The following is a 107623-nucleotide window of genomic DNA, read 5'->3' on the forward strand; positions in this document are numbered from 1 at the left end:
CGATCAGCCGCATGATCGGGCTGACCATCAGGGCGGATTGGCGCCCGACCCGCTTGCAACAATGTTTCATGGCAGCGATCGATCAGGAAGTTGAAGGCATAAGTTCGTAAAAACTTATGACGGTGCCGGGGATTCGATTGGCGGCGCTGACAGGGATGGGCCATCCCCTGGCGCATGGAGCAGGAAGTCGGTCTGATCGGATTTGGCGAGGCGGGTTCGACCTTTGCATTGGCAGGGGGCTGGGCCGCGCGGGCGCATGTGTTCGACAGCAAGACCGAAGACGCCGCAGTGCTTGACGCGATGATAGCGACCTATGCCGATGCCCATGTGCTGGGCGCGCGCTTTCTGGAAGATGCGCTTTCCGGCGTGGAATTGGTGATTTCGCTGGTGACGGCGGATCAGGCATTGGCGGTTGCCGAGGCGGCGGCGGAGTGCATCGCGCCGGGCACCATTTATTGTGACATGAACAGTGTCGCGCCGCAGACGAAGCAGGAAGCGGCGCGGACAATCGAGGCGGCGGGCGGACGATATGTCGACGTGGCCGTCATGGCACCGGTTCGCCCGGCGGCGCTGTCCGTGCCGTTGTTGTTGAGCGGGGGAGTGGCCGAAGTGGCCGCAGCGCGGTTGCAGGCGTTGGGCTTTACCAATGTGCGCGTTGTCGGTGACGGGGTGGGCCGTGCGTCCGCGATCAAGATGATCCGGTCCGTAATGGTCAAGGGCATCGAGGCGCTGACCGCTGAGTGCGTGCTGGCCGCGGAAGCGGCGGGCGTGCGCGACGAGGTGCTGGCGTCGCTGGATGCGAGCGAGAAGTCGCGGCCTTGGGGCGAGCGGGCCGATTATAATCTGGAGCGGATGCTGGTTCACGGGCTGCGCCGTGCTGCCGAGATGGAAGAGGTGGTGAAGACGCTGGAGGCGCTGGGCACCGGGGCTGCGATGACGCGTGGGGCGGTGGAGCGGCAGCGGGCGATCGGGGCGCTTGGGGTTGCCGATGTGCCGGAGGGGTTGAGCGGGAAGCTTGAGGTGGTTTTGGCGCGGGGTGAGGTGGTGGGATTGCGGTCTGAGGTGGTGTGATTTGCTGGGCGGCGGCTGAACTGCGAGCTTTAGTGAAGTTCGTCATCCCAGCGCAGGCTGGGATCTCAGGCGGCCCGAGGTTCGGTCTGGAGGCACGAGATCCCAGCCTTCGCTGGGATGACGGGAGTTAGGGAGTGTCGCTGTCGGTGACCGAGATTTGATGGGGGTGCTTATCCCCTTCGTCACCCCGGACTTGATCCGGGGTCTCGCTGGCTGGGTCGGGCTCCCGTGAATGGAAAGCGGGACCCCGGGTCAGGCCCGGTGTGACGGCTTGGTGAAGTGGGTGAAGGCCTGAGATCCCAGCTTTCGCTGGGATGACGGTAAGGATGGGTGGTGTGAGAAGGATGAGGATAGGAACGCAATGAGCCTGATTATCGACTGCCATGGCCATTATACCGTGCTCCCCAAGGGGCATGATGCCTGGCGGGAGGAGCAGAAGGCGGCGTTCAAGGCGGGCGTTGCTGCGCCGCCTTATCCTGAGATCAGCGATGATGAGATCCGCGACACGATCGAGTCCAACCAGTTGCGCCTTATCAAGGAACGGGGCGCGGACCTGACGATCTTTTCGCCTCGTGCTTCGGCGATGGCGCCGCATGTTGGGGATGCGGAGGTCGCCCGGGAGTGGGCGATGCGGTGCAATGACCTGATCGCGCGGGTGGTGGGGCTGTATCCCCAGACTTTTGCTGGCGTTTGCATGCTGCCGCAGTCGCCAAAGGCCGACATGGGCAACAGCATCGCGGAGCTGGAACGGTGCGTCACGCAGCTGGGCTTTATTGGGTGCAACCTCAATCCCGATCCCGGCGGCGGGCATTTTCAGCATCCGCCGCTGACCGATCGTTACTGGTATCCCTTTTACGAGAAGATGGTCGAGCTGGACGTTCCGGCGATGATCCATGTGTCGGGCAGCTGCAACCCGGCGATGCATGCGACCGGCGGCTATTATATCGCGGCGGACACGATCGCCTTCATGCAGTTGCTGGAGGGCGACCTGTTCGCGGATTTCCCGACGCTGCGCTTCATCATTCCGCATGGCGGCGGGGCGGCGCCCTATCATTGGGGGCGGTATCGGGGGCTGGCCGACATGCTGAAGAAGCCGAGCCTGGACACGCATCTGATGAACAACATCTTTTTCGACACCTGCGTCTATCATCAGCCGGGCGTCGATCTGCTGGCCGATGTGATCGACAACAAGAATATCCTGTTCGGATCGGAAATGGTCGGCGCGGTGCGCGGGATCGATCCGACGACCGGCCATTATTTCGATGATACCAAGCGCTATGTCGACGCGCTGGATATCAGCGATGCGGAACGACACGCGATATTCGAGGGCAATGCCCGCCGCGTCTTCCCGCGTCTGGACGCGCAACTGAAGGCGCGCGGCCTGTGAGCTACCGCACCCCCCTTGTAGCCCCTTGGGGGGTGGGTCCATCTTCTGTCCCTGCTGTGGAAGGACGAGGCGGAAGATGGATTTTTTCTTGTCTGGAGAACCGCGGATGAGCGTTGATATCCATGAATATCTGGCCGAATTTGACGATATCCCCGGCACGCGCGTCTATACGGGAAAGCGCGCGCGGCAGGGATATTGGATGAACCAGTTCGCGATGAGCCTGATGAAAGGCGATAATCGCGAACGGTGGAAGGCGGACGAGCGCGCCTATCTGAACGAATGGCCGATGACCGAAGATCAGCGGCAGGCGATTTTGGATCGCGACTATAATCGTTGCCTGGATCTGGGCGGCAATATCTATTTCCTGGCCAAGGTATTTTCGACCGACGGCATGTCCTTTTTGCAGGCGGTGGGAACCATGACCGGCATGAGCACGGAAGAGTATCAGGCCATGATGATTGCGGGAGGGCGATCACCCGAAGGCCAGCGATCGATAAGGGAGAAACGTTGATGGCCCGCATTACCGCTGGCGTAGGGACCAGCCATGTGCCCGCGATCGGCGCGGCGATGGACAATGGCAAAGTGGGCGAGCCCTATTGGGCGCCTTTGTTCGCGGGCTACGATTGGTCGCGGCAATGGATCGCGCAGGAAAAGCCGGACGTCGTCATACTGGTCTATAATGACCATGCGTCCGCTTTCGACATGAAGATCATTCCGACCTTCGCGATTGGTTGTGCCGACCGCTACGGCATTTGCGACGAGGGATGGGGGCCGCGGCCGGTGCCCGATGTGGAGGGGCATGCCGACCTTGCCTGGCACATCGCGCAGAGCCTGATCCTGGACGAGTTCGACATGACCATCATCAACGAGATGGATGTCGATCATGGATTAACCGTGCCGATGAGCCTGATGTTCAATCAGCCTGATAAATGGCCGGTGAAGGTCGTTCCGCTGGCCGTCAACGTCGTCACCTATCCGCCGCCGTCGGGCAATCGCTGCTGGTTGCTGGGCGAGGCGATCGCGCGGGCGGTGGAAAGTTTCCCCGAGGATCTGAACGTGCAGGTGTGGGGCACGGGCGGGATGAGCCATCAGTTGCAGGGGCCGCGCGCCGGGTTGATCAACGCCGAATGGGACAATCGCTTCCTGGACCTGTTAAGTGCCGAAGATAATGGGCAGTTGCGCGCCATCCCGCATATCGAATATCTGCGGGAAACCGGATCGGAGGGGATCGAGATGGTGATGTGGCTGATCATGCGCGGTGCGCTGGGCAGGAAGGTCACGCCGCTGCATCGCCATTATCATGTTCCCGCATCCAATACGGCGGTCGGGCATCTGGTGTTGAAACCCGACGATTCATAACGACAATCGAAGGGATGGATGATGGCGCGCGCCGACATCGAGGATGCATTGGTCAGGCTGGAGCAGGTGCATAAGCAGCTGGGGGTGCTATCCACCGGCGCGGAGCCGGGCTGGGAAAAGCAATATTTACAGGCCCGGCGGACCTTGCAGGAACAGATCAACCGATTGTGCCAGGCGGACGCGCAGCTGAACCTGTCCGATGAAGATAGTCGTCGGTTTCGCGATGCCTTTGGCAAGTTTCGGACGGCGACAGCGCTGCACCAGGCGGATTGGCCGGTCGTCGGTATCAATCGGCAAGACCCGGCATATAGCCAGTCCGCAGCCAATGTGGGGCAGACTTATCAGCAATTCATGACGGTGATGCGCGCGCTGATGCAGCGATAGCCAGAGCGCGCGGCCAGTAAGATGAGGAGTTAGAATATGAGGATCGCGCTGGCCGGTGCGGGGGCTTTTGGTGAAAAGCATCTGGATGGTTTGAAGAATATCGACGGCGTGACCGTCACTTCGCTGGTCGGGCGCAATCTGGAGCCGACGCAGGCGATCGCGGCAAAATATGGGATCGGGCATGCGACGACCGAGCTGGCCGAGACGCTGGCGCGCGATGATGTCGACGCGGTGATCCTGTGCACGCCGACGCAGATGCATGCGGAACAGGCGATCGCCTGCATGGATGCGGGCAAGCATGTGCAGGTTGAGATACCGCTGGCCGATAGCTGGGCCGATGCGCAGGCAGTATTGCGCAAGCAGGAAGAGACGGGGCTGACCTGCATGGTCGGGCATACGCGGCGCTTCAACCCCAGCCATCAATGGGTGCATCGGCAGGTCAAGGCAGGCGCGTTCAACGTCCAGCAGATGGATGTGCAGACCTATTTCTTCCGCCGCAAGAACATCAATGCCAAGGGTGAGGCGCGGTCATGGACCGACCATCTGCTGTGGCACCATGCGGCGCATACGGTGGATCTGTTCGCCTATCAGGCGGGGCGGATCGTGGACGCGCATGCGATGCAGGGGCCGATCCATCCCGAACTGGGCATTGCGATGGACATGTCGATCCAGTTGAAGAGCGAGAGCGGGGCGATCTGTACGCTTTCGCTGAGCTTCAACAATGACGGGCCGCTGGGGACCTTCTTTCGCTATATCGGCGATACGGGCACCTATATCGCGCGCTATGATGATCTGGTGAACGGCAAGGAAGAGCCGATCGACGTGTCGAAGGTGGACGTGTCGATGAACGGGATCGAGTTGCAGGACCGGGAATTTGTGAGCGCCATCCGCGAGGGGCGGGAGCCTAATTCGAGCGTGGCGAAGGTGTTCGACTGCTACCGGGTGCTGGGCGAGTTGGAGAAGCAGCTGGGGTGAGAGGTTCGCCTTATCCGGCGATGACAGCCCGTCCCCGGGCGGCGCGCCAGTCGCGGGGTGAGCGGCCGGTATGGCGGGCGAAGAAGCGGGAGAAGTACGCGGGGTCCTCGAAACCCACCGCGTAGCCGACTTCCGCGACCGACAGGTTGGAATAAAGGAGCAGGCGGCGGGCTTCGAGCAGGGCGCGCTCGTCGAGCATGGCGGCAGGGGAGAGCCCTGCGGCGTGGGCGCAGGCTTGGCGGAGCGCGGTTTCGCTGACGCCCAGCGCGCGGGCGTGGGCAGCGACAGGCTCCCGCTTGCGGAAACGCAGTTCGATCCGATCGCGCAGGCGGGCGACGAGGCGGGCCTGGCGGCCGCCGCTGCTGGCGCTGGCGTCGCACAGGGCCGCGTGGCGTAACGCCTGGACCATGAGCCAGAGGAGGAGCGCTTCGACGGCGGCGCGTTGTCCGGGGCCGGACCATGCAAGCTCGCGGGCGAGTGCGCCGATGCGGGTTTCCACTTCGGCGGCGCTGGGTATGGCGATGGCGCGGGGCGCACGGAAGAGCGGTTGAAGGTCGGCGTCACGCTCCAATAGGTGGCGCAGATAGCTGTCCGCGATAGTCGTCACCCAGCCCCGCGAGTCGCGGTGCCAGGCAAAACCGTGGATGATCCCTGCTGGCACCAGCAGCAGGCAGGGCGCTTCAAAGGTGACGCTTTCCCCATCCGCCCGCATCGATCCGCCGCCTTCGGCGATGAGGATGATATGGTTGAGATCGCGATGGAGATGCGGCTGGATCGTCCACTCGCTGGGGCGGGAACGATCGTCCAGGCTTTCGACATGGACAAAGCCCTCCGCAACGCTGCGCTGAGGCTCTCCGTAGAGGTAGAAACTGTGGATGGGAGTGGCCATGGTTCGCCATCAAAAGCTGCTGGATCATCCAAGTCATAGGCCAGTTCCCCCATGTCCGGCAAGGGTCGCCTCGCGCATCATGCACGGCGTCAGATGCGGGAGAGGTTTCATGAAGACACAGGTCGCCATCATAGGCGCGGGGCCTGCCGGGCTGCTGCTGGGCCATTTGCTTCGGGCGGAGGGGCTGGAGGTCATCGTGGTGGAGCGAGCATCGGACAGCTATGTCCTGGGGCGCATCCGCGCAGGCGTGCTGGAGCGGACCACGACGGACTTGATGGACCGGCTGGGCCTTGGCGAACGGATGCATCGTGAAGGGTTGCCCCATGACGGCTTTCACCTGGCCAGTAGCGAGCGGTCGATCCGCATTGATATCGCGGGCCTGACCGGACGGCAGGTCATGGTATATGGCCAGACGGAGATTACCCGCGACCTGATGGAGGCGGCGGCCGGGCGTGGTCTGGAGATCGTCTACGAAGCGGATGACGTGGCATTGCATGACTTTGACAGCGACGCGCCGTACCTGACCTATCGCAAGGATGGTCGGCAGGAACGGATAGATGCCGAATTTATTTGCGGGTGCGACGGCTTTCACGGTCCTTCGCGGCGAGCCATACCGGCTGGCGTAGCGACCGCCTATGAGAAGCTATATCCGTTCGGTTGGCTGGGCATCCTGGCGGACGTGCCACCGTGCGATGACGAACTGATCTATGCCAATCATGAACGGGGCTTTGCGCTGGCGTCCATGCGATCGGGGACGCGCAGCCGCTATTATATTCAAGTGTCACTGGATGAACGGATCGAGGATTGGCCGGACGATCGGCTGTGGGATGAGTTGGCCGTGCGGCTGGGGCCTGAAGCGGGTGCACGGATGGTGCGCGGGCCAGCATTGGAGAAGTCGATCGCGCCGCTGCGATCCTTCGTATTCGAGCCGATGCAGCATGGGCGGTTGATGCTGGCGGGGGACAGCGCGCATATCGTGCCGCCGACGGGAGCGAAGGGGCTGAACCTCGCGGCGTCGGATATATTCTATCTTTCGGCTGCCTTGACCGGATGGTTCCGGCGGGGGGACGGGGATGCGATAGTGGGCTATTCCCCGCAGGCGCTGGCGCGGATTTGGAAAGCGGAACGATTTTCCTGGCAGCTGACGCGGCTGATGCACCGCTTTCCGGAAATGGATGCGTTCGACCGGCGAATGCAGGTTGCCGAACTGGACTATATTGCCTCTTCCAAGGCGGCGCAGGCGGCTATCGCGGAAAATTATGTGGGATTGCCGCTTTGAAAAGGACTTAGAGTAAAGCAATGAAGACGATTCTGCGGTAATCACGCGGAACATTCAAAGGTCTGATCGATAAATTTAATATAAAAATTCACAGATTGTCAGCCTGCCGAGGCGCGACCTTTCAAAGCCTCATCAAGCAGAATTGGCGACTTTTCATATCTGGATTGAAACGAGTGGTGCACCGCCCACGTGCCGAAAGCATGGCGCAAGTTCTCAGGGATCTGTCTGCGGAGGTAATAAGCGTCTGTCGTGGGCCGCCCCGGCTGTGCCATCTGTGCCGTTCTCATCTCGCTGTACCAGCGAGAGGTCTAGAAAGGCTGAATCGCAGCATTCTGCGCCCAAATGGGCAGGTGGTGACCCCTACGGGAATCGAACCCGTGTTTCAGCCGTGAGAGGGCCGCGTCCTAACCGCTAGACGAAGGGGCCTTGGCCGCACGGGCGGCTGGCAGGCGGTGGCGTTTAGGGGGAGAGGGGTTCGCCGTCAAGCGAAACCACTTGCCTTGTTCGGCCCATAAAAAACCACCCCATGTATTACATGGGGTGGCCAAGGTTCAGGGAGGAGACGCCTCCAAAAGGGGGAGGCGCCCATACGACACACCCGAAAGGGGGGCAGGTGCGCCGTATGTTCGAAAGATAAAGGAGGGCGAGCCCAGTTTCAAGGGGCCGACAAAAAGCTTTTCTATCGCATTATTGATGCAGGTTAATTTGCAGCGTCAGGCGTCGGCAGTTTGTGGCGTTGCCGGGACGGGAAGGGGTCCCTTGCCCTGCGTGATCTGCGACTCGAAAACTTCGCGGATGAGCTGCAGTGAGAAAAGATGCGCGTAGATAAGGGGCAGCATGCCGTTCTGGCTGATCTTTCGCAGCTGGTCGCCACGCATGTCACGCAGCTTTTCCTCGTTCACCATGCGAAAGCCGCGATAGACGAAAGGTTGATCGTTGCCGGGCACCTGGATGGCAACTTCACCGTCCATCAGCAGGTCCAGTTCCTTCAGGTCTTTCATGAACTGGCCAGTCCGCGCGGCAGCCTGTTCGAAATCCTCGCAGAATTTGAGAACGCCCTGAGTGAGTTCGGTCGGCTTGCCATCTTCGAAAAGGGGCTGGCCTTCCTCAAACTCGCCGACCGCTTCGCTGGTCGGATCGAAGCAGAGCGACAGTTCGTCGGTGTCGGGGCGCAGCTTCGCCAGCATCCAAGGATAGCGGCGGACATAGGCGGGGACATAGGCGGGGCCGCGCAGCTTGCCTTCATCGTCGAGGAAGGTGTTGACGCCTTCGTTCAGGCCCATCAGCGCCAGCGGCACCGCTTCGTCACCGGCGGAGAAGATAATCGGCACAAACCGTTGGGCCGCGACGAATTCATCGACGGTCAGGGGAACGGCATGCTGCTTCGTGAGGAAGGGCGCGGACTCCACCGAGCGGCTGCGATAGCTCGCATGATCGACGCTGCTGAGCGGGAGCAGGTCGTTGTAAAACACGGGGAGATTGTTGGCGGGCGCGCTAGCCATGATGCTGTTCCATCCTATCGAAGCAGCGCATGTTGGCTGCGCTGCCTTTCCTAAAAACTGGGTGTGGGCGATAAAGACCTTGTGGGTGGGAGGCAATTGCTTTGTCGAGCCAGCCCAGCGCCCTCTAGCCCTCTTCGGGACGAGGGATCAGCTTGTCCGGATTCATGAGGCCAAGGGGGTCAAACGCAGCCTTGATCGCGCGCAGGGCATGTAGCCGGGCAGGACTGGCAAGGCGGCCGAGTTCGGCCCGTTTCATCTGGCCGATGCCATGTTCCGCCGAAATCGAGCCGCCCGCCGCGACGACGGCATCATGGACGAAGGCGTTGATCGACTTCCCTTCTGCCGCGATCCAGGCGGGGCCGTCCATCGTTCCCTTGGGCGCGCGGACATGGAAGTGGACATTGCCATCGCCAAGATGACCGAAGGAGGAGGCGGTGGTTCCCGCGAAGGTGCGTTCGGCCGCCGCGGCCATGTCGATCATGAAGGAGGGCATGCGGGCTACGGGCACGCTGATGTCAAATTGCAGCGCCGGTCCCTGCGCGCGTTCCGCTTCGGACAGTGATTCGCGCAGGCGCCAGAACGCCGCTGCCTGAGCATCATTGGCGGCGATCGTGGCATCAACAGCGAGTCCTTGTTCGAGCGCTTGCGTCAGCGCTCCTTCAAGACGCTCGGCCGGAGATGGGCCGGACAGGTCGGCATCATCGATTTCGATCAGCACATGCCAGGGCGTGCGCGTCTCGATTGGGCAGCGAGTGCCAGGAATGTGGGACAGGACATGGCCGAGGCCATCGTCGGCGATAATCTCGAACCCCTCGACGCTGTCGCCCAATTGCCTTTCGGCCAGGCGGAGCAGGGCAAGCGCATCGGCGGGCGAGCGGACGCCGACCCAGCCGACTGCGCGGATCGCGATCGCAGGGACGAGGCGGAGCGAGGCGGCGGTGATGATGCCGAGCGTTCCTTCCGCGCCGATCAGCAACTGTTTGAGGTCATAGCCGCGATTGTCTTTCTTGAGCGCGTCGAGGCCATGCAGGATAGTTCCGTCGGGGAGGACTGCCTCCAGCCCCTCGACAAGTGCGCGCATCGTCCCATGGCGCAGCACCTGAGTGCCGCCTGCGTTGGTCGATATGAGGCCGCCGATCGTCGCCGATCCCTTCGCGCCGAGGCTGAGCGGGAAGCGGCGCCCGGCTTGCTCCGCGGCATCGTGGAGGGTTTCGAGGATGACGCCTGCTTCGCATATTGCGAGATTGTCGTCGGGAGAAAGGGAGCGGATGCGGTTCATCCGGCGCAGAGACAGGATAAACGCCGACCCGTCATCCGGAGGAGTCGCGCCGCCGACCATCGAGCTATTGCCGCCCTGAGGAACCAGGGGCACGTGAAGATCTGCTGCGAGTGTGACGGTCGCGGCAACTTCGTCCGTATTGGAAGGCTGGAGAATGGCGGCAGCGGCACCGTGAAAACGTCCCCGCCAATCGGTAAGCCAGGGAGCGATGTCGTCCGCGTCGGTCACGACGCCCTTTGGCCCCAGCAAGGCTATGAACCTGTCGATGATGTCTTGCCCTATCATACTGCAATGCTATGCCCCGGAATTCATCGACGGTTCAACCACCGGCCCATAGCGTGCCGCCCCAAAAGGGGTTCGATTTGCTTCATTCCGTCCTGTTGCTCCTTGTCGCGCCCGTGAGTGAGCCCGTACAATTGGCGCAGATGTCGATCGAGCAACGGATCATCATTCGCGTGCCAATGGCGAAAAAGGGACGAGCGCCCGCGCCCATCGCTCCACAGGCGGGGCGTGCGTGGAAGGAAAAGAAGGGGCCACGCTGCATCGCCTTGCGGTCGATCCGGTCAGCCAGCGTCATTGTGGATAATGGCGTCGATCTGCTGCTGGCAGATAATCACCGCTATAGGGCTCGGCTGGAGCGGGGGTGCAGTTCGACAGGCTTCTACTCGGGATTTTATGTCGAGCCGGATGAGGATGGGTCGCTTTGTTCCGGGCGCGATGAATTGCAGGCGCGTAGTGGGCTTAGTTGCGTGATCGACAGTTTCCGGCGATTGGAAGAGGCGGACGGGGACGATTGATCCCTGTTGAAGCGCGCTGCGATGCGCGATTTTCTTGACAAGATGCCAATATTTCCGCAAGGCGCGCGCGATTTCCGTGATGCATGAGTGCGTTGCGGAGAGCCTCTGTCCCGGACAATTGAATGACTTTTGCCGATCTCGGCCTTTCCGATGAACTGTTGAAGGCCGTTAACGAGGCTGGATACGATACGCCGACGCCGATTCAGGCGCAGGCGATCCCCCCCGTGCTGATGATGAAGGACATTATCGGCATCGCGCAGACGGGGACGGGCAAGACCGCCAGCTTCGTTTTGCCGATGATCGATATTCTGGCCCATGGCCGGGCTCGTGCGTTGATGCCCCGTTCGCTCATTCTGGAGCCGACGCGCGAACTCGCGGCGCAGGTTGCCGAGAATTTCGAGAAGTACGGGAAATATCACAAGCTCAACATGGCGCTGCTGATCGGCGGCGTGCAGATGGGCGATCAGCTCAAAGCCCTGGAAAAGGGCGTCGATGTGCTGATCGCCACGCCGGGCAGACTGATGGACCTGTTCCAGCGCGGCAAGATATTGCTGAACGGCTGTTCGATGCTGGTCATCGATGAAGCTGACCGCATGCTGGACATGGGGTTCATCCCGGACATTGAGGAAATCTGCACCAAATTGCCCTCGCAGCGGCAGACACTGCTGTTTTCAGCGACCATGCCCGCGCCGATCAAGAAGCTGGCGGATCGGTTCCTGAGCAATCCCAAGTCGATTGAAGTGGCGCGGCCCGCCACTGCCTCCACCAACATCACCCAGAGGCTGGTGAAGGTTGATTCGCGTAAGAAGCGCGAAGCCCTGCGCGCGATGCTGGAGCATGAGGAAGTGCTGAGCGCGGTGATCTTCTGCAATCGCAAGACCACCGTTCGTGAACTGAACAAGAGCCTGCAGCGCTACGGTTTCAAGTCGGGCGAGATTCATGGAGACATCGATCAGTCGTCGCGAATTGCCGAACTGGAGCGGTTCCGGGCGGGGTCGGTGAATATCCTGGTAGCGTCCGACGTCGCGGCGCGCGGGCTTGATATCAAGGGTGTCAGCCACGTCTTCAATTTCGATGCGCCCTGGCATCCGGACGATTATGTTCATCGCATTGGCCGTACCGGGCGTGCGGGGGCATCGGGTGTCGCCTATACTTTTGTGACCCCGGAAGATGCCGAGGCGATCGATAATATTCAGAAGCTGATCGGGCAGAAGATCGAGATGATCGCAGCTCCTGCCGGTGCCTCTGCAAAGGTAGATTTGGCCGACGAGCCGCGCCGGGATAGCGAGCGGAAGGTGGAGCGCAAGCCCGCCAAGCGCAAGGAGGACGAACGGCGGGAAGAGCCTCGTCCTGCCCGCCAGCAAGGTGATGGTTCAAAGTCGCGTCGCGCCGATGTTCGGGACGAAGGTCCGGATGAGGGCTGGAACGGACCTGTGCCTGAATTTCTTTCGGTGGGATTCGAGGGTTAGGACGTCCGTGGAACATCCTTCCTGCCGGTGGTAAGAAGGACGGTCCTACAATAGCCCCATCGCGCGCAGGCTGCTGTGTCCCTGCGATCCGATGATGATATGATCATGCACCGCGATGTTGAGGCGCTTGCCTGCTTCGGCGATCTGGCGGGTAATCTCGATATCCTGTCGGCTGGGTTCGGGAGAGCCGCTGGGGTGGTTGTGCACCAGGATCAGCGCTGATGAGCCAAGATCGATGGCGCGGCGTATGACTTCACGTGTGTAGATGGCGGCCTGGTCGATCGAGCCGTCGCCCATATGCTCGTCGCGGACCAGCATGTTGCGGCTGTTGAGGTGAAGCACGCGGACGCGCTCCACCGGGAGATAGGCCATGTCGGCCCGCAAATAATCGAGCAGGGCTTGCCAGCTTGCAAGGACCGGACGCTGTGACACCTCGTTGCGGAGCATGCGCAGCAGGGTGGCATGCACGATCTTGACAGCGGCAATGCTGGTGTCGCCCATGCCGGGGACGCGCGCGATCGCCTGCCAATCGGCGGTCATCAAGCCACCGATGCCGCCAAATTCACGTAGCAACGCCTTGGCCAGCGGCTTGGTGTCGCGGCGGGGAATGGCAAGGGCCAGCAGATATTCGATAAGCTCATGGTCGTGCAGCGCATCACCGCCGCTTTCCGCCAACTTCTGCCGAAGCCGGGCGCGATGTCCCACGCCGTCATGGCTGACCACAACTTCCCTGTCCGCCAATGCTTTATAATCCCCCGTTCAGAGAAATGGACCTATGCGTTGCGCAAATATCGGGCAAGGATATTTAGGGAGCGTCAGACGTTATGCAGGCGTTACGGATCAAGTGTGAAAGCCGGGGTTGGCCATAAGCATGGAAGTTGAGGACGGCGAAGAGGGAATTCGCCGCGGCTGGTTACGCTGGCTGGGCGTAGGGACGGGGTCCCTGGCGCTGATCCTTGTTGCGTTGTGGACCCAGAGAGCGCCGATCGCGGAAAATTTCATTGGGCGGGAGATGAACCGGCGCGGCGTCCAGGCGAGCTATGACCTGAAGGACATTGGCCTTCGCACTCAGCGTATCGAGAATATCGTCCTTGGCGATCCAGCGAATCCCGATCTGACTGCCCGGTGGGTGGAAGTGGATCTGGCATTTACTGGCCTGTCCCCGCACGTGTCGGCCGTGAGGGCCGGGGGCGTGCGGCTGCGCGGTTCTTATCGTGATGGGGTGCTTCGGCTGGGGGAATTGGACAAGTTCCGCGATCCTGCGTCTAAGGCGCCGTTCAGTCTGCCGGACATCGTCCTTGCGCTGCGCGATGCGCGCATGCGGCTTGATACCGATGCCGGAGTGGTCGGCATGCAGATCGACGGCAAGGGCAATCTGAGGTCCGGCTTCGACGGCCGCCTTGCCGCTGCCATGCCACGGGCGGCGTTCGCGGGGTGCAGCATGGCCGGTATGACCGCCTTGCTGGATGTCGCCATAAGGAATGAGCGGCCGCATCTGGTTGGACCGGCACAGGCGACGGCTCTTGGATGCAGGAGCAGCGCGACTGGCGCGGCCAAGCCGAGGGCGGACATGGATGTCTGGATCGGCAAGGCGCTGGATCGGTGGAACGGCCATGTCGTGCTGGGAGCCGAGGCGCTGAAGTCCTCTGGCATGGTGCTGGCGAAACCCGTCGGACGGATCGACTTTGATGGCAATGCGTCGGCGACGGCTGGCCGTGCGCGGATCGGCGCGGCGGCACTGGGCATGGCGGGGCTCAAGGCAGGTCAGTCGGAGATTGTCGGCGCTTGGAGCGTCGCAAAAGGTAAGTCACAGGCCAGCGGGCGTTTGTCGGCGCATCAACTGAGTCTTCCCGGACGTGATCCTCTCGCGGGGTTGAAGCGGTCTGCGGCGGGCACGCCTCTGGCGCCGCTGGCTGAACGGCTGGCCGATGCGGTGCGCCGTGCGGGGGAGGATAATGTGCTGCGAACCAGCCTTGCCTTCGCGCAAAGCGGCCAGGGTGGAAGCGTCGTGCTGACGAACAGTGGATTCGAATCAAGCAGCGGCGCGCGCGTGACGATTCCCGGCGATGGCAGGGTGACGATTGCCTGGCCGGGCAAGGCGGGAGCGGCCATCGACTGGGCGCTGGATGGCGCGCTCACGACGGATGGCGGTGGATTGCCGAAGGCTGCACTGCGGCTGGCACGGCGGCCGGGTGGCGGACTGGGTGGACAGCTTTTTATCGACCCATATGCGGCTCGTGATGCCAGGCTGGCGCTCGAGCCGGTACGTTTCACCGCCGGACCTGGGGGAGATACGCTCTTTTCAACAGTGGCAAGGCTGGACGGCCCGCTGCCCGGCGGACGGCTGCGCGGCCTCGTGCTGCCGGTCGTGGGACAGCTGAATGCTGATGGGTCGATCGCTATCAACCGGCGCTGCGTGCCGTTGGCGTTGGAGGAGGCGCGTTACGGCAGCTTTTCGGTCGGGCGAACCCGGCAGACGCTGTGCCCAATCGGCGGCGGTGCTCTGGTGGCGACGGGGCCGGGCGGGGTGAGCGCGGGGGCCGAGATCCGCAATCTCGACCTGCGAGGACGTAGCGGCCAAAGCCCGATGCGGCTGTCGGCGGAGCGGGCAAGGGTCGCCATCGGTCAGGAGGGCTTTTCGCTATCTCGGGCGGAACTGGCGATCGGGCCTGAAGCATCTCCGGTGCGGCTGGTCGCGCAAACGCTGACCGGCAGGGCTACGGAACAGGGTTTGACGGGAAAGCTGGCAGGAACCAACGCGCGAATCGGTTCCGTTCCACTGATCGTCGAGGATGGCGCGGGCGAATGGAGTTTCGCGCGAGGAGCGTTAAAGCTCGCCGCGTCGGTGATGGTGCGCGATGCCCAGACGCCGGGACGGTTTGAGCCGTTGAAGGTGCCAGACTTCGCCCTCAGCTTGCGGGAGGGCCGAATTCTGGCGACAGGAACGCTGCGGGCGCCGCGCAACGATGCCTTGGTCGCGCGTGCGGATATTTCGCATGATCTGGGCTCGGGCCGGGGCAAGGCCGACTTGACTGTGCCGGGGTTGATGTTCGGTCCCAATTTGCAGCCCGAGGACGTGACCCGGCTGGCGCTGGGGGTAGTCGCCAACGTCAATGCGACGGTAACGGGCGAGGGGCATATCCGGTGGAACGGCACGGATGTGACCAGCGATGGCGTGTTCCGCACCGATAATAATGCCAAGTTGGCGGCGGCGTTCGGCCCGGTAGAGGGAATGTCCGGCGAATTGCACTTTACCGATCTGCTGGGGCTGGTGAGTGCGCCGGGGCAGGAAATGCGGATCAGGATGGTCAATCCCGGTGTTGAAGTCCGCGATGGCCTTGTCCGCTACAGGCTGGAACCTGGGCAGAAGGTCCGCATCGAGGGCGGCGGCTGGCCCTTTTCTGGCGGGCAACTGGTTCTGTTGCCGACGACCATGGACTTCAGTGCCGATGTGGACCGCTATCTGACGTTCCGCGTTATCGGCATTGATGCGGGTGCCTTCATCCAGACGATGGAGCTTGAGAATATATCGGCCACAGGTACGTTCGACGGGATCATGCCGCTGATATTCAATGCTCAGGGCGGCCGCGTCGCGGGGGGCGTGCTGACCGCAAGGCAGCAGGGCATGCCGCCCCTCATCATGCCCGAAGGGGTGCTCCCCACGGTGCCTTGCGATCCCAACCGCCAGTCGGGGACGCTGTCTTATGTTGGGCCGGTTTCGAACGAGCAATTGGGCGTGATGGGCAAGCTGGCCTTCGATGCGCTCAAGAATCTGCAATATAAATGCCTCACCATCCTGATGGACGGAGCGCTTGATGGAGAGATGGTGACCAATGTCGTGTTCAACGGCGTCAACCGGGGGAAGCTGGGCGATGTTCCGGCGGGCATGGCGCGCAACCTCACCGGATTGCCTTTCATCTTCAATGTCCGCATCGCGGCGCCATTTCGAGGCCTGCTGGGCACCGCAAAATCCTTCATCGACCCCACTATGCTTATACAGAACAGCATAGGGGATCAGATGCAGGAGAAGATTCGCAAAGGGATTGCAGTTAACCCTGCGGAAAGCGACACTGTGAGAAACAGGGAACAGAAATGAAGACACAAGCTATCTTTGCGGCGGGTTTCGCCGGTTTGGCCCTGACGGGCTGCATCCAGGTGAAGGCACCGGACAAGCCGATCGAAATCAACCTGAATGTAAAGGTGCAGCAGGAGGTCGTCGTACGCCTTCAGCGTGATGCACAGGATCTTATCCAGAATAACCCGGAGTTGTTCCCGCAATGACACGCAAGCTTTTGATGATCGTCGCAGGTGCCGCCGTCGCGCTGGCCACGGGCCTTGTTGCGAGCGCGCCTGCTCGCGCGCAGTCGGGCGCGGTTGCCGCTGCAATGGCGGAGGGCGCCGTGGGCGAACAGGCGGACGGCTATCTGGGCATCGCTGGATCGGTAAGCGCGGCGGTGCGATCGGAAGTCGAATCGATCAACATCAAGCGGCGCGCGGCCTATACCGACCTTGCCAGCAAGCGAGGCGTCACGGTTCAGGATATGGCGGCAGCCACGGGTTGCCAGACATTGAGCAACCGCGTGAAGCAGGGTCAGGTTTATCGCGTGGGCGCGGGTCCCTGGCAAACCAAGGGTGCCGGGCCGATCGCCCTGCCGACCTATTGCGCGACCGCGGGGTAATTGCCCGACTGCGGGGCGTTTCGCCGCTGCGGCGAGTGGAAGCGCAATTCTCCTGACCAACTACGGTTGACTATCCCGAAAGCCCTTTCTAAACGGGCCGCGCCTTGACGGGTGCAACCGCACGCGCCATGCCGCCTGACGTTGGCTTATCTGCCTGAACGGAAAGGAACGGCCATGACGCAGGATGTGCCCGGGCAAGACCCGGCAGATGAGGACGAGCGCATCACTTCCCTTGAGGAACGGATCGCGAAGGCCGAACGAGCCGAAAAGGTCAGACAGGGGACCACGAAGCAACAGGGCGATGATGGATCGCGCCTGGGCAACAGGGTTCTCGCAGAACTGATCGGCGGTCTTGCCGGTGGTGCCGTGGTTGGTGGGACTTTGGACTACTTTCTGCGGACATCCCCATGGCTCCTGCTCGGTTTCCTCGGTCTTGGGATCGTGGTTGCCTTCAGGAACATCATCAGATTGACGACGACGAAGCGTCCCGGCGAATAGGGACGCTTTTATCTTAGTCCGAATAGCAGACGTTACAGGGGTCATCGTGGCACAATCCGGCAAAATCGATCCGATGCACCAGTTTGCGATCGAACCGTTGTTCGGTACGGATCACTTGTCGCTTGGCGGCTTCAACATCGCCTTCACCAACAGCGCGCTCTACATGGTGGCTGCTGCTGTGGTGCTGTGGATCTTCGTGATCGGCGGCATGAAGCGCGAACTGGTGCCCGGCCGCTGGCAGATGGCGGTCGAATATATGACCGGCTTCATCAAAAGCCTGCTGATCGCCAATGTGGGCGAGGGCGGCAAGAAATATATTCCTTATGTCTTCTCGCTGTTCATGTTCATCCTGCTGGCGAACCTGCTTGGCCTGTTGCCGCTTGGTTTGATTGGCCTGCATCCGTTCACCTTTACCAGCCACTTCACGGCTACCGGTGTTCTCGCGATCCTGAGCTTCTCGATCGTGCTGATCGTTGGCTTCTGGAAGCATGGCCTGCACTTCTTCTCGCTGTTCGTGCCCCATGGTACGCCGCTGCCTATGATCCCGGTGATCTTCCCGATCGAGCTGGTGTCGTTCATGGTGCGGCCGTTCAGCCTTGGTCTGCGACTGTTCGTTGCCATGACCGCCGGGCACGTTCTGCTCAAGGTGCTGGCGGGGTTCGTCATCAACAGCTCCAACGCGGGTGCCGGATATGGCCTGACGGTCGGTTCCGCCAGCTTCGTTCTGATGATCGGTATCAGCGCTCTGGAAGTGCTGGTGGCGGTGATCCAGGCCTATGTGTTCGCGCTGCTGACTTCGGTCTATCTGAACGATGCCGAGAACCTCCACTAAGTTTCCACTATTTTTCCAACCATTTGTTCGAGTTTAGAAAAGGGAGTTTACGACATGGACGCAGAAGCCGCAAAGCTGCTCGGTGCTGGCCTGGCCGCTATTGGTGCGGGCCTCGCCTCGCTCGGTGTGGGCAACGTGTTCGCATCGTTCCTGGAAGGCGCGCTGCGCAATCCGGGTGCCGCTGACGGCCAGCAGGGCCGCCTGTTCATCGGTTTCGCCGCAGCCGAACTTTTGGGTCTGCTGGCGTTCGTTATCGCCATGATCCTGGTGTTCGTGGCCTGACAACCGCTTGGCGTGCGGGCAGGGCGGCTGTCGCCGTCCCGTCCGCACGCATGAATTGACGGCGCCCTGATCGGACGGACCTATAATGCCTCAAATCGCGCAAATTGCCGAAACCTATGCATCGCAGATTTTCTGGATGCTGCTGACATTCGGCTTTGTCTTCTTCGTCATCGGCCAGGGTATGGTCCCTAAGGTTCAGGCGACGGCCGACGCGCGCGACGCGAAGATCACAGGTGATCTGGACGCAGCCAAGGCTGCCTTCGCCCGCGCCGATGAGGCAGAGGCTGATTATCGCACCCGCGATGCGGAAAGCAGGGCTGCGGCCCAGGCAACGCTGGCCCGGGCGAAAGCGGAAGCTGCGAAGGCTTCCGAAGTGCAGCTTGCTGCCGCCGACGCTGAAATCGCCACGCGGATCGGCGCAGCCGAAGCCCGCATCCAGGCGGCCAGCCAGGCAGCGATGGCAGAAATTGAAACCGTCGCCGCCGAAGCGGCGCGCGACATGGTCGCTCGTATTTCCGGCGTGAATGCGTCGGACGAAGCGGCCCGCAACGCAGTAAAGGCGGCACTGGCCCATGGCTGAGGCAGCAGCACAGCATAGCGAAGGTACGCCTCCGCATCTTGACGACGCCATTCATTCCGAAGGTATGGAGCCGGTAGGCACCGTCGCGCATGAAGGCGTGGCGCCGCACACTGACCCGAAGGCCGTCGGCATGGACGCGACCGCTTGGGTCAGCCTGGCCATGGCGGTCTTCATCCTTATCCTCCTGATCAAGAAGGTCCCCGCGCTGATCGGCAATGTGCTCGACGGCCGGATCGCCCAGATCAAGGAACAGTTGGCGGAAGCTGCCAAGCTGCGCGCCGAGGCTGACGCTCTGAAGGCTGAATATGAAGCAAAGCTGGCCAATGCAGCCGGTGAAGCGGAGGCGATGCGCAAATCGGCCGAGAGCGAAGCGGCAACGTTGCTCGAAGATGCCAAGTCCAATGCGGTGGCGCTGGTCGCCCGTCGCCAAAAGATGGCCGAGGACAAGATCGGTGCAGCGGAACGCGCTGCCATTGCGGGCATCCGTACAAAGGCCGTCAACGCTGCCACCAGCGCGGCTGCGACTCTGATCGCCCAGAACCATGACGCGGGCGCGGATCGGCAGTTGGTTGATAGCGCAATCAAGGGGCTTGGTCCCAGCATCTGAAGCTGACGATTTCGTCTTGAAAAGGGTCGATGCGGTTTGTCGCACCGACCCTTTTTTATGTCTGCATGTGGATCGGCCTTGTCTGTGCCCAAATAATATTTCGCGCGATGTGCCAACCAGAGAAGATCGATCAGCAAGCCTGCTGTGGTCGATGATCATGCGGAATTTGGCGTCGCTCCTCTGCGTCCGGTTACGAGCAGTTTGAATATCGTGCAGAGCGACGGTCCCCATTTCGGAAACGATTCTGTGTCCGTGCGGATGTCGAGCGTTTCCGGGTTACCGAGGATCAAGTCTCCGCGATTATTTCGGGCCATCCGCGCTCCGGTGTTGGAAAGTGGCCGGATGTCGCGGGCGCCAAACCACGCGTGAACAAGGCCGAAGATGGTCAAGGTGGTTCGCGCTGATTTAGGCTCCAAGGTTCAGCAAGCGGCGCCCAGCCATTGCGCTTGTCTGCGTCACCGCTATCTCTGCACCCATGTCGCATCCCCAATCTCCCGACCGTTTTCATGAGGACAAGGCCAGCTTCACGGTACGAGGAGCTGGCACGCCGGATATCGAGGCGGGCGTTGACGCGATCCGTACCACGCTGAAGACTCTGCCGACGCGGCCCGGTGTTTACCGGATGCAGGATGCTCGCGGTGACGTTCTCTATGTTGGCAAGGCACGGGCACTGCGCAATAGAGTGGCGAATTATACGCAGGTGGATCGCCTGCCGAAACGATTGCAGCGCATGGTGGCGCAAACGCGGTCGATGACGATCGTGACGACCAACAGCGAGGCCGAGGCGCTGCTGCTGGAAGCGCAACTGATCAAGCGGTTCAGGCCGCCTTACAATGTGCTGCTGCGGGATGATAAAAGCTTCCCCTTCATCCTGCTGCGGGAAGATCACCATTTTCCTCGGGTTCAGAAACATCGTGGCGCACGCAAGTATAAGGGGCGCTATTATGGTCCCTTCGCTAGCGCAGGTTCAGTGACGCGGACTATCAATGCGCTGCAAAAGCTGTTCCTGCTGCGAAGTTGCACGGACAGCTTCTTTGCAAATCGGTCGCGGCCCTGCCTTCTGTTTCAGATCAAGCGTTGTTCGGCGCCCTGTGTCCAGCGGATCGATGAGGCGGGTTATGCAGAGCTGGTGAAGGATGCGCAGGATTTCCTGGGCGGCAAATCGACCGCTGTGCAGAAGAAGCTGGGCGAGGCGATGCAGCTTGCTTCGGAGGCAATGGATTTCGAGCAGGCTGCGGTTCTGCGCGACCGGCTAAAGGCGCTGACCTTCATTCAGGGTAGCCAGGCGATCAACGCCGAAGGGCTGGGTGATGCGGACATCTTCGCGCTGGCGACGAAAGGTGGTTCGATGTGCATCCAGGCCTTCTTCATTCGGGGCGGTCAGAATTGGGGACATCGCAGCTTCTTCCCTGTCCACACGGCTGAAGTGGCAGAGGATGAGGTGCTGGCGAGTTTTATGGCGCAATTCTATGAGGAAGTGCCGCCGCCTAAATTGATTCTGTCCGATCGCGCGCCGATGGAATGTGAACTGATGGCGCAGGCTCTGACAGAGCGCATCGGGTCCAAGGTGCGGATCGAGGTTCCCCAGCGCGGCGATCGGACGCGGCTGATCAAGCAGGCGCAGCGCAATGCGGTGGAGGCGCTCGACCGGCGGCTGGCGGAGACGACGACGCAGGCTAAGATTCTGGAAGAGATGGTCGAGACATTCGGGCTGGATGGCGTGCCTGACCGGATCGAGATTTATGACAACAGCCATATCCAGGGGAGTCATGCGCTGGGCGCGATGGTGGTCGCGGGGCCGGAAGGTTTCCGCAAGAATGCCTATCGCAAGTTCAACATGAAGAACCCCGAAACATCGAACGACGACTTCGCGATGATGCGGGAGATGTTTGAACGGCGTTTCGGCCGGGCGGCGCGGGAAGATCCTGATCGCGATAGCGGGGAATGGCCTGATCTGGTGCTGATCGACGGTGGCAAGGGACAATTGTCGTCGGCGCGGGCGATTCTGGAGGATCTGGGGATCGAGGATATCTGCATGATCGGTATCGCGAAGGGGCCGCATCATGGGCGTGATGGACGGGAAGTGTTCCATATGCCGGATGGGCGGGAGATTAATTTCCCGATCAATCATCCCGTCCTGTTTTACCTGCAGCGATTGCGGGATGAGGCGCATCGTTTTGCGATCGGGGCGCACCGGCAGAAACGGAGCAAGGCGATTTCGACCAGTTCGCTGGATGAGGTGCCGGGAATTGGTCCGTCGCGGAAGAGGGCGTTGCTGATGCATTTTGGAACGGCGAAGGCGGTGAAAAGCGCGGCGCTGGAAGATTTGCTGAAAGCGCCGGGCGTTTCGAAAGCTGTGGCGCAGCAGATTTTTGATTATTTTCATGGATGAGATGGCGAGAAGAATGCGTTTTTGAAATTATCGTTTCGAGTTCGGAACGATAGGATTTTGGGCATGTGATTGACTTTGCCCCGGATTTTTCCGGTTGCCCTTGCGTAATGAAGGCGGTCCTGCGATGGTCCGGTCAGACGCTGACAATCATGGCGCGGGTTCGGAAGAAGGGGTCGTGAGGAAGATGAGCTTTCGTTCATCGTCGCCGAGTGTTTCCGCTAATTTACTACGTCCGTTGCAATCTATGATTGCTCTTGCCCGGATATATCATTTAGATTCACTTCATCATTATTAAGTGAAATCAACAGATACTTATCCGAAGACATATATCCAGCCATATAGGATAGGCGGGCGGAGTTGTGAGAGCATGATCAGAGGACATGCCGAACTGCTGCGGACCTTGGGCAGGTGGCGTTCGTTCGCACCGTCCGCGCTTCGGCCATGGCGCATGCTGGACGTCACGCGGCTTGTGCTCGCCAGCGTCTATGGCTTTGTAAGTTTCGCCTTCGCGACGCCCCGGTCCTGGGCCGAGGTCGCGGAGAACGGCATCATCGCCGCCATGCTGATGCTGGCCGTGAGTGCGTTGATCCTGTCCGGCCGGTCGTGGGTCACGGAATTGCGTATCCGCAAGCCGGTAGTGTGCCTGGATGCTCTGCTGTTCCTGGCGCTGCTGGTCGTGACTAACGCATCGACCAGCCCCTATTTTCCCGGCAGCCTGTTCGTCGTGGTCGAGATCGCGCTGATCGTTCGGCGGCGCTTCCACCTGTTTGTGGGAGCGTTTGCAGCGGTCACCGCGATGCTGATCATGTGGGTGAATGACGTGGTCGCGGTTCCATCCGAACCGGACGCCGAACGGGTTGCGTTGCGCGTCCTCTACCTTGCGGTGGTGATCACGGTGACGGGCATGTTGCTCGGCCCGCGCCGCGAAAAGCTGTTGCAGCAGGAGCGGGCAAGGAAGCTGACGGAAGGAAGCCTGCAACTGGTAAAGGGCAGCGCTGGCGCTTTCCTGTTGCAGGCGCTGAAGATCGCGACGGGCGGTGAAAATGGCGCGCTGCTGTTCCGTACCGCCAGCACGGAACCCTATCGTTCTGCATCAAGCCGCTCGGACGAGAGCGTGCCGGAGGGCAGCGACGCATTGCTGGCGGTGGAGACGGGATGGCATGACCGCCGCCGTGGCGCGTCGATCAGCCTTTCGCAGGACGGCGTCAGCCAGATCGAGGCCCTGACGCGGGGAGGCGGGGCCTGGGGGGCTTTGCTGGATGCGGAAACGGTGATGACGCTGCACGTTTCGCTGGGCACGTTTGAGGCGGTGGGCGCGGTTCAACTGGACGATCCGACGCATGAGGAGGTGGCGGCGATCGCGCAGCGGGTGTTCGAAAGCGCGTGCGAGGAACTGATGGTCCGCAACAGCCTGGACCTGGCCCATGTCATCGCAGGCGCGCGGGAGCGTGAGCGGTTGCAGCGGGAATTGCATGACAGCGTGTTGCAGGCGCTGGCCAGCATTCGTTATCAGGCCGCGCCGGTGCTGAATGGGACGGTAGAGGACGCTATTCCCGTGCTGCGCACTATCGATCAGATCGCGAAGGATCAGATCGGCACCATAAGGTGGATCATCAATCCGGTTCGGGACGAGGATGATTTTGCCTATCTGCCCGAAACACTGTCGATGGTCGTCCGGTCACTGGCGCAGCAATGGGGCATTGAGTGCGACCTGCGCGTGGAGGAGGGCAATTGCGCCACCAGCGCGATGATCGGCCGGGAACTGAGCTTTGCCGTGCGCGAGATCGTCGCCAATGCGGTGCGCCATGCCGGGGCGCGGGTGATGGAGTTTTCCCTGCAACCGGCGGGCAATCGGATCGCCTTGCATGTGACGGATGATGGGGTGCCCAATCTGGCGAGGCTGGGATCGACCGGCGCGGTGCAGTCGCGATCGTTGATGCGGCGGATACAGGGATTGGGGGGCGAGGTGTATTTGCACAATCTGGGCGGGCGGACGATGATTCAGATTACCGTGCCGCGGAAGTGAGGGGGGTGGGGTTCGGTAGAGTGAACTGGGGTGACGGCGGGGCGTTGGGGTGGTGTTGCGCGTTTTCCCCTCCACCGGCTTCGCCGGTCCCCCTCCCCATGCGGGCATGGGGAGGATTAAAGAGCAGAACCATTTGGGGTGGTGGGCGTTTTACCGGGGGTTAACCAGAATGATTGATAGTCGGCCATTCTAGTTTGCGGGGCGGAGGTCCGGGTTTCCATGGTGCGATTGGTTCAGGATCATCTTTACCGCAAGAGCGTGGCGCTGGTGCTGTCGTTGCAGCTGAACCTGGAGCGCATCATTGCCGCCTGGGTCGTGATTGCGGCATTTGCCTGTGGGGTGCGATTGGCCTTTCCCGCTACGCCCTATGCCAGCGTTCCGTGGACGAGCGAAGCCGGACTGTTGCCCTATCTGCTGGTTGTAGGCGCGCCGGTGGCCACGCTGCTGCTGGGCCTGAAGCTGTTTCCGGCCGGGCGCGTGCATGCGCAGCCGAGCTTTCGGCTGGCGAAGGTCGGCCGGTGGCGTAAGATCGATTGCCTGAAGGCGCGCGAGATGTCGCAGTTCGGGCTGTATGGCGTGATGGCGTCGCTGTTGCTGGGTATCGCGCTCAACGTGCCGGTGCGGACGCTGGAATTTCTGAGCTCTGTGCCTGCGCTGGGCAGCTATGCGCCGACATGGTTCGTCAGCCTGTATGCGGTGATGTTGGCGGACGTGGTGTTGCTGTCCTGTCTATACATGTTCGCCTTTGCCATGGCGTTGCGCATGGTGCCGCTATTCCCCCGCTTTTTGGTGATGGTGTGGGGAGCGGACCTGATGGCGCAATTGGGCATTGCACAGTTGGTGGCGCGCATCGGCGGTGTGCCCCATGCCGTCGAGCTGGCGCTGGTCGATTTGCTGAGCGGCAATATCAAGAAGGTGCTGATCAGCGCGGCGCTATGGCTTCCCTATCTGCTGCTGTCGGAGCGGGTGAACGTGACTTTTCGCAACCGGGTGAGTGCCTGAAGAGCGTTGTGGGTGATCCCGAACGGATCGCGTGGTTCGGCAGGGCGGGAAACCAGGCTGAGTCGTTTTCCAAAAAATACTGGTGATTCGCGAGCTGTAGGGCGCGGTGGGTTGTTGCTGATTCGCGATGGAGCGAGGGGCGACGCCGAGCGGCGGTGTGAGGCAATACCCTTAAAAGGTGACAGGGCGGAAGGATCGGTGGAGCTATTGGCGGCGAGCATGAGGTCCGGCGGATCACCAAGAGCCATGGATATATATCGTTAATTAGACCCTTATACTGTTAAGAAGTAAAAGTATAGATTTGCGTTGTTCGCATTTTTACTGTTGGTTCTGTAAGATATATTAGCCGAAATGCGAAAATGCACGACAGTAAATGGTCGTGTTTCTGTCAATTTCGAGCGATATATAACCAAAGATATATTGAAAAATTCGGCAGTATTACTTGCAGGGCCGGGTATGGAAACCAAAAATGGTTAACAAAAAATTGCCGTAACATACTGTAAAATAAAGTCTTTTTTTACCGTGTTGACTTGCATCAGCTTTGAGCCAATTTGGGGGCAAGTTCTACGGGAACTGCCCAACTGCCTGGCGAGTGGAGAAACACCGCTAGGGTCGCCAGGTGGCAAAGGCCCCTCCGCAGAACTGTGCGAGAGCAGCCGGAAATTGGTTTTCGGTCAAATAGGGGTAAAAGACATGACTTTCTTCAAGAATCTTTGGAATGATCAGAGCGGTGCTTCGGCAGCGGAATATGCATTGATTCTAGCAGTTGTAGGTACGGGAATTGCAGTTGCCGCTTGGAGCCTAGGTGGTGCAATCGGTGACTCTATGAATACCGCAACCAAGTGCATCAAGGCGACCAAGACCACCTACACCACCGATTGCCCACAGTAATATTTAGTGGGGGACCAGACGGAGTAATCCGCTCTGGTTCCCTTTAGTTATTCACAATTCCGGGGGGAGTTGTCGTGGGGCAGCGCAGATCACTCATAATCCTTGGCTTCGCGATCTTGCTGGGCCTGGCGGCGGTATTCATCGCCAACGGCTATTTGAGCAAGGCCGAGCAGGCGCAGGCCACTCCGCAAGGGGGCATGACCAAGGTCGTCGTTGCATCGATGCCTTTGGCTTTTGGCACGGCGGTCACTCCGGAAAAAATCAGGGTGGTTGATTGGCCCGCGGCTTCCGTGCCGCCGGGCGCTTTTCGCGATCCCGTACAGCTCACCTCCCTTGGCAAGCAGCGGGTTGTGCTGCGCCAGATCGAGCCGGGTGAGCCGATCCTGACATCCAAGCTGTCCGCAGAAGGGGGCCGTGCCACCATGTCCGGTGTGCTGCGGCCCGAAATGCGTGCGGTCGCGGTTCGCGTGAGCGACGTGGCGGCGGCGGGCGGCTTCGTGCTGCCGGGTGATACGGTCGATGTCTTCGTCACGCGCACGGCGCAGGACGGCGCGGGCGGCAGCCAGCAGATCACCGACGTGCTGTTGCAGAACACCCGTATCATCGCCATCGACCAGAATGCCAATGACAGTTCGAAAGACCCGGCGGTCGGCAAGACAGCGACGCTGGAGGTCAATCAGGTCGATGCGCAGAAGCTGGTCCTGGGCCAGCAGGTCGGCCAGCTGACGCTGGTGCTGCGCAATGTCACGGACCAGCCCAACCCGGCGGTGCAGACCGTGGGGATCGAGGATCTGCGTGACGGCGCCTATGTCGGCGGTTTCTCCGGCCCGCGCGCCCGGATAGCGGAGGCAGGCTTCGCGCCCGCTCCGATGCCCAGGATGCGCGCGCCCCGGCGCAGCGTTCCGAAGAATGTTTCCGCTCTGCCCGCGACCGCATCGGTCGAAATCGTGCGCGGCACGACCGGCACCAGCTATGAGGTGAAGCGCTATGGTTCGCGGTAAGTCCATGACGGCGCTGGCGCTTGGGATGGCGCTGGCCGCAGGGGCGGCGTCGCCGGCCCCGGCCCAGATCGCTTCGCTGACCGCCAGCAATGTGGATCATGCAGGGCAGCTGGACGTGCCGCTCAACAAGAGCCAGGTGCTGACGGTTGATCGCGCTTTTTCCAAGGCGCTGGTGGGCAATCAGGAGGTTGCGGACATATTGCCGCTGACCAACCGATCGCTCTATGTGCTGGGCAAGAAGGTGGGGACGACGAGCCTGACCCTCTATGACAGCCGCAACATGTTGATCGCGGTGGTCGATGTGGCGGTGGGGCCGGATGTCGTGACGTTGAAGCGGCAGCTGGCGGAGTTGATCCCCGGTGAGCAGATCGGCGCGCGCATCTCCAACGACGCGGTAGTGCTGACGGGCACGGTGTCGAGCGCTTCGGCGGTGGACCGGGCGGTGCAGATCGCCAGGACTTATGCGGGCGGTGACGACAAGGTCGTCAACATGCTGTCGGTGGGTGCTTCGCAGCAGGTGATGCTGGAAGTGCGCTTTTCGGAAGTGAACCGGCAGGCGGCGAAGCAGATCGGGCTGAATCACAGCTTTACGGGCAATCGGACGGCGGGCAGCATCGGCAATCTGGCCGGGGATTCGATCATCCCGACCAATAATAACGGTGTTCCCACCATCAAGCTGGATGGTTTGTCCGATGCGTTCGGTGTTGGGACGTGGGCCTACAAGATCGGCAGCCTGAACCTGTTTTCCGCGCTGGATGCGCTGGAGAGGAAGGGGCTGGTCAAGACGCTGGCGGAACCGACGCTGGTGGCGCTTTCCGGTGAGACTGCGTCGTTCCTGGCGGGCGGCGAGTTCCCGATCCCGGTCGTGCAGAATGGCGGCGGCGGGGGCGGCAATGGCAACAATGGCATTACCGTCGAGTTCAAGCCGTTCGGTGTCAGCCTGGGCTTTACGCCTACGGTGTTGAGCGACGGGATCATCAACCTGGTGGTTGAGCCGGAAGTGAGTTCGATCGATCCTTCGGCTTCGGTGTCGATCAACGGGCTGGTGGTCCCGGGATTGCTGACGCGGCGGGCGAAGACGGTGGTGGAACTGCGCGATGGGCAGTCGTTCGCCATTGCCGGGCTGCTGCGCAACGACTTTCAGGATACGGTGCGGCAGTTGCCGATATTGGGTTCGATCCCGATCATTGGATCGCTGTTCCGCTCGACGGGCTTTCAGAAGCAGCAGACCGAGCTGGTCATGATCGTGACGCCGCGGCTGGTGAAGCCGATGCGGGCGGAGGATGTGAGCCTGCCGACCGACCGGGTGGGCAATCCGCATGAGCTGGACCTGTTCCTGATGGGGCGGACGGACAAGGCGGTGGGGATCAATCCGCTTAACCCTGACGCGATGCCTCCGGAAAAGCGCCGGGCCGTGCCTGCTCCGGCTGCTCCGGTTCCGGCTCAGGCCCCGGCGGGGGCGAGCCAGAGCGGATATGAACTATGAGCGGGAGTGAGACCATGCGCAGACTGTCCCTGACCGCGATGCTGGCCGTTCCGGCGCTGGCGGGATGCACGGCTAACGACCCGACCTTTGGCGGGGCGGTGCGGAATAACTATGCGCTGCAGGTGATCAATCCGGAGCCACGCTATGAAGGCACGCTCGTCGAAGGGGGCGAGGGCAAGCGCAGCGCGGCGGCGGTGGAACGCTATCGCACCGACAAGGTGAAGAAGCCCGCGACGATCAGTACGACGCAGGGCACCGGTGGTGGGTCCGGCGGTGGCTCGGGCGGCCGGTAAGTAGGGGGAGGCTTTCATCCATGTCTGCCCGTCGGAAAAGCCTGCTAAGGTCAACCAGCGGTGCGGTAGCGCCGACGGTGGCCCTTTCGCTTTTCGGTTTGATCGCGGCGGGGGGGATTGCGTTTGATTATGCGCGGATGGCGGGGTTGGACAGCGAGTTGCAGGCTGCGGCGGATCAGGCTGCGCTAGCGGCGGCGACGCAGTTGGATGGCGAGACTAATGCCCGGCAACGTGCAACCGACGCGATAAATAACCTTATTCAGAACGACACGCGCTTCGCCAATGACAGTTGCGGCAGAGCGGTAAAAGTGGGTGGAACGGTATCGGCCGGCTGCAACAACGCCGGTTCGATCATCTTCTATCAGGACAAGGCGAAGACTACGCAAGCCACCACCGACGCGAACGCCAATTTCGCTCTGGTGACGGTCAATTCGCGTACGGCCAATTTTGCGCTGACGCCGATTGTGAGAGTGCTGTCGTCCGGATTGCTTTCGGCGCAGGCCTTTGCAGGCGTGGGATCGGCGATTTGCAAGGTTCCGCCGGTGATGATCTGCAATCCGGATGAACCCGTAGGCAATGCTAATGAGGATCTCGATTTCAACCCGACGCGGGGTGTGGGGTTGAAGTTGATCACCGGAAACGCCGATGCGCCGGGGAATTTCGGCTGGCTCGAATCTGCTTTCAAGAACGGCGCCAACGGTCTCGCCGCGGCGCTCGGTTACGACACGGTCGAAGCCGATTGCCAGAGCACGGATGGCGTCACCACCAAGACGGGCATGAGTACTTCGGTGTTGGACTCGCTCAACACGCGCTTCGACGTCTACGCCAATGGCAGTACATGCCCCTCCCAATATGGGGGAACATGTTCGCCCTCAAGCAATACGCGCAAGGACCTGGCATGTGATTCCGACAATGGAATCACATGCAAGAACAGTAACGGCTTCGGGGCTTCCAGCAATCCCTATCGCCCGGACAGCGTCGCCACCTTGCCGACCGGCGGGGCCTATCCGGATATGATGGGTTACCCGCGCGATCTTTGTCACGCCGTCCAGCAAAGCGCGCAAACCTGTGGCACCGTCGGCAGCGGAACATGGGATCGCGATGCCTATTTTCGCGTCAACTATGGCTGGACCTCCCAGAATGCCTGGACGGTCGGTACTGGCCTGGGCGCGAGCGCCACGCGCTACGACGTGTATAATTGGGAGGTGTTGCACCCGAGCGTTGTTGTCGCTTCCAAGGCGGTTGGGATCGGCGTTCCGCAAACCTTATCCGGAAAATCGACGGCCTTCGGTTCACCGGCCAACGGGATTGCAGGGATTACGCCCAGTGCGGCAGGCATCGATCGTCGCCGCATTTCGGTGGCGGTCATAAATTGTCGGGCCATCAACCTGCATGGCAAGACAACCGGAATTAAGCCACCCAAATGGCTGGATGTATTTCTGGTCGAACCGTCTATCGATAGGGGGAAGGGCAAGAACACATATACCGACAAGAAGGAGGTATATGTAGAAGTCATCGGAGAGACAGGAACGGGAGCCAATGGAGCAAGCAATCCCCAGGTCATCCAGCGTTCTGTCCCTTATCTGATCGAGTGACGGCAATGGCGCGTATTTTCCTTTTTCGTCTTTCTTCGAACAACGATGCAGCTGCGGCGGCTGAAATGGCGATTGTTACGCCCATTTTGGTTGCGCTGATGTTTGGATCGTTCGAGATCGGCAATTATTTCCTGAGCGAACATGTGGTGGCCAAGGCGGTGCGGGATGGCGCCCGTTTTGCCGCGCGGCAATCCTTCACCTCTTTTACCTGTCCCAGCACCGTTGATAGCGGCGTCGTGACGAACACGCAGAATGTGACGCGCACCGGCCAAGTGGCCAGTGGAGGCTTGGGGCGGCTGGCGGGTTGGACCAGCGCCAGCACCGTATCCGTCACTTTGAGTTGCACGGCGATTACTGGAGGTAATTATTCCGGTATCTACAAGGGAATGACTAATCTGCCGAGGGTGAAGGTGTCCGCCACCGTGCCCTATTCATCCCTGTTCTATACCTTGGGTTTTACCAGATCGTCGCCGCAATTGGTGTCGGAATCCGAAGCCACGGTACAAGGTATATGAGGCCCGTATTCGTCCGCCTCGCTTGCGACACGCGCGCCTCATCGGCGGCGGAGTTTGCGCTGGTTCTGCCGCTGCTCATAATCTTCCTGTTGGGCATGATCGATGTCGGGCGGCTGATGTGGACATGGAACGAGGCGGAAAAGGCCACGCAGATGGGCGTGCGTTATGCCGTTGCGACGGACATGGTGCCGACCGGCCTGCAAAATTACAGCTTTGTCGTTTCTGACATTTTGACGCAGGGTGATACGATTCCGACGTCGTCCTTTGGTAGCGTGACCTGCACCTCTACCAGTTGCACCTGCGCCGGTAGCAATTGTCCTGCGGCTTGGACCGCAAGTCCGAACACAACGGCTTTCAACGCTATTGTGGCTCGCATGCAGCGCTTTCTGCCTCAGTTGACGGCGGCGGGTGTTCAGGTCAGCTATGCAAATTCGGGGCTTGGCTATGCAGGCGACCCCAACGGATCGGACGTCTCGCCCCTGGTGACGGTCAGCATCCGGCCGAATACGGTCACGTTCAGGCCGATAACTTTCGCCCTGTTTGGAACCACTATGAACCTACCCAGCTTCAGCGCCGCCCTCACCATGGAAGACGGCCAGGGCACGGTAGCAAATTGAGGAACAAGATCTTGGGCATCGTGACGAACACAGCGGAAGCGGCCGAGAGCTGGACACTCAATGTGGGGGATGAGGGGATTCATCTGATCCTTTCGGAGCAGGAGGTGGCGGCTTCCGATATTCTTGGGGATCAGCTGAGCGGGCAGTCCCTGACCTTGTCCATGTTGCCTGCGGGGGCTCCATTGCCGCAGTCGTTGGTGGCGGAGGCGAAGGCCGTCATATTGGAGGTGCTGCCGGACGACGATGCGTCGACGCGGCGGCTGGCGGCTTTGCGGGCGGCTAATCCGGCGCTGCTCGTCGTTGCGGCCGTGCGTAATGCGGAGATTCCGCTGGTGCGGGCCTTGCTGCGGAGTGGGATCAACGATGTGGTGGCGCTGCCTTTGCAGGCGAGCGAGTTGTCATCGATCATCGACCAGCTGCGCGCCGAGATCGCGGCAAAGGGCGGGCGCGACGTCAAGACGGGCGCGCTGGTATCGATCATCAAGAGCGTCGGCGGTGTGGGGGCGACGACGATCGCTACACAGGCGGCCAGCCTGCATGCGCGCAACGCCAAACAGACGGGCGAGCGGGTTTGCCTGTTCGATTTCGATGTGCAGTTCGGCAATGCGGGGACGTTCCTGAGCATCTCCTCTCCGCTGACGCTGGCGGACCTGTTGCAGGGTGGTAACCGGGTGGACCGGGAGCTGCTGGGCTCTGTCACCGTCGAGACGCCGACCGGGCTGCATGTCGTGACGGCGCCTACGGAGATCATGCCGCTGGAGGCGGTGAATGCCGATCAGGTGTTCCGTGTGGTTGAGCTGGCGCAGCGCAATTATGATACGATCTATCTGGACCTGCCGGGCAACTGGACCAACTGGTCCATGTCGCTGGTGGCGCGGTCGGAGGTCATCTTTCTGGTGTGCGAGCTGACTATAGCCAGCCTGCGGCAGGCGCGGCGGCAGATTGCCTTGCTGCGGGATCAGGATATCGAACCGGCGCGCATCCATGTGATCGCCAACCGGGTGGAAAAGAAGCTGTTCCGCGCGATCGGGCTGGAGGATGCGGCGGCGGCGCTGGATCATCCGGTGAACCTTAGCATCGCGAACGATTTCCCGCTGGTCAGCTCCGCGCTGGATCAGGGGGTGCTGATCCAGGAATTGAAGGCGCGCAGCCGTATCTGCAAGGACATGCAGGATATCGTCGATTGCACGATGCAGGCGGTCGAAGCGCGGCGTCAGGCGGAGAAAGGGTGATGTGGCAGATCCGGAAGGGCGACAGCCGCTTTGGCGATCCTCGTGATGATGTGGGGCCGACCGATACCGAGCTGGTCCATTGGGAAGAGGACCGGCATACCGAGCTGAAGGTCGCGCTGCACCAGAAGCTGATCGACCTTATCAACCTGTCGGCGCTGGAGAATATGTCGCGCGCTCAGGTGGAAGCGGAGGTGGGCGAGATCGTCCATGAGCAGCTGGCGTTGCAGAAGCATGCGCTGAACCTGGAAGAGCGCAAGCGGCTGGTGTCCGATATTTTGGATGAGTTGCTGGGGCTGGGGCCATTGGAGCCGCTGCTGAAGGACAATAGCGTCACCGATATTTTGGTGAACGGGCACAAGATCGTCTTTGTCGAGCGTGGCGGGCGGCTGGTTGAGACGGCGACGCGCTTCAAGGATGAGAAGCATCTGTTGCGCATCATCCAGAAGATCGTGGCGGCGGTGGGACGGCGCGTGGACGAGGCTTCGCCCTTTGTCGATGCGCGTTTGGCGGACGGTTCGCGCGTCAATGCGGTGGTGCCGCCGCTGGCGGTCGATGGGTCGCTGCTGTCCATTCGTAAGTTCGCCAAGGTGCCGATCAGCATGGCGCGGCTTTCGGAACTGGGCAGCGTGCCGGGGCCGATGGCGCAGGTGCTGTCGGCGGTGGTGGCTTCGCGGCGCAATGTGCTGATTTCCGGGGGCACGGGTTCGGGCAAGACGACGCTGCTCAACGCCATGTCGGCGAGCATCGACGAGGCCGAACGGATCGTGACGATCGAGGACTCGGCGGAACTTCAGTTGCAGCAGCGGCATGTGGTGCGGCTGGAAACGCGGCCGCCGAATATCGAGGGGCGGGGAGAGGTTACGCAGCGTGATCTGGTGAAGAATGCGCTGCGTATGCGGCCCGATCGCATCATCGTGGGCGAAGTGCGCGCCGGGGAGGCATTCGATATGCTCCAGGCGATGAACACCGGCCATGACGGGTCGATGACTACGGTCCATGCGAACACGCCGCGCGACGCCTTGTCCCGAGTCGAGCAGATGATCGGCATGAGCGGCATCGACATTTCACCGCGATCGGCGCGGGCGCAGATCGCTTCGGCGCTGAACGTGATCGTGCAGGTGGGGCGCTTGTCCGATGGACGGCGGCGCTTGCTGAGCATTTCGGAGATTACCGGCATGGAGGGCGAGGTTATCACCATGCAGGAAATCTTCCGCTTCAAGATGACCGGGCGGGACGAGAACGACATGGTGCGTGGTCATTTCGAGGCGACCGGCATCCGCCCGAAATTCATGAGCGATCTGGCCGATCGGGGCATTCACCTGCCCGCCGAACTCTTCCGTCCTGATGCGGTGGTGCAATGATCAACCCGATCTACATCCGTGCCTTTGTGCTGGTGCTGCTGTTCGCGGCGGTGATCCTGACGATCGAGGGGGTTCATAGCTGGTTCCGGGCGCGCGCAGGGACTGAACGGGTCGTCAACAAGCGGTTGAAGATGATCGCGGCGGGGTTTGAGCGCAGCACGGTCCTGTCCCGGCTGCGGCGCTATGACGACAGCCTGAACTTCAACCATGACAGCGTTTTTGGGCGGATGGCTTTGAGCGTCGTGCGGTCGCTGCATGGCGCGGGGCTGAGCGTGCCTGCGCGCGTCGTGCTGACCTTCATGGCGATTGCGACGGGCGTGCTGTTCCTGATCGTGGTTATCGGCGCGCTGGCGGCGGGATATGGCATGACGGCGGGGATGATCGTGATGGCGGGAGCCTTCGCGGCATCGCTGGGCGTGCTGCTGCCGATCATGGTGCTGAGCCGGTTGAGCCAGCGGCGGCGCAAGAAGATGGAAGAGCAGTTTCCGGTGGCGCTGGATACTTTCGTGCGTGGCCTGCGCGCCGGGCATCCGATCGCTGCGGCGCTGGACCTGCTGACCAAGGAGATGCGCGACCCGATCGGCAGCGAGTTCGGGATCGTGGTCGACGAGGTGACCTATGGCTCCGATCTGCGCGACGCCTTGCAGCGCATGGCCGAGCGGTGGGACATGAACGAGATGCACATGTTCGTGACGTCGCTGTCGGTGCAGGCGGAAACGGGCGGCAATCTGGCCGAGATATTGGAGAATCTGTCGCTGGTGATCCGGGAGCGGGCGAGCCTGTTCATGAAGGTGCGGGCGCTGAGTTCCGAAGGGCGGATGACCGCGGTCATGCTGACGGCGTTGCCGATCCTGGCGTTCGTCGCGCTGTTCCTGCTCAATCCGGGATTTTACCTGGATATCGCGCAGGACCCGATGTTCATCTTTGGCTTTTCCGGGCTCATCATCCTCTACATCATCGGCTTCGTCACGATACGCCGCATGGTTGATTTGAAAGTCTGACCTGATGCTGGACCTCGCCCTTATCTCGCAGTTGCGGCCGGTGTTGCTGGTGCTGCTGTTCGTCGCGATCGTGGCGATCGTCTATGGCGTGACGGAGGCGGTCGCGCGTACGTCCAGGGTGCGCAGTCGGCTGGATGTTGTGAGCGACGTCGGTGGCGCGGTGCAGGGCGGTGGGCAGTCGCTGCGCAATGAGCGCAACAATAGTGAATGGAAAAAGCTGGTCGACCGGATCGAGAAGCTGGGCATTTCGCTGGCGGATACGAAGAATGATGCCTTGCGCAAGCGGTTGATCGCGGCGGGCTATCCCTCGCCCGAGGCGCCGAAGATATTTACGTTCATCCGGCTGGTGCTGACGCTGGCGCTGCCTGCGGTGCTGGTGCTCATGTCGCTGAACAAGCCCGAGCCGCCGAGCCCGGTGAAGCTGTATTTCATGGCGACCGCCGTTGCGGTGTTGGGGCTGTATCTGCCGAACCTTTTCATTTCGGCCAAGGCGGCGCGGCGGCAGGAGGCGATCGTCCATGGCTTCCCCGATGCGCTGGACCTGATGCTGGTATGCGTCGAGGCGGGGCTGGGGCTGGAGGCGGCGATGGATCGGGTGGGGCGCGAACTCGCCATCTCGCATCCGCTCGTGTCGCAGGCGCTGGGTAAGGTCGTGCTGGAACTGCGCGCGGGGCGCAGCCGGGCCGACGCGCTGCGGCGGATGGCGGATGATGTGGATGTGGATGAGATTCGGTCCTTTGCTACCCTGTTGATCCAGTCGGACCAGCTGGGTTCTAGCGTCGGGCAGACGCTGCGCGTCTATGCCGCGGAGATGCGGGAGAAGCGGCGGATGCGGGCGGAGGAGAAGGCGCACCGGCTGCCGGTGCTGCTGTCGGTGCCGCTGGTTGCGTGCATGCTGCCGGTGATGATCGGGGTGCTGATGCTGCCCGCCGTGGTGCGGGTGGTGAGGGAAATCCTGCCGGTGCTGAGCCGGTAGCGGAAACCAAGAGGGGGGACGGGGCATGATGAGACAGGCAGTGGCGATATCGCTGATGCTGGCGAGCGCGGCATGCAGTTCGGCCAACCGGGAGGTGGCGATCCGGCCCGTGAATGCCGAGGCGGCGGCGGCGACGGGAAAAGAAGCCATCGCGCGGGGGCAGTTGCTGTTTTCGCGGGGGGACTATGCGCTGGCGCTGGATGCTTACCGGCGGGCGATGCGGCAGGACCCGGCCGATGCGAACGCGCTGAACGGCGTTGCGATCAGCTATGCGGCGATCGGGCGGCATGATCTGGCGCGGGATTATTTCGAGCTGGCCCTGGCACGCGCTCCCATGGACGAGCGCATCCATCGCAACTTCGCGCGCAGCCTGAATGCGCAGGGTTTGCAGGGAGAAGCGAACGCCCTGCTGGCTGAGATCGGGCAGGGCGTGCAAGCTGGTGGTGCGCGCCGCCCGACGCTGGCCCAGATCGCGATGGACGGTGGCAATCGTCCGGCGGCACCTGTGCGGGCGGCCGGGCTGGAGCTGGAGCGGGTTTCGATGGGCGAGGTGCGGCTGCGCACGTTGTCGGCGGGCGTCACACAGGCTGCATTGCCGGGGCGGGCCATCGCGCAACTGAATACCGCGATCGTGACTGTTGCGGACGGAGCTGGCGCGGCGCCAATCATCTCTCTCTCGCGGTCGTTGGCGGCGCCGATCACGACCCGGCCGACGCCAGTGCAAGTGACGGTGGCAGGGTGTAGTAAGGATGGCTCCGATGCGGGAGCGTCAAGCCCCTGCGCGACGATGGCGGGTGGGGATGAGTCCGATAGCCTGTTCCAGAAGCTATGGGCGTGGAGCGGGGGCCGGGGATGAGCATCCTGCTGCTGCTGGCGGCTGCGGCCATATCCCCCGGCGCGACAGCCGCCGAGACGACGCCCGCAGCGATTCTGGACTATGGCCGATTGATCGATGATGCGATCGAAGGCGGGCGGATCGTGCAGGCCGAATTGATGCTGAGCCAATGGCGCGACGGGGCGCAGGCGCAGGACAAGCGGGGCATCGACATCGCGGTGGCGCAGATGGCTCTGGCCAAGGGGCAGGATGCCGAGGCGGAGGCGCGTTTTTCCGCGATCGGCCCGGGAGCGACGGCGGATTGCCGGATCGATGAAGGTCTGGGCATCGCAAGGCTTCGGCTGGGCCGGGCGGATCAGGCGGCGGAAGCGCTGCGCCGCGCGGTCGATCAGTGTGCATCGCGCTGGCGGGCGTGGAACGCGCTGGGCGTCGCTTATGACAAGGCAAAGTCCTGGGCGCTGAGTGCCGCCGCCTATGAGCGGGCCTTTCAACTGACCGACAGGCCGGTGCAGGTGCTGAATAATTATGGGCTTTCGCTGATGGCGCAGGGACAGGCGGAGAAGGCGATCGCGATATTCGACAAGGCGCGGGACATGGCGCCCGATGACGCGCGCCTCATCGCCCATAGCGATGCCGCGCAGGTGATGGCCGGACGCGATATAGAAAGGCGCGCCGCCGATGACGCCAATAGCTGGGCCAGGCGACTGAGCGACGCGGGGCAGGTGGCGTTGCGCATGGGGGATGCGGTGAAGGCGCGGGCCTATCTGAGCCGCGCGGTCACGGAATCGGAGAGTTTTCAGCCCGAAGCGACTGCGGCTTTAGCTGGCATGGGGGCGAGGCCATGACGAAGGACCTTGTCCTGATTGCGCTGTCGTTGGTCCTGCTGGGCGCGGCGATCCAGGATATTGCGCGGTTGCGGATATCCAACATCTTTCCGCTGCTGGTGATGGGGCTGTTCGTGCCCTGGGTAGCGTTGGCCGGATGGGAAAATGACATCTGGCAGAATGGCACGCTGTTTCTAGCGGTGTTTGCGCTCGGATGCCTGATGTTCGCGCTGCGATGGATGGGCGGGGGCGATGTCAAGCTGCTGGCGGCCTGCGCGCTGTGGTTCGATTGGGGCGCGGCGCTGCCCTGGTTTGTTTATGTGACGGTCGGTGGGGGCGTGCTGGCGTTGCTGATCATGGCCGGGCGGCGGATGGTGCCGAAAGCGGTGCGGGACGGGTCTTCACTGTCGATCTTCGCGCCGGGCGGGCCGATCCCTTATGGGGTTGCAATTGCGCTGGGGACCGTGATGGCGCTGTATATGGCGGGGCCTAATCCTAGCGGGCTGGCGCATCTGCCTGCGTTTGTGAGGGGGCTGACGTAGACGCTCGCTACGCTCGCGCCCACCTCTAACCCCTCCCGCTTGCGGGAGGGGGACGGTTTGTATGGAGCGGACCGGCTGTAACGGATTATGCTATCGAATCGCCCTTCGCAAATGATGCGACAAAGTAAAAATATTCTGCTAGGAGGGGTAATCGAGCGAAATCAGCCCGCAAGCCTTCGTATTGACAGAGAGACCATCGCGCTCCCGCTTGCCTGCTGGAGTGTGTCCATGGAAGACCTTAATAATCTACTGGAAAATGAACAAATCGAGCTTTTAAAAGAGCAGGAGGCAACGTGTATTTTCGCACGTTCCGCTCATCGATTTCGTGCCAGGAGCTATGCTCGGCGCATTCGTGCCCATGACTATCCTTACAGATCAGGCCCGGTGAATAGTGGAAAAGCTTTTGCCCCATATCCGTTTGGCGGCGAAGGACAACATTCATGAGTCGGGTTGTCAACACGACGGCGAGCGTGGCTGAGATCGAGAAGATTTGCGCCGCGCACAGTTTTCGCATTTCAACGATAGAAACCTTGGCGTCGGGTGGTTCGAGAGTGGTTTTGCTTGATGGAAGGGACGCCGAGCAAGTTCGCCTGTTGTTAAAGAATAAAATTCTTACCGGCGAGATTAAGCGCTCGGCCGCTCACGTCTCGCGCCAACCTCCTGCATCCTACAGGTCGCGGTAATGCAGCAAATCATAAACTTACAACGCCGACAACAGTTGGCAGAATGTAGTGCGGCGGGTGCAATCTGCGAGTTGGACCGGCAGCAACATGATGCGCTCGCTCGTGCTTACGAGAAGATCATCGCGGTCTTGAAACGGGACCGCTTTGAAGCAGGCGGTCGCCGCGTCAGAAGGACCTGAACTGGTCGTAAGGCGACAGCCCCAATCTCGTCGTGCCATCGTAAGTTGGCATCTCGCTCGATGCGTTCTGCCCAGCCTCCTCAGATCCCAGCTTCCGCTGGGATGACGGGTGTCAGGGAGCTGGACGTGGGGGAGGGTAGCGCGCGCCGGAGATCAGGCGCGGGCCAATAGTCCTTCCACCAGGCCTTCGAACAGGCGGCGGCCGTCGGTTTTGCCGTGGGCGGCTTCGATGACGCGTTCGGGGTGGGGCATCATGCCCAGCACATTGCCTGCTTCGTTGAGGATGCCCGCGATGTTGCGGGCCGAGCCGTTGACGGCTTCGCCATAGCGCAGGGCGACGCGGCCTTCGCCTTCGAGGCGGTCGAGGGTTGCGGTGTCGGCGAAGTAATTGCCGTCATGATGGGCGACGGGATAGGTCACGGTCTCGCCAGCGGCATAGCGGCTGGTAAAGGCGCTCTGGGCGTTTTCGACGGTCAACGCGACGTCGCGGCAGACGAAATGGCCGCCTGCGTTGCGCAGCAACGCGCCGGGCAGCAGGCCGCTTTCGGTCAGCACCTGAAAGCCGTTGCAGATGCCGAGCACATAGGTGCCGCGCTCGGCCGCCTTTGCTACCGCCTGCATGACGGGCGAGCGGGCGGCCATCGCGCCGGAGCGCAGATAGTCGCCGTAGGAGAAGCCGCCGGGTACGCCGATCAGGTCGATTCCTTCGGGCAATTCGGTGTCGCGATGCCAGACCATGACCGGCTTTTCACCGCTCACCGCCTCGAAAGCCACGGCGAGGTCGCGGTCGCAATTGCTGCCGGGGAAGACGATGACGGCGCTCTTCATGGCTCAGGCCACCTTTTCGATGCGGTAGTTTTCGATCACCGTGTTGGCGAGCAGTTTGCGGCACATGGCGTCGATATCATCGTCGCTGGTGCCGTCGGCCAGGTCCAGCTCAATGAGCTTGCCCGCGCGCACGTCGTTGACGCCCGAGAAACCCAGACCGTCGAGTGCGTGGTGGATCGCCTTGCCCTGCGGGTCGAGAACCCCGCCCTTGAGGGTGACGAAGATGCGGGCTTTCATGAGGCCAAAAACTCCGTGGATTGCTATGGCGCACCCCCTAGTCCCCTGCGCCGCCCCAGGCAAGGCATTATCCCTTTATTAGCGAGACGGTGCTATGGTTGCGGGGCGGGATAGAGGGTTTTGAATATGGCTGGTCTTGCACTAGCGATGTTTGTGGGGCTTTTCGCCTTTGGGCAGCAGATCGTCGGTTATGACGATCCGCATGGCCGTGTTCAGCTGGCGCTGCTGGCTACCTTTGCCTTCGGTGTTCTGATCGGATACCGGGCTAGCGCCTGAGTTTAACTGGAAAAGCTGTTCGCTTCAGCGGTCCTCTGCTTTAGGGCGGGGCGATGAGCGGCGACTATCTCTACTACACATGCGCGATCGTGGCGGTGATCCTTTCTGGCCTCGCCAAGGGTGGCTTTGCCGGGGCGGGAGCGCTGGCCATGCCGATCATGGCGCTGGGCATCGATCCGGTGCGGGCGGCTGCGATCATGCTGCCTATCCTCATATTGCAGGACGCGGTGAGCGTCTGGTCGTTCCGGCATAGCTGGGATGGGCATATATTGAAGGTGATGATGCCGGGCATGGTTGTCGGCGTGGGGCTGGGTTACCTGTTCGCCGCGCGGGTGCCGGAGACGGCGGTGCTGGGGACGCTGGGCTTTATTTCAACGCTTTTTGGCGCGCAAAGGCTGTGGGTCGAGCGGGGCGGGAAGGTCGTGTTGCCGTCCAGTTCGCCGAACTGGGTCGGGACGTTGCTGGGCGTGGCGAGCGGCTTTACCAGCCAGATCGCGCATGCGGGCGCGCCGCCATTTCAGATGTGGGTGCTGCCCAAGCGACTGGCGCGCGACACGCTGATCGGCACCACGGCGATTGCCTTTGCCATCATGAACTGGATCAAAGTGCCCGCTTATGCAGCGCTGGGGCAGTTTACGCGGGGGAATTTGATGGCGACCGCGATGCTGGCTCCGGTGGCCATTGGGGCGACCTATGCGGGGGTGCTGCTGGCGCGCAAGGTTGATCCGGCGCGGTTCTACACGCTGATCTACGTGTTGATGCTGTTGTTGGGGATGAAGCTGATGGTGGATGCGGTCATGGCTTGAGCTGGGGCAGCGGAGAAGCGGGACCCCGGGTCGAGCCCGGGGTGACGCATTTACTAGGGCAGGGGACGCTAATCAGTCCTTGCTGCGCTTCTTGCGGTGGGTGTCGAGGTCTAGGACGGTTGTGTCCGCGCCTTCGGGTAGGAGGCCCAAGCGGCGGGCGACTTCCTGATAGGCTTCGACTTCACCGCCCAGGTCGCGGCGGAAGCGGTCCTTGTCCAGCTTTTCGCCGGTGTTCATGTCCCACAGTCGGCAGCCATCCGGGCTGATTTCGTCGGCCAGGATGACGCGGCTGAAGTCGCCATCCCACAGTCGGCCAAACTCCAGCTTGAAGTCGACAAGGCGGATGCCGATGGCAGCGAACAGGCCGCACATGAAGTCGTTGATGCGGATCGCCATGTCGGCGATGTCGTGCATTTCTTCCTGCGTGGCCCAACCGAAGCAGGCGATATGTTCTTCGGACACGAGCGGGTCGCCCAGCGCGTCATCCTTGTAGCAATATTCGATGAGGGTGCGGGGCAGCTGCGTGCCTTCCTCGATCCCCAGCTTTTTGCTGAGCGATCCGGCGGCGACGTTGCGGACCACGACCTCAATCGGGACGATCTCGACCTGGCGGACCAGCTGTTCGCGCATGTTGAGGCGGCGGATGAAGTGCGTCGGCACGCCGATCTGGCCGAGCAGGGTGAAGATATGCTCGGAGATGCGGTTGTTGAGCACGCCCTTGCCGGAAATCGTACCCTTCTTCTGCGCGTTGAAAGCGGTGGCGTCATCCTTGAAATATTGGATGATCGTGCCGGGCTCAGGGCCTTCGTAAAGGATCTTTGCCTTGCCTTCGTAGATCTGGCGGCGACGGGCCATGCGCGTTCCTGTCTTCCCGAGAAAAGAATGTGCCCCGGCAACGCGAATCGAAGAGGATCAGCGGGTGCCGGGGCTGCTGGCTGGCCCATAGACCAAAGCAGACAGGGGTGCAATTAGCGCGCTGATCGGGCGGCGAACTGTCGTGGGTTCAATGGCTTCGTTGCGCCATGCCGATTCAGTGTGCGATTTCGACGTCTGCCGCTTGCTCATGGTCGCGGTCGACCGCCGTCAGTCGTTCGGTGAAGCAGCGGCGCCACCAGCTGATGTCTTGTTCCTCGACGCAGTCCATCATCGAACGCCAGCGGCGCTTGCGTTCATCGAGCGGCATGGCGAGGGCGCGGGTGATGGCGTCGGACATCTCCTCCGGGCTGTAGGGATTGATGAGGAGCGCATCCTTGAGCTGGGTCGCGGCGCCAGCGAAGCGGGAGAGGATGAGGACGCCGGGATCCTTCGGGTCCTGCGCGGCGACATATTCCTTGGCGACGAGGTTCATGCCGTCGCGCAGCGGAGTGACGAGGCCGATCCGTGCGGCGCGGTAGATGCCCGCCAGCTTGTCGCGCGGATAGCCCTGGTTCACGTAACGGATCGGCGTCCAGTCCACATCGCTATATTCGCCGTTGATGCGCCCGGCGGTAGCGTCAAGCGTCGATCGGATGTGCTGATAGCTTTCCACTTCCCCACGTGAGGGCGGCGCGATCTGCGTCAGGACCACCTTGCGATGATGTTCGGGATGGTCCTTGAGGAAGCGGGCATAGCCGCTGAATCTTTCCTCCAGCCCCTTGCTATAGTCGAGCCGGTCTACGCCCACGATCATCGCGCGGTCCTGCAACGATCGGCGGACCTGTTCGAACATGTCTCGCGCGGGTTCGCTGACGGCGGCGTTGGAAAATTCCTGCGCGTTGATGCCGATGGGGCAGGCGATCGCCTGAATCGTGCGGTCGCCCAGCGTGACGAAATCGCCATCGACCGTCCCGTTCATCTCCCGCTCCACATAATGGCGGAAGGATTCGAGCCATTCTTCGGTATGGAAGCCGATGACGTCATAGGCGAACAGCGTCTGCACCAGCTTGGTATGGTGGGGCAGGGACACGAGAAGGCGGGTGGGCGGCCATGGGATGTGGAGGAAGAATCCCATCCGGTTGTTATGCCCCTTGTCCCGCAGCATCTGGCCGAGGGGGATCATGTGATAATCCTGCACCCAGATGATGTCTTCGGGCTCGATCAACGGGCTGGTGGTGTCGGCGAAGCGGTGGTTGACGCGGTTATAGCCGCCCTCGAAATCGCGGGCATATTCGGCAAGGTCGATGCGAAAGTGGAAGAGTGGCCACAGCGTCTTGTTGGCGTAACCGTTATAATATTCGTCGACGTCCTGCTCTTCCAGGTCGATCGTTGCCGTCTTGACGCCTTCATCTTCGGAAAAGCCGATATGGCCGGTGAAATTTTCGGTGACCTCGCCTGACCAGCCGACCCAGATGCCCCGGCTTTCGCGCAGCGCCTGTGCCAGCGCCACGGCAAGTCCGCCCTGATTGCCGGATTTGTTGGGCCTGCTGACCCTATTGGATATGACTATCAGGCGGCTCATCGCATCACGCTCCACGGCTTGCTCAGCAGAACGGCGCAGTTGATGATGCCGACCAATGAGTAGGTCTGGGGATAATTGCCCCATAATTCCCCTGTCGCCGGATCGATATCCTCCGACAGCAGCCCGGCGGCGGTGCGGCGGGATAGCATTTCTTCGAACAGCAGTCGCGCTTCTTCCGTGCGGCCGGTGCGGTGCAGGGCCTCTATCAGCCAGAAGGTGCAGACGTTGAAGGCAGTGACGGGCTCGCCGAAATCATCCGGCGTGCTGTAGCGGAGCATGTCGTTGCCCCGGCGCAGGTCCTTTTCCAGCGCCTTCAACGTGCCGACGAACATCGGATTATCGGCGGTCAGGAAGCGCAGGTCGAGAAGCTGAAGCAGCGAGGCGTCGCGGGCGTCATCCTCGAAATTCGCGGAGATGGCGTTGCTGTCGCTACGCCAGGCCGATTGCAGGATGCGTGCCTTCATGATCTCGGCCCGTTCGCGCCAATAAACCTCCCGCTCGGGCAGGTCGAGCGCGGCGGCGGCGTGGGCGAGGCGGTCGCAGGCGGCCCAGCACATGACGGCGCTGTAGCTGTGCACATGGGCGCGGGTGCGCAGTTCCCACAGGCCAGCGTCTGGCTGATCATAGACCGACCATGCGCGTTCGCCGACCGCTTCCAAGGATTCGAAGTCGGACATGCCCGCCATGCGGAGCAGGCGTTGATCGATGAAGCCCTGAACCGAGGACAGGACGATCTGGCCGTAGGCGTCGTGCTGAATCTGAGAATAGGCGGCGTTGCCGACGCGAACCGGACCCATGCCGCGATAGCCCGGAAGGTTCTGCGCCTCGCGCTCCTCCAGCGTCGCGTTGCCGCGTACGTCGTAGAGCGGCTGGATATGGCCGCCCTTAGCGCCGTCGACGATGTTGCGGAGGTAAACAAGATAGCTTTCCAACACGTCGAGCGCGCCGAGGCGGTTCAGCGCTTCGACCGTATAATAGGCGTCACGTATCCAGCAGTAGCGATAGTCCCAGTTGCGCCCCGAGTCGGCATGTTCCGGGATGCTGGTGGTCAGCGCGGCGACGATCGCGCCGGTTTCCTCATGCTGGCAGAGCTTCAGCGTGATGGCGGAGCGAATGACCGCTTCCTGCCATTCGGCGGGAATGGCGAGGCCGCGCACCCAGACCTGCCATTCGTGGATGGTGTCGTCGAGCATCCGCTCCACTTCGGGGCGAAGTGCATCCGAAAAGCTTTCGTCCGGCCCGAGGAAGAAGTGCATGTCATGTTCGAGCCGGAACCAGCTTTCCTGGGAAATGAGGCCGATGGGCGCGTTGGTCGACATGCGCATCGCCATATAGGACAGGACGAGCCGAATATGGTTTGAGCCATAGCTGATCGGCACGCTTTCCGAATTCCAGGACGTGGTCGGGCGAAGCCGCACGCGGATGCGGGGGCTGCCTGCCACGGGCCGGACGATCCGAGCGAACGCCACCGGGCGGTACATGCGGCCCATATGGCGATGGCGCGGGCAGAAGTCGTATAGCTCTATGGCATTGCCGTGATCGTCGGTCAGGCGGGTCACGAGGATGGGCGTGTTGCGGATATAATGTTGTTCGACGCTGACGCAGTTTTCCAGCTCAATCGCCCAGAAGCCGCGCGCGTCCGGCGCGTCCCACGCAGTGTCGTCGAGAAGGGCGGAAAAGACGGGGTCCCCGTCCACGCGGGGCACGCAGGCCCATATCATCCGCCCTGCGCGATCGATCAGCGCGGATGCCTGGCAATTGCCGATGGGCCAGAGATCGAGAGTGCGTTCGTTTCCGGCGGAATGCGTTGTATTGGTCCTGACTATCGGTCTGCCCCCCTGGCTCATTCAAACAGAGGGGGCGCCAGCCATGGCTCAGCCGGGCCTGACGACCCCCCGCGCGAGATAATGCCTGACGGCGGCAACCTGTTCCAAAGAGAATGCGGCGAGTGTCGTCCGGGGCGGGCCGACCAGAATGCCCGCGCCGCCCAGTTCGGCGGCAGCGGCAAAGCCTTCCTCATCCGTGACATCGTCGCCGATGAAGAGCGGGCGCCCGCCCGCCATGGGAGTGCGGGCCATCAGCGTGTGGACCGCGCTGCCCTTGTCCGCGCCGCCGGGGCGCAGTTCGAACAGCATCTTGCCCGGTTGCACGGCTAGGCCAAGTTTGGCGGCAAGGTCGCTGGCCAGTTCGCCTGCCTGCTCGCCCCATTGGGGTGCGCCACGGAAGTGCAGGCCGACGCTGATCGATTTGCGTTCGACCAATATGCCGGGCTTGCCCTTCGCAAAGCTGTGGAAGGCCGCTTCGGCATCATCGACCGCCGGGCGGCGAGGGGCGGATTCGACCTGTTCGCCGGGTTGAGCAAATTCCAGTCCGTGCGTTCCAGCAAGGAGGAAGTCGGCGAAGCCGAGATCGCGCAAGGTGACGATCGACCGGCCGCTGACGATTGCCAGACGGCCTTGCAGCACATCGCGCAGTTCGCCGAGCAGGGCGAGCAGATCGCCATCCACGACCACGCCGTCAGGTGTGGCGGCGATCGGCGCGAGGGTGCCGTCAAAATCGAGAAACAGCGCCGCGCCGGTCAGCAGCGAGGCAGGCGGCGGCGGGAGGGCGGTGACAGGAGGTGGGTTGGAATCGGACACGGGCGCAAATTGGCGCCTGGCGGCGAATGTGCAAGCCCCGGAGGCGAAGGAGGTGAATTTTTCGGGGCTGTAATCCCCGTTTCCGTTTTGTCGTTGCGCTGCTATTCCGATCGCGATGACCGATTTTCGCGACCCGTTCGACGCTATCAAGGATCACCCGTTCGACGAAGCGCTGTCCCAGCGCTACCTCGTCTATGCGCTTTCCACGATCACGGCGCGGTCGCTGCCGGACCTGCGTGATGGATTGAAGCCGGTGCACCGGCGTCTGTTGTGGGCGATGCGGCTGCTCAAGATGGAGCCGGGTGGCGCGGCGCCGGATGTGCTGGTGGCCAATCCGGCGCGCAACACGACGTCTTATAAGAAATGCGCGCGCGTCGTGGGCGATGTGATCGGCAAATATCACCCGCATGGCGATACGTCGGTCTATGACGCCATGGTGCGGTTGGCGCAGGATTTTTCGCTGCGCACGCCTCTGGTCGATGGGCAGGGGAATTTCGGCAATATCGACGGCGATAATGCGGCGGCCATGCGCTATACCGAGGCGCGGCTGACGCAGGCGGCGGCCGACCTGATGGCCGGGCTGGACGAGGGGACCGTCGAGTTCAGGCCCACCTATAATGGCGAGGATGAAGAGCCGGAGGTTTTTCCCGGCCTGTTCCCCAACCTGCTGGCAAATGGCGCGAGCGGCATCGCGGTCGGCATGGCGACCAGCATTCCGCCGCATAATGTGTCCGAGCTGATCGATGCGGCGAGCCTGCTGATCGAAAATCCGGATGCCGAACATGCCGACCTGATGCAGGTCGTGCGCGGGCCGGATTTTCCGACCGGCGGCGTGCTCGTGGATAACGCTTCCATCATTTCGGAAGCCTATGCGACGGGGCGGGGATCGTTTCGAACGCGGGCGCGCTGGCACAAGGAAGATGGCGGACGCGGAACCTGGGTGGCGGTGGTCACGCAAATCCCTTTCCAGGTGCAGAAGTCCAAGCTGATCGAGCACATCGCCGCGCTGATCAACGACAAGAAGCTGCCGATATTGGCGGATGTGCGGGATGAGAGCGACGCGGAGATCCGCATTGTTCTTGAACCGCGGGCGCGAACGGTCGATTCCGACGTGCTGATGGACAGCCTGTTCCGGTTGACTGACCTTGAGAACCGCTTTCCGCTGAACCTCAACGTGTTGGACGCGAGCCGGACGCCGCGCGTGCTGGGGCTGAAGCCGGTGTTGATCGAGTGGCTGAAGCATCAGATCGATGTGCTGGTGCGGCGGGCGCAGCATCGGCTGGACAAGATTGCGGCGCGGGTCGAACTGCTCGACGGCTATATCATCGCTTATCTGAACCTCGACCGGGTGATCGAGATCATCCGGACGGAGGATGAGCCCAAGGCGGTGATGATGGAGGAGTTTGGGCTGAACGACCGGCAGGCCGAAGCGATCCTCAACATGCGGCTGCGTTCCTTGCGCAAGCTGGAGGAGATGGAGCTGCGGCGCGAGCATGCGGGGCTGCTCAAGGAACGGGATGAGCTGACCAAGCTGGTCGAGAGCCCTACCCGCCAGCGCAACCGGCTGAAGAAGGATATGGCGGAACTGCGCAAGCGTTATTCGCCAGAGAGCGAGATCGGCAGGCGGCGGACTTTGGTGGAGGAAGCGGCGCCCGCGCGTGAAATTCCGCTGGAGGCGATGATTGAGCGGGAGCCGATCACCGTGATCCTGTCGGAACGCGGCTGGATACGGGCGATGGGCGGTCATCGCGACCTTTCTTCGGCGGACACGTTGAAGTTCAAGGAAGGCGACGGGCCGAAAATCGCTTTCCATGCGCAGACGACCGACAAGCTGCTGCTGGCGACGGCGAGCGGGCGCATATTCACGCTGGGGGCAGACAAGCTGCCGGGCGGGCGCGGCTTTGGCGATCCGGTGCGGTCGCTGGTCGATATGGATGATCAGGGCGATATCGTAGCGCTGTTCCCGGCGAAGGCGGGCAGTGAGCTATTGCTGGCGGCGTCGGACGGCAGGGGCTTTGTCGCGGCGGTCGCGGATGTCATCGCCGAGACGCGCAAGGGCAAGCAGGTGGTGAATGTTCGGCCGGGTTCGCGCTTGACGGTGGTTCACGTCATCGGGGCAGAGGCGGACAGCGTCGCCGTGGTCGGTGAGAATCGCAAGCTACTGGTGTTCCCGCTGGTTGAAATGCCGCGCATGTCGCGCGGGCAGGGTGTGCAGATGCAGCGTTATCGCGATGGCGGCCTGTCGGATGCCATCACTTTCCGGATGAGCGATGGCTTAAGCTGGGCGATGGGCGGGGGAAGCGGGCGCACCCGAACCGAGGCCGACATGACGCCGTGGCGCGTTGCGCGCGGGGCGGCCGGGCGGATGCCGCCGGTCGGCTTCCCGCGAGACAACCGATTTTGACGGACGCGTAACGAGCCGGATATCTTCTTGAAATTACATCGGGTCATTTCCTGAAAATTTACCACTGGTATCTAAATGCCGGGGTATGAAGTCGCTCCCCGTGCGTATTCGGCCAGCTCAAAGGCCGGACGACAACCTCCCCGCGAGGTTCGATCGCACGCATCTGCGCTGCCTGGCGGAGATGGAGCATTGGTTGGAGGCGGTGCCCAACGCTGCGGCCATGTTGTGCTTTAAAGACAACGACTTGTCGATTGTCGCTGTTAACAAGACTTTTTATCACAGCTTCCTGGACCGGGGCGATACTGACGCCGAGTTGCCCTATTGCAAGGACTGGCGCGAACGGATCATCGAGGTTGCGCTTTCGGAAAGCGTTCCCGCTACGTTTGAATTGCGACGTGATGGTCCTTTGGGGCCGGAATATTTCTCCTGCAGCGCCGGGCTGCTGCCCTCGACTGACGAAGCGGCGCACCTCATTCTCTTCACGGCGCTGGACCGCACTAGCGATCGCGTGACCGAACGCAATCTTCGTCGCGAGCTGTTGTCCGACGGGCTGACCGCGCTGCCGAACCGTACGGGTTTTGGCGAAGAGATCGACGACCGGCTGCGCAATTCTCCATGGCCGAGCAATTCGCAGTTCGGAATCATCGCGATCGATCTTAGCCGGTTTAGCCGGGTTAACGAATCGCTGGGGCCGATGGCGGGTGACGAACTGCTGATCACGGTTGCCAAGCGTTTGAAGTCGAGCCTGCGGCAGGGCGATGTGCTGGCGCGGATCGGCGGCAATGATTTTGCGATATTTGCACGATTGAACAATGGTTTGTCGGACTGTCTTCATATCGTGCAGAGGGTAAAGGATGCGCTGAATTCGCCGATCCGCCTCAGTGATCTGCAAATTCGGGTCGATTGCGCGATCGGATGTGCTCTGGCGACAAGCCTGGACGATGACCCCGACGATATAATCCGCAAGGCGCAGGCGGCGGTGAAGATCGCCAAGCGCAGCGGGAAGGTGGAAATCTACCGCAACGGCGTGCTGAAGGAAGCGCAGCGGCGCTTTTCCATCGAAAGCCGTCTGCGCACCGCGTTGACGCAGGGTGAGCTTACCTTGGCATATCAGCCGCTCATCCAGTTGCAGACGGGGGAGATTACCGGATTTGAAGCACTTGCCCGGTGGAATGACCCCGAACTGGGCCATGTTTCCCCGTGCGAGTTCATTGCGGTTGCTGAGGAAAGCGGCCTCATCACGCCCCTCGGCCGTTGGGCGGCTTATGAGGCGGCACAGGCGCTGAGCCGGTGGGATGCGAAATTCGGACAGGCAATGCCGGTCGGGGTCAATGTGAACCTGTCGCCGATCCAGATGGCCCGGGATGATGTGGCGTCGATGTTCGAGGAAGCGCTGCGCTATTCAGGCGTGTCGGGCAGGCGGCTGACCGTCGAACTGACGGAAAGCGCGATCATCGCCGATCCGGACAAGGCGCGCAAACTGCTGGTCGCGTTGAAGGACCTGCAAATGCCGATCGCCATGGACGATTTCGGCACGGGCTATTCCAACCTTGCCAGCTTGCACAGCCTGCCGATCGACATTTTGAAGATCGACCGCAGCTTTGTGACCAACATGCTGGATGACAAGGACAAGCAGGCGATCGTTCGCACCATCCTGTCGCTGGCCGAATCGCTGAACCTGCATGTCACCGCCGAAGGGGTGGAGACGCAGGAACTGGCCCATGCGCTGCAATCCATGGGATGCAGTCACGGGCAGGGCTTTTACTTTGCGCGCCCCATGCCCGAAAATGACGCGTTCGATTATTGGCGCGCGCGTTGGAATTTCGAAACGGTCTGATCCGCGATCTGATCGACCCGGCTTGCTTCCGGGAAACCTTCTTCCACCCAGATACGCTGCACCTCCCCCAACGCCTTGGCCACTTCGGGGCCGGGCGGCAGGCCGCGCGCGATCAGGGCGCCTCCGCCTATCGGCAGTTGCGGCGGGGTCCAGCCCTCGAGCGAGGCGATGCTGTCGAGGGATGCCATGGGGTCGAGCAGGATGCGATCGATTGCACCTTCGACGCCGATGGTGAAGGCGAGCGCCCTGAGCGATGGGGCCGCCTTATGGGACTCCAAGGCGAGGACGAGGCGTTTTCGCGCCTTGTTGGACAGTTTGAGGCGGGCGCCCACGGCTTCTGCGGTGCGCGCGTCGGGGGGGAGCAGGGCAGCGAGGCGGCGCAGCGCTGCGGAGGGAACGCCAGCGTCGGCTTCACGCGCGATCAACTGCCCCAGTCGAGCAAGTCCGTCCTTGTCGATCTCCGGAAGAACGGGAACGAGGATGCCGCCTTCGACCATCAATTGGAGCGAGGCGAAAGGATCGGGGAGGGCGAGGAGCTTCATCAACTCATCAGCGATACGCTCACGCGACAGGGCCATCAGGCTGTTGGCGGCGGTGCGGCAGGCGGCATAAGCCTGCTCATCCGGCGTGTCGCGGCCGAAGCGGGCGAGAAAGCGGAAATAGCGCAGGATGCGCAGATGATCCTCTGCGATCCGCTCGGCCGCGCTGCCGATGAAGCGGACGCGGCCTGCCGCAAGGTCATCAACGCCGCCGAAAAAGTCGGTTACTTCATGGGTGTAGGGGTCGGCATAGAGCGCGTTGATGGTGAAATCGCGCCGTGCCGCATCCTCCCGCCAGTCGGTGGTGTAGGCGATGGTCGCACGGCGTCCGTCCGTGCTGACGTCGCGGCGCAAGGTGGTGATTTCGACCGGCCAGCCCCCGATCACAGCCGTGATCGTGCCATGGTCTATGCCCGTGGGCACGGCCTTGATCCCGGCGGCCTTCAGGCGCTCCATCACCTCTTGCGGCTCCAGCGCCGTGGCGATGTCGAGATCGTTGACGGGAAGCCCGAGCAGTCCGTCGCGCACCGCGCCGCCGACATAGCGGGCAAGACCCTGTTCCGCCCCTAGCGCGGCGAGCAGGCCTTCGAGGCCGGGCCGGTGGCGCCAATCGGCGTCAGGCAATAAGGCGTTCAAGATCAAGCCTCCGGGACAGGTTGGCGAGTATGGCGGCGGTGATGCCCCAGATGCGGCGGTCGTTCCACATTATTTCATAATAATGTCGTTCAACACCTTGATAATGGGCGGAATGGCTGACCCGGTTTGCGGGATCGAGCGCAAAGGAGAGGGGCAGTTCGAACCAGTCAGCGACCTCGTTTGCCTGCGGCATGAGCGGCAGGTCGGGCGGGATGACGCCCAGCACGGGCACAATGTCGAAGCCGGTGAAGGTGTGGTAGCGGTCGGTCGTGCCGATGACGTCCACGATGTCAGGGGGCAGCCCGATTTCTTCGTGCGCCTCCCGCAGCGCTCCGGCGATCTCGCTGGCATCTTCCTGATCGACGCGGCCGCCGGGGAAGGCGATCTGCCCCGCATGCTTGCGCAGGGTAGCCGCACGCTCGGTGAGGATGAGGCCGGGTTCCGGTCGGTCAGTGATGGCGACGAGCACGGCGGCAGGCGCAAGAACGAGCTCGCCGTCGATGCGGGGATCGCGTGTGTCCGATAGCATGAGCCCGACTTCGCGCGCATGTCCTTCAGCAAGCGCGGCGCGGACGCGGTCAGCCAAGGTCATGCGGAGCCGTCCAATGGGTAGTAGGCCCCATTGCTCCAGAGGCCAACCGGATCGCTTGCTTCGTCCAGCGCGAGGTTCATCAGCTCATAATAGACGCTGCGGTTGACCAGAGCCTCAAGCCCGCCACGCACGTGCAGATAGGGGTGCGGGCCATCGGCCGTTTCCCGGATGATGAGCGGGTTTTCGGGGCCTGCGGGGATCAGGTCGCCTGTGTTGAGGCGGAAGGCGACGGCGCGGTCGCGGCCTTCGCCCTCGCTCTTCATCTCGACCGCGAGGAAGGGGGCGTCGTCCACCTCGATCGACAGCTTTTCAACCGGTGTTACAAGGACATAAGAGCCGTCCTTTTCACGCCGCAGGATCGTCGAGAAGAGGCGTACCATGGCTTCGCGGCCGATGGGCGAACCCTGATGAAACCATGTGCCATCGCGGGCGATGCGCATTTCGCTGTCGCCGCAATGATCGGGATCCCACTTTTCGACGGGCGGTAGCCGCTTTTCCTCTGCCAGACGGGCTATGTCGGCCAGGGACAGGTTGGCAAGATCAGGTAGCGGGTCCATCGGCATGGCGTCGAGATAGGGTCGCGCGGCGCCGAAGGCAAAAGGGAAATCACATCGGAGTGGTGATTCGCGGCCCAAGCATCCCTTCGCCGCCGATCGCGGCTCCATCGACCGAAAGAGCGAGCAGTCGGCGCGCCTCATAGGGGCCGGGGCAGGTCCAGCCGCCCGTGGATGCAGCGGAAAAGCCCCAGAAGCGGCCATAATATTCAGGATCGCCGATCATCATCAGCGGATGGCTATGGTGGGCGCGAGCGGCGTTGACGACCGCATCCATGAGCGCGCGGCCATGACCGGTGCGTTGGAGGGTAGGGGATACGGCGACCGGGCCGACCATGATGAGCGGTGCTTGCGTTCCGTCGGCATGGGTGAGCGCGACCGGCCAGCTTTGAAGCGAACCGGCCAGCTCGCCATGTTCATCCATCATCCCGAAGGACAGCTCAGGCATCCAAGGCATGCCGTCCCGGATCAGATAGGCGGTGCGGCCGTGCCTGTCGGGGCCAAAGGCGACGTCGAGCAGTTGCTCAATCGCCTCTTCCGCCACGATGTTGAGGGGCACAATATGAGACACGTCTTGCCGATCCGCCGTCAATGGCGCATGGACCGCGCCGGAGCGGCGGGATTAACGCCTGTTCCGCAAAATTAAAGTCTATTCTGGCCATCGCCAGCAGCAGGAAAGCCATGGACCGCGGATTTGACGATTTTCTGACGCTGGAGGTCAATCATCTGGACGTCGATGTCCTGACGGGCATCTATTCGGAAGAAACCCATCTGCCGCAACCGCTGCGCATTTCCATCCGCGCGCGGTTGAAGGTCGCTGACCATTATGAGCTGGATACGCCGCTATCCCGTTCGAAAAATTACATGGACCTGAAGCATGCCGCCACGAGCGCATTGCCGGAAGGGCAGCATTTCACGCTGATCGAGGCCGTGGCCGACCATATCATCGACACCATCTTCCTTCAGGATGACAAGGTGCTGCATGTCGAGGTGAAGATCATCAAGCTGGCGTTGAGCGAGAAGGGTGAGGAAATCGGCATTACGCTGGGCCGGTGGCGCAAGTGAGCTGACGGGCGCTTAGCCCTTCACCAGTCCAATCTCGCGCAGGCGCTCGGTCAGATAGTCGTGCGCGGTGATCGGCGGGTCGCGGCGGGGATGGTCCGCATCCACGCATTGCGACAGCGGTTCGATCAGGAAATCCGGGCGCAGGTGCAGGAAGAAGGGCATGGAGTAGCGGGCGACGTTGCGCCGCTCCGGAGGCGGATTGACGACCCGGTGGCTGGTTGATCGCAGGCGGTAGTTGGTCAGGCGCTGGAGCATGTCGCCGACATTGATCGCCAGCGCGCCGGGTGGCGGTACGACGGGGAGCCAGTTGCCCTGGCGGTCCTTGATCTCCAGCCCGCCCTCCTCGGCGCCGAGCAACAGGGTGATGAGGTTGATATCCTCATGCGCGCCTGCGCGGATGCCGGGCGCTTCGGGCGAAACCGGCGGGTAGTGGAGCAGGCGCAGGATCGAATTGCCGTTTTCGGTGGCGTCGTCGAACCAATTTTCGGGCAAGTTTAGATAGAGGGCGATCGCGGCGAGAAGCTGGGCGCCTATCCGGTCGAACTCTGCATAAAGACGACTTAAAGTGAATTGAAATTCGGGCATTTCTTTGGGCCAGATGTTTGGCGGCATGGTGGCGCCAATGGGGTGTCCTGCGGGAAGGTCACGGCCGACGTGCCAGAATTCCTTGAGGTCATTCTCGCTTGCGCCCTTGGCGATTTCCCGGCCGAACGCCGTGTAGCCCCGCTGGCCGCCGTTGCTGCTGGCGTCATAGCGACGCTTCACATCTTCGGGCAGGGCGAAGAAGGCGCGGGCGAGCCTCCAGCCGTCATCGATCAGGGCTGCGTCCATGCCGTGGTCCTTCACCATGGCGAAGCCGAATTGCCGGAACGAATCGCCAAACGCCATTGCAAAATCCTGCCTTGCCATCGCGGTGAGGGACAGCAGGGGAACCTGTTCCAGCGGTGTGTGCGGCAAGTTTCGGCTTTCCTTCTGTCAATTGGCGCCGTCCGATCCTTGATCGGCCCCGGCGGCTGATGCAAGGAGGCGATCATGAACTATTGGCTCATGAAATCGGAACCTGATGTCTTTTCCTATGACGACTTGGTCGAGAAAGGAAAGGCGGAGTGGGATGGCGTTCGCAACCATGCCGCCCAGCTTCACATGAAGGCGATGCGCAAGGGCGATCTGTCCCTCTTTTACCACAGCAATATTGGTGTGGAGGCAGTGGGCATCATGGAGATTGTCGAGGAAGCCGCGCCCGACAGCACTGATGACAGCGGCAAGTGGATCGCGGTGCATGTCGCGCCGAAGGAAAAGCTGAAAAAGCCCGTCACGCTGAAGGCGATGAAGGCGGACCCGGCGCTGGCCGATATGGTGATGCTGCGGCAGTCGCGCCTGTCCGTGTCCCCCCTGACCGAAGCGCAGTTCCGTCACATCCTGGGGATGTCAGAGGCTTGATGCGTGGCCGGTTGCGCCAGGCGCAACTGGTGATCCGCCTTTTGCGATTGCGCGCATGTGTCTGGTCCATAGGTTCGACACCAAGAGAACAGAAATGCAGAGGTGTTTGATCGGCATTCACAAGGAGCAAACCTATGCGAATGCTGTCGAAATTCATTCTTACTGGTGCAGTCGGTACCGTCGCCGCTGCCCTTGCCCCCGCCCACGCGGAAGAAGGCAAGCAGCGCTTCACTCATGAGGGCTATACTTATGTCTATGAGGTGAAGGATACAAAAACGGGTCGGCTTGTGTCGGGCCGCCGTTATCCAGATGCCGTTGCGTTTAACCTGGCGATCAAGAACGGCAAGGTGTCCGGCGTGTCTGGCGGCCGACCGGTTGCGTTTAAGGTCGATGAGGCTCGAGGAGCCGCTTCGGAATAAGCGGCGGTGCTTTAGGGATATGCAAAGGGCGGCTTCCAGTTGGGAGCCGCCCCTTTCATTTGTTGGCAGATTAGCGACAGCGGCGCTTGCTGTCGATTTCCTTGCCGAGCAGCGCGCCGCCAGCAGCGCCTAGGATCGTGCCGGTAGCGCGATCGCCGCGGGTGTCGATAGCGCGGCCGAGCAGTGCACCGCCTACGCCGCCGACGATGAGGCCGGTCGTGCCGTTGGACTTGCGGCAATAAGTGCGTCCATCACGGCCGCGCCATTCACGATAGCGATAATGCTCCCGCGCGCTGACCCCGTCGGTCGGGATCGCCATGGACACAGGGATGGCCATCGAAAGGGCCGACAGGGCTATAATGGCTTTGCGCATAATTCTCCTCCGAAACAATGATTTGCTGTTCAACCCGCCAATATTGGAGGAGGTTGCATGAACCTACGGCAACAAGCTAATATGTTGATTGTAAATGCATATTTTTGACTTTTATGATCTGAAGCGGGATGTTGAGCCGATCACCTTTAGACTCAACTCATATATTTGTTTGGGGAAGCTTATAGGTCGGGTCCGGCCGGAACCGCGACGGGCGCCGCACAAGTGAAAAATTTGCCATCTATGGACATGCTAAAGCCAATCGACGGCGCGCTTCAGGCTCGCTAAGGGGAGTCGCGATGACATGTTTCCGGTCGCCTTTCGCTCATGCATGACAAGTCTAAACGCGGCCGGGCAGTCGCCATGCCCCGGAGCGAATTCCGGACGCGGGCGACGGAATATCTGGACTTCCTGGCCGCCTGGGTGAAGAAGCCGCGCCAGACCGCGTCGGTGGTGCCGAGCAGCCGCTATCTTGCCCGGTTGATGGTAGCGCATATCGATCCCCTGGATGGCCGGGTGATGGAATTGGGCGGCGGGACTGGCGTGTTCACCCGTGCGATCCTGCAAACTGGCCTGCCTCCCGAAAAGCTGGAGGTGGTGGAGATCAATCCCGCCTTTGCGCGCGGGCTGCGGCGGCACTTTCCGCATGTGTCGGTGCTGGAAACGCCAGCGCAGATCGTATCGACGGCGGCGGCCGGTGATCCGGGCCAATATCAGACGGTGATAAGCGGCCTGCCGCTGCTGGCGATGGACCGTCATGTGCATGCCGACATTCTGTCTGAAGCATTCCGCATGCTGCGGCCGGGCGGCAGCTTTATCCAGTTCACCTATTCAACGCGGCCGCCAGTCAGCCGTGACGTACTGCATGCGCTGGACCTGGAAGTCGCGCGCGTGGGACAGACGGTGCGCAATTTTCCGCCAGCAACAGTGTTCCGCTTCCATCGCCAGGGCGAATAGGCCGGTTGCGCTTGGACCCGGCGCCCCTATCTTGGCGTGCAGATAAAAAGGGGCTTTTGCGCGCATGGCGTCCATCATTACCGTTTCCGGGCTGACGAAAAGCTACGCATCTGGTTTTCAGGCACTTAAGGGCATCGATCTGGAGATTGAGGAGGGCGAGATTTTCGCCCTGCTAGGCCCCAATGGCGCGGGCAAGACCACGATGATCTCCATCATCTGCGGCAATGTGCGGCCCAGCGGTGGGACAGTGACCGTCGCGGGATATGACATCGTGCTCGATTATCGCGGATCGCGCTCCGCGATCGGATTGGTGCCGCAGGAACTGCACACCGATGCGTTCGAACGGGTGATCGATACGGTACGCTTTTCCCGAGGGCTGTTCGGCAAGCCGCGCAACGACGCCCATATCGAAAAGGTGCTGCGCGACCTGTCGCTTTGGGACAAGCGCAACAGCAAGATGCTGGAACTGTCCGGCGGCATGAAGCGGCGGGTGATGATCGCCAAGGCGCTAAGCCATGAGCCGCGCGTGCTGTTTCTGGACGAGCCGACCGCTGGCGTGGACGTCGAGCTGCGCCGGGACATGTGGAAGCTGATCGGCGAGCTGCGGCAGACAGGGGTGACCATCATCCTGACCACCCATTATATCGAGGAGGCCGAGGAAATGGCCGATCGGGTGGGCGTGATCAACAATGGAGAGTTGATCCTGGTCGAGGAAAAGACGGCGCTGATGAAGAAGCTCGGCAAGAAGAGCCTGACCGTAGCGCTCAACCAGCCGCTGCACCAGCTTCCGACAGAGCTGAGCCAATGGGATTTGTCGCTCAAGTCCGAAGGCCATGAGATCGAATATATTTTCGATACGCGCGCGGAGCGAACCGGCGTGTCGTCATTGCTGCGGACGCTGGGTGACCTGGGCATCGGCTACAAGGACCTCAACACGCAGCAGAGCAGCCTGGAGGATATTTTCGTCAGTCTGGTCCATCAGGAGAAGGCGGCATGAGCGGCTTCAACTATCGGGCGATCTGGTCGATCTACAAATTCGAACTGCACCGGTTCAGCCGCACGTTGCTGACCGGGTTGCTGGTGCCGGTGATCACGACATCGCTGTATTTCGTGGTGTTCGGCGGCGCGATCGGGTCGCGGATGACGCAGATTGACGGCATCGATTATGCCGCGTTCATCGTGCCCGGCCTCATCATGATGTCGATGTTCACTGAAAGCATCTTCAATGCGAGCTTCGGCATCTACATGCCCAAGTTCGCGGGCACCATTTACGAGCTGCTTTCCGCCCCGGTATCGGCGACGGAAACGGTGATCGCCTATGTCGGCGCGGCGGCGACCAAGGCGTTGAGCGTGGGCATGATCATATTCGTGACGGCGCACCTGTTCGTTGATGTCCATGTCGAACATCCGATCGCCATGGTGGCATTCATGGTGCTGATCGCGGTCAGTTTCTGCCTGTTCGGATTTATCCTGGGCATCTGGGCGCAGAGTTTTGAGCAGTTGCAGGTTATCCCGCTGCTGCTCATCATGCCCATGACCTTTTTGGGCGGTGCTTTCTATTCGGTGCATATGCTGCCCGAGCCGTGGCGCACGGTGACGCTGTTCAACCCGATCGTCTATCTGGTGTCGGGTTTCCGCTGGACCTTTTTCGGCCGGGGCGATGTGGGGATCGAGTTCAGCCTGTTGTTTATCGCCGGGATGCTGGCGGTGTGCCTGGCGGTTATCGGATGGGTATTCCGTACCGGCTATCGGCTGAAGAAATGAAAGGAGCGGCCTGCCGGGGCCGCTCCGTCGATTCTCAGGCGACTGCGCTCTCGGGCGCAACGGCGAAGAGGGTCACGCCCTTATATTTGTCGTCGGTCTCATTATAGAGGCCGTACATTGCCTCGAACGTTTCATCGAGCACGGTGACGTCGTTGAGCCCCGCCAGCTTGAATGTTCCAAGCTTCAGTTCGCGTGGCGGGCCGCCTTCGCGTTCTATCGTCACGGCGTCGATGAACATCTCATCATGGCGCGTGTAAAGGATGTGAGGCGCCAGCTTGACGACCAATTTATTGTAGGTCGCCATCAGGCATTTCTGAAGCGCGATGGCTTCGAAAATGGTCGTCGGGGCAGTCATGATTTCGTCATTACCGATTCGCAGCCTGTCTTCAATTGCTTTGTGCGTCGCAATATCGGCGTAAAGTGCATCCGGGCGCTTTTCAGGATGAGCTGACCAGGCCCAGCCGTTCCCGCATCATCCATCGCACGAGCAGCAGCAGCGCAACCGCACCAAGGCCGCTGGCGAGGCCCAGCCATATGCCGAGGCCTTTCATCCCGAGCGGGAAAGCGAGGACGGTTCCCACGCCCACGCCGATGATCCAGTAGCCGATCAGCGCGAAGATCATCGGCACCTTCGTATCGTGCAGGCCGCGCAGGACACCGGCGGCGACTGCCTGAGTAGCATCCACCAGTTGAAACAGCGCGGCCACGGCGAGGAAGCTGACGGCCAGCGCCGCCGTTCGAGTGTTTGCGGGATCGTTCAGATCGAGGAAGGCGCCGATCAGCAGACGGGGCACGGTGATCAGCAGGATGGCGGCGGCGAATGCGAATCCGAAGCCCAGCAGGAGGGCCAGCCAGCCCGCGCGCCCAATTTCGGCAGCATCGCCGCGTCCCTGAGCGAGGCCGACTCGTACCGTGGCGGCCTGACCAATGCCCATGGGCACCATGAAGAGAAGCGCGGCGATCTGAATCGCGACGGCATGCGCGGCGAGGGAATCGCGGCCGATGAGGCCCATGAGCAGGGCCGACGCGTTGAACACCGTCGTCTCAAAACCCACAGTGATCGCGATCGGCAGGCCCAGCGCCCAGACGGCGCGATGCCGGTCCCTGTCGCCGGTCCAGAAGCGGCCCATCACCCGATAGCGGCGGAAGCGCCTGTCGATCAGGATCACCGCCAGAAGGCTCAGGAAAAGGAAACAGGAGGAGAGGGTGCTGGCCAGTCCCGCGCCCAAAAGACCAAGGGCCGGCATGCCCAGCTTACCAAAGATCAGAACCCAGCCCGCCAAGAGATTGAAGGGTATGGCAAGCAGCATGACGACGACGGCCCAGACTGGCCGCTCCAGCGCCGACATGAAATTGCGCAGCGTCGAGAAGGCGAGGAAAGGAAGCAGCGCCCATTGCAGCCCGCGCATCATAACTCCTGCCTGATGGGCAAGGTCGGGCTGCTGCCCCATGGCCAGAAGGATGGCTTCGCTATGCCAGAGCAGTGCCCAGGCGGGCAGCACGAAGAGAAAGGCGGCGCGCAGCGTCTGTTGGACCGTGCGGCGCACGTCGCGGACGGAATGGCGGCGGCGGCCACGTTCATTGGCGATCAGCGGCGCGGCGGCGGTGACAAGACCCATGCCGAATATGAGCAGGGCCTGGAACAGGTTGATGGCGAGCGCGCCCGCCGCCACGCTTTGCGCGCCCAGACGGCCGATCAGCAAAAGGTCGGTCGCGGCTATCCCGGCCCAGGCGACATTGCCCGCGATCATGGGTAGCGCCAGGGCGAGCATGGCGACGGCCTCGACGCGCCAGGGTGAATGGGTTTGGGACATTTTTAAGTTCTGCATTGGCCGAAGGTCCGGCGTGCCGCGTGCTTCAGTGCTTTTTGAACAGGTGCAGCACCGCAACGATGATCCCGCCGATCACCAGCCCGACGATGGCCCCGCCGATCGCGTTTACGGTCCAATCGAGGAAAGGCCCGATGGCGGGCGCAGTCATCGCCACGCTTTGCGCAACATGGTGGATGGCGCCGGGGATCAGGTCCCAGTGAAACTCGTGCAACCCGTGAACGATCAGGCCGCCTCCGACCCACAACATGGCGGCCGTACCGACCACGGACAGGATCTTCATCAGGATGGGCATGGCATGGACCAGCCCGCGTCCCACGGCGCGCGTCGTGGATGAGGAGCGTTCGGCAAGGTGCAGGCCGATGTCGTCCATCTTTACGATGAAACCGACGACGCCATAGACGCCCGCCGTGATGAGGATGGCGACGACGACCAGGATCAGCGCCTGTTCCCATAGCGGTTCCGCCGCAACGGTGCCGAGCGCGATCGCCATGATCTCGCCGGAAAGGATGAAGTCGGTGCGGATGGCGCCCGAAACCTTCTGGTCCTCCAGTTCCTGCGAGCTGTGGGTGGTGAGCGCTTCTTCCGCGACGTCATGCCCGCCCTGAACCGCCTCCAGCAGCTTTTCGACGGCCTCAAAGCAGAGGAAAGCGCCTCCGAGCATCAGCAATGGGGGTAGAAGCCAGGGCGCAAAAGCGCTCAGCAGCAGTGCGGCGGGCAGGAGGAACAGCAGCTTGTTGCGCAGCGATCCGCGCGCGATCTTCCAGATGATCGGCAGCTCGCGATCCGGCGTCAGCCCCATGACATAGCGGGGCGTCACCGCCGCATCGTCAATGACGACCCCGGCCGCTTTCGACCCGGCCTTGCCCGCGGCTGCGGCGACATCGTCCAGAGACGTGGCGGTGAGCTTGGCTATTCCCGCTACGTCGTCGAGCAGCGCGATGAGACCCGAAGGCATTTGCTAAATTTCCCCTTTTGTCGGTCGATGGGTGATGTGCCGCCACTACGGCCCCGTCTCATAGAGGCAGGGTCGGGCACGGGCAATAACCGCGCCAGTCGGAACAGGTCAGGCTACGCCGCGATAGTTGCCGGGAGGGTCGCTTGCCGGAAAGGATTCGTCCACCTGCTCGTCGATCATGTCCCAGTCGCTTGGGGCGATATGCTGTTCTGCCGGACCGGCGTCCCGGATAATTCCCGACGATCCGACAGGCGCGCGATCGTCCAGTTCGGCTGGGGCCTTCCGGTCTTTCCAGCTACGCCATGCCACAGCGCCCAGCCCGCCCAGAAATGCCAGCTTCAACAACCCCATCATGATGATTTCTCCTGCCTGTCATGAACATGGACCCAGTCGGCGCGGTCCTGGGTAACGCCATGCGGATGAAGGGAAAATTCGCCTTCTTCATCGGTGCCGGGCTCAGCATGATCGCCGCCGGGATGGGTCGTGACGGCCCACCGCTCCCGAAGCGCGGCGTTGATCATCGCGCGCCATTGGGCTTCGTCACCCGCCTCGCGCATGGCGGGGTCAGGGTCCTTCATGATGGCGAGGATGCTGGCCGCGTCGGCTACGTGCGCTTGCCACTGATCGGGTTCATGCGCGGCGAGATGGCGGGCCAGCCGTTCGATAAGGGTGCGCTGTTCCATAGCCGGGGAACGCCCGCCCATCAGCTTCCGTTCCGCCAGTTTCGTGACGCAAGCGCAGCGTTGTGAACGCGATTGCCGGATGATCGTTGGATCGCGGTGAGGGGCTGCTGACAGGAGATGGATCATGCCGCGTGGCGACAAGGGCAGTTATACCGACAAGCAAAAGCGCAAGGCTGAACATATCGAGGAAGGCTATGAGGATCGCGGGGTTTCCCACAAGGAGGCGGAACGGCGGGCCTGGGCGACGGTGAACAAGGAATCCGGTGGCGGAAACAAGTCCGGGTCGGGGCGAGGGAAGCCTGACACGCATGTTTCCTCGCGCAAGGGCGGGCGAAAGGGTGGCGCGGCTTCACCTGGGCGGTCGGCGGCGGATCGATCCGCGGCGGCGAAGAAGGGGTGGGAGACGCGACGCAAGAAAGCGGCTAGTTAGCGCGCGTCCCTGCTTTGCTTTTTGAGGCGTATCTCGAACAGCTTTGGCCAATATTTACCCGTGACGAAGATGCGGTCGCGTTTTTGGTCATAGGCGATGCCGTTGGGCACAGCTTCACTATCAGTGACGCCGCTTTCCCGGATGAGGGGGGCTATGTCGATCCAGTCGATAACGTTGCCGGTCGCGGGATCGATCCGGGCGATGCGGGTGTCGTACCAGATGTTCGCCCACAACTCGCCCTTCACATATTCCAGTTCGTTCAGGCGCTCGACCGGACGGCCGTTGAACGTGACGGTGATGCGGCGCGTCTCGCCAAGTGTTTCGGGGTCCAGGAAGCGAAGTTGCGAGGTCCCATCGCTCATTATGAGATTGCGACCGTCCTGGGTCAGGCCCCAGCCTTCGCCTTCATATCGAAACTGGGAAAGAAGCGATAAGCCGTTGAGTTTCCAGACGAAGCCCTGACGATGGCGCCAGGTTAGGCTGATCAATCGGTCTTTCCAGTTGACGATGCCTTCGCCGAAATATTGGGGAGCGAGGGTGCGGCTTTCGAGGACCTTGCCGTCGTCGAGCGAGACTTTGCGGATTTCCGATTGGCCTTCCAGGCCGGTGCTTTCGTAGAGGGCGCCGTCGTGGAAAAAGAGGCCCTCGGTAAAGGCTTTGGGATCGTGAGGATAGGCTTTCACCAGCGTCCAGGGCGTATCGGCCCATGCGGGCACGGCGATGCTGAAAGCCCCGAGCAGGGCGAGCAGGAAGCGCTTCATTCGGCGGCTTGCTCCGCCATCGCGGCGGCGAGCCACGGGGGGAGGGTCGCGGGATCGATGTCTTCGACGCGGCGCAGCTCGATAGATAGACCAAGGTGGGGCAGGGCGGCGCGTTGGCGCTTCTCGTCGGCATTGGTCAAGGGCACGGCTACAAGGCGGCGGTTCACCTTGCTGCGATAATGCATGCGGGCGGTGTTTTCCTGACCGACATAGCAGCCCTTGTCGAAGTCAACGCCACGCAGTTCCCCCGCATTGGTTTCCAGCCATAGTGTCTGGTCCTGACCCAGCTCGCCCGCGCCTTCGAACACGCCGAGCGACAGGCGGTGCGCGCGGAAAGCGGCAGAGGCGTCGCCCGATGCGTGCGGAGCGAGCCAGCGATGGCCGAGATCGGCGAGGCGCGGGTCGAGGGGCTTGTCAGTGGCTGCGAGCGACCAGTGGACCGCGAGTGATTCCTCCCGGGCAATCGTTACTTTGCGGCGCAGGCGATAGAGGGTGAGCCGCTTGGCCAGCGCGTCGGCCTGCGTCGCCTCGCAATCGATCAGCACATCGTCGCCATCGGCCCATAGAATGAAGTCGTACAGTGCCTTGCCCTGTGGCGTCAGGAGCCCGGTCCAGCGTGGTTCGTCCGCCTTGAGCGTCAGGACGTCGCGGGTCAGCAGGCCTTGCAGAAAGGACCGTGCCTCTTCGCCTGAAATTCTGAGTAGCGCGCGGTCGGTTAGGGTGGTGCCGGTCATCGGCTTTAGGTAGGACAGACGCCGACCATATCCAAGCGGCGAGCAATCATGTCCCAGAATTTCGACCTGATCCTGAAGAACGGCACCGTCCACACGCCCGGCGGGGCGGCGCAGACCGATGTCGGCGTGCGCGGCGGCAAGGTCGTGGCGATCGGGTCTTCGCTAGGCGACGCTGGCGAGGTAATCGACTGCACCGGGCTGGACGTGTTGCCTGGCTGCATCGACAGCCAGGTGCATTTCCGCGAGCCGGGCCTTGAGCATAAGGAAGATCTCGAATCAGGCAGCCGCTCCGCCGTGCTGGGCGGGATCACTTCTGTGTTCGAGATGCCGAACACCAACCCGAATACGGACAGCGCCGAGCGCGTGCATGACAAGCTGGCCCGCGCTCACCATCGCATGTGGTGCGACCATGCTTTTTATGTCGGTGCGACGGCCGACAATGCCGAAGCGCTGAAAGAACTGGAGCGTATTCCCGGCACGGCTGGCGTGAAGATCTTCATGGGCGCATCGACCGGCAGTCTGCTGGTGGATGATGACGCGGCGCTGTCGCGTGTGTTGGCGAGCGGCACGCGGCGTGTTGCCATCCATGCCGAGGATGAGGCGCGGATGAATGCGCGCAAGGATTTGCGGGTGGAGGGCGATCCTTCCTCCCACCCCGTCTGGCGCGATGATGAAAGCGCGATGATCGCGACGAAGCGGATCATCGGCCTTGCTCGCAAGGCGCGGCGGCGCATCCATATTCTGCATGTGACGACGCCAGCGGAACTGGAATATATCGCCGGGCATAAGGACATCGCCACCTGCGAAGTGACGCCGCAGCATCTGACGCTGGCGGCTGAGGATGCCTATCCCCGGCTTGGCACCTATGCGCAGATGAACCCGCCGATCCGGTCGGCCTCGCACCGGGATGGCCTGTGGCACTGGCTCAATCAGGGCGTGCCCGATGTGCTGGGCAGCGACCATGCGCCGCATACGATCGAGGAGAAAGCGAAAGCCTATCCCGGATCGCCCAGCGGCATGCCGGGCGTCCAGACGCTGGTGCCCTTGCTGCTCAACCATGTGGCGGAGGGGCGTTTGTCGCTGCGGCGGTTTATCGAGCTGACCTCGTCGGGTCCGCAGCGGGTGTTCGGGCTCGTCGGCAAGGGGCGGATTGCGCTCGGCTATGATGCCGACTTCACGGTGGTGGACCTCAAGAAACGATGGACGGTGGGCAGCGACTGGCTGTCCTCGCGCTGCAATTGGTCGCCCTTTGAAGGCATGGACCTGACCGGCAAGGCCGTGGGGACGATCGTGCGCGGGAATCGGGTCATGTGGGAAGATACGCTGGCCAATGAAGCGGTGGGCGAAGCCGTGCGCTTCGAGGCGACCGAGTTCGCCTGAACGCGCTAACTCGCTACGCCGCCGCCAGCCTGTTCTTGCGGGCGGCGGCGAGGCTGTCTGTCGCGAACAGGATGAGGCCCAGCCAGATTAGTGCGAAGCTGATCATCTGGCCTTGCGTCAGTTTCTCGCCATAGAGCAGCACGCCGCACAGGAATTGCAGCGTGGGCGCGAGATATTGGATGAGGCCCAGCGTCGTAAGCGGCAGGCGCTGCGCAGCCATGGCGAACAGGATCAGCGGCACCGTCGTCAGCGCGCCCGAGAAGATCAAAAGGCTGCTGGTATAGCTGTCCTGCCCAAGGCTGATGCCGCTATGGCCCCACAGCCATAGCAGATATGCAAGAGCGAGCGGCGCAAGCAGCAGCGTTTCCGCCCCCAACCCGACCATCGGCGCAACCGGGGTCAGTTTGCGGACAAGGCCGTACAAGGCAAAGCTGACCGCCAGACCGACGCTGATCCACAGGGTGGTGAAGGCCGCCGCCGCCATGATTGCGACACCCACCGCAGCGACCGCGATGGCTATGGTTTGCCCACGCCGCAGTCTTTCCTTCAGCACCAGGACGCCGAGCGCGACATTGACCAGTGGATTGAGGAAATAGCCAAGGCTGGCGGCGATAACGTGGCCGTTATTGACCGACCATACATAAACCAGCCAGTTGAACCCGATGAACAGCGCGGATGCGGTGAGCGGCAGGACGATCCGCCTGTCGCGCAATGCTGCTCCAAGCGCGCCCAGGTTCCGCCGTGCCGCGAGTACGCCGACGATCAGGATGAGCGACCATATGACCCGCTGCGCCACGACCTCGACCGGGGTCACGGCGTGGAGCAGCTTGAAAAAGATAGGCAGCAGGCCCCAGAGCCCATAGGCCGCCACCGCAGCGATCAGGCCCGTCCTTAGCTGCTGATCATGCGTGTTCAGAAAATGCCTCCGCCCAGGAACAGGCGGAACGCCCCGATCGCCGCGACAATGAGGCACAGGTTGCGGCCGCTGTTACGCGTCGATAATATCCCGATCACGGCGCCAAACAGCGCGATCGGCACCAGCAGCCAGTTGGCGATCCCCAAAAGCGGCAGGAAAGCCGGGATCATCAGCAGGAGGGCGAAAAGGCCGATCAGGACCGAGAGGACGTTTAGCATCGCGATGAGATGGGCCTTGTTCGGCGCGGAGACAAGATGGGCGCGGATGCCATTCGCATCTTAATGGCATGGGAAAATTTAGCGATTTACCAAAATCACTAACGGAAAATTAACTCCTGACATTCACCTCTTGTTTACAAAGGAGTTAAGCCATGCCGCCTTTCCGTTCTGTCTATGCCCTTGCCGTGCTGCTCACGCTGCCATTGGCGAGTTGCGGGAAGGGGGACAAGGAGGCTGATCTTAACGCCCTCGACGCCCAGCTGACCAACAATGCCGTGGACCCTGCACTTCAGGAAGCATTGGGTGGGAAGATCACGGTCGATCCCAAATTGACGGGGCAATCCGGACGCCCTGCGATCGCGGGTTTGCCGAAGCTTAGTGGCGACGCGGCCAAGGCACTGGCCGAATCGGTGAAGCTTGCGGGTGGCAAGCTGCTCGCGACGCCTGCTCCGACGGCAGGTGAGGGGAAGGAACCGGCGGCTGCGCTGGCCTCCGCGGCTCAAGGTCAGGACATGCCCGGCGGCAATGTCTTCTGCCGCAAGCAGCTGGCCTATGGCATGCAGTGGGCCAGCCGCCTGCCCGATCCCTTCGGCGTTTACCCCGGTGCCAAATTGACGGAGGCGGCGGGCGCGGACAAAAATGGTTGTACGTTGCGCGCGGCTACTTTTGTGACGCCGGTGCCCCGCCAGAATGTCATGGACTATTATTATACGCAGGCGCGGCGTTCCGGATTTGACGCCGAACACACGGTTATGGGCGGCGATCATGTGCTCGGCGGCACGCGCGCGGACGACGGCGCCGCTTTCCTGCTGGTCTTCACCGATGCGTCGGGTGGGCGGACGAATGTCGATATAATCGCCGACAAGGGACGGTAAGCGCCAGAAAGGCGCGCGCCGCCATTTTCTTTACCGCAATTTGCCTCTAGGGCGGGCGGGATGAACAATATCCTCCTTGTCATGGGCGGCGGCGCAGCTGGCGCGCTGGCGCGCTACCAGCTGGGCCGCTTTGCCGGTCACATGCTGCCGGGTGTGCAGTGGCCCTGGGGCACCTTTGCCGCCAATGTGCTGGGCGGTTTTGCCATGGGACTGCTTGCCGGATGGCTGGCGCGGTTCGGCAGTGCGTCGGGTGAAGCCCTGCGCCTGTTGCTGGCGGTGGGTCTGCTTGGCGGCTTCACCACCTTTTCTTCCTTCAGTCTGGAGACCGTGTTGATGATCGAGCGCGGGCAGTTGGGCATGGCGATGAGCTATGCCGCCTTGTCAGTGATAGCGGCGGTCGGCGCGCTGGTCCTTGGCCTTGGCATGATGCGGAGCATCGCATGAAGGGGCGCCCTCCCGGCAAGCCGTCCGGTCCCTTGCGTGGGGGCAAGCCCGGCGGTGGCGCGCCCGGCCGCGCTCGTGGTGGCGCAAAGGCGGCGCGGGCGCGCAAACCTGATGCGCCGAGGTCACCGGCGAAAACTGCCGCCAAGCCTGCAACGCCCAAGGTCGCAACGCCCAAGGTCGCAGCGCCCAAGGTTGCTACTGCGGGTAAAGGCGTTTCGCTGGACGTGCGTCAGTTCCGCGTGGGCGCGGACGATGATGGCATCCGGCTGGATCGCTGGTTCCAGCGGCATTTGCCCGACATCGGCTTCAACAGCGTGTCGCGCTGGTCTCGCACGGGTCAGTTGCGAGTTGATGGCGCGCGCGCCGCACCGGGCGATCGCGTGGCCGAGGGGCAGCTGATCCGCGTTCCTCCTGCCGAGCCCAAAGCCGCCGAGATCGCCAAGCCTCGCCGCGTCCGGCCGGAATTGAGCGAAGACGAGATCAGTTTCGCACAGAATATGGTGATCCATCGTGACGCACAGGCGATCGTCATCAACAAGCCGCCGGGCCTGGCGACGCAGGGCGGCACCAAGACCGATGAGCATGTCGATGGCCTGCTCGACGCTTTGGAATATGAGCTGGATCAGCGGCCCAAGCTGGTCCATCGGCTGGACAAGGACACTTCTGGCGCGTTGCTGGTTGCCCGCACGGCGCGGTCGGCGGCTTATTTCGCGAAGGCTTTTTCCAGCCGCACCGCGCGCAAGGTTTATTGGGCGATCGTCATGGGTGTGCCCTCGATCAATGACGGCATGATCGAGCTGCCCATCGCCAAGCAGCCCGGCACCGGCGGCGAGAAAATGCATGTCGATGAGGAAGAGGGGTTGCCCGCCCGCTCGCGCTACCGCGTGATCGAGCGCGCGGGGAACCGGGCTGCCTGGGTCGAGCTGCAACCGCATACGGGTCGCACGCACCAGTTGCGCGTGCATATGGCGGCTATCGGGCATCCGATTGTCGGCGACGGCAAATATGGCGGCAAGGAAGCGTTCCTGTCTGGCTCGATCAGCCGGAAGATGCACCTGCACGCCCGCCGCATCCGTGTCGATCATCCCGATGGCGGCCGCGTCGATGTGCGTGCCGATCTGCCCGAGCATTTCGCGGCTAGCCTGATTTCGCTGGGCTTCGACATCAACGTGGGTGACCTGCCGCTGGACGAGGAAATCGCCCGCGCGCCAACCCGCGAGGATGAGAAGAAGGCGGCGCGTGCCCATGCCAAGCAATGGCGCAAGGAGCGTCGTGGGGAACGGCGGTCGCGCGGATCGGGTGGTAGCGGGAGCCCCCGCAAGAAATGAGCAACCGCCTTGCCGTTTTCGATTGCGACGGCACTCTGGTCGATAGCCAGCACAGCATCTGCGCGGCCATGACGCTGGCGTTTGAGGGCGAGAAGCTGGCTGCGCCTGATCGGATGACGATCCTGTCCGTGGTTGGCCTGTCGCTGCCGTTGGCGATCGCGCGATTGCTGCCGGAAGCGGAGGCGGATTTCCATGACCATCTGTCGGAAAGCTACAAGAGCGCTTTCCAGCAGATGCGCCGCGATAATGCGGTGTCGGAGCCGCTATATCCGGGGATAGCCGAGTTGATCCGGGAACTGGATGCCGAAGGATGGCTGCTGGGCGTGGCGACCGGCAAGTCGGATCGGGGGCTGAACCTCTGCCTGGCGCATCATGGCATCGATGCGCATTTCGTGACGCTTCAAACCGCCGACCGGCATCCGTCCAAGCCGCACCCGTCCATGCTGCTGACCGCCATGGCGGAAGCGGGCGCGAGTCCGGAAACGACGGTGATGATTGGCGATACCAGCTATGACATCGACATGGCGCTGAGCGCGGGGACGAGGGCGTTGGGGGTCGGTTGGGGCTATCATTTGCCCGCCGATCTCATTGCGGCTGGCGCGCATGCCGTGGCGATGGACAGCGATGAACTCAGGAGCCATATCCGCGCAGCATGACCGACTTTCCTCCTCCCCCTCCCGTCGATCCTGAAAAGGTCGCGCGCCAGCGTCACTTCGCGCTTGGCATGTTCCGCCTTTCGGGTGCCCTGCTCGTGATGTTCGGCTTCCTCATCCTGATGGAGCGCTTCAACTGGGTGCAGGGCAGCAAGGCCAAGGCGATGGGCATGATTTTCGTGCTGGTCGGCCTGTTCCAGTTCATCATAGTGCCGCGTCTGCTGCTGGCCCTGTTCCGGAGGCCGCCGCAGTGAGGCGCTTCTACAAGGATGTCGCGGTGATTTGCGGCGAGGCTGGGCATGAGATCCAGCTGGACGGGCGCCCGGTGCGAACGCCCGCGCGTGCGGCGCTGGCTCTGCCGACCGCGGGGTTGGCGGAGGCTGTGGCCGAGGAATGGCGCGGGCAGGGTGATATGGTCGATCCGCGCTTGATGCCCTTCACCGGCCTTGCCAACGGGGCCATCGACCAGATCGCGCCCAATCGCGAGAGCTTCGCTTCGGGCATCGCCAATTACGGGACCAGCGACCTGCTATGTTACCGCGCCGAAGGGCCTGCGGAACTGGTGTCGCGGGAGGCGGCGGCGTGGGACCCGCTGCTGGACTGGGCGCGGCGGCGTTATGACGTCACCTTTCGCGTGACCCAAGGCATCATTCCGGTCGATCAGCCGCCTGAGACTTTGGAGCGGCTGGATGCGGCGGTGAAAGCCTATGATCCCTTCACGCTAGCGGGATTGTCCACGCTCGTGACCCTTTCGGGTTCGCTGGTCTGCGGCCTGGCGATCGTCGAGGGCGGACATGATGCCGATACGATCTGGACCGCGTCGGAAATAGATGAGGCCTGGGAAGTCGAACAGTGGGGCGAGGATGTCGAAGCCGCCGCCCGATCAGCCAGACGGCGGGATGAGTTCGCGATGGCCCGACGCTTCTGCGAGTTGGTGGCGCGGTAGACCAACCGGCACCAACTCCTCAGCCCGAACGGTGTGAGGAGGCGGTCAATTTAATCCGGCGATGCTTCAGGTGAGCAGTAGCGGCAGCCGGTCGAAGCGCCTGACTTCAAGCCCCCATTGCCGTGAGCTTGTTCGCATAAACCATGCGGCCCGGGCCAAGCAGCCCCAGCAGTTGCGGCAACATGTGCTGGGCGACGGCGAAGCAGCCTTCGCTGCGGCCGATCTTGCCCCAAGTCGCGATATGATCTTCGCTCACATAATCGGCGCCGTGGATCACGATGGCGCGCATCTCAGCATTGTTGTTCTGCGAATCGAGACCTGCCAGCCGCATGGCGCGGCCGTGCTGCCCTTCGTAAATTTGCCCCGTTTTATACGCGCCCGCCGAACTCGCCAGTGAATTGGGCTCGTTGGAGAAAGTCTGGAGCCAACCGGAATGTCCCGGATCGGACCCTCGGCCATGAGCCACCAGATAGGAACTGGAATGACCGCCGACGAGATCGACGATGTGGAAGCGCAACTCACGCGAAGGAGCGTTGAAATCGGCTAGCGCGATCCGGTCGCGCAGTTCGAACATATGCGCATGTTCGTCCAGCGCCGCCTTTGCCCGGTCCAGCAGCCGCGCATAGGGCTGCTGCGCCAAGGGCTTAACCGGATGCGGGGTGACAGGCGGCGGGACTGGCGCGGCAGGCTGTGGCATGGCCGTCACGGCCGCGCGTCCGGCGCTGTCTGCTAGGAATGAAAAGGCAAGTCCGCTTAAAGCGGCCTTCGTAAAACTGCGGCGATCCATGAATCGCAATATAGCAAAGCTCTTCGCCCGCTTAAAGAGTAGAGCGCAGATGGTGGCCGCCGTTCGTCCGAAGGCGGCCAGCCTTCGGCTTAATTGGTCGAATTGCTCCCCTCGGCCGACTGGTCCAGCCGTGCGGTCATGCCGGTCGCTTCCGCATCGTCCTGAATCTGCTGTTTCTCGGTAATGCTTGGCGGCGGCGCGGGTTCCGGCGCTTGCGCAGCATTGTTGGCTGGCGGCAGCGGCGCTTCGGGTTCCTCGATGATCACATTTTCAACCGGCGGTTCGACCATGTTGTTGGTCGCGGGCGTTTGCTCTTCCTTCTTCCCGCAGGCGGAGAGGGCGAGTGCGCCAGCAAGGACGGCGAGGGCAATCTTGCGCATGGGGTCTTAGTCCTTCGATGCGATGGTGGGCGCCGGGGCGGCAGTGGGATCGAGCCGACGGCTGGATGCCTCGATCTTCTGGGCGAGCAGCTTGTCCCAGCCATAGGGGTCAGACCGGAAGTTCATGGTGCCGTTGCTGCTAGCAAAGGCGGTCCAGTAGAGCAGATACACCGCCACTTCCTTGGGCAATTGCACGCGCTGCGTCTTGCCGGTGTCGATCAGCGATTGCACCTTCCCCGCGAGGTTGGGGTCGCTTTGCAGCATCAGTTCCGCGAGCGGAACGGGCTTTTCAAGCCGGATGCATCCATGGCTGGCGAGCCGGTCATAGCTTGAGAATTTCGCGCGGGCAGGCGTGTCGTGCAGATAAACGGCGAAGGGATTGTTGAAGTCGAACTTCAACCGCCCAAGCGCGCTGCCGGGACCCGCTGGCTGAACGATCCGCTCCCCGGTCTCGGGCGTGCCGACGATCTTGTAGCCCTGGCGGAGCAGGGCCGCGCGGCCCTTTGGCCACAATTCCTTCTTCGCGATGGAGGAGGGGACGTTCCATGGCGGATTGACGACGATCGAATGGATGCTGGATGTCAGCATCGGCGTCGCATTGTCCGGCGATCCGGTGACTGCCCGCATAGAGGTGACGGGCTGATCGCCTTCGAAGACGGTGAGGACGGCGGCGGCGATGTTCACCTGCACGCGGTTGACCGGCAGCTGGCGCGGCATCCAGCGCCAGCGTTCCATATTCGCCATGATGGCGGCGATGCGTTCGTTCACCGGAACATTGAGTTCCTTGAGCGTGCGGGCGTCCAGCAGGCCGGTGGGGTTCAACCCATAGCGGCGCTGCGCCCGCTGAAGCGCGTCGGACAGCTTTTCGCCGGGCTGAACGCTCTTGTCCTCGATGGCGAGGCGGTTGCGCACCGCATCGGGCGCGGATTTCGCGCCAAGGACCGGCCAGCCCCCGGCGTCACGGATTTGCTCATAATTGGCAAGGCCCCGGCGCAGTCCCTCATAACCGGAATAGGGCGGCGTGAGGGTGGCCGCCCATTGCGGCAGGCGGTCTTCGGCAATGGCGCGGGCAAGGCCGGGGCGCGGATCGACGGCCGCAGGGCGCAAGGCCCAGATGTCCAGGAAGTCGGCGGTATCGACCCTGCCGGTGCTGAGCGCCTTGGCCCTGTCGAGAACGGCGGTGACCAACGCGTCGCCACTCAGGACGCCAGTCGCCTTGTTGCGCGCCATCAGGCCTTGTGCAGCGCCGCCCTTCAACCAATTGTTGAGCCAAGCCTGCTGCGCGGCCGATGGAGCCGGGATGGGGACGGGCGGCGGCGTCACCATAGCGGGCGGCGCGATGACCGGCGGAGTGGGCGCGGGCAGCGTCGGTACAACCGCAGGCGGCTGCGCGAGCACGGGTGCTGCGGCAAGGCCCATGAGGGAGCTGAGGCTGAAACGGATCAAATTGGGACGGTTCATGCTGGACCAGATAGCGCAAAGCCCTCATCGTTCAAACTCGAGATCGCGGAAAAAGATGATGCTCCATGTCGTTCACCATCCTGCCTATGTTTCCCCTGCCACAGGCGGCAGCCGCTTTCGTTTTGATAAATATGGGCTGGTTATGGAAGCACTTAGGGTAAGTGGCGCCGCCTTTACCGTCCATGAACCCGCGATCATGCCCCGCCGCTGGATCGAAGCAGTCCATGACACGGCCTATGTCGAGGAAGTTGCCAGCCTGAATGTGCCGCCCGAAAAGGAACGGCGGATCGGTTTTGCGGTGAATGATCGGGTGATGCGGCGGTCCATGCTGTCTCCCGGCGGAACCTGGGCCGCGGCAAAGCTGGCGATGCGCCATGGCTATGCCGCCAACGCGGCCGGGGGCAGTCATCACGCGCTTTACGACAGCGGCGCGGGTTATTGCGTGTTCAATGACCTGGCCATCGCGGCGAATCGACTGATCGGGGAAGGGGACGCGCGGCGGGTGTTGATTCTCGACCTCGACGTGCATCAGGGCGATGGCACCGCGCAGCTGATGGAGGGGCGGGACGATGTTTTCACGCTGTCCGTCCATGCGGAGAAGAATTTCCCCGTGCGCAAGATGCGGTCGTCGTTGGACGTAGCGCTTCCCGACGGGGTGGGTGACGCCGATTATCTTGCGGCGCTCATGGAGGTGCTGCCCCAGGCGCTTGATGGCTTTGGCCCCGACCTGATCCTGTATCAAGCCGGGGTCGATCCGCATGCTGACGACAGGCTGGGGCGACTGGCGCTGAGCGATGCGGGGCTGGAAGCGCGGGACCGCACCGTCATGCGGGAAGCGCGTCGCCGTGGCATCGCGCTCGCCAGCACCATGGGTGGGGGTTATGGCGAGGACAGGATGGCGGTGGCAGAACGTCACGCCGCCTGCATGATCCGGCTGGCGGAGGAGGCGGGAACGAGGCTTAGTGCATTGTCGCAGCGTTGACCGATGCGACAGGAGCCGTCACGATCAGCCGAGCCGCGATAAGTCCTGCGGCGGCGAGTGCGATGAAGTCGCTGAAGGCAAGGTAGAGACTATATCCCCAATGCGCGTGGTTGAAGACGGCCTGACCTATGTCCAGCCACAACACGGCCGCGAGCGCGGAGAGCAGGGCGATGCGCGCGCGGTTGCCGAAGTCCGCAGCCGCGAATCTCAGCGCCAGGGCGATGAGTACCCCGGTGATCAGGGCGAGGACGAGCCCGCCGATCAGCGCGGCGCTATCCGTCACCGGAAAGCCGCTCTCATTGTAGAAGATCGTCGCGATCGGTCCCTTGCCATATAGGATGGTGCCCTGCGCGGTCGCCGGATCGGGGACGATATAGACGCCGGTTCCGGTCTGGGTCAGAGACTGCGCCAGTGCCGCCTGAAGGTTTGCGCCGGGCGCTTCGCCCGTGCGGTGAAAGGCCAAAGCGCTGAGCGGCGTCTGCCAGAAGAGGAAGCGGATCACGAAAAGAGCGAAGCCGCCCAATATGCCGCCCGCGATCGTCCTTACCATAAGCCGTCATCCTCCCTGTTTGCCTTGAGGCAGATCAGGAAACGCCGATGGGAGGATTTCTTTCCGGCAGGCGATCAGTCCTTGGGCCGCGCGGCCTTTTCCGCGATCCCGGATACGCCTTCTCGGCGGTCCAGTTCATCGAGCACGGCGTCCAGCGGAATGTCGAGGTCTGCCAGGAGAACCATCAGGTGGAACAGCAAATCGGAGCTTTCGCCGATCACGCCTTCGCGATCGGACGCCATGGCGGCGATGACGGTCTCGACCGCCTCTTCGCCGACCTTCTGCGCGATCTTGCCCCGGCCTCGTGCGGTCAGTTTTGCGACATAGGATTGGGACGGGTCAGCCTTCCGCCGTTGCCGAATGGTCTTTTCAAGATCGAAGAGGGTTGAGCGCATGCTGTCCATCAAGCCTTCACCGCCAAATGCGTCAATGAAAAGTTGTTCATCGCGAACGGACGGGTACGCCCGCAGCAGCAAGCGCCTGATGCGCTTCGGCTACTGTATGCTGGCCAAAGTGGAAGATAGAGGCGGCGAGCACCGCGCTGGCATGACCCTCGATCACGCCTTCGACCAGATGCTGGAGCGTGCCGACACCGCCGCTGGCGATAACGGGAACGGAAACCGCGTCGGCGATAGTGCGGGTGAGGGCGAGGTCATAGCCCTGTTTCGTACCGTCGCCGTCCATGGAAGTGACGAGCAGTTCGCCCGCGCCGAGTTGAGCCAACCGTACCGCATGTTCGACCGCGTCGATGCCGGTAGGCTTGCGGCCACCATGGGTGAAGATTTCCCAGCGGTTGTCGCCGACGCGCCGGGCATCGACCGATCCGACGATGCACTGACTGCCGAAGCGGTCGGCGATGTCGGCCACGACTTCGGGGCGCGCGACTGCGGCGCTGTTGACGGCCACCTTGTCTGCGCCCGCGAGCAGCAGGGCTCGGGCATCTTCCGGGCTGCGCACGCCGCCACCGACGGTTACGGGCATGAAGCAGACTTCGGCGGTGCGGCGCACCACGTCCAATATAGTGCCGCGCGCCTCATGGGTGGCGGTGATGTCGAGGAAGCAAAGCTCGTCCGCGCCAGCCGCGTCATAGACCCGCGCCTGCTCGACCGGATCACCTGCGTCGCGCAGGTCAACAAAGTTCACGCCCTTGACCACGCGGCCGTTGGCGACGTCCAGGCAGGGGATGACGCGGGTGCAGACGGTCATGAGCGGCGTACCTCCCGCCGTTCGTATCGAGCGAAGTCGAGATACGGGTGCAATCGTGGTTCTCGACTGCGCTCGATACGAACGGAAGCAGATACTATCACGCCGCAGCCTTCGCGATTGCCAGTGCCGCCTTCAGGTCCAGCCGCCCGTCATAAAGCGCGCGGCCAGTGATGACGCCTTCGATGCCTTCGTCTGCATGCAGGCTGAGCACGCGAATGTCCGCGATCCCCGCCACGCCGCCGCTCGCGATGACCGGAATATCCGTGCCGCGCGCCAACTCGACGGTCGCGTCGATGTTGCAGCCCTTGAGCAAGCCGTCCCGGCCTACGTCTGTGAAGAGCAGGCTGGCGACGCCCGCATCCTCGAACCGGCGGGCGAGGTCCGCGACGGGCATGTCGGACTTTTCGGCCCAGCCATCGGTCGCGACGAAGCCGTCCCGTGCGTCCACGGCAACCACGATCCCGCCCGGAAAGTCTCGCGCCGCCGCCTTGACGAACGCTGGGTCCTTCAATGCGGCCGTGCCGATGACGATGCGTGATACGCCAAGGTCGAACCAGCGCTCCACTGCCTCGCGGTTACGGATGCCGCCGCCGAGCTGAACATGGCCGGGGAAGGCTTCGACGATGCGCTCTACCGCTTCGGCATTGACCGCATGGCCTGCGAAGCTCCCATCGAGATCGACGACATGTAGATGCTCGGCTCCTGCCTCCGCGAAGATCAGCGCCTGTGCGGCGGGGTCGTCGCCATAGACGGTAGCGCGGTTCATGTCGCCCTCGGCCAGGCGGACGACCTGTCCGCCTTTGAGGTCGATTGCGGGGAAGACGATGAGAGACATAGACCTACCGATATATTAGGCCGACCGTGCTCCTGCGCAGGCAGGAGCCCAGATCGGACGCTGGAGCTGGGCTCCTGCCTGCGCAGGAGCACGGAATTTCTTCACTCGCCCGGATTAGCGTCACGGACGCCACTCCAGGAAACGGGAGAGGAAGGAAAGGCCATAGGTCTGGCTCTTTTCCGGATGGAATTGGCAACCGATGATCGTGTCACGCGCGACGGCAGCGACCAGCGGGCCGCCATGATCGGTGATGGCGGCGACATGGGCGGGATTGGCAGCTTCGAAATGATAGCTGTGCAGGAAATAGGCCTCGCCAGGCTCCAGCAGAGGCGGCGCGCCGTTCAGCGTGACCTTGTTCCAGCCCATATGCGGCACCTTGATCGCGGGATCGGTCGGCTCGATCAGTCGCACTGTGCCGGGAACCCAGCCTAAACCCTCATGCCGTCCGAACTCTTCGCCTGCATCGGCGAGCAACTGCATGCCTACGCACACGCCAAGGAAGGGCGTGCCGCGTTGGCCCACTGCCTCGTTCATCGCGCCGATCATGCCGGGAATGGCGGACAGCGCATCCATGCACGCGCGGAAGGCCCCGACGCCGGGCAGGACGATGCGGTCAGCCTTCGCCACCACCTCAGGATCGGCGGTGATGACGGCATCCTCTGCCCCCGCCTTGCGCAGGGCATTATGGACCGAATGGAGGTTGCCTGCGCCGTAATCGATGAGGGCTAGCGCAGTCACAACATCCCCTTGGTGGACGGGATGGCGTCCGCCTTGCGCGGGTCGATCTCCACCGCTTGCCGCAGCGCGCGGGCGAGCCCCTTGAAGCAGCTTTCCACGATGTGGTGATTGTTGCTGCCATAGAGATTTTCGACGTGCAGCGTGATTCCGGCAGCCTGTGCGAAGCTGTGGAACCAGTGTTCGATCATCTCGGTATCCCATTCGCCGAGGCGCTGCACCGTGAAGGGCGCGTTGAACACCAGCCAGGGACGGCCTGAAATGTCGAGTGACACGCGCGAAAGCGTCTCGTCCATCGGCGAATAGACGCTGCCGTAACGGGTGATGCCGCGCTTGTCGCCCAAGGCCTTTGCCACAGCCTCGCCAATGGCGATCGCCGTATCCTCAGTCGTGTGATGCTGGTCGACATGCAGGTCGCCGACCGTGCTGACCGTCATGTCGATCAGCGAATGGCGCGACAGCTGCTCGATCATGTGATCGAGAAAGCCGATGCCGGTGGAGACGGTATAGATGCCCGTTCCGTCGAGATTGACGGTCACGTCGATCTGCGTTTCCGCAGTGTTGCGGTGAATTTCGGCGGTGCGCATGGCTGCGCCCTATACCGAAGTGGGGGTGGCATGCAATGTGGCGTTGCATGTGCGGGGCGCACTTGACCCGCCGCGCCGCGCCGTTAGGACAATGGGGGATGAGCGACGACTTGCCTGACAGCCTGATTCCCTACGACGAAATCGTGCAGGAGGCGCTGCGTGCCGTGGTCGGCCGCGTGCTGGGCGAAGTCGAGCATTCTGGCGGTCTGCCGGGTTCGCATCATTTCTACATCACCTTCAAGACGCAGGCTCCCGGAGTCGCGATCCCCAAGCAATTGGTGGAGCGATTCCCGGACGAGATGACGATCGTCCTTCAGAATAAATTCTGGGATCTGAAAGTCAGCAGCGACGGGTTCGAGGTCAGCCTGACATTCAATCAGGTTGCGTCGCATCTTGTAATACCCTTTGCCGCCATCACGGCCTTCGTGGACCCCGCGGTGAATTTCGCCCTCCAGTTCCAGGTGCAGTCGGACGGATTGCCCGAGCCGCATGAGGAAGCAGAGAATGACGCGCCGCTGGTCACGACCGAAGACGGCTCCAATGTCGTGACTGTGGATTTCGGCAAGAAGAAATAAGGGCTGGCGGATAGCCGCCTTACCTCCCAGATTGGCTTCCTGACTTTACGTTCCGGGAGCCTTTGCATGGAAAGCCGCACGGAAACCGACAGCATCGGCGCCATAGAGGTGCCCGCAAGCGCCTATTGGGGGGCGCAGACCCAGCGCAGCATCGAGAATTTTCCCTTCGGAGCGATGGAGCGCATGCCGATCGGGATCGTTCACGCGCTCGCCATCGTCAAACAGGCTGCGGCGCGGGTTAATCGCGCGGAAGGATTGGCGCCGGAACTGGCCGAGGCGATAGAGGCGGCCTCCGCCCGAGTGATCGCGGGCGATCATGACGATCAATTCCCGCTCGTCATCTGGCAGACGGGCAGCGGTACGCAATCCAACATGAATGTGAATGAGGTGATCGCGGGCATCGCCAACGAAGCGCTGACGGGCAAGCGGGGTGGCAAGTCACCCGTCCACCCCAACGATCATGTGAATATGGGGCAGTCGTCCAACGACAGCTTTCCCACCGCGCTTCACATCGCGGCAGCGCGCGCCGCGATGGAGCAGTTCTTCCCCGCGCTCGACCGGCTTCACAAGGCGCTGGATGACAAGGCGCAGGCCTGGGGCGGCATCGTGAAGATCGGCCGCACCCATCTTCAGGACGCGACGCCGCTGACACTGGGGCAGGAATTTTCGGGCTATGCGCATCAGCTTTACCGCTGTCGCAATCGGATAGAGCCTGCCGTGATGCATGGGATGATGTCGCTGGCTCAGGGCGGAACGGCGGTGGGCACTGGACTCAACGCGCCCGAGGGCTTCGACGTCGCCATGGCAAGGGAGATTGCGGCGATCACCGGCCTGCCGTTCCGCACGGCGGATAACAAGTTCGAGGCGCTGGCCTCCAACGACCCGCTGGTGCATCTCTCTTCGACCCTCGCCACGCTGGCCGTCGCGCTCACCAAGATCGCCAACGACATCCGCCTGCTTGGCAGCGGGCCGCGTTCCGGGCTCGGCGAATTGGATCTTCCCGCCAATGAACCGGGCAGTTCGATCATGCCTGGCAAGGTCAATCCAACCCAATGCGAGATGCTGACCATGGTGGCCGCACAGGTGATCGGCAACCATCAGGCCGTGACGGTCGGGGGCCTTCAGGGGCATCTGGAATTGAATGTCTTCAAACCGATGCTCGGCGCTGCCGTTCTGCGCTCCATCCATCTGTTGAGCGTCGGCATGGACAGCTTTGCCGAACGCTGCGTCGAGGGGCTGGAAGCGAACGAGAAGCGCATTGCGGAACTGGTCGACAGGTCGCTGATGCTGGTCACCGCTCTCACGCCCGAGATCGGCTATGACAACGCCGCAAAGATCGCGAAGCATGCGCATACAGAAGGGCTCACGCTCAAGGAGGCGGGTCTTGCCCTTGGCCTGATCGATGAGGAAAGTTTTGATCGGCTGGTCCGGCCGGAAAATATGGTGTGAACTGGCGGAACCGCCCGTCCTGCGATACATTGATCGCCATATGAAGAAGATCACTTCCAAACAGCCGCTTGTCACCGTCCGCCCCCCGCGCAAGGCAGGGCTGTTGCGAAAGACGGCACGCCTGGGCGCGGCCGTCGTCGCGGCCCGCGTTGCGGCGGCTACCGGCAAGAAGGGCGTGGTCGGACTCGTCGCGGGCATGGGCGCCAAGCGGTTGATCATGCGCTATCCGCTGGGCGCGCTGTTCGTTACCGGCGCTTATTTGGCGGGCAAGGCTTATGAGACGAAGCGCGAAGTCGATCGCAAGCGTGCTGTGAAGGCGCTGCCTGATCTTAGCAACGAACCGGTGCCGATCACCGAAGCCCGCACGAAAAAGGCCTAAAGGGCTGATTGCCAGCTTTTTATCGCTTCGATCGGCCAAGCCAGCATCAGCACGTTGAGCGTAAGATTGTCGCGGATCGCCACTAGTGCGATGATTTCCAGTGCGATGCCCGCGCATATCGTCACGGCGACCGGCGCGCGGGCCGCGAAGAGGAAGCCGAGCGCCATCATGCCAATATCGCTCATCGAATTCAGGATGCTGTCGCCACTATAGCCCAGCGCGATCGTCGCCGCACGGTAGCGATCTATGATGATCGGCGAGTTCTCCAATATCTCCCAGGCCGATTCGACCAGCACCGCCAGCGCAAAGCGTGGGCCAATCGGTTGCCGCCGCATCAACGCCCACGCGGCTGCGTAAAAGAGGAAGCCGTGGATCACATGGCTTAGGCTGTACCAATCGGCGATATGCTGACTGTTACCGCTGTCCAGTGCGCCATGCCAAAGCTCGACATGGCCGCAAGTGCAGATCGGCGGTCGCGCCATCAGGAACAGCAGCGCGCAGGCCAGCAGTACGATGATCCCGGCGGCAACGAAGCCCCGGCGGTTGCGTAGTGCCTTGCGTCTCAACGATCGTCCCCCTTCACGGCCTCTTGCCAAACGCGTTCCACGGCGTCACTAGCGGCCATGGCCGACAGCATCCCTATTGAGGCGCCCGATTTCAAACGGCGTGGCGTGCTCTTCGTTCTTTCCTCGCCTTCTGGCGCGGGCAAATCCACCATCGCGCGCAAGCTTCTGGCTGCTGAGCCGGACCTTGCCATGTCCGTTTCCGCCACCACGCGGCCGATGCGTCCGGGCGAAGTGGACGGCAAGGACTATCATTTCGTCGATCTGGAGGAATTTCGCCGGATGACGGCGGAGCATGAATTTCTCGAATGGGCGCACGTTTTTGGCCAGCGCTACGGCACGCCGCGCGCGCCTGTCGAGGCCATGTTGAAGAGCGGCCGCGACGTACTTTTCGACATCGACTGGCAGGGCGCGCAGCAGCTTCACCAGATCGCCGGGGGGGATGTCGTGCGCGTGTTCATCCTTCCTCCCTCGATGGAAGAGCTGGAACGCCGCCTGCGCGGCCGTGCGACCGACAGCGAGGAAGTGATCGAAGGCCGCATGTCCCGCGCCGCCAATGAAATCGCGCATTGGGACGGCTATGATTATGTGCTCTGCAATGTCGATGCGGAGGATTGCTTCAGGCGGGTTCAGACGATCCTTCACGCCGAACGCATGAAGCGCAGCCGCCAGACCGGCCTAATCGGCTTCATCCGCCGGTTGAGCCGTTATCATCAGGAAGATTGAGGAGGCGTAGTTTTCTAGCCTCCGTTGGTTTCCAGCGACGGCGTGAGGCTGATCTACCTCTCAAATCCCGCCGGTTCCGCCCAATCCGGATGCACCCAGGCCATCGCCTTGAATAGTGTCCCCATGGCGTCCTCGGCAGTCAGCCGCAGTCGCGCAGCCTCCACCTCCGCCGCCCGCGGGGGAGATGTGCGCGCGAGCTGGTCTGCCCGCGCATCAATGCCTAGCTTTCGCAGCAACTCACCCTGGTCCACCGGCCCCAGCACTCGCAGGCCCGCCTGCCGCGCCATATTGCCGATCATGGTGAAATCGACATGGGTCGTAAGATCGCTTTCGCCCGGTTCCAGGAAAGGGTCCGCAAACTGGTGTTCGCGCACGGCCTGCAACGTGTCGCCGATCGCTGGACCTTCATAGCCATAGTCGATGATGACCGCGGCGCCGCCTTGCCGCGCGATCCGCTGCGCCAGTTCCAGCGCGATGGCGGTCCCAGCCAGCGGTATTTCAATGATCGCTCCGTCGGGAGCGTCCGCCGCGATGGTGGGAATGCCCGATTCGACCCGCCGATAGCCCGACACGGCTTCGAAACGGTTCGAGTCGGCCTCATCAGGGCAGATGACCACCCGCTCGCGCCATTCGTCACCTGAACGGATGATCTGGCGGACGGGCAGAGCGTCGAAAAACTCGTTCGCGAGGACGAGCAGCGGCGCATTGTCCGGCAAGGCGGCGACACTGTCATGGTGGAAGACGTTCGGGACGAGCGCGCGTTGTCGCTCGCGCAAGGTCGGGCTGGTTTCGACGAAATGGGGCTGGGGCGTCAATCCCGCATTTCCCATGGCGCGCAGCGCATCGGACGCGAGGGTGCCGCGCCCCGGACCAAGCTCAACATAAAGTGCGTTGGGGCGGCTGCCGGATCGCATCCACAGGTCTGCCAGGCACAGGCCGACCAGTTCGCCGAACATCTGGCTTATCTCCGGCGCGGTGGTGAAATCGCCTGCCGCGCCCAGAGGATCGCGCGTGCCGTAATAATGCTGGTTCGCCTCGGCCATATAGTGGGCGACCGAGATCGGCCCCCCGGCATCAATCTGCCGGGCCAGCCGCTGGGCGAGGGTCAGCGGTTCAGCTGACACTCGCGCTCCCCGCGATTGGCTCCACGCGAACGCGGCGGCCCTTTGCGGTTGCTATCAGGTAAAGGCCGCCGAGGATCATTGGGACGCACAGCCACTGGCCCATGTGAAGGCCGGTGCGCGCCGCAAATTCCATCAACTGCGCATCGGCTTCGCGGAAATATTCCACGCCGAAACGGAATATGCCGTAGCCGAGCAGGAAAATCCCGACGAGCATTCCCGGCTTGTAGCGGGCGCGCGTCTTCCAGAAGGCGAAGGCGAGGATGAGGAACAGCACGATACCTTCGAAAAAGGCTTCGTAAAGCTGGCTCGGATGGCGGGGGAAGGGGCCGCCGGTCGGGAAGATGATTGCCCACGGCACGTCCGTTTCCTTGCCCCACAGCTCGCCATTCACGAAGTTGGCGAGGCGGCCGAAAAACAGTCCGAAGGGCACACAGCAGGCGACGAAATCATGGATGCGCAGCCATGACAGCTTTTCCTTCCGCGCCATGTAGAGGATGCCGAGCGACACGCCGATCGCGCCCCCATGGAAGGACATGCCGCCGTTCCACAGTTTGAAGATATCGAGCGGATTGCGCAGGATTTCGGGCTGGTAGAAGAAGACATAGGCCAGCCGCCCGCCGATGATGATGCCGAGCGTCGCGTAGAAGATCATGTCGTCGGCATGTCGCCGCGCCATCGGCGAACCCGGCTGGGCGATCAGCTTCAGCAGATACCAGTAGCCGATCAATATGCCCGCCAGATAGGCGAGGCTGTACCATTTGAGCGTGAAGAAGCCGAGGTCGAGCGCGACCGGGCTTAGCCCTAGCTGATCGAAACGAATGGCGCCCGAAGCCGCGGCGGCAAGGTCTAGGATCAAGTTGTCGGTCCCCTTCGGAAATATGGCCTTCGCCATAGAGCAGGATAGGGTAAGGAGGAAAGGGGGCTGTTATTTTCATCGGGGTACGGGATGACGGCTGAACAGAATGGGCGGAGGAAGATGGCCCGGATCGGTCCAACCCGCTTCAGGCATTAACTTACTGTAAACCCGTTAAATGCGAGTATCGTGCCATGGCTATCGATCCGATCATGGAGCAATCCCCCGAGTCCGGCGACAAGCGAGCCGATATTCGTTGGCCCATTCGCCTTGAGGTGGCCGAAGCCCTGGGCGAGGGATCAGCGGACGTCGTGGTTCACGATATCTCCACGGCGGGGATGTTGATTGAAACCAGCTCAAAACTGCAGCTTGGCCAGGACGTGCTTTTGTCCCTGCCTGAAGCGGGCTCCGTCTCCGCCCGCGTCGTGTGGCAGGATGAACCGTTATTTGGATGCCGTTTCGATGAGGCGCTTCCCCAAGCCGCTGTCAGTGCGACCCGGCTTCGCAGCACGGTGCGCAGCAATGGCAGGCCGGTCGATCATGCCGCCGATGCGCAAAGCCCCGAAATGTTCCCTGCGCGTCTGCGCCGGTTGCGCCGCGAACGCGGCCTCAGCCGGGAAGCGTTGTCCAGGTTGACGGGCTTCAGCAAGCCATCGCTGTGGGCGTGGGAGGTGGGCAAGACCATGCCCCGGCGCAGGAGCCTAGTTGCCCTCGCCCAGGCATTCGGCCTGACCGAGCAGCAATTGCTTGTGGGCGAGGCGGTCGCGCCGTCGTACGGTCCCACAGGGGCGGGCAATGCCCGTCTGGGTCAGCAGCTTCATGATGTCATCGCCTCAGCGAAGCGGGAAGTCGCGAAACACGCAGGCGTCGATGTCTCGCAGGTGCAGATCCGCATCGATTATTGAAGCGCCGTCGGGTGGGCGCGTGGGCCGAATTTTTACTCCGACCCGACCGTTGGCTTAGAGCCTGTCGACTGGCTCTACCTTTGGAAAGAAAAGCGCTTCGACAAGCTCAATCCGAACAGCGCTTTACGTAAAAATAAACACCAAGCTCCGGCAGGATCGCAACATCCAGCAATCCGCTAACCAACCAACAAAAAAGCCGCCCGGTGAGGGGCGGCTTTCTTTTTGTCCGTTGTGGAAACTCAGGCTTCTTCAGCCGGAGCTTCTTCCGCTTCCACGGCGATTTCGCCGGGTTCCGCGTTCGGATCATAATCCTCGGTGAAGCCAGCCTCGTCCTTTTCGAACAGGTCGGCCATCACGTCGACGCCCTGCGCCTGCAGATCAGCTTCTTCCGGCGAGCGGGCGACGTTTACCTGAATGGTGACGGCGACTTCGGGGTGCAGCGCAACCTTGACGTCGAACACGCCGAGCGTCTTGATCGGGCGTTCCAGCACGACCATCGCCTTGGTGACGTTGGTGACACCGTCAGCCTGCAGCGCTTCCACGACGTCGCGAACTGCGACCGAGCCGTAGAGGTGGCCAGCGTTCGACGACTGGCGGATCAGGACGATCTGCTTGCCGTTGACGCCCTCGGCAGCCTTTTCAGCATCGCCACGGCGGGCGGCGTTGTCGGCTTCGATCTTCGCGCGGTTGGCTTCGAAGACCTTCTTGTTGGCGTTGTTGGAACGCAGCGCCTTCTTGTTGGGGAGCAGGAAGTTACGAGCGTAACCGTCCTTCACGGTGACGACGTCACCGATGGCGCCCAGCTTCTCGATCCGTTCGAGGAGAATGATTTCCATGAGTCTTACTCCCTCACTTCACGATGTAGGGCAGCAGGCCCAGGTGACGGGCGCGCTTGATGGCCTGGGCCAGTTCACGCTGCTTCTTGGCGGACACCGCAGTGATGCGGCTGGGGACGATCTTGCCGCGCTCGGACACGAAGCCCTGCAGCAGACGGACGTCCTTGTAATCGATCTTCGGCGCATCCTTGGCGGCGAAGGGGCAGCTCTTGCGGCGGCGGAAAAACGGGCGTGCCATTGTTCAGATCTCCTTATTCGCCAGCCGGGGCGTCTTCGCGGTCGCGGCGCGGGCCACGATCTTCGCGAGGACCACGGTCACCACGATCGCCGCGCGGACCACGCTCGGCGCGTTCCTGCTTGCGCATCATCACCGACGGGCCGGTTTCCAGCTCATCGACCTTGACGGTCATGTAGCGGATGACGTCTTCGTTGATCTGGGTCTGGCGCTCCAGTTCCGCGACGACACCAGCGGGGGCGTCGATGTTCAGCATCACATAGTGAGCCTTGCGGTTCTTGGCGATCTTGTAGGCGAGGCTGCGCAGGCCCCAGGTTTCAACCTTGGTTACCTTGCCGCTGTTATCCTCGACGATCTTCGTGGCGGTTTCCGCCAGTGCGTCCACCTGCGCCTGTGCCAGATCCTGGCGCGCAAGGAACACATGCTCGTAAAGAGCCATGGGTATTGCCTCATCTGTTGGCCGATCGCTGACGCCCACCCCATGTGGAACGCCCCTCCGGCTGTCGTCTCAAGCACTCATCCGCGCGGCCCCGAGTCACCCCGGCCCACGCGAAGCGGCGCCTATGGCCGAAATGCGCCGGGTTGGCAAGGGTGGACGCAAGAGAAAGCGCCCCGGAGGGAGAGAGGTCCCCGGGGCGCTTTCTGGCCGCTCGATTGAGCGAAGCCTTAACGGATCGCGCTGCCGATCACTGCGCCGATGATCCCGCTGGTGATCGCGACGAGCACTGCGTCATTGCCGGAACGGACCCAATGATAGCCGCGCGGCGGGGCGTTCAGCCGATAGTCGCGATAATCATTGATCACGCGATAATCGCGAGCATAGCGGCGGTCGAAGCGCTGACCCTTGCCCCAGCGGCGATAGTCGTTCTTGCGCACGACCGTCTTGTGCTTCACCACCGTGCGGCCGTGGGGGCCATGCTTGACCACGCGGGTCACTTCGCGATGGGGCGCGGCCTGTGCCTGCGCAGCGACCATCGGGCTTGCCACCATCGTCGTTGCGGCCAGGCTCATCAGCAGTTTCTTGATCATCTCACTTGCTCCTTTGCTCTTAATCTGTCGCGCCTTTGCTTCGGCGTTGAGGACAGATTTAGGCCGGACTTGTCGCAAGCCTGTGCCGGTGAGACGGCCTAACTGTCTGAAATTGTAACAGCGCCTATTCGTGCCGCAGCGCGTCGATGGGATTGAGCGCCGCCGCCCGCCGTGCCGGGAAATAGCCGAACACCACGCCGATTGCCGCCGAAAAGAGGAAGGCGATTATGTTCACCTTCACGTCGAAGATGAAGGGCACCTGCATCAGCGGCGCAATGACGACCGACGCAACCAGGGCAAGCGCCAGGCCGATGAGGCCGCCGAGGCAGGACAGCACGATCGCTTCGACCAGAAACTGCATCAGCACCTCGCGCGCGACCGCGCCGATGGCAAGGCGTATGCCGATCTCCCGCGTCCGCTCCGTTACCGACACCAGCATGATGTTCATGATGCCGATCCCGCCGACCAGCAGGGAAATGGCCGCGACCGCCGCCACGATCTGCGTCAATATGGTGGTGGTGCCGGTCAGCGTGTCGCTGATCTGCTTGGTGTCGAAAACGTTGAAATTATCCTCGCCGCCCGGCTTTACCTTGCGTCGTTCGCGCATCAGTTCCTCCAGACTGGCCTGCACCGTGGATGTGTCATAAGCGTCGTCCACCGCGATCATGATCTGGCTGATGTCGCGGTCGCCGGTGAAGCGGCGCTGCACGAACTTGATCGGCATGACGACGACATCGTCCTGGTCGCCAAAGCCGCCCTGGCCGCGCGTCGCCAGCGCGCCGATAACTTGGCAGGACACACCCTTGATGCGCAGGCGCTTGCCGGTCGGATCGCTGCCCTGGAACAGGTTCGTGCGCACCGTATTGCCGATGATGCAGACGGCTTTGCCGGCCTCTTCCTCCTCCGGCATGAATAGCCGACCGGCATCGGCCTTCCAGCTCTGCACCTCGAAATAGGAGGCGGTGGTGCCATAGACGGTGGTCGACCAGTTGCTGCCTTCATAGATGGCGGTGCCGCTCGACTGCACCAGCGGCGCGACGGCGCGCACGCCTGTCAGCTGATTTTCGATCGCCGTCAGATCGGCGGGTTTGAAATCGGGAGGGCGGGGACCACCGCCGCCCCGGCCAAATCCCTGGCCCGGCCGCAACTGCAACACATTGGCGCCCAGCGAGCTGATCTGCTGACGCACGGCTGCCGTCGCGCCATTGCCCAGCGTCACCATGGTAACCACCGCCGCCACGCCGATGATAATGCCCAGCGTCGTTAGGAAACTGCGCAGCTTGTGCCGGTTGATCGCCCGGAAGGCGAGGGTGATGGTGGTGCCTAGCATCCCATTCTCCTTGCCTCTTCAGGGGGGAGGATAGGGAGCGTTGCTGCCTCAGCAGCTAGGCGGACCTGGAGAGGGGGAGGGCACGCGCGATCCCCTCTCATCCAACTTCGCCGAGGCGCCTTCGTCGCCAAGGCTGCGTATCCTTCTCCCCGGAGGGGCGAAGGTTTGAATGAAGCCCCTCTCACGCCTTCACCCCCGCATCGATCCGCTCCACCAGCCCATCCTTGAAATGCACGATCGTACGCGCATAGGCGGCCATGTCAGGCTCATGTGTTACCATCACCACGGTAATGCCGCTGTTCCGGTTGAGGTCGGCCAGCAGTTCCATAATCTCTATCGATCGTTCTGAATCCAAATTGCCCGTAGGCTCGTCCGCCAGCAGCACGGCAGGCTGCGTCACGATCGCGCGTGCGATGGCGACGCGCTGCTGCTGGCCGCCAGACAGTTCAGCGGGTGTATGGTCCCACCATTCCTTCAACCCCACCTTGTCGAGCGCCGCCATGCCCGCGTCATAACGCGCCTTCCTGTCCTCGCCCCGGTAGAGAAGCGGCAATTCGACATTCTCCAGCGCGCTCGTCCGGGACAAGAGGTTGAAGCCCTGAAAGACAAAACCAAGATAGCGGCGACGAAGCAGCGCCCGCTGATCGCGGTCAAGCGTTTCGACGTGTCGGCCCTTGAACAGAAATTCGCCGCCGCTTGGCACATCGAGGCAACCGATAATGTTCATCGTCGTCGACTTGCCCGACCCCGAAGGCCCCATGACCGCGACGAAATCCCCTTCTACAATGTCCAGGTCGATGCCCTTAAGCGCCTGAAAGGCGGTAGCGCCCGCACCATAGATTTTGGTCACGCCGCGCAAGGAGATAATCGGATTGGCCACTGCGTCAGGTTCCGTTCTGCCGCCCGGTGCCGCGTGGCTCGTTGCCGCCTCCGGAGCGGTCCCTGCGCTGGCCGCCACCGTTCGAGCTGTCTTCGGCAGGCTGTTCCTGTCCCGCCGCAAGTTGGCCCGTGATGACCCGCATGCCGGGCTTCAATCCGCCACCCGTGATTGCCGTGCGCGCTCCGTCACTGGCGCCGACGGTCACCTGCAAGGGCTTGGGATTGCCGTCCTCGCCCACGACATAAACGGTCTGGCTGCTGCCGATGCCGAAGCTGACCTGCCGGTTGGCGCCGCCACGGCGGAAGCGTCGAGGGCCGGGTACGATCTGGCTGGTGATGCCGCCGCCCTGACCAGCGCCCGTGTTCGGCTTGAACCGCAACGCCGCGTTCGGAACCAGCAGGACGTTGCTCAGCTGCTGCGTGACGATGTCGGCGGTCGCCGTCATGCCCGGGCGCAGTGTCTCATCCTTGTTATCGACACCTAGCACGGCCGTGTACGCCACCACGGTTCCGATGGTGCTGGCCGTCGTACTGCTGCCTGATGAGGAGGATGACGAACTGCTTGAGACGTTGGAGCCGACATTGACCCGCGTTACCCGCGCCGGGAAGCTCCTACCGGGAAAAGCATCGACGGCAAAGGTCGCCGCCTGGCCTTCCTTGACCTGGCCGACATCGGCTTCGTCCACCGCGACTTCGACCTCCATCTTGGTCAGGTCTTCGGCAATGGTGAATAGCACCGGGGCATTGAAGGACGCAGCAACCGTCTGGCCGGGCTCGATGTCGCGCGACAGGACGACGCCGGTTACCGGCGACACGATCTGCGCAATGGAAAGATTGGTCTGCGCCGTGGCAAGCTGAGCACGGGACACACTGACCTGCGCCTGCTGCGCCCGCAGATTGCCAACAGCAGACTGATAGTCCGCCCGTGCAGCATCCAGCTCCGTCTTGGCAGGCACGCGCCCGCCCGACAGACGGAAGACGTTCAATTGCCGGTCGAGCGTCGCCTTTGCGAGCGCGACCTGCGCCTGTGCCTGACTGACGCTGGCCTGCGAGGCGGCCACCTGCGCCCGGTTCTGGGTGACGGAATCCACCAGTCGCCGCGTATCAAGCTCGGCCAGTCGCTGCCCCTTCGCGACGCGATCATTCACATCGACATAGACGTGCGTGATCTTGCCCGATTGTTCGGAACCCACATCGACTTGATTGATCGGCTTCAAATTGCCGGTGGCCGACACCGTCACCGTCAGGTCGCCGCGCCGCACCTCCCGCGTGGCGAAGTTCGGCTTGTCCTCCCCTGAAAAACAGCGGGCGAGTAGCAGGATCAGGATCAGCAGCGCCAGCCCGACTGCGCCGCGCACCACCCATTTGCGCCAGGGCTTTTCCGGACGCGCGCCGAGAAATTCGTCCAGATCCTTGTCCGTGCTCACATCTTCACTCATTGGGGCGGTTGTCCATATTCTGCCAGCCGCCACCCAGCGCATTGTAGAGCTGGGCGATGGCAAGGGCCTCATCGGCTTGCGCAGCCGCAAGGCTGTTGCGCGCGTTCAACAGCGTGGTTTCGGTGTTGGAAAGAGTCTGGAAATCAATCAACCCCGACTGATATTGGCTGCGCGCTAGTAGGGCGGCATTGTTCGACGCGTCGAAGGCGGTGGCGAACTCTGCCTTGCGCTGGCGGGCGCTGTTCAGGGACGCCATGGCGTTTTCGACATCTTCCAGCGCGGTCAGCACGCTCTGCTTATACGCGGCAAAGGCGGCATCAGTAGCGGCCCTTTGCGATCGCACCTGGGACGCGAGCCGTCCGCCGTCGAAGATCACCTGTGCGATATTGGTGAACACGCCCCCCGTGATGATGTCGAACATGCTTTTGATGCTGGTCGCGTTGGTGCCGATATTCCCGCTGATCCCCAGCGATGGGTAAAGCTGTGCCTGCGCCACCCCGATCCGGGCAGTGGCCGCCGCCAGGCTCCTTTCAGCCGCGCGGACGTCGGGGCGCTGACGCAGCGTGTCTGCCGGGATGCCAGTGGCGATCATGGTTGAAGCAACCGGGATCGGGGCAGGGGCCTCCAGCGCGCGGGTCGCCTCGCCCGGCGCTTGCCCGGTTAACACGGCAATGCGGTTCAGGCTGCCGCGCAGGCTCGCCTCCAGCTGCGGGATCGCCGCATTTGTCTGGGCAAGCTGCGCGCGGGCCTGCTGCTCATCGAGCGATGAAACAAGCCCTGCCTGAAGCCGCCAGTTTGCGATATTGTAATTGTCCCGCTGGATCGCCTGTGTTTCCCGGGCGATGCGCAACTGCTCCTGCGCCTGCCGGGCCTGAACATAGTTGGTGACCAGCTCGGCGATGATGGTCATGCGCACATTGGCCAGATCATAACCCGACGCGGCCAGGTCCCCGCGCGCAGCCTCGGCGGATCGGGACAATTCGCCGAACAGGTCGATCTGCCAGCTCGCATTCGCACCCAGCGAATAGCTGCTGCTCCAACGGTTTGATCCAGTGGACACAACATTGCCGTCGATCACCCGCGTGCCGCCGCCCCGGTTGGAATAATTCCGCCCGCCAGAACCCGACGCATTGACCTGGGGCAGAAACGCCGCCCGCGCCTGCACCAGCGACTCCCGCGCCTGCCTCAATCGCGCCTGCGCCTGCGCGATGTCGAGGTTGCTGGCTACCGCCCGGTCGATCAGCCCTGTTAGCACCGGATCGTTCAATCGCGTCCACCAGCTCGCCAGCTCTGCCTCGCTCAGCGCGCTGCCCACAGGAGCAGTGTAGTAGCTGCCCGGCACCCCCAATGCAGCCGGTTGCGGCGCCCGATAGTCAGGCCCCGCCGCGCAAGCCGAGAGCGTCAAAGCCGTCCCGCTGATCCAGCCAATGCGATATCGCACCTTTTCCTTGCACTCCGTCGTCGTTAAAGGGACGCCACCTTGGGGGTTGAGGCGGTCCAGTCAGGGAAACTGCCGAAAGGGACCTGATGTCTCAACGGCATTTGTGTCTCAAAGTGTAACGATGTTGAAAAACGGCGCTTTTGCAGGCGTCCTTGCGTCAGAAGGTGAATGATGAGGGCATTTCTTTTTCCGGGGCAGGGTAGCCAGTCGGTTGGCATGGGTAAGGCTTTGGCCGAAGCGAGCCCGGCCGCGAAGGAACTGTTTCAGGAGGTCGATGACGCCCTGTCGCAACATTTGTTCCGCATCATGGTGGAAGGTCCGGAAAGCGACCTCACCCTCACCGAAAATGCGCAGCCAGCGATCATGGCCAATGCATTGGCGACGTTGCGCGTGATGCAGCGCGAAGGTGGCTTCTCGCTGGCGGAAAAGGGCGATTTCGTCGCCGGGCACAGTCTTGGCGAATATAGCGCGCTCTGCGCCGTCGAAGCGTTCAACATCGGCACGACCTCGCGCCTCCTGAAGCTGCGCGGCCAAGCGATGCAGGCGGCCGTCCCGGTTGGTGAAGGCGCGATGGCAGCCCTGCTTGGCGCCGACATCGAAAAGGCGCAGGCCTTGGCCGATGCAGCGGCGGAAGGCGAAGTCTGTACCGTCGCCAACGACAATGATCCCACGCAGGTGGTGATTTCCGGCCATCGCGGCGCGATCGAGCGCGCCGTTGCTCTCGTGAAGGACCATGGCATCAAGCGCGGCGTGCTGCTGCCTGTGTCGGCGCCCTTCCACTGCCCGTTGATGCAGCCCGCCGCCGAAGCGATGGAAGAGGCCCTCGCCATGGCCGCCATCAACACCCCGCTGCTCCCCGTTTATGCCAACGTCCTCGCTGCTCCCATCGCAGACCCCGAGGACATCAAGCGCCGCCTGGTCGAACAGGTGACCGGCCGCGTCCGCTGGCGCGAATCCGTCGCCGCCATGTGGGACGCGGGCGTAACCGAGTTCGTAGAACTGGGCGGCAAGGTGCTCGGCCCCATGGTCAAGCGCATCGCCCCCGACGCCACCGTCCGCAGCGTCGTCACCATGGACGACATCGAAGCCACCCTCGCCGCTCTCTAAGATAAGGATAAAAAAGGCTATGTTCGATCTGACAGGCATGACCGCGCTGGTGACTGGTGCTTCCGGTGGTATCGGTTCAGCGATCGCCCGGTCGCTCGCGGCGCAGGGTGCGACGCTGGCGCTTTCGGGCAGCAATGAGGAAAAGCTCAAGGCTTTCGCTGCTGAGTTGGGCGGCGACCACAAGACGCTGGTCTGCAACCTGTCCGATCCTGCATCGGTCGATGGCCTCGTGGGTCAGGCTGTTGAAGCCTTGGGCGGCAAGATCGACATCCTCGTCAACAATGCCGGGATCACCCGGGACAACCTCATCATGCGTATGAAGGATGATGAGTGGTCGGATGTCATCTCGGTCAATCTGGAAGCTGCCTTCCGCCTTGCGCGCGCCGCCGCCAAGCCGATGATGAAGGCGCGCTTCGGCCGCATCATCTCGATCACCTCCATCGTCGGCGTCACCGGCAATCCCGGTCAGGCCAATTATGCCGCATCAAAGGCAGGCATCATCGGCATGTCAAAATCGCTCGGCCAGGAACTGGCGAGCCGGGGCATCACCGTCAACTGCGTCGCGCCCGGCTTCATTCGTTCGGCCATGACCGACGCGCTCAATGATGCGCAGAAGGGCGCCATCCTTCAAAAGATCCCCGCAGGCGACCTCGGCACAGGCGAGGATATCGGTGCTGCCGTTGTCTATCTCGCCAGCCGCGAGGCAGGCTACGTCACTGGGCAGACGCTGCATGTTAATGGCGGCATGGCGATGATTTGACGCTCGGTAAGAGGCGGGAAGGGGCAGATCATCCTCGCAACTGGACGGCCTTGTGCCATTCAGGTGCACGGAAGGGCGGGAATCATGCGTTTCGATCTTTTCTTGCCTCTTGCCTCCGTCGGGGCTTGCCTCTAGGGCATGCCTTAACAAATATTCACAACCTCAACGATACCCAGTAAAAAGGACCACTCATGAGTGAGACCGCGGATCGCGTTAAGAAAATCGTCGTCGAACATCTGGGCGTCGAAGCCGAAAAGGTGACCGAGGACGCAAGCTTCATTGATGATCTGGGCGCAGACAGCCTCGACATCGTCGAGCTGGTGATGGCGTTCGAAGAAGAATTCGGCGTGGAAATCCCCGACGACGCAGCTGAGAAGATCGGCACCGTCAAGGACGCCATCGATTATATCGACAGCAAGCAGTAAGAATGTTGCGCGGCTGACCGGGGGGTCGGCTGCCTGCGTTTTTTGAAGGAAATGGCTCCTCCTGTCCGGCGAATCCGGTCTTGGGGAGCCTTTTCGTATCTGGTCTACCGTTCACAAGCGCTTCCGAAGCAGCTAAGGAGCGGCCCAAACTATGAAGATTTTCGGAGCAGATATATGCGTCGCGTAGTCGTAACCGGCCTCGGCATGGTGAGCCCGCTTGGCGGGAATGTCGAAACTACCTGGAAGAACATCCTCGCGTCGAAGTCCGGCGCTGCGACGATCGCGCGCTTTGACGCCAGCGAATATAAGTGCCGCATCGCCTGCGAAGTGAAGCCCGCGGACCATGAATATGGCTATGATCCGGGCCTGGATGTCGATCACAAGATCCAGCGTCAGGTCGATCCCTTCATCGTCTACGGCATTTCCGCCGCCAGCCAGGCGCTGCGCGATGCGGGCCTCGACAATATGAGCGAGGAAGAGCGCCTGCGCGCCGGTTGCTCGATCGGGTCGGGGATCGGTGGGCTGCCGGGCATCGAAAGCGAATCGCTGGTGCTGGCCAACAAGGGGCCGAGCCGCGTTAGCCCGCACTTCGTCCATGGTCGCCTCATCAACCTGATTTCCGGTCAGGTCTCGATCAAATATGGCCTGATGGGTCCCAACCATGCGGTGGTCACCGCCTGCTCGACGGGCGCGCATTCGATTGGCGACGCCGCGCGCATGATCGCGATGGATGACGCCGACGTCATGCTGGCGGGCGGCGCGGAAAGCGCGATTTGTCCGATCGGCATCGCCGGTTTTGCCCAGGCGCGCGCGCTTTCCACCGCCTTCAACGACACGCCGGAAAAGGCCAGCCGCCCCTATGACGTCAACCGCGACGGCTTCGTCATGGGCGAAGGCGCGGGCGTGGTCGTCCTCGAAGAATATGAGCATGCCAAGAAGCGAGGCGCTCACATCTATGCCGAGGTCATCGGCTATGGCCTGTCCGGCGACGCCTATCACGTCACCGCTCCGCATCCAGAGGGTAGCGGCGGCTACCGTTCGATGGAAATGGCGCTCAGGAAGTCGGGCCTCAGCCTGGCCGACATCGACTATGTGAACGCGCACGGCACCTCGACCCCGCTCGGTGACGAGCTGGAGCTGGGCGCGGTGAAGCGCCTCTTCGGCGATAATATCTCGACCATGTCGATGAGCAGCACCAAGTCGGCCATCGGCCACCTTCTCGGCGGCGCGGGCGCGGTGGAAAGCATCTTCTGCATCCTCGCCATGCGCGACCAGATCGTGCCGCCGACACTCAACCTTGATGAGCCGAGCGAAAGCTGCGCGGGCGTCGATCTGGTCCCGCATGTGGCGAAGGAGCGGAAGGTCCGCGCGGTGCTGAACAACAGCTTCGGCTTTGGCGGCACTAATGCGTCGCTCATCATGAAGGCGATCTGAGGACAAAGCCATGCGGCGGTTCGGGCTGGTTATCCTTGCGATCGGCCTGGCCGTCGCCGCCTTCGTGGCGTTCCGCTTCGTCTATGGCTGGACCGAAGCGGGGCCTGCACCGCGCGACATCAGCTTCGTCGTGCCCGATGGCGCCACCGTCGCCGATGCCGCCGTTCTCCTGAAGCAGGCGGGGGCGGTGCGTTCCGCCGACGCTTTCCTTACCCGAACCAAGGTGTTTGGACGTGGAAAGTCGATAAAGGCGGGCGAATTTCTAATTCCCAAGGGCGCCAGCAACGCGGACATTTTCTCGATCCTTCAAGGCGGCAAGACGTTGACCCGCCTCGTCACCATTCCGGAGGGAATGCCTTCCATCATGGTCCATGAACGGCTGATGGCGAATGACGAGTTGACCGGGGATGTCTCGGTCCCCGCCGAGGGCAGCGTGCTTCCCGACAGCTATGCCTTCGACAAGGGCGAAAGCCGCGCTGCCGTGCTGAAGCGTATGCAGGACGCGATGACGAGCACTCTCGCCAAGCTATGGGCCGAACGCGCGCCCAACAGCGTGGCGAAATCGCCCAGGGAGGCGCTCATCCTCGCGAGCATCGTCGAAAAGGAAACCGCCGTGCCCGTGGAACGGCCCACGGTGGCGGGCGTCTATGGCAATCGTCTGAAAGCCGGGATGATGCTTCAGGCCGACCCGACCATCATCTACCCGATCACCAAGGGCAAACCCCTTGGCCGTCGCATCAAAAAGTCGGAGATCGCTGCGGTCAACGACTATAATACCTATGCGATGACTGGCCTGCCCAAGGGACCGATCGCCAATCCGGGCAAGCTGTCGATCCTGGCAGTGCTGCATCCCGCCGAAACGAAGGCGCTCTATTTCGTCGCCGACGGAAAGGGCGGCCACATCTTTGCCGACACGCTCCAGCAGCATAATGAGAATGTCCGCAAATGGTTCGAAATCCGCCGGGCGCGCGGAGAGCTTTAAGAGTGTTGTAGATCCTCCCTACGCCAAAAGCGTGGGGAAGGGGGGACCGCCGCAAAGCGGTGGTGGAGGGGAAATGGCACCCCTCCGCCAACTCACCGCAGCAAACCCCTCGCCCTCAACCGCATCGAATAGAGCAACTGCCCAACCGAAATGGCGAATATCACCGCCGGAAACACCGCCGCCGCCGCGCCCTTCACCGCCCACAAATCGGTGCCCAAAAAACTGTACCCGAACTGCACCACGACAGCGACCACGGACAGCGCGAACAATGGCACTGCCGCCGCCTTTCGCAGTAACAATAGCATGGCTCCCGCCGTGCCTGCGCCCACCGCGACGGCATAGGCCGCCCAAGCCCAATCCGGCATTTCTGCAAAGATGCGAGCGGTGTAGGGATCGCTTTTCGCGAGCGCCGTCAGATCAGCGCCATATTGCATGGCAAAGGCCGCCACTCCGACCAAATTCCAGATCAGCAGGCCGATTGCGATGAGTTTGAAGGATCATGACGCGCGCATATGAGTTTCCCCTCCCTGAAGCCTTTGCCCACGTAGCCGACCATCATATAGATGCGTTTCACCGCGTGAAAGCATGCTGACCGGGAGATGATGAAATGCTCGGACGTTCCGTACCTGATGTGACGCTGAAGACCCGCGTGCGCGATGAAAGCGTTGGCGGCCCCAATCCTTTCCGCTGGCAGGATGTTCAGACGGGCGACCTCTTCAAGGGCAAGCGAGTGGTCGTATTCTCGCTGCCCGGCGCCTTCACCCCCACCTGTTCGACCGAACAATGCCCCGCCTTCGAACGCTTCTACGACGATTTCAGGGCGCTGGGAGTTGATGACGTTTACTGCATCTCGGTCAATGACGCCTTTGTCATGTACCAATGGGGCAAGCATCTGGGCGTCAGGAATGTGAAGCTGCTGCCCGACGGATCGGGCGACTTCACGCGCCGCATGGGCATGCTGGTGAAGAAGGATCATCTCGGCTTTGGTGACCGGAGCTGGCGTTACGCCATGGTGGTCGATGACGGTCGGGTGGTCGCATGGTTCGAGGAGCCCGGTATCAACGATATCGGGGAGGATGACGATCCCTATGGCCAATCGAGTCCGGAATCGGTGCTGGAATGGTTGAAGGAACATCCGGCTGACTGAAGGCACGGGCACCGCGCCCATCCTATTGACGGTGCTTATGGGAGCGGAGGACTTCGCCTGGGCGGATGGCCTGCGCCACGCTCATTTCCCGCCGGAACGCAACAAGGTGCCCGCCCATATTTCGCTCTTTCATCATCTGCCGCCGACGCTGTTGCCGGAATTGAGCGACAGGATGAAAGGGCTTTGCGCCGGGCCACCGCCGCTCGCGATCATAACCGGCGTCATGTTGCTCGGCCGGGGCGTCGCCTTCGATGTGCGCAGTGATGGCTTGCTCGCCATTCGGGACGAACTGGCCGAAGTTTTTCGCGGCTTGCTCACCCCGCAGGATCAAGCGCGTCCCCGCCTGCACATCACGGTCCAGAACAAGGTCGATCCTCCTGTCGCTCGCGCACTAGCCGATCAGTTGAAGGCAGAGTTTCGTCCCCGCCCGCTCCGCATCGCGGGTCTGGCGGCCTGGTATTATCGCAGCGATGGATCGTGGGATCTCGCCAAGAAGGTGAGCTTTCGCTCCACCCGCATCCTTACATAGCTTCGACATGCGCCAGCGGAACCTTGATCGGGCGGTCGGGGCAGCCTAAACCCCGCCGATGACCCACGCTTCTTATCCGGCGCTCCGCCTGCGCCGCACCCGCGCCGCCGCTTGGACCCGCGCGCTGCACGCCGAAAATCGCCTGCACCCGAGCGATCTCATCTGGCCGCTCTTTGTGACCGAAGGGCAGGGGGTGGAAGAGCCGATTGCGTCCCTTCCCGGCGTCTCGCGCTGGTCGGTCGATGGCATGGTCGCCCGCGCGCGGGAGGCACGCGACGCGGGCATTCCCTGCCTCGCCCTTTTCCCCAACACGCAGGCCGATCGCCGCAGCGATGACGGGGAGGAAGCGCTTAACCCCGATAATCTCATGTGCCGCGCCATCCGTGCGATCAAGGACGCCGTGCCGGACATCGGCGTCCTGACCGACGTCGCGCTCGACCCCTACACCGCCCATGGCCAGGACGGCCTGCTGGACGAGCAGGGCTATGTCATCAACGACGCCACGATCGACGTCCTGATTGGCCAGTCCCTCAACCAGGCAGCGGCGGGCGCGGACATCATCGCGCCCAGCGACATGATGGACGGCCGGGTAGGCGCGATCCGCGAGGCGCTGGAGGAAGAAGGCCACGCCAATGTCCAGATCATGGCCTATGCCGCCAAATATGCGAGCGCCTTCTACGGCCCGTTCCGCGACGCCGTCGGCTCCAGCGGCCTGCTGAAGGGCGACAAGAAAAGCTACCAGATGGACCCGGCCAACAGCGAGGAAGCGCTGCGCGAAGTCGCGCTCGACCTTGCCGAGGGCGCGGACAGCGTGATGGTGAAGCCGGGCCTCCCCTATCTCGACATCATCGCCCGGGTGAAGGACCGGTTCGAGGTGCCCGTATTCGCCTATCAGGTGTCGGGCGAATATGCGATGATCGAAGCCGCCGTCGCTGCGGGAGTGGGCAATCGCGACGCGCTGGTGCTGGAAACGCTTCTCGCGTTCAAGCGCGCCGGTTGCTCGGGCGTTCTCACCTATCACGCGCTGCACGCCGCGCGGCTGCTGGGAGCCTGACGCCATGCCCGATCATCCGCACGCCGCCCATGCCGATCATCCCGGCGCCACCATCCTGACCTTTGGAGGCAAGACCCCGATCATCCACCCCAGCGCCTTCATCGCGCCGGGCGCGCGCATCATCGGCGATGTGGAGATCGGGCCGGATAGCAGCATCTGGTATAATTGCGTGGTGCGGGGCGACGTCAACGCGATCCGCATCGGCGCGCGCACGAACATTCAGGACGGCAGCGTCATCCACTGCGACGGCCCCGACCCCGCCAAACCGGACGGCTGGCCCACGATCATCGGCGATGATGTCCTGATCGGTCATATGGCGATGATCCACGGCTGCGAACTCAAGGATCGGGCGTTTGTCGGCCTTGGCGCGGTGGTGATGAACGGCTGCGTCATCGAAAGCGATGCAATGCTGGCCGCCGGAGCGCTGCTATCACCAAACCGCACAGTCCTGCACCGTCAGCTCTGGACCGGCCGACCGGCCAAATATATTCGTGACCTCACCGACGAAGCGCTGATCAACATGCGCGAGGGCGTTGACCGCTATGTCCACAATGCGAAGGCGCATAAGGGCGCGTTGAAGGCGGAGGACTAACTCTTTACGGGCAGGGATATCAAGGCTGAGCCAGCCGCCCCTTAGCCGCATCGATCCGGTCATTCTGCGAATCCACGATCGCCAGCGCCACCTTGCGCGCCGCATCGATCTGCTCCACCCCACCCTTGGCTTTGTCCTCCGCCAGCGCATTGCTGCGCTCGACATAAAGCGTGTCGAGGCTAGCCAGCGCCGAGACGCTATCGTTGCGCGCGGCCTCCAGCGCACTGATCGCAAGCTGCGCCGTGACCCAGGACTCGCTGGACACCGCCGCGCCCGCAGCAGCGCGCGTTGCCCGATCCGCGCCGGGCCATGCCTTGTCGAACGCCGCACTGCCCGCCCGTGCCTGCACCGCAAGTCGATCAACCTGCGCCAGCAAAGCCGGATCAGCCTCAACTGGCGCTGGAGCAGCCGGAGCTTCTCCCACCGGCGCATTCTCCACCGCCCGCTTGGCGAGTGAAGGATAGCCCGTCAGCGTCCCGGCACAGCCAGAAAGGAAAAGGGCGATGGAAGGGAGCAGCCGACGCAGGATCATGGCGATGATCTAAGGCGGGAAATCCCGCTGCGCAATGGCGGCAGCGCGAAACGTCAGCGCGGCAGCGCCGCAGCCTCGCGCGCCAAAGTCTCGATCTTCGCGGCATCGACCGGCCCCTTGGGCACGACCCAGCTACCGCCGACGCACTTCACAAAGGGTTCGGCCAGCCATTTGGGCGCGCTTTCCGCCGTGATGCCGCCTGTCGGGCAAAAGCGCGCGACATGCAGCGGCGCGGCCAGCGCCTTCAAAGCGGGCAGCCCGCCCGAAGTTTCCGCCGGGAAAAATTTGAAATGGGTGAGGCCCAGGTCCAGCCCGCGCATGATGTCGCCCGCCGTCGCCGTTCCGGGGAGAAACGGCACGCGCGCCGCGATCGCCGCCTTGCCCAGCGGTTCAGTGAGGCCAGGGCTGACGATGAACCGCGCGCCTGCCTCCATTGCCGCGTCCAGTTGCGACGGGTTCAGCACCGTGCCAGCGCCGACGACCGCGCCCTCGACCTTCGCCATCTCGCGGATCACGTCAAGCGCGGCGGGCGTCCGCAGCGTCACTTCCAGCGCGGGCAGGCCGCCCTTCACCAGAGCCTGCGCGATGGGCAGCGCGTCTTCCACCCGATCCACCACCAACACCGGGATGACCGGCGCCAACTCCATGACCTGTTCAACGCTGAGTGCCATTATTTCTTCTCCCGAAAGGCGGCGGCCGCCCCGTAAAGTCCAATCTCTTCATGCACCGCAAGGCGGATGGGCACCGTCGCCATCAGGCTTTCAAACCGCCCCTTGGCGATGAAGCGCCGATGAAAGCCGCTCTGTGGCAGCAAGCCGCGCATCCGCTGCGTCAGTCCGCCTGCCAGCACGACCGCGTTCGGCCCCTGCGCCAGCGCCAGGTCGCCCACGACCGATCCATAACAAAGGCACAGGCGATCGAACGCCGCGCGAGCGAATTCGTCCGTGCCGTCGATCGCGGCCTGCCACAATTCGGCATCTTCCATCAGCATCACCCGATTATGCCCGATGGTCGCCATCGCCTTGTAGATATTGTTGAGGCCCGGCCCCGACACGATCCGCTCGGTCGACACGCGCAGGAACTTGTCGCGCAGATAGGCGAGGATCTTTTCCTCCAGCGTGTCGAGCGGCGCGAAGTCGAGATGCCCGCCTTCGGTCGCGATCACATGCGGCTCGCCATCGTCGAATGCGATCATCGCGACGCCAAGGCCTGTTCCTGGCCCCACCACCGTAACGCCGCCGTCGCGGGGAAAAGGCCGGTCCTGCCCGAACAGCAGCGGCAGATTGTCGTCGGGCAGGCGAGCGACGGCATGCGCTACCGCTTCGAAATCATTGACCAGCCGCATCTGTTTCAGGCCCAGTTCTTCATCCAGCGTATCCGGACGAATCATCCAGCTGCTGTTGGTCAGCTTGATAACGTCCCGCCCGATCGCCGTAGCAAAGGCAATGGCCGCCGACTTGGGCAGGTCGCCGCCCTCATCATGCGCGAACGCGGCCCAGCAGGCCTGCAGGCTGGGGAAGTCGGCAACCTTATATTTTCGCACCTTGCCCAGCGTCGGGACATTGCGCGCGTTCAGCTTGGCCCGTGCGAAGCGGGCATTGGTGCCGCCAATGTCGGCAGCGATGATTTCGGTCATAGGACCACTCCAATCATGGCGTCATCCCAGCGCAAGCTGGGATCTCGTGAGGCCGGGCGTGCCCTCTCGCCTGAGATGCCAGCGTGCGCTGGCATGACGGGTGGGGGATTATAATTCAGCTTCCATCGCAGCCAGAATCGGCGACGCGCCGCTTTCCGCCAGATCACTGTGATGGCGGAAAAGCGCAAATAATTCACGGCCCGTGTCATAAGGGGCGGGGGGCGGCACCGGCATTTCGCGCGCGTCCCACTCAGCCGTATCGACCAGCGCCTCGATCGCGCCCTTGTCAGCACAGACCCGCACCATGTCTCCATCGCGCAGCTTGGCGATCGGCCCACCACCCAGCGCTTCGGGCGACAGGTGAATAGCGGCAGGCACCTTGCCCGAGGCCCCCGACATGCGTCCGTCCGTCACCAATGCCACGCGGAACCCGCGATCCTGCAATACACCCAGCGCCGGGGTCAGCTTGTGCAATTCCGGCATCCCGTTCGCGCGCGGCCCCTGGAAGCGGACCACGACCACGACGTCGCGTTCCAACTCGCCCGCCTTAAAGGCGCGCAGCACATCATCCTGATCGTGGAACACAGCCGCCGGAGCCTCGATGGTCCAGCGTTCCTTCTCGACCGCGCTTACCTTCATGACGCAGCGGCCCAGATTGCCCGCCAGCAGGCGCATGCCGCCATCAGGGCTGAAGGCGCTAGACACCGGGCGCAGGATGGCGTCATCGCGCGATACCGGAACGTCGCGCCATTGCAGCGCTTCATCCTCCAGCACCGGCTCCTTGCCATAATCGGTCAGGTCGGCCCGAGCGACCGTCATGATGTCCCGGTGCAGCAGTCCGTTGTCCAGCAGCTCGCGGATGACGAAGGACATGCCGCCAGCCATGTGGAAATTGTTCACATCGCCCGCGCCGTTGGGATAGACCCGCGCCAGCAGCGGCACGACATCGGAAATCTCCGCAAAGTCGGTCCAGTCGACACTAATCCCCGCCGCCCGCGCTATCGCTGGCACATGGATCGCATGGTTGGTCGATCCGCCGGTGGCCATCAGGCCGATGATCGCGTTGACGATCGCCTTCTCATCGATGCAATGGCCGAGCGGTCGATAATCATCGCCGTCCCACCCGATCGCCGCCAGCCGATGCACCGCCGCTCGCGTCAGTTCGCTGCGCAGCTTCGTGCCCGGATTGACGAAGGACGCGCAAGGCATGTGCAGGCCCATCACTTCCATCATCATCTGGTTGCTGTTCGCGGTGCCATAGAATGTGCAGGTCCCCGCTCCATGATAGCTGGCGCTTTCGGATTCGAGCAGCTCATCCTTGCCGACCTTCCCCTCCGCATAAAGCTGGCGGATGCGCACCTTTTCCTTATTCGCGAGGCCCGAAGGCATCGGCCCGGCGGGGATCAGGATGGTCGGCAGATGCCCGAAACGCAGCGCGCCGATCAGCAGGCCTGGCACGATCTTGTCGCATATCCCCAGCAGCGCCGCTCCCTCGAACATCGCATGGCTGAGCGACACTGCCGTCGCCAGCGCGATCGTGTCGCGGGAAAAGAGCGACAGGTCCATGCCCGCCTGTCCCTGCGTCACGCCATCGCACATGGCGGGTACGCCCCCTGCGACCTGCGCCGTCGCGCCGACTTCGCGCGCGGCGATCTTGATCGCTTCGGGATAACGGCCATAGGGCTGATGCGCCGACAGCATGTCATTATAAGCGGTGACGATGCCGATATTCATCGCGCCGCCGGTGCGGATCACCGGCTTGTCTTCGCCGCTCGCCGCAAAGCCATGGGCTAGGTTGCCGCAGGATAGCTGCGCGCGGTTGGTCCCGGCATCCCGGCCACGCTCGATCAGGTCGAGATATTGGCGGCGGCGCGGCGCGCTCCGCTTTACGATGCGTTCGGTGACCTTGGCGATCACCGGATGTAGGTTAGTCATGCCAGCTGGCTCCGTCTCGTTCAATCAGGGCAATGGCCGAAGACGGCCCCCAGTTCCCCGAAGCGTAGGGCGAAGGCTTCACCCCTGCTTCCTTCCAGCCGTCGATGATGGAATCGATCCATGTCCACTGCGCTTCGACCTCGTCCCGGCGCACGAACAAAGTCTGGTCACCTGACAGAAGGTCAAGGATGAGCCTTTCATAGGCGATGCGACGGCGCTGCCCTGCAAAGGCGGCGGTCAGGGACACGTCCAACGTCACTTCCTCCAGATGGACGTCGCGCTCCAGCCCCGGCCTTTTGCTCATGATCAGCAGGCGGATATATTCGTCGGGCTGAAGCCGGATGATCAGCGTGTTGGGCTCCAGCCCCGAACCCCCGCCGGAATGCTGCCCGTCGCGGCCGAATATCGAATGGCGTACAGGCTTGAATTGAATCTGGATTTCCGACTGGCGCGTCGGCATCCGTTTGCCCGTCCGCAGGTAAAAGGGAACGCCCTGCCAGCGCCAATTGTCGATATGGGCCTTCAACGCGACGAAGGTTTCGGTGTCGGAAGCCTTGCCCAGTTCGTCGCTATAGCCGGTGACGATTGCGCCGCCGACCGCGCCCGGCGTATATTGGCCGCGCACGCTGTTGGTCTTCACCGTCTCCGCAGTCATCGGGCGCAGCGACCGCAGCACCTTCACCTTCTCGTCGCGCACGGCGGTCGGGTCCATGCGGGCAGGGGGCTCCATCGCGATGATCGACAGGATTTGCAGCACATGATTCTGCACCATGTCACGCAGCGCGCCGACGCCGTCATAATAGGAAACCCGGCCTTCCAGCCCCACCGTCTCGCCCACCGTGATCTGCACATGGTCGATCGCCGTGGCGTTCCACAACGGTTCGAACATCACATTGCCAAAGCGCAGGGCGAGCAGGTTCTGCACCGTCTCCTTGCCCAGATAATGGTCGACCCGGAAAATCTGGCTTTCGTCGAACAACGCGCCGATGCCGTTGTTGACATCCTTCGAAGAAGCGAGGTCCTTGCCGATCGGCTTTTCCATCGCGATCCGCGTCGTCGGGGTGATGAGGCCCGCGTCCGCCAGCCCCTGCGCCGTGGGCGCGAAGAGGGAAGGGGGCGTCGACAGATAGACCGACAGCCCGCGCTCGGCCCGTCCATCGAGCCGCTTCGCCAGCTTCTTGAATTGCTCCGGCTTACCCGCTTCGACGGGCTGATACCCGATCATCGCCTTCAGCCGCGCCGCGACCTCCGCATCATAGCGATCGGCGCCGACGAACTTTTGCAGCGCCTTGTCGATGTCGGCGCGGAACGCTTCGTCGTCCATCTCCGTGCGGCCCGACGCCACGATCATGAAGTCATCGGGCAGCAGACCATCGCTAAGCAGATTATAGAGCGACGGAAAGATCATGCGGTGCGCCAGATCGCCGGTGGCACCGAAAAGCAGGAACGTGGCAGACGGATCGGTCAAAGGATGCCCTTTTCCGTTGGGAGGAATTTTTCAGGTCTGCACGAAACGGTCCTATAGCGGTACGGTTTCGTTACGCAAGCAGGCTATCGGCGCCCGACGGGTCCCGCAACCGCTTGACTTGCTAATCCTGCGTGGCGGCTGATTTTTGTCTGGACGCTGGCGGCTGATTTTGCCATTTGGCGCGGGCAGGCCATGCACGCGGGCGTGGTGAAACTGGTAGACGCGCCGGACTCAAAATCCGGTTCCGAAAGGAGTGTCGGTTCGATTCCGACCGCCCGCACCATCTTTGTTTGAGCGATGCCGCCCGCCAACCCTTCGCGCGGGTGCAATTTCGCTCCGCTTAGCCGCACCATCCTTCGTCGAGAAAAAGAAAGACCCGGCAGCATGAAGCAGCCGGGCCAGGGGGGCTTTTACCAGGTAAAAGCCTCGGGTCGCGCGGCTTCCCTAGCGCAAAAAGATGACAATTCCAGTTAATCGGCGGCGGTCGATCCATAATGGATCAAACAGCCCGATCACGCCGCGTCAATCCTTGAGCGGCTGTGCCTTGAACCACGGCACCAACCGCCGGATTGCTTCCTCCACCCGATCCGTAGAAACGGCAAAGCTGATGCGAATATGCCGGTGCCCATCCACCGGATCAAAATCGATCCCCGGCGCCGTCGCGACGCCGGTCTCCTCCAGCAACTTCTGGCAAAAGCCGAGGCTGTCATCCGTCAAATGCCCCACATCCGCATAGATGTAGAAGGCCCCATCCGGCGGCGCGATTTCCTTGAGGCCAAGCGCTGGCAGCGCCGCCAACAACAATTCCCGGTTCCGCCGGTAGTTCGCGACATGCCCCTCCAGCTCATCCAGGCAGTCGAACGCCTTCAACCCCGCATGCTGCGCGAGGGAAGGGGGCGTCAGGAACAAATTCCCCATCCTCGCTCGCGCCGCCTCGACCAGCGCCCGCGGAAACACTACCCAGCCGAGCCGCCACCCGGCCATCGAAAAATATTTGGAAAAACTGTTCACGACCACCGTATCGGGCGCGAATTCCAGCATCGAATGCGCCGCCTCCCCATAGGAGAGGCCGTGATAAATCTCGTCCGACACGATCCTGATCCCGCGCCGCGCGCAGACCTCCGCGATTCGCGCCATCTCGTCAGCGGGAATGATCGTGCCAGTCGGATTTGCAGGACTCGCGATGATCACGCCGTCGGGTGCAGGCTCCATCGCGTCCAGCGCCGCCGCGCTGATCTGGTATCGCTCGGCAGGCCCGCAATCCACCTCGACCGGTTCGAGATAGAGCGCCTTCAAAGTATTGCGATAAGCGACATAGCCCGGCCGCGCCGTTGCCACCCGCGCGCCCGGCGCGAACAGGCAACTGAGCGCCAGCACCAGCCCCGGAGAAGCGCCGCAAGTCAGCAGAACCTGCTCCGCCGCCACTCCCACGCCATAGCGTTCCCGATACAGCAGCGCGAT

121 protein-coding genes and 2 tRNA genes (2 of these 123 cut by a window edge) are annotated in these 107623 nt (G+C 62.4%); 70 read left to right on the top strand and 53 right to left on the bottom strand.

Annotated features, from left to right (window positions below; all coding sequences use genetic code 11):
• The 7 genes from ACZ5YV_RS02845 to ACZ5YV_RS02875 all read left to right on the top strand — a co-directional run.
• Positions 1 to 110 carry the final stretch of a LysR substrate-binding domain-containing protein gene (locus tag ACZ5YV_RS02845; protein ID WP_464788493.1) on the top strand. It extends 1042 nt beyond the left edge of the window, so 110 of the gene's 1152 nt are visible here — the last part of the coding sequence; the start codon falls outside the window, past its left edge; the stop codon is at positions 108 to 110.
• A gap of 64 nt (positions 111 to 174) precedes the next feature.
• Entirely contained in the window at positions 175 to 1071 is an 897-nt protein-coding gene (locus ACZ5YV_RS02850; RefSeq protein WP_464788494.1) for an NAD(P)-dependent oxidoreductase, read from the top strand.
• A gap of 361 nt (positions 1072 to 1432) precedes the next feature.
• A complete protein-coding gene (locus ACZ5YV_RS02855) occupies positions 1433 to 2458 on the top strand; it encodes an amidohydrolase family protein (protein WP_464788495.1) in 1026 nt (341 codons plus the stop codon).
• Positions 2459 to 2564: 106 nt separating this feature from the next.
• Positions 2565 to 2969 (top strand): protocatechuate 4,5-dioxygenase subunit alpha, encoded by a 405-nt coding sequence (gene ligA / locus ACZ5YV_RS02860; RefSeq protein WP_404954720.1) that lies wholly within the window; start codon positions 2565 to 2567, stop codon positions 2967 to 2969.
• Entirely contained in the window at positions 2969 to 3817 is an 849-nt protein-coding gene (locus ACZ5YV_RS02865) for a class III extradiol dioxygenase subunit beta (RefSeq protein ID WP_464788496.1), read from the top strand. The genes ligA and ACZ5YV_RS02865 overlap by 1 nt, the downstream gene beginning before the upstream one ends.
• Positions 3818 to 3838: 21 nt before the next feature.
• Positions 3839 to 4201: a hypothetical protein gene (locus ACZ5YV_RS02870; protein WP_464788497.1), complete on the top strand. Its 363-nt coding sequence runs from the start codon at positions 3839 to 3841 to the stop codon at positions 4199 to 4201.
• Positions 4202 to 4237: 36 nt separating this feature from the next.
• Positions 4238 to 5176 (top strand): Gfo/Idh/MocA family oxidoreductase, encoded by a 939-nt coding sequence (locus ACZ5YV_RS02875; RefSeq protein WP_464788498.1) that lies wholly within the window; start codon positions 4238 to 4240, stop codon positions 5174 to 5176.
• Positions 5177 to 5186: 10 nt separating this feature from the next.
• Here ACZ5YV_RS02875 and ACZ5YV_RS02880 read toward each other — a convergent pair whose 3' ends face one another.
• Positions 5187 to 6065, bottom strand: a complete 879-nt coding sequence (locus tag ACZ5YV_RS02880; protein WP_464788499.1) for a helix-turn-helix domain-containing protein — start codon at positions 6063 to 6065, stop codon at positions 5187 to 5189.
• Between the two features lie 109 nt (positions 6066 to 6174).
• Here ACZ5YV_RS02880 and pobA point away from each other — a divergent pair, with 109 nt between their 5' ends.
• Positions 6175 to 7344: a 4-hydroxybenzoate 3-monooxygenase gene (gene pobA / locus ACZ5YV_RS02885; protein WP_464788500.1), complete on the top strand. Its 1170-nt coding sequence runs from the start codon at positions 6175 to 6177 to the stop codon at positions 7342 to 7344.
• 351 nt (positions 7345 to 7695) lie between these two features.
• On the opposite strand, the gene ACZ5YV_RS02890 is transcribed toward pobA, so the two are convergent.
• From ACZ5YV_RS02890 to ACZ5YV_RS02900, 3 genes are all read right to left on the bottom strand, one after another.
• Positions 7696 to 7770: transfer RNA gene (locus ACZ5YV_RS02890), tRNA-Glu, on the bottom strand.
• A gap of 287 nt (positions 7771 to 8057) precedes the next feature.
• A complete protein-coding gene (locus ACZ5YV_RS02895) occupies positions 8058 to 8846 on the bottom strand; it encodes a SapC family protein (protein WP_464788501.1) in 789 nt (262 codons plus the stop codon).
• Positions 8847 to 8970: 124 nt separating this feature from the next.
• Positions 8971 to 10410, bottom strand: a complete 1440-nt coding sequence (locus ACZ5YV_RS02900) for an FAD-binding oxidoreductase (RefSeq protein WP_464788502.1) — start codon at positions 10408 to 10410, stop codon at positions 8971 to 8973.
• A 77-nt stretch (positions 10411 to 10487) separates the two neighbouring features.
• Here ACZ5YV_RS02900 and ACZ5YV_RS02905 point away from each other — a divergent pair, with 77 nt between their 5' ends.
• Together ACZ5YV_RS02905 and ACZ5YV_RS02910 are read left to right on the top strand one after the other, a co-directional pair.
• Positions 10488 to 10922, top strand: coding sequence for a hypothetical protein (locus ACZ5YV_RS02905; RefSeq protein WP_464788503.1), 435 nt, complete (start codon positions 10488 to 10490; stop codon positions 10920 to 10922).
• A gap of 122 nt (positions 10923 to 11044) precedes the next feature.
• Positions 11045 to 12391, top strand: a complete 1347-nt coding sequence (locus tag ACZ5YV_RS02910) for a DEAD/DEAH box helicase (protein ID WP_464788504.1) — start codon at positions 11045 to 11047, stop codon at positions 12389 to 12391.
• 45 nt (positions 12392 to 12436) lie between these two features.
• Here ACZ5YV_RS02910 and radC read toward each other — a convergent pair whose 3' ends face one another.
• The gene (gene radC, locus ACZ5YV_RS02915) at positions 12437 to 13132 is read right to left on the bottom strand and encodes a RadC family protein (protein WP_464788505.1); all 696 of its coding nucleotides are present in this window, start codon (positions 13130 to 13132) and stop codon (positions 12437 to 12439) included.
• Between the two features lie 130 nt (positions 13133 to 13262).
• On the opposite strand from radC, the gene ACZ5YV_RS02920 reads away from it, so the two are divergent.
• The 26 genes from ACZ5YV_RS02920 (at position 13263) to ACZ5YV_RS03045 (ending at position 38902) form a co-directional block, all read left to right on the top strand.
• Entirely contained in the window at positions 13263 to 16487 is a 3225-nt protein-coding gene (locus ACZ5YV_RS02920) for an intermembrane phospholipid transport protein YdbH family protein (protein ID WP_464788506.1), read from the top strand.
• Positions 16484 to 16672, top strand: coding sequence for a YnbE family lipoprotein (locus tag ACZ5YV_RS02925; RefSeq protein WP_196225806.1), 189 nt, complete (start codon positions 16484 to 16486; stop codon positions 16670 to 16672). The genes ACZ5YV_RS02920 and ACZ5YV_RS02925 overlap by 4 nt, the downstream gene beginning before the upstream one ends.
• On the top strand, positions 16669 to 17070 hold the full coding sequence (locus tag ACZ5YV_RS02930) for a DUF1318 domain-containing protein (protein ID WP_464788507.1): 402 nt from the start codon (positions 16669 to 16671) through the stop codon (positions 17068 to 17070). Before ACZ5YV_RS02925 ends, ACZ5YV_RS02930 begins: the two co-directional genes overlap by 4 nt.
• Positions 17071 to 17244: 174 nt before the next feature.
• Positions 17245 to 17568, top strand: coding sequence for an AtpZ/AtpI family protein (locus tag ACZ5YV_RS02935; RefSeq protein WP_464788508.1), 324 nt, complete (start codon positions 17245 to 17247; stop codon positions 17566 to 17568).
• A gap of 46 nt (positions 17569 to 17614) precedes the next feature.
• The gene (locus ACZ5YV_RS02940) at positions 17615 to 18400 is read left to right on the top strand and encodes a F0F1 ATP synthase subunit A (protein WP_464788509.1); all 786 of its coding nucleotides are present in this window, start codon (positions 17615 to 17617) and stop codon (positions 18398 to 18400) included.
• A gap of 54 nt (positions 18401 to 18454) precedes the next feature.
• Complete coding sequence (locus tag ACZ5YV_RS02945) at positions 18455 to 18682, top strand: F0F1 ATP synthase subunit C (RefSeq protein ID WP_021240110.1); 228 nt, start codon at positions 18455 to 18457, stop codon at positions 18680 to 18682.
• Between the two features lie 85 nt (positions 18683 to 18767).
• On the top strand, positions 18768 to 19262 hold the full coding sequence (locus tag ACZ5YV_RS02950; protein WP_460986071.1) for a F0F1 ATP synthase subunit B family protein: 495 nt from the start codon (positions 18768 to 18770) through the stop codon (positions 19260 to 19262).
• Positions 19255 to 19869: a F0F1 ATP synthase subunit B family protein gene (locus tag ACZ5YV_RS02955; RefSeq protein ID WP_464788510.1), complete on the top strand. Its 615-nt coding sequence runs from the start codon at positions 19255 to 19257 to the stop codon at positions 19867 to 19869. The genes ACZ5YV_RS02950 and ACZ5YV_RS02955 overlap by 8 nt, the downstream gene beginning before the upstream one ends.
• Before the next feature lie 475 nt (positions 19870 to 20344).
• A complete protein-coding gene (gene uvrC, locus ACZ5YV_RS02960) occupies positions 20345 to 22261 on the top strand; it encodes an excinuclease ABC subunit UvrC (protein ID WP_464788511.1) in 1917 nt (638 codons plus the stop codon).
• Between the two features lie 367 nt (positions 22262 to 22628).
• Positions 22629 to 24287, top strand: coding sequence for a sensor histidine kinase (locus ACZ5YV_RS02965; RefSeq protein ID WP_464788512.1), 1659 nt, complete (start codon positions 22629 to 22631; stop codon positions 24285 to 24287).
• Positions 24288 to 24506: 219 nt separating this feature from the next.
• On the top strand, positions 24507 to 25289 hold the full coding sequence (locus ACZ5YV_RS02970) for a DUF2569 domain-containing protein (RefSeq protein WP_464788513.1): 783 nt from the start codon (positions 24507 to 24509) through the stop codon (positions 25287 to 25289).
• Between the two features lie 693 nt (positions 25290 to 25982).
• Positions 25983 to 26180: a Flp family type IVb pilin gene (locus ACZ5YV_RS02975; RefSeq protein ID WP_464788514.1), complete on the top strand. Its 198-nt coding sequence runs from the start codon at positions 25983 to 25985 to the stop codon at positions 26178 to 26180.
• 74 nt (positions 26181 to 26254) lie between these two features.
• The gene (cpaB, locus tag ACZ5YV_RS02980) at positions 26255 to 27181 is read left to right on the top strand and encodes a Flp pilus assembly protein CpaB (RefSeq protein WP_460989562.1); all 927 of its coding nucleotides are present in this window, start codon (positions 26255 to 26257) and stop codon (positions 27179 to 27181) included.
• Positions 27168 to 28667, top strand: a complete 1500-nt coding sequence (locus tag ACZ5YV_RS02985; RefSeq protein WP_464788515.1) for a type II and III secretion system protein family protein — start codon at positions 27168 to 27170, stop codon at positions 28665 to 28667. Before cpaB ends, ACZ5YV_RS02985 begins: the two co-directional genes overlap by 14 nt.
• Before the next feature lie 14 nt (positions 28668 to 28681).
• On the top strand, positions 28682 to 28960 hold the full coding sequence (locus ACZ5YV_RS02990; RefSeq protein ID WP_464788516.1) for a hypothetical protein: 279 nt from the start codon (positions 28682 to 28684) through the stop codon (positions 28958 to 28960).
• A 20-nt stretch (positions 28961 to 28980) separates the two neighbouring features.
• On the top strand, positions 28981 to 30555 hold the full coding sequence (locus tag ACZ5YV_RS02995) for a pilus assembly protein TadG-related protein (protein ID WP_464788517.1): 1575 nt from the start codon (positions 28981 to 28983) through the stop codon (positions 30553 to 30555).
• Positions 30556 to 30560: 5 nt separating this feature from the next.
• Complete coding sequence (locus tag ACZ5YV_RS03000; protein ID WP_464788518.1) at positions 30561 to 31070, top strand: TadE family protein; 510 nt, start codon at positions 30561 to 30563, stop codon at positions 31068 to 31070.
• Positions 31067 to 31687 (top strand): TadE/TadG family type IV pilus assembly protein, encoded by a 621-nt coding sequence (locus ACZ5YV_RS03005; protein WP_464788519.1) that lies wholly within the window; start codon positions 31067 to 31069, stop codon positions 31685 to 31687. The genes ACZ5YV_RS03000 and ACZ5YV_RS03005 overlap by 4 nt, the downstream gene beginning before the upstream one ends.
• 20 nt (positions 31688 to 31707) lie before the next feature.
• Entirely contained in the window at positions 31708 to 32919 is a 1212-nt protein-coding gene (locus ACZ5YV_RS03010; RefSeq protein ID WP_464788520.1) for an AAA family ATPase, read from the top strand.
• Positions 32919 to 34280: a CpaF family protein gene (locus ACZ5YV_RS03015; protein ID WP_464788521.1), complete on the top strand. Its 1362-nt coding sequence runs from the start codon at positions 32919 to 32921 to the stop codon at positions 34278 to 34280. Before ACZ5YV_RS03010 ends, ACZ5YV_RS03015 begins: the two co-directional genes overlap by 1 nt.
• Positions 34277 to 35281: a type II secretion system F family protein gene (locus ACZ5YV_RS03020; protein WP_464788522.1), complete on the top strand. Its 1005-nt coding sequence runs from the start codon at positions 34277 to 34279 to the stop codon at positions 35279 to 35281. Before ACZ5YV_RS03015 ends, ACZ5YV_RS03020 begins: the two co-directional genes overlap by 4 nt.
• A gap of 4 nt (positions 35282 to 35285) precedes the next feature.
• Positions 35286 to 36257 carry a type II secretion system F family protein gene (locus ACZ5YV_RS03025; RefSeq protein WP_464788523.1) on the top strand — a complete coding sequence of 324 codons (972 nt, stop codon included), beginning with the start codon at positions 35286 to 35288 and terminating at the stop codon, positions 36255 to 36257.
• A 25-nt stretch (positions 36258 to 36282) separates the two neighbouring features.
• Positions 36283 to 37113, top strand: a complete 831-nt coding sequence (locus ACZ5YV_RS03030; RefSeq protein ID WP_464788524.1) for a tetratricopeptide repeat protein — start codon at positions 36283 to 36285, stop codon at positions 37111 to 37113.
• On the top strand, positions 37110 to 37937 hold the full coding sequence (locus ACZ5YV_RS03035) for a tetratricopeptide repeat protein (protein ID WP_464788525.1): 828 nt from the start codon (positions 37110 to 37112) through the stop codon (positions 37935 to 37937). The genes ACZ5YV_RS03030 and ACZ5YV_RS03035 overlap by 4 nt, the downstream gene beginning before the upstream one ends.
• Entirely contained in the window at positions 37934 to 38458 is a 525-nt protein-coding gene (locus ACZ5YV_RS03040) for an A24 family peptidase (protein ID WP_464788526.1), read from the top strand. Before ACZ5YV_RS03035 ends, ACZ5YV_RS03040 begins: the two co-directional genes overlap by 4 nt.
• 228 nt (positions 38459 to 38686) lie before the next feature.
• On the top strand, positions 38687 to 38902 hold the full coding sequence (locus ACZ5YV_RS03045) for a hypothetical protein (RefSeq protein ID WP_464779301.1): 216 nt from the start codon (positions 38687 to 38689) through the stop codon (positions 38900 to 38902).
• A gap of 571 nt (positions 38903 to 39473) precedes the next feature.
• Here ACZ5YV_RS03045 and purQ read toward each other — a convergent pair.
• Together purQ and purS are read right to left on the bottom strand one after the other, a co-directional pair.
• On the bottom strand, positions 39474 to 40148 hold the full coding sequence (purQ, locus tag ACZ5YV_RS03050; RefSeq protein WP_464788527.1) for a phosphoribosylformylglycinamidine synthase subunit PurQ: 675 nt from the start codon (positions 40146 to 40148) through the stop codon (positions 39474 to 39476).
• Positions 40149 to 40151: 3 nt separating this feature from the next.
• Positions 40152 to 40385 (bottom strand): phosphoribosylformylglycinamidine synthase subunit PurS, encoded by a 234-nt coding sequence (gene purS / locus ACZ5YV_RS03055; protein WP_097091917.1) that lies wholly within the window; start codon positions 40383 to 40385, stop codon positions 40152 to 40154.
• Between the two features lie 126 nt (positions 40386 to 40511).
• Between purS and ACZ5YV_RS03060 the strand changes: the two genes are divergently transcribed.
• The gene (locus ACZ5YV_RS03060; protein ID WP_176502204.1) at positions 40512 to 40661 is read left to right on the top strand and encodes a hypothetical protein; all 150 of its coding nucleotides are present in this window, start codon (positions 40512 to 40514) and stop codon (positions 40659 to 40661) included.
• A 53-nt stretch (positions 40662 to 40714) separates the two neighbouring features.
• Complete coding sequence (locus tag ACZ5YV_RS03065) at positions 40715 to 41467, top strand: sulfite exporter TauE/SafE family protein (RefSeq protein WP_464788528.1); 753 nt, start codon at positions 40715 to 40717, stop codon at positions 41465 to 41467.
• A 72-nt stretch (positions 41468 to 41539) separates the two neighbouring features.
• On the opposite strand, the gene purC is transcribed toward ACZ5YV_RS03065, so the two are convergent.
• The 4 genes from purC to otsB all read right to left on the bottom strand — a co-directional run bounded on the left by purC (position 41540) and on the right by otsB (position 46543).
• Positions 41540 to 42322, bottom strand: coding sequence for a phosphoribosylaminoimidazolesuccinocarboxamide synthase (gene purC / locus ACZ5YV_RS03070; RefSeq protein ID WP_449473245.1), 783 nt, complete (start codon positions 42320 to 42322; stop codon positions 41540 to 41542).
• A gap of 175 nt (positions 42323 to 42497) precedes the next feature.
• A complete protein-coding gene (gene otsA / locus ACZ5YV_RS03075; RefSeq protein ID WP_464788529.1) occupies positions 42498 to 43904 on the bottom strand; it encodes an alpha,alpha-trehalose-phosphate synthase (UDP-forming) in 1407 nt (468 codons plus the stop codon).
• A complete protein-coding gene (locus ACZ5YV_RS03080) occupies positions 43901 to 45751 on the bottom strand; it encodes a glycoside hydrolase family 15 protein (protein ID WP_464788530.1) in 1851 nt (616 codons plus the stop codon). The genes otsA and ACZ5YV_RS03080 overlap by 4 nt, the downstream gene beginning before the upstream one ends.
• A 27-nt stretch (positions 45752 to 45778) precedes the next feature.
• Entirely contained in the window at positions 45779 to 46543 is a 765-nt protein-coding gene (otsB, locus tag ACZ5YV_RS03085) for a trehalose-phosphatase (protein WP_464788531.1), read from the bottom strand.
• 115 nt (positions 46544 to 46658) lie between these two features.
• Between otsB and parC the strand changes: the two genes are divergently transcribed.
• Both parC and ACZ5YV_RS03095 read left to right on the top strand, forming a co-directional pair.
• Positions 46659 to 48947: a DNA topoisomerase IV subunit A gene (gene parC, locus ACZ5YV_RS03090; RefSeq protein WP_464788532.1), complete on the top strand. Its 2289-nt coding sequence runs from the start codon at positions 46659 to 46661 to the stop codon at positions 48945 to 48947.
• A gap of 85 nt (positions 48948 to 49032) precedes the next feature.
• On the top strand, positions 49033 to 50784 hold the full coding sequence (locus ACZ5YV_RS03095; RefSeq protein WP_464788533.1) for a putative bifunctional diguanylate cyclase/phosphodiesterase: 1752 nt from the start codon (positions 49033 to 49035) through the stop codon (positions 50782 to 50784).
• Here the strand turns inward: ACZ5YV_RS03095 and ACZ5YV_RS03100 are convergent.
• From ACZ5YV_RS03100 to ACZ5YV_RS03115, 4 genes are read right to left on the bottom strand one after another with little or no spacing between them, the layout of a single operon-like run.
• Entirely contained in the window at positions 50748 to 51959 is a 1212-nt protein-coding gene (locus tag ACZ5YV_RS03100) for a CCA tRNA nucleotidyltransferase (protein ID WP_464788534.1), read from the bottom strand. The genes ACZ5YV_RS03095 and ACZ5YV_RS03100 overlap by 37 nt on opposite strands.
• Entirely contained in the window at positions 51940 to 52551 is a 612-nt protein-coding gene (locus tag ACZ5YV_RS03105; protein ID WP_464788535.1) for a CoA pyrophosphatase, read from the bottom strand. Before ACZ5YV_RS03105 ends, ACZ5YV_RS03100 begins: the two co-directional genes overlap by 20 nt.
• Positions 52548 to 53114: a DUF1285 domain-containing protein gene (locus ACZ5YV_RS03110; protein WP_464788536.1), complete on the bottom strand. Its 567-nt coding sequence runs from the start codon at positions 53112 to 53114 to the stop codon at positions 52548 to 52550. Before ACZ5YV_RS03110 ends, ACZ5YV_RS03105 begins: the two co-directional genes overlap by 4 nt.
• A 43-nt stretch (positions 53115 to 53157) precedes the next feature.
• Positions 53158 to 53676 carry a GNAT family N-acetyltransferase gene (locus ACZ5YV_RS03115; protein ID WP_464788537.1) on the bottom strand — a complete coding sequence of 173 codons (519 nt, stop codon included), beginning with the start codon at positions 53674 to 53676 and terminating at the stop codon, positions 53158 to 53160.
• 110 nt (positions 53677 to 53786) lie between these two features.
• Here ACZ5YV_RS03115 and ACZ5YV_RS03120 point away from each other — a divergent pair, with 110 nt between their 5' ends.
• Positions 53787 to 54170, top strand: coding sequence for a dihydroneopterin aldolase (locus ACZ5YV_RS03120; RefSeq protein ID WP_464788538.1), 384 nt, complete (start codon positions 53787 to 53789; stop codon positions 54168 to 54170).
• Between the two features lie 12 nt (positions 54171 to 54182).
• Here ACZ5YV_RS03120 and ACZ5YV_RS03125 read toward each other — a convergent pair whose 3' ends face one another.
• Positions 54183 to 55127 carry an isopenicillin N synthase family dioxygenase gene (locus ACZ5YV_RS03125; protein WP_464788539.1) on the bottom strand — a complete coding sequence of 315 codons (945 nt, stop codon included), beginning with the start codon at positions 55125 to 55127 and terminating at the stop codon, positions 54183 to 54185.
• Between the two features lie 75 nt (positions 55128 to 55202).
• On the opposite strand from ACZ5YV_RS03125, the gene ACZ5YV_RS03130 reads away from it, so the two are divergent.
• Together ACZ5YV_RS03130 and ACZ5YV_RS03135 are read left to right on the top strand one after the other, a co-directional pair.
• Positions 55203 to 55610 (top strand): EVE domain-containing protein, encoded by a 408-nt coding sequence (locus ACZ5YV_RS03130; RefSeq protein ID WP_464788540.1) that lies wholly within the window; start codon positions 55203 to 55205, stop codon positions 55608 to 55610.
• A 134-nt stretch (positions 55611 to 55744) separates the two neighbouring features.
• Positions 55745 to 56029 (top strand): hypothetical protein, encoded by a 285-nt coding sequence (locus tag ACZ5YV_RS03135; protein WP_464788541.1) that lies wholly within the window; start codon positions 55745 to 55747, stop codon positions 56027 to 56029.
• A 70-nt stretch (positions 56030 to 56099) separates the two neighbouring features.
• On the opposite strand, the gene ACZ5YV_RS03140 is transcribed toward ACZ5YV_RS03135, so the two are convergent.
• Positions 56100 to 56402 carry a glycine zipper 2TM domain-containing protein gene (locus ACZ5YV_RS03140; RefSeq protein WP_464788542.1) on the bottom strand — a complete coding sequence of 101 codons (303 nt, stop codon included), beginning with the start codon at positions 56400 to 56402 and terminating at the stop codon, positions 56100 to 56102.
• Positions 56403 to 56726: 324 nt separating this feature from the next.
• Between ACZ5YV_RS03140 and ACZ5YV_RS03145 the strand changes: the two genes are divergently transcribed.
• The 3 genes from ACZ5YV_RS03145 to ACZ5YV_RS03155 all read left to right on the top strand — a co-directional run bounded on the left by ACZ5YV_RS03145 (position 56727) and on the right by ACZ5YV_RS03155 (position 59120).
• Positions 56727 to 57356 carry a class I SAM-dependent methyltransferase gene (locus tag ACZ5YV_RS03145; protein WP_464788543.1) on the top strand — a complete coding sequence of 210 codons (630 nt, stop codon included), beginning with the start codon at positions 56727 to 56729 and terminating at the stop codon, positions 57354 to 57356.
• 64 nt (positions 57357 to 57420) lie between these two features.
• The gene (locus tag ACZ5YV_RS03150; protein ID WP_464788544.1) at positions 57421 to 58353 is read left to right on the top strand and encodes an ABC transporter ATP-binding protein; all 933 of its coding nucleotides are present in this window, start codon (positions 57421 to 57423) and stop codon (positions 58351 to 58353) included.
• The gene (locus tag ACZ5YV_RS03155) at positions 58350 to 59120 is read left to right on the top strand and encodes an ABC transporter permease (RefSeq protein ID WP_464788545.1); all 771 of its coding nucleotides are present in this window, start codon (positions 58350 to 58352) and stop codon (positions 59118 to 59120) included. Before ACZ5YV_RS03150 ends, ACZ5YV_RS03155 begins: the two co-directional genes overlap by 4 nt.
• 34 nt (positions 59121 to 59154) lie before the next feature.
• Here the strand turns inward: ACZ5YV_RS03155 and ACZ5YV_RS03160 are convergent, their stop codons facing one another.
• The 5 genes from ACZ5YV_RS03160 to ACZ5YV_RS03180 all read right to left on the bottom strand — a co-directional run bounded on the left by ACZ5YV_RS03160 (position 59155) and on the right by ACZ5YV_RS03180 (position 62590).
• Entirely contained in the window at positions 59155 to 59475 is a 321-nt protein-coding gene (locus ACZ5YV_RS03160; RefSeq protein WP_464788546.1) for a hypothetical protein, read from the bottom strand.
• A gap of 82 nt (positions 59476 to 59557) precedes the next feature.
• Positions 59558 to 60934 carry an MATE family efflux transporter gene (locus tag ACZ5YV_RS03165; RefSeq protein WP_464788547.1) on the bottom strand — a complete coding sequence of 459 codons (1377 nt, stop codon included), beginning with the start codon at positions 60932 to 60934 and terminating at the stop codon, positions 59558 to 59560.
• Positions 60935 to 60977: 43 nt separating this feature from the next.
• The gene (locus tag ACZ5YV_RS03170; protein ID WP_464788548.1) at positions 60978 to 61907 is read right to left on the bottom strand and encodes a DUF808 domain-containing protein; all 930 of its coding nucleotides are present in this window, start codon (positions 61905 to 61907) and stop codon (positions 60978 to 60980) included.
• A 108-nt stretch (positions 61908 to 62015) separates the two neighbouring features.
• Positions 62016 to 62261 carry a hypothetical protein gene (locus tag ACZ5YV_RS03175; RefSeq protein WP_464788549.1) on the bottom strand — a complete coding sequence of 82 codons (246 nt, stop codon included), beginning with the start codon at positions 62259 to 62261 and terminating at the stop codon, positions 62016 to 62018.
• Positions 62258 to 62590, bottom strand: a complete 333-nt coding sequence (locus tag ACZ5YV_RS03180) for a hypothetical protein (protein ID WP_449474644.1) — start codon at positions 62588 to 62590, stop codon at positions 62258 to 62260. The genes ACZ5YV_RS03175 and ACZ5YV_RS03180 overlap by 4 nt, the downstream gene beginning before the upstream one ends.
• A gap of 124 nt (positions 62591 to 62714) precedes the next feature.
• Between ACZ5YV_RS03180 and ACZ5YV_RS03185 the strand changes: the two genes are divergently transcribed.
• Complete coding sequence (locus ACZ5YV_RS03185; protein ID WP_464788550.1) at positions 62715 to 63020, top strand: plasmid stabilization protein; 306 nt, start codon at positions 62715 to 62717, stop codon at positions 63018 to 63020.
• Here the strand turns inward: ACZ5YV_RS03185 and ACZ5YV_RS03190 are convergent.
• Both ACZ5YV_RS03190 and ygfZ read right to left on the bottom strand, forming a co-directional pair.
• Positions 63017 to 63781, bottom strand: a complete 765-nt coding sequence (locus ACZ5YV_RS03190) for a glutaminyl-peptide cyclotransferase (RefSeq protein ID WP_464788551.1) — start codon at positions 63779 to 63781, stop codon at positions 63017 to 63019. The two genes, ACZ5YV_RS03185 and ACZ5YV_RS03190, sit on opposite strands and share 4 nt — an antisense overlap.
• Entirely contained in the window at positions 63778 to 64515 is a 738-nt protein-coding gene (gene ygfZ, locus ACZ5YV_RS03195) for a CAF17-like 4Fe-4S cluster assembly/insertion protein YgfZ (RefSeq protein ID WP_464788552.1), read from the bottom strand. The genes ACZ5YV_RS03190 and ygfZ overlap by 4 nt, the downstream gene beginning before the upstream one ends.
• Positions 64516 to 64563: 48 nt before the next feature.
• Between ygfZ and ACZ5YV_RS03200 the strand changes: the two genes are divergently transcribed.
• Positions 64564 to 65895: a dihydroorotase gene (locus ACZ5YV_RS03200; protein WP_464788553.1), complete on the top strand. Its 1332-nt coding sequence runs from the start codon at positions 64564 to 64566 to the stop codon at positions 65893 to 65895.
• Positions 65896 to 65908: 13 nt separating this feature from the next.
• On the opposite strand, the gene rarD is transcribed toward ACZ5YV_RS03200, so the two are convergent.
• Positions 65909 to 66811: an EamA family transporter RarD gene (gene rarD, locus ACZ5YV_RS03205; protein ID WP_464789134.1), complete on the bottom strand. Its 903-nt coding sequence runs from the start codon at positions 66809 to 66811 to the stop codon at positions 65909 to 65911.
• Positions 66808 to 67029 (bottom strand): hypothetical protein, encoded by a 222-nt coding sequence (locus tag ACZ5YV_RS03210; protein ID WP_196225858.1) that lies wholly within the window; start codon positions 67027 to 67029, stop codon positions 66808 to 66810. Before ACZ5YV_RS03210 ends, rarD begins: the two co-directional genes overlap by 4 nt.
• 152 nt (positions 67030 to 67181) lie before the next feature.
• Between ACZ5YV_RS03210 and ACZ5YV_RS03215 the strand changes: the two genes are divergently transcribed.
• From ACZ5YV_RS03215 to ACZ5YV_RS03240, 6 genes are read left to right on the top strand one after another with little or no spacing between them, the layout of a single operon-like run.
• Entirely contained in the window at positions 67182 to 67904 is a 723-nt protein-coding gene (locus tag ACZ5YV_RS03215) for a hypothetical protein (protein WP_464788554.1), read from the top strand.
• Positions 67905 to 67964: 60 nt separating this feature from the next.
• On the top strand, positions 67965 to 68348 hold the full coding sequence (crcB, locus tag ACZ5YV_RS03220; RefSeq protein WP_464788555.1) for a fluoride efflux transporter CrcB: 384 nt from the start codon (positions 67965 to 67967) through the stop codon (positions 68346 to 68348).
• Positions 68345 to 69676 (top strand): RluA family pseudouridine synthase, encoded by a 1332-nt coding sequence (locus ACZ5YV_RS03225; protein ID WP_464788556.1) that lies wholly within the window; start codon positions 68345 to 68347, stop codon positions 69674 to 69676. The genes crcB and ACZ5YV_RS03225 overlap by 4 nt, the downstream gene beginning before the upstream one ends.
• A complete protein-coding gene (locus ACZ5YV_RS03230) occupies positions 69673 to 70332 on the top strand; it encodes an HAD-IA family hydrolase (RefSeq protein WP_464788557.1) in 660 nt (219 codons plus the stop codon). Before ACZ5YV_RS03225 ends, ACZ5YV_RS03230 begins: the two co-directional genes overlap by 4 nt.
• On the top strand, positions 70329 to 70583 hold the full coding sequence (locus ACZ5YV_RS03235) for a hypothetical protein (protein ID WP_464788558.1): 255 nt from the start codon (positions 70329 to 70331) through the stop codon (positions 70581 to 70583). The genes ACZ5YV_RS03230 and ACZ5YV_RS03235 overlap by 4 nt, the downstream gene beginning before the upstream one ends.
• Complete coding sequence (locus ACZ5YV_RS03240) at positions 70580 to 71275, top strand: ATP12 family chaperone protein (protein ID WP_464788559.1); 696 nt, start codon at positions 70580 to 70582, stop codon at positions 71273 to 71275. Before ACZ5YV_RS03235 ends, ACZ5YV_RS03240 begins: the two co-directional genes overlap by 4 nt.
• 106 nt (positions 71276 to 71381) lie before the next feature.
• Here ACZ5YV_RS03240 and ACZ5YV_RS03245 read toward each other — a convergent pair whose 3' ends face one another.
• The 3 genes from ACZ5YV_RS03245 to ACZ5YV_RS03255 all read right to left on the bottom strand — a co-directional run bounded on the left by ACZ5YV_RS03245 (position 71382) and on the right by ACZ5YV_RS03255 (position 73903).
• The gene (locus tag ACZ5YV_RS03245) at positions 71382 to 72062 is read right to left on the bottom strand and encodes a murein L,D-transpeptidase catalytic domain-containing protein (protein WP_464788560.1); all 681 of its coding nucleotides are present in this window, start codon (positions 72060 to 72062) and stop codon (positions 71382 to 71384) included.
• A gap of 89 nt (positions 72063 to 72151) precedes the next feature.
• A complete protein-coding gene (locus tag ACZ5YV_RS03250; protein ID WP_464788561.1) occupies positions 72152 to 72442 on the bottom strand; it encodes a hypothetical protein in 291 nt (96 codons plus the stop codon).
• Positions 72443 to 72448: 6 nt separating this feature from the next.
• Positions 72449 to 73903 carry a L,D-transpeptidase family protein gene (locus ACZ5YV_RS03255; RefSeq protein WP_464788562.1) on the bottom strand — a complete coding sequence of 485 codons (1455 nt, stop codon included), beginning with the start codon at positions 73901 to 73903 and terminating at the stop codon, positions 72449 to 72451.
• A gap of 58 nt (positions 73904 to 73961) precedes the next feature.
• Here ACZ5YV_RS03255 and ACZ5YV_RS03260 point away from each other — a divergent pair, with 58 nt between their 5' ends.
• Positions 73962 to 74885, top strand: a complete 924-nt coding sequence (locus ACZ5YV_RS03260) for a histone deacetylase family protein (RefSeq protein WP_464789135.1) — start codon at positions 73962 to 73964, stop codon at positions 74883 to 74885.
• Here the strand turns inward: ACZ5YV_RS03260 and ACZ5YV_RS03265 are convergent.
• From ACZ5YV_RS03265 to hisB, 6 genes are all read right to left on the bottom strand, one after another.
• A complete protein-coding gene (locus tag ACZ5YV_RS03265; protein WP_464788563.1) occupies positions 74863 to 75435 on the bottom strand; it encodes a hypothetical protein in 573 nt (190 codons plus the stop codon). The genes ACZ5YV_RS03260 and ACZ5YV_RS03265 overlap by 23 nt on opposite strands.
• 74 nt (positions 75436 to 75509) lie before the next feature.
• Complete coding sequence (locus ACZ5YV_RS03270; RefSeq protein ID WP_464788564.1) at positions 75510 to 75830, bottom strand: phosphoribosyl-ATP diphosphatase; 321 nt, start codon at positions 75828 to 75830, stop codon at positions 75510 to 75512.
• A gap of 46 nt (positions 75831 to 75876) precedes the next feature.
• Positions 75877 to 76641: an imidazole glycerol phosphate synthase subunit HisF gene (gene hisF / locus ACZ5YV_RS03275; protein WP_449473180.1), complete on the bottom strand. Its 765-nt coding sequence runs from the start codon at positions 76639 to 76641 to the stop codon at positions 75877 to 75879.
• A 97-nt stretch (positions 76642 to 76738) separates the two neighbouring features.
• Positions 76739 to 77476, bottom strand: a complete 738-nt coding sequence (hisA, locus tag ACZ5YV_RS03280; RefSeq protein WP_196225871.1) for a 1-(5-phosphoribosyl)-5-[(5-phosphoribosylamino)methylideneamino]imidazole-4-carboxamide isomerase — start codon at positions 77474 to 77476, stop codon at positions 76739 to 76741.
• A 120-nt stretch (positions 77477 to 77596) separates the two neighbouring features.
• Positions 77597 to 78214: an imidazole glycerol phosphate synthase subunit HisH gene (gene hisH / locus ACZ5YV_RS03285; protein ID WP_464788565.1), complete on the bottom strand. Its 618-nt coding sequence runs from the start codon at positions 78212 to 78214 to the stop codon at positions 77597 to 77599.
• Positions 78211 to 78798, bottom strand: coding sequence for an imidazoleglycerol-phosphate dehydratase HisB (hisB, locus tag ACZ5YV_RS03290; protein ID WP_196225873.1), 588 nt, complete (start codon positions 78796 to 78798; stop codon positions 78211 to 78213). Before hisB ends, hisH begins: the two co-directional genes overlap by 4 nt.
• Before the next feature lie 98 nt (positions 78799 to 78896).
• On the opposite strand from hisB, the gene ACZ5YV_RS03295 reads away from it, so the two are divergent.
• From ACZ5YV_RS03295 to ACZ5YV_RS03305, 3 genes are all read left to right on the top strand, one after another.
• Positions 78897 to 79373, top strand: a complete 477-nt coding sequence (locus ACZ5YV_RS03295; RefSeq protein ID WP_449473174.1) for an SspB family protein — start codon at positions 78897 to 78899, stop codon at positions 79371 to 79373.
• Positions 79374 to 79439: 66 nt separating this feature from the next.
• Positions 79440 to 80822, top strand: a complete 1383-nt coding sequence (fumC, locus tag ACZ5YV_RS03300; RefSeq protein WP_464788566.1) for a class II fumarate hydratase — start codon at positions 79440 to 79442, stop codon at positions 80820 to 80822.
• A gap of 40 nt (positions 80823 to 80862) precedes the next feature.
• The gene (locus ACZ5YV_RS03305) at positions 80863 to 81201 is read left to right on the top strand and encodes a hypothetical protein (RefSeq protein WP_449473171.1); all 339 of its coding nucleotides are present in this window, start codon (positions 80863 to 80865) and stop codon (positions 81199 to 81201) included.
• Here ACZ5YV_RS03305 and ACZ5YV_RS03310 read toward each other — a convergent pair.
• Positions 81198 to 81767 carry a DUF2585 domain-containing protein gene (locus tag ACZ5YV_RS03310; protein WP_464788567.1) on the bottom strand — a complete coding sequence of 190 codons (570 nt, stop codon included), beginning with the start codon at positions 81765 to 81767 and terminating at the stop codon, positions 81198 to 81200. The genes ACZ5YV_RS03305 and ACZ5YV_RS03310 overlap by 4 nt on opposite strands.
• Before the next feature lie 57 nt (positions 81768 to 81824).
• Between ACZ5YV_RS03310 and gmk the strand changes: the two genes are divergently transcribed.
• A complete protein-coding gene (gene gmk / locus ACZ5YV_RS03315; RefSeq protein ID WP_464788568.1) occupies positions 81825 to 82490 on the top strand; it encodes a guanylate kinase in 666 nt (221 codons plus the stop codon).
• Between the two features lie 53 nt (positions 82491 to 82543).
• Here the strand turns inward: gmk and ACZ5YV_RS03320 are convergent, their stop codons facing one another.
• Both ACZ5YV_RS03320 and lgt read right to left on the bottom strand, forming a co-directional pair.
• On the bottom strand, positions 82544 to 83614 hold the full coding sequence (locus ACZ5YV_RS03320) for a class I SAM-dependent methyltransferase (protein WP_464788569.1): 1071 nt from the start codon (positions 83612 to 83614) through the stop codon (positions 82544 to 82546).
• Complete coding sequence (gene lgt, locus ACZ5YV_RS03325; RefSeq protein ID WP_464788570.1) at positions 83604 to 84506, bottom strand: prolipoprotein diacylglyceryl transferase; 903 nt, start codon at positions 84504 to 84506, stop codon at positions 83604 to 83606. Before lgt ends, ACZ5YV_RS03320 begins: the two co-directional genes overlap by 11 nt.
• 155 nt (positions 84507 to 84661) lie before the next feature.
• Here lgt and ACZ5YV_RS03330 point away from each other — a divergent pair, with 155 nt between their 5' ends.
• Positions 84662 to 85372, top strand: coding sequence for a helix-turn-helix domain-containing protein (locus ACZ5YV_RS03330; RefSeq protein ID WP_464788571.1), 711 nt, complete (start codon positions 84662 to 84664; stop codon positions 85370 to 85372).
• Between the two features lie 239 nt (positions 85373 to 85611).
• Here the strand turns inward: ACZ5YV_RS03330 and rplI are convergent, their stop codons facing one another.
• From rplI to ACZ5YV_RS03370, 8 genes are all read right to left on the bottom strand, one after another.
• Positions 85612 to 86208, bottom strand: a complete 597-nt coding sequence (rplI, locus tag ACZ5YV_RS03335; protein ID WP_449473163.1) for a 50S ribosomal protein L9 — start codon at positions 86206 to 86208, stop codon at positions 85612 to 85614.
• Positions 86209 to 86221: 13 nt separating this feature from the next.
• Complete coding sequence (gene rpsR / locus ACZ5YV_RS03340; protein ID WP_004212076.1) at positions 86222 to 86446, bottom strand: 30S ribosomal protein S18; 225 nt, start codon at positions 86444 to 86446, stop codon at positions 86222 to 86224.
• A 13-nt stretch (positions 86447 to 86459) separates the two neighbouring features.
• Entirely contained in the window at positions 86460 to 86882 is a 423-nt protein-coding gene (rpsF, locus tag ACZ5YV_RS03345) for a 30S ribosomal protein S6 (protein ID WP_464788572.1), read from the bottom strand.
• Positions 86883 to 87109: 227 nt separating this feature from the next.
• Positions 87110 to 87472, bottom strand: coding sequence for an RcnB family protein (locus ACZ5YV_RS03350; RefSeq protein WP_464788573.1), 363 nt, complete (start codon positions 87470 to 87472; stop codon positions 87110 to 87112).
• A 124-nt stretch (positions 87473 to 87596) separates the two neighbouring features.
• Positions 87597 to 88802: an ABC transporter permease gene (locus ACZ5YV_RS03355; RefSeq protein ID WP_464788574.1), complete on the bottom strand. Its 1206-nt coding sequence runs from the start codon at positions 88800 to 88802 to the stop codon at positions 87597 to 87599.
• Positions 88803 to 88983: 181 nt separating this feature from the next.
• Entirely contained in the window at positions 88984 to 89682 is a 699-nt protein-coding gene (locus ACZ5YV_RS03360; protein ID WP_464788575.1) for an ABC transporter ATP-binding protein, read from the bottom strand.
• A 4-nt stretch (positions 89683 to 89686) separates the two neighbouring features.
• The gene (locus tag ACZ5YV_RS03365) at positions 89687 to 91120 is read right to left on the bottom strand and encodes an efflux RND transporter periplasmic adaptor subunit (protein WP_464788576.1); all 1434 of its coding nucleotides are present in this window, start codon (positions 91118 to 91120) and stop codon (positions 89687 to 89689) included.
• Positions 91113 to 92561, bottom strand: coding sequence for an efflux transporter outer membrane subunit (locus tag ACZ5YV_RS03370; protein ID WP_464788577.1), 1449 nt, complete (start codon positions 92559 to 92561; stop codon positions 91113 to 91115). The genes ACZ5YV_RS03365 and ACZ5YV_RS03370 overlap by 8 nt, the downstream gene beginning before the upstream one ends.
• A gap of 171 nt (positions 92562 to 92732) precedes the next feature.
• On the opposite strand from ACZ5YV_RS03370, the gene fabD reads away from it, so the two are divergent.
• From fabD to mltG, 5 genes are all read left to right on the top strand, one after another.
• Entirely contained in the window at positions 92733 to 93668 is a 936-nt protein-coding gene (gene fabD, locus ACZ5YV_RS03375; protein ID WP_464788578.1) for an ACP S-malonyltransferase, read from the top strand.
• Between the two features lie 19 nt (positions 93669 to 93687).
• Complete coding sequence (gene fabG / locus ACZ5YV_RS03380) at positions 93688 to 94428, top strand: 3-oxoacyl-[acyl-carrier-protein] reductase (RefSeq protein WP_464788579.1); 741 nt, start codon at positions 93688 to 93690, stop codon at positions 94426 to 94428.
• Positions 94429 to 94619: 191 nt separating this feature from the next.
• On the top strand, positions 94620 to 94853 hold the full coding sequence (locus tag ACZ5YV_RS03385; RefSeq protein WP_006950224.1) for an acyl carrier protein: 234 nt from the start codon (positions 94620 to 94622) through the stop codon (positions 94851 to 94853).
• 174 nt (positions 94854 to 95027) lie between these two features.
• On the top strand, positions 95028 to 96287 hold the full coding sequence (gene fabF / locus ACZ5YV_RS03390) for a beta-ketoacyl-ACP synthase II (protein WP_464788580.1): 1260 nt from the start codon (positions 95028 to 95030) through the stop codon (positions 96285 to 96287).
• A gap of 10 nt (positions 96288 to 96297) precedes the next feature.
• Positions 96298 to 97269, top strand: coding sequence for an endolytic transglycosylase MltG (gene mltG / locus ACZ5YV_RS03395; RefSeq protein ID WP_464788581.1), 972 nt, complete (start codon positions 96298 to 96300; stop codon positions 97267 to 97269).
• 92 nt (positions 97270 to 97361) lie between these two features.
• On the opposite strand, the gene ACZ5YV_RS03400 is transcribed toward mltG, so the two are convergent.
• Complete coding sequence (locus tag ACZ5YV_RS03400) at positions 97362 to 97718, bottom strand: sugar transporter (protein ID WP_464788582.1); 357 nt, start codon at positions 97716 to 97718, stop codon at positions 97362 to 97364.
• 158 nt (positions 97719 to 97876) lie between these two features.
• Between ACZ5YV_RS03400 and ACZ5YV_RS03405 the strand changes: the two genes are divergently transcribed.
• Genes ACZ5YV_RS03405 through ACZ5YV_RS03420 form a run of 4 tightly spaced genes read left to right on the top strand, consistent with a single transcriptional unit; the run spans position 97877 to position 100591 of the window.
• A complete protein-coding gene (locus ACZ5YV_RS03405) occupies positions 97877 to 98416 on the top strand; it encodes a redoxin family protein (RefSeq protein ID WP_464788583.1) in 540 nt (179 codons plus the stop codon).
• A 37-nt stretch (positions 98417 to 98453) separates the two neighbouring features.
• Positions 98454 to 98945, top strand: a complete 492-nt coding sequence (locus ACZ5YV_RS03410; protein WP_464789136.1) for a 2'-5' RNA ligase family protein — start codon at positions 98454 to 98456, stop codon at positions 98943 to 98945.
• A 58-nt stretch (positions 98946 to 99003) separates the two neighbouring features.
• The gene (gene hemB, locus ACZ5YV_RS03415; RefSeq protein ID WP_464788584.1) at positions 99004 to 99999 is read left to right on the top strand and encodes a porphobilinogen synthase; all 996 of its coding nucleotides are present in this window, start codon (positions 99004 to 99006) and stop codon (positions 99997 to 99999) included.
• A 4-nt stretch (positions 100000 to 100003) separates the two neighbouring features.
• Positions 100004 to 100591, top strand: a complete 588-nt coding sequence (locus ACZ5YV_RS03420; RefSeq protein ID WP_464788585.1) for a gamma carbonic anhydrase family protein — start codon at positions 100004 to 100006, stop codon at positions 100589 to 100591.
• Between the two features lie 19 nt (positions 100592 to 100610).
• Here the strand turns inward: ACZ5YV_RS03420 and ACZ5YV_RS03425 are convergent, their stop codons facing one another.
• The 5 genes from ACZ5YV_RS03425 to zwf form a co-directional block, all read right to left on the bottom strand.
• Positions 100611 to 101123 (bottom strand): hypothetical protein, encoded by a 513-nt coding sequence (locus ACZ5YV_RS03425; protein WP_464788586.1) that lies wholly within the window; start codon positions 101121 to 101123, stop codon positions 100611 to 100613.
• A 53-nt stretch (positions 101124 to 101176) separates the two neighbouring features.
• Complete coding sequence (eda, locus tag ACZ5YV_RS03430; protein ID WP_464788587.1) at positions 101177 to 101794, bottom strand: bifunctional 4-hydroxy-2-oxoglutarate aldolase/2-dehydro-3-deoxy-phosphogluconate aldolase; 618 nt, start codon at positions 101792 to 101794, stop codon at positions 101177 to 101179.
• Positions 101794 to 102759: a glucokinase gene (gene glk, locus ACZ5YV_RS03435; RefSeq protein ID WP_464788588.1), complete on the bottom strand. Its 966-nt coding sequence runs from the start codon at positions 102757 to 102759 to the stop codon at positions 101794 to 101796. Before glk ends, eda begins: the two co-directional genes overlap by 1 nt.
• Before the next feature lie 108 nt (positions 102760 to 102867).
• Positions 102868 to 104694 (bottom strand): phosphogluconate dehydratase, encoded by a 1827-nt coding sequence (gene edd, locus ACZ5YV_RS03440; protein WP_464788589.1) that lies wholly within the window; start codon positions 104692 to 104694, stop codon positions 102868 to 102870.
• A complete protein-coding gene (gene zwf / locus ACZ5YV_RS03445) occupies positions 104687 to 106162 on the bottom strand; it encodes a glucose-6-phosphate dehydrogenase (RefSeq protein WP_464788590.1) in 1476 nt (491 codons plus the stop codon). The genes edd and zwf overlap by 8 nt, the downstream gene beginning before the upstream one ends.
• Positions 106163 to 106360: 198 nt before the next feature.
• Between zwf and ACZ5YV_RS03450 the strand changes: the two genes are divergently transcribed.
• Positions 106361 to 106445, top strand: a tRNA-Leu gene (locus ACZ5YV_RS03450).
• Between the two features lie 239 nt (positions 106446 to 106684).
• Here ACZ5YV_RS03450 and ACZ5YV_RS03455 read toward each other — a convergent pair.
• A protein-coding gene (locus ACZ5YV_RS03455; RefSeq protein WP_464788591.1) for an aminotransferase class I/II-fold pyridoxal phosphate-dependent enzyme crosses the window boundary here: on the bottom strand, positions 106685 to 107623 show its 3' portion. 201 nt of this gene lie beyond the right edge of the window; only the last 939 of its 1140 coding nucleotides appear in the window; the start codon falls outside the window, past its right edge; its stop codon occupies positions 106685 to 106687.

The sequence above is a fragment of the Sphingobium sp. TomTYG46 genome (assembly GCF_055396345.1).

What these genes read in the sequence shown, in the direction of transcription:
- ACZ5YV_RS02850 (WP_464788494.1), top strand. Translation starts at nt 175, where the DNA reads ATGGAGCAGGAAGTCGGTCTGATCGGATTTGGCGAGGCGGGTTCGACC.
- ACZ5YV_RS02855 (WP_464788495.1), top strand. Translation starts at nt 1,433, where the DNA reads ATGAGCCTGATTATCGACTGCCATGGCCATTATACCGTGCTCCCCAAG.
- ligA (WP_404954720.1), top strand. Translation starts at nt 2,565, where the DNA reads ATGAGCGTTGATATCCATGAATATCTGGCCGAATTTGACGATATCCCC.
- ACZ5YV_RS02865 (WP_464788496.1), top strand. Translation starts at nt 2,969, where the DNA reads ATGGCCCGCATTACCGCTGGCGTAGGGACCAGCCATGTGCCCGCGATC.
- ACZ5YV_RS02870 (WP_464788497.1), top strand. Translation starts at nt 3,839, where the DNA reads ATGGCGCGCGCCGACATCGAGGATGCATTGGTCAGGCTGGAGCAGGTG.
- ACZ5YV_RS02875 (WP_464788498.1), top strand. Translation starts at nt 4,238, where the DNA reads ATGAGGATCGCGCTGGCCGGTGCGGGGGCTTTTGGTGAAAAGCATCTG.
- ACZ5YV_RS02880 (WP_464788499.1), bottom strand. Translation starts at nt 6,065, where the DNA reads ATGGCCACTCCCATCCACAGTTTCTACCTCTACGGAGAGCCTCAGCGC.
- pobA (WP_464788500.1), top strand. Translation starts at nt 6,175, where the DNA reads ATGAAGACACAGGTCGCCATCATAGGCGCGGGGCCTGCCGGGCTGCTG.
- ACZ5YV_RS02895 (WP_464788501.1), bottom strand. Translation starts at nt 8,846, where the DNA reads ATGGCTAGCGCGCCCGCCAACAATCTCCCCGTGTTTTACAACGACCTG.
- ACZ5YV_RS02900 (WP_464788502.1), bottom strand. Translation starts at nt 10,410, where the DNA reads ATGATAGGGCAAGACATCATCGACAGGTTCATAGCCTTGCTGGGGCCA.
- ACZ5YV_RS02910 (WP_464788504.1), top strand. Translation starts at nt 11,045, where the DNA reads ATGACTTTTGCCGATCTCGGCCTTTCCGATGAACTGTTGAAGGCCGTT.
- ACZ5YV_RS02920 (WP_464788506.1), top strand. Translation starts at nt 13,263, where the DNA reads ATGGAAGTTGAGGACGGCGAAGAGGGAATTCGCCGCGGCTGGTTACGC.
- ACZ5YV_RS02925 (WP_196225806.1), top strand. Translation starts at nt 16,484, where the DNA reads ATGAAGACACAAGCTATCTTTGCGGCGGGTTTCGCCGGTTTGGCCCTG.
- ACZ5YV_RS02930 (WP_464788507.1), top strand. Translation starts at nt 16,669, where the DNA reads ATGACACGCAAGCTTTTGATGATCGTCGCAGGTGCCGCCGTCGCGCTG.
- ACZ5YV_RS02935 (WP_464788508.1), top strand. Translation starts at nt 17,245, where the DNA reads ATGACGCAGGATGTGCCCGGGCAAGACCCGGCAGATGAGGACGAGCGC.
- ACZ5YV_RS02945 (WP_021240110.1), top strand. Translation starts at nt 18,455, where the DNA reads ATGGACGCAGAAGCCGCAAAGCTGCTCGGTGCTGGCCTGGCCGCTATT.
- ACZ5YV_RS02950 (WP_460986071.1), top strand. Translation starts at nt 18,768, where the DNA reads ATGCCTCAAATCGCGCAAATTGCCGAAACCTATGCATCGCAGATTTTC.
- ACZ5YV_RS02955 (WP_464788510.1), top strand. Translation starts at nt 19,255, where the DNA reads ATGGCTGAGGCAGCAGCACAGCATAGCGAAGGTACGCCTCCGCATCTT.
- uvrC (WP_464788511.1), top strand. Translation starts at nt 20,345, where the DNA reads ATGTCGCATCCCCAATCTCCCGACCGTTTTCATGAGGACAAGGCCAGC.
- ACZ5YV_RS02965 (WP_464788512.1), top strand. Translation starts at nt 22,629, where the DNA reads ATGATCAGAGGACATGCCGAACTGCTGCGGACCTTGGGCAGGTGGCGT.
- ACZ5YV_RS02970 (WP_464788513.1), top strand. Translation starts at nt 24,507, where the DNA reads ATGGTGCGATTGGTTCAGGATCATCTTTACCGCAAGAGCGTGGCGCTG.
- ACZ5YV_RS02975 (WP_464788514.1), top strand. Translation starts at nt 25,983, where the DNA reads ATGACTTTCTTCAAGAATCTTTGGAATGATCAGAGCGGTGCTTCGGCA.
- ACZ5YV_RS02985 (WP_464788515.1), top strand. Translation starts at nt 27,168, where the DNA reads ATGGTTCGCGGTAAGTCCATGACGGCGCTGGCGCTTGGGATGGCGCTG.
- ACZ5YV_RS02990 (WP_464788516.1), top strand. Translation starts at nt 28,682, where the DNA reads ATGCGCAGACTGTCCCTGACCGCGATGCTGGCCGTTCCGGCGCTGGCG.
- ACZ5YV_RS02995 (WP_464788517.1), top strand. Translation starts at nt 28,981, where the DNA reads ATGTCTGCCCGTCGGAAAAGCCTGCTAAGGTCAACCAGCGGTGCGGTA.
- ACZ5YV_RS03000 (WP_464788518.1), top strand. Translation starts at nt 30,561, where the DNA reads ATGGCGCGTATTTTCCTTTTTCGTCTTTCTTCGAACAACGATGCAGCT.
- ACZ5YV_RS03005 (WP_464788519.1), top strand. Translation starts at nt 31,067, where the DNA reads ATGAGGCCCGTATTCGTCCGCCTCGCTTGCGACACGCGCGCCTCATCG.
- ACZ5YV_RS03015 (WP_464788521.1), top strand. Translation starts at nt 32,919, where the DNA reads ATGTGGCAGATCCGGAAGGGCGACAGCCGCTTTGGCGATCCTCGTGAT.
- ACZ5YV_RS03020 (WP_464788522.1), top strand. Translation starts at nt 34,277, where the DNA reads ATGATCAACCCGATCTACATCCGTGCCTTTGTGCTGGTGCTGCTGTTC.
- ACZ5YV_RS03025 (WP_464788523.1), top strand. Translation starts at nt 35,286, where the DNA reads ATGCTGGACCTCGCCCTTATCTCGCAGTTGCGGCCGGTGTTGCTGGTG.
- ACZ5YV_RS03030 (WP_464788524.1), top strand. Translation starts at nt 36,283, where the DNA reads ATGATGAGACAGGCAGTGGCGATATCGCTGATGCTGGCGAGCGCGGCA.
- ACZ5YV_RS03035 (WP_464788525.1), top strand. Translation starts at nt 37,110, where the DNA reads ATGAGCATCCTGCTGCTGCTGGCGGCTGCGGCCATATCCCCCGGCGCG.
- ACZ5YV_RS03040 (WP_464788526.1), top strand. Translation starts at nt 37,934, where the DNA reads ATGACGAAGGACCTTGTCCTGATTGCGCTGTCGTTGGTCCTGCTGGGC.
- ACZ5YV_RS03045 (WP_464779301.1), top strand. Translation starts at nt 38,687, where the DNA reads ATGGAAGACCTTAATAATCTACTGGAAAATGAACAAATCGAGCTTTTA.
- purQ (WP_464788527.1), bottom strand. Translation starts at nt 40,148, where the DNA reads ATGAAGAGCGCCGTCATCGTCTTCCCCGGCAGCAATTGCGACCGCGAC.
- purS (WP_097091917.1), bottom strand. Translation starts at nt 40,385, where the DNA reads ATGAAAGCCCGCATCTTCGTCACCCTCAAGGGCGGGGTTCTCGACCCG.
- ACZ5YV_RS03060 (WP_176502204.1), top strand. Translation starts at nt 40,512, where the DNA reads ATGGCTGGTCTTGCACTAGCGATGTTTGTGGGGCTTTTCGCCTTTGGG.
- ACZ5YV_RS03065 (WP_464788528.1), top strand. Translation starts at nt 40,715, where the DNA reads ATGAGCGGCGACTATCTCTACTACACATGCGCGATCGTGGCGGTGATC.
- purC (WP_449473245.1), bottom strand. Translation starts at nt 42,322, where the DNA reads ATGGCCCGTCGCCGCCAGATCTACGAAGGCAAGGCAAAGATCCTTTAC.
- otsA (WP_464788529.1), bottom strand. Translation starts at nt 43,904, where the DNA reads ATGAGCCGCCTGATAGTCATATCCAATAGGGTCAGCAGGCCCAACAAA.
- ACZ5YV_RS03080 (WP_464788530.1), bottom strand. Translation starts at nt 45,751, where the DNA reads ATGAGCCAGGGGGGCAGACCGATAGTCAGGACCAATACAACGCATTCC.
- parC (WP_464788532.1), top strand. Translation starts at nt 46,659, where the DNA reads ATGACCGATTTTCGCGACCCGTTCGACGCTATCAAGGATCACCCGTTC.
- ACZ5YV_RS03095 (WP_464788533.1), top strand. Translation starts at nt 49,033, where the DNA reads ATGAAGTCGCTCCCCGTGCGTATTCGGCCAGCTCAAAGGCCGGACGAC.
- ACZ5YV_RS03105 (WP_464788535.1), bottom strand. Translation starts at nt 52,551, where the DNA reads ATGACCTTGGCTGACCGCGTCCGCGCCGCGCTTGCTGAAGGACATGCG.
- ACZ5YV_RS03110 (WP_464788536.1), bottom strand. Translation starts at nt 53,114, where the DNA reads ATGCCGATGGACCCGCTACCTGATCTTGCCAACCTGTCCCTGGCCGAC.
- ACZ5YV_RS03120 (WP_464788538.1), top strand. Translation starts at nt 53,787, where the DNA reads ATGGACCGCGGATTTGACGATTTTCTGACGCTGGAGGTCAATCATCTG.
- ACZ5YV_RS03130 (WP_464788540.1), top strand. Translation starts at nt 55,203, where the DNA reads ATGAACTATTGGCTCATGAAATCGGAACCTGATGTCTTTTCCTATGAC.
- ACZ5YV_RS03135 (WP_464788541.1), top strand. Translation starts at nt 55,745, where the DNA reads ATGCGAATGCTGTCGAAATTCATTCTTACTGGTGCAGTCGGTACCGTC.
- ACZ5YV_RS03140 (WP_464788542.1), bottom strand. Translation starts at nt 56,402, where the DNA reads ATGCGCAAAGCCATTATAGCCCTGTCGGCCCTTTCGATGGCCATCCCT.
- ACZ5YV_RS03145 (WP_464788543.1), top strand. Translation starts at nt 56,727, where the DNA reads ATGCATGACAAGTCTAAACGCGGCCGGGCAGTCGCCATGCCCCGGAGC.
- ACZ5YV_RS03150 (WP_464788544.1), top strand. Translation starts at nt 57,421, where the DNA reads ATGGCGTCCATCATTACCGTTTCCGGGCTGACGAAAAGCTACGCATCT.
- ACZ5YV_RS03155 (WP_464788545.1), top strand. Translation starts at nt 58,350, where the DNA reads ATGAGCGGCTTCAACTATCGGGCGATCTGGTCGATCTACAAATTCGAA.
- ACZ5YV_RS03160 (WP_464788546.1), bottom strand. Translation starts at nt 59,475, where the DNA reads ATGACTGCCCCGACGACCATTTTCGAAGCCATCGCGCTTCAGAAATGC.
- ACZ5YV_RS03165 (WP_464788547.1), bottom strand. Translation starts at nt 60,934, where the DNA reads ATGTCCCAAACCCATTCACCCTGGCGCGTCGAGGCCGTCGCCATGCTC.
- ACZ5YV_RS03170 (WP_464788548.1), bottom strand. Translation starts at nt 61,907, where the DNA reads ATGCCTTCGGGTCTCATCGCGCTGCTCGACGACGTAGCGGGAATAGCC.
- ACZ5YV_RS03175 (WP_464788549.1), bottom strand. Translation starts at nt 62,261, where the DNA reads ATGATGGGGTTGTTGAAGCTGGCATTTCTGGGCGGGCTGGGCGCTGTG.
- ACZ5YV_RS03180 (WP_449474644.1), bottom strand. Translation starts at nt 62,590, where the DNA reads ATGGAACAGCGCACCCTTATCGAACGGCTGGCCCGCCATCTCGCCGCG.
- ACZ5YV_RS03185 (WP_464788550.1), top strand. Translation starts at nt 62,715, where the DNA reads ATGCCGCGTGGCGACAAGGGCAGTTATACCGACAAGCAAAAGCGCAAG.
- ACZ5YV_RS03190 (WP_464788551.1), bottom strand. Translation starts at nt 63,781, where the DNA reads ATGAAGCGCTTCCTGCTCGCCCTGCTCGGGGCTTTCAGCATCGCCGTG.
- ygfZ (WP_464788552.1), bottom strand. Translation starts at nt 64,515, where the DNA reads ATGACCGGCACCACCCTAACCGACCGCGCGCTACTCAGAATTTCAGGC.
- ACZ5YV_RS03200 (WP_464788553.1), top strand. Translation starts at nt 64,564, where the DNA reads ATGTCCCAGAATTTCGACCTGATCCTGAAGAACGGCACCGTCCACACG.
- ACZ5YV_RS03210 (WP_196225858.1), bottom strand. Translation starts at nt 67,029, where the DNA reads ATGCTAAACGTCCTCTCGGTCCTGATCGGCCTTTTCGCCCTCCTGCTG.
- ACZ5YV_RS03215 (WP_464788554.1), top strand. Translation starts at nt 67,182, where the DNA reads ATGCCGCCTTTCCGTTCTGTCTATGCCCTTGCCGTGCTGCTCACGCTG.
- crcB (WP_464788555.1), top strand. Translation starts at nt 67,965, where the DNA reads ATGAACAATATCCTCCTTGTCATGGGCGGCGGCGCAGCTGGCGCGCTG.
- ACZ5YV_RS03225 (WP_464788556.1), top strand. Translation starts at nt 68,345, where the DNA reads ATGAAGGGGCGCCCTCCCGGCAAGCCGTCCGGTCCCTTGCGTGGGGGC.
- ACZ5YV_RS03230 (WP_464788557.1), top strand. Translation starts at nt 69,673, where the DNA reads ATGAGCAACCGCCTTGCCGTTTTCGATTGCGACGGCACTCTGGTCGAT.
- ACZ5YV_RS03235 (WP_464788558.1), top strand. Translation starts at nt 70,329, where the DNA reads ATGACCGACTTTCCTCCTCCCCCTCCCGTCGATCCTGAAAAGGTCGCG.
- ACZ5YV_RS03245 (WP_464788560.1), bottom strand. Translation starts at nt 72,062, where the DNA reads ATGGATCGCCGCAGTTTTACGAAGGCCGCTTTAAGCGGACTTGCCTTT.
- ACZ5YV_RS03250 (WP_464788561.1), bottom strand. Translation starts at nt 72,442, where the DNA reads ATGCGCAAGATTGCCCTCGCCGTCCTTGCTGGCGCACTCGCCCTCTCC.
- ACZ5YV_RS03255 (WP_464788562.1), bottom strand. Translation starts at nt 73,903, where the DNA reads ATGAACCGTCCCAATTTGATCCGTTTCAGCCTCAGCTCCCTCATGGGC.
- ACZ5YV_RS03260 (WP_464789135.1), top strand. Translation starts at nt 73,962, where the DNA reads ATGCTCCATGTCGTTCACCATCCTGCCTATGTTTCCCCTGCCACAGGC.
- ACZ5YV_RS03265 (WP_464788563.1), bottom strand. Translation starts at nt 75,435, where the DNA reads ATGGTAAGGACGATCGCGGGCGGCATATTGGGCGGCTTCGCTCTTTTC.
- ACZ5YV_RS03270 (WP_464788564.1), bottom strand. Translation starts at nt 75,830, where the DNA reads ATGCGCTCAACCCTCTTCGATCTTGAAAAGACCATTCGGCAACGGCGG.
- hisF (WP_449473180.1), bottom strand. Translation starts at nt 76,641, where the DNA reads ATGACCGTCTGCACCCGCGTCATCCCCTGCCTGGACGTCGCCAACGGC.
- hisA (WP_196225871.1), bottom strand. Translation starts at nt 77,476, where the DNA reads ATGTCTCTCATCGTCTTCCCCGCAATCGACCTCAAAGGCGGACAGGTC.
- hisB (WP_196225873.1), bottom strand. Translation starts at nt 78,798, where the DNA reads ATGCGCACCGCCGAAATTCACCGCAACACTGCGGAAACGCAGATCGAC.
- ACZ5YV_RS03295 (WP_449473174.1), top strand. Translation starts at nt 78,897, where the DNA reads ATGAGCGACGACTTGCCTGACAGCCTGATTCCCTACGACGAAATCGTG.
- fumC (WP_464788566.1), top strand. Translation starts at nt 79,440, where the DNA reads ATGGAAAGCCGCACGGAAACCGACAGCATCGGCGCCATAGAGGTGCCC.
- ACZ5YV_RS03305 (WP_449473171.1), top strand. Translation starts at nt 80,863, where the DNA reads ATGAAGAAGATCACTTCCAAACAGCCGCTTGTCACCGTCCGCCCCCCG.
- gmk (WP_464788568.1), top strand. Translation starts at nt 81,825, where the DNA reads ATGGCCGACAGCATCCCTATTGAGGCGCCCGATTTCAAACGGCGTGGC.
- lgt (WP_464788570.1), bottom strand. Translation starts at nt 84,506, where the DNA reads ATGGCGAAGGCCATATTTCCGAAGGGGACCGACAACTTGATCCTAGAC.
- ACZ5YV_RS03330 (WP_464788571.1), top strand. Translation starts at nt 84,662, where the DNA reads ATGGCTATCGATCCGATCATGGAGCAATCCCCCGAGTCCGGCGACAAG.
- rplI (WP_449473163.1), bottom strand. Translation starts at nt 86,208, where the DNA reads ATGGAAATCATTCTCCTCGAACGGATCGAGAAGCTGGGCGCCATCGGT.
- rpsR (WP_004212076.1), bottom strand. Translation starts at nt 86,446, where the DNA reads ATGGCACGCCCGTTTTTCCGCCGCCGCAAGAGCTGCCCCTTCGCCGCC.
- rpsF (WP_464788572.1), bottom strand. Translation starts at nt 86,882, where the DNA reads ATGGCTCTTTACGAGCATGTGTTCCTTGCGCGCCAGGATCTGGCACAG.
- ACZ5YV_RS03350 (WP_464788573.1), bottom strand. Translation starts at nt 87,472, where the DNA reads ATGATCAAGAAACTGCTGATGAGCCTGGCCGCAACGACGATGGTGGCA.
- ACZ5YV_RS03355 (WP_464788574.1), bottom strand. Translation starts at nt 88,802, where the DNA reads ATGCTAGGCACCACCATCACCCTCGCCTTCCGGGCGATCAACCGGCAC.
- ACZ5YV_RS03365 (WP_464788576.1), bottom strand. Translation starts at nt 91,120, where the DNA reads ATGAGTGAAGATGTGAGCACGGACAAGGATCTGGACGAATTTCTCGGC.
- fabD (WP_464788578.1), top strand. Translation starts at nt 92,733, where the DNA reads ATGAGGGCATTTCTTTTTCCGGGGCAGGGTAGCCAGTCGGTTGGCATG.
- fabG (WP_464788579.1), top strand. Translation starts at nt 93,688, where the DNA reads ATGTTCGATCTGACAGGCATGACCGCGCTGGTGACTGGTGCTTCCGGT.
- ACZ5YV_RS03385 (WP_006950224.1), top strand. Translation starts at nt 94,620, where the DNA reads ATGAGTGAGACCGCGGATCGCGTTAAGAAAATCGTCGTCGAACATCTG.
- fabF (WP_464788580.1), top strand. Translation starts at nt 95,028, where the DNA reads ATGCGTCGCGTAGTCGTAACCGGCCTCGGCATGGTGAGCCCGCTTGGC.
- mltG (WP_464788581.1), top strand. Translation starts at nt 96,298, where the DNA reads ATGCGGCGGTTCGGGCTGGTTATCCTTGCGATCGGCCTGGCCGTCGCC.
- ACZ5YV_RS03405 (WP_464788583.1), top strand. Translation starts at nt 97,877, where the DNA reads ATGCTCGGACGTTCCGTACCTGATGTGACGCTGAAGACCCGCGTGCGC.
- ACZ5YV_RS03410 (WP_464789136.1), top strand. Translation starts at nt 98,454, where the DNA reads ATGGGAGCGGAGGACTTCGCCTGGGCGGATGGCCTGCGCCACGCTCAT.
- hemB (WP_464788584.1), top strand. Translation starts at nt 99,004, where the DNA reads ATGACCCACGCTTCTTATCCGGCGCTCCGCCTGCGCCGCACCCGCGCC.
- ACZ5YV_RS03420 (WP_464788585.1), top strand. Translation starts at nt 100,004, where the DNA reads ATGCCCGATCATCCGCACGCCGCCCATGCCGATCATCCCGGCGCCACC.
- ACZ5YV_RS03425 (WP_464788586.1), bottom strand. Translation starts at nt 101,123, where the DNA reads ATGATCCTGCGTCGGCTGCTCCCTTCCATCGCCCTTTTCCTTTCTGGC.
- eda (WP_464788587.1), bottom strand. Translation starts at nt 101,794, where the DNA reads ATGGCACTCAGCGTTGAACAGGTCATGGAGTTGGCGCCGGTCATCCCG.
- glk (WP_464788588.1), bottom strand. Translation starts at nt 102,759, where the DNA reads ATGACCGAAATCATCGCTGCCGACATTGGCGGCACCAATGCCCGCTTC.
- edd (WP_464788589.1), bottom strand. Translation starts at nt 104,694, where the DNA reads ATGACTAACCTACATCCGGTGATCGCCAAGGTCACCGAACGCATCGTA.